94 protein-coding genes, 4 tRNA genes and 2 riboswitches (1 of these 100 only partly in view) are annotated in these 99,608 nt (G+C 63.7%); of the genes, 53 read left to right on the forward strand and 45 right to left on the reverse strand.

All coding sequences use genetic code 11. The annotated features are described in order from the left end of the window. Both msrQ and msrP read right to left on the reverse strand, forming a co-directional pair. Positions 1 to 473 carry the 5' portion of a protein-methionine-sulfoxide reductase heme-binding subunit MsrQ gene (gene msrQ / locus AC1Q6Z_RS25255; protein WP_492649678.1) on the reverse strand. It extends 184 nt beyond the left edge of the window, so 473 of the gene's 657 nt are visible here — the first part of the coding sequence; its start codon is at positions 471 to 473; its stop codon lies off the left edge, out of view. Then, the gene (gene msrP, locus AC1Q6Z_RS25260; RefSeq protein ID WP_492649679.1) at positions 473 to 1,414 is read right to left on the reverse strand and encodes a protein-methionine-sulfoxide reductase catalytic subunit MsrP; all 942 of its coding nucleotides are present in this window, start codon (positions 1,412 to 1,414) and stop codon (positions 473 to 475) included. The genes msrQ and msrP overlap by 1 nt, the downstream gene beginning before the upstream one ends. Positions 1,415 to 1,618: 204 nt before the next feature. Here msrP and AC1Q6Z_RS25265 point away from each other — a divergent pair, with 204 nt between their 5' ends. Further along, the gene (locus AC1Q6Z_RS25265; protein WP_492649680.1) at positions 1,619 to 3,022 is read left to right on the forward strand and encodes a DegQ family serine endoprotease; all 1,404 of its coding nucleotides are present in this window, start codon (positions 1,619 to 1,621) and stop codon (positions 3,020 to 3,022) included. Continuing rightward, positions 3,019 to 4,326 carry a replication-associated recombination protein A gene (locus AC1Q6Z_RS25270; protein WP_439628677.1) on the forward strand — a complete coding sequence of 436 codons (1,308 nt, stop codon included), beginning with the start codon at positions 3,019 to 3,021 and terminating at the stop codon, positions 4,324 to 4,326. The genes AC1Q6Z_RS25265 and AC1Q6Z_RS25270 overlap by 4 nt, the downstream gene beginning before the upstream one ends. Here AC1Q6Z_RS25270 and AC1Q6Z_RS25275 read toward each other — a convergent pair. Continuing rightward, complete coding sequence (locus tag AC1Q6Z_RS25275) at positions 4,323 to 4,640, reverse strand: DUF1883 domain-containing protein (RefSeq protein WP_492649681.1); 318 nt, start codon at positions 4,638 to 4,640, stop codon at positions 4,323 to 4,325. The two genes, AC1Q6Z_RS25270 and AC1Q6Z_RS25275, sit on opposite strands and share 4 nt — an antisense overlap. 269 nt (positions 4,641 to 4,909) lie before the next feature. Here AC1Q6Z_RS25275 and AC1Q6Z_RS25280 point away from each other — a divergent pair, with 269 nt between their 5' ends. Then, positions 4,910 to 5,857: an alpha/beta fold hydrolase gene (locus AC1Q6Z_RS25280; RefSeq protein ID WP_439618662.1), complete on the forward strand. Its 948-nt coding sequence runs from the start codon at positions 4,910 to 4,912 to the stop codon at positions 5,855 to 5,857. A gap of 107 nt (positions 5,858 to 5,964) precedes the next feature. Here AC1Q6Z_RS25280 and AC1Q6Z_RS25285 read toward each other — a convergent pair whose 3' ends face one another. From AC1Q6Z_RS25285 to AC1Q6Z_RS25300, 4 genes are all read right to left on the reverse strand, one after another. Next, entirely contained in the window at positions 5,965 to 6,141 is a 177-nt protein-coding gene (locus AC1Q6Z_RS25285; protein ID WP_256116135.1) for a hypothetical protein, read from the reverse strand. A 99-nt stretch (positions 6,142 to 6,240) separates the two neighbouring features. Beyond that, on the reverse strand, positions 6,241 to 6,879 hold the full coding sequence (locus tag AC1Q6Z_RS25290) for an alpha/beta hydrolase family protein (protein WP_492649682.1): 639 nt from the start codon (positions 6,877 to 6,879) through the stop codon (positions 6,241 to 6,243). Between the two features lie 7 nt (positions 6,880 to 6,886). Further along, positions 6,887 to 7,057 carry a hypothetical protein gene (locus tag AC1Q6Z_RS25295; RefSeq protein WP_435265384.1) on the reverse strand — a complete coding sequence of 57 codons (171 nt, stop codon included), beginning with the start codon at positions 7,055 to 7,057 and terminating at the stop codon, positions 6,887 to 6,889. Positions 7,058 to 7,118: 61 nt separating this feature from the next. Further along, positions 7,119 to 8,111 (reverse strand): endonuclease/exonuclease/phosphatase family protein, encoded by a 993-nt coding sequence (locus AC1Q6Z_RS25300; protein WP_439618663.1) that lies wholly within the window; start codon positions 8,109 to 8,111, stop codon positions 7,119 to 7,121. Between the two features lie 186 nt (positions 8,112 to 8,297). Further along, positions 8,298 to 8,512: riboswitch (cobalamin riboswitch) on the forward strand. Between the two features lie 100 nt (positions 8,513 to 8,612). Here AC1Q6Z_RS25300 and metE point away from each other — a divergent pair. The 3 genes from metE to AC1Q6Z_RS25315 all read left to right on the forward strand — a co-directional run bounded on the left by metE (position 8,613) and on the right by AC1Q6Z_RS25315 (position 13,764). Further along, entirely contained in the window at positions 8,613 to 10,946 is a 2,334-nt protein-coding gene (gene metE, locus AC1Q6Z_RS25305; protein WP_492649683.1) for a 5-methyltetrahydropteroyltriglutamate--homocysteine S-methyltransferase, read from the forward strand. Positions 10,947 to 11,035: 89 nt separating this feature from the next. Then, a riboswitch (cobalamin riboswitch) is annotated at positions 11,036 to 11,238 on the forward strand. Positions 11,239 to 11,427: 189 nt separating this feature from the next. Beyond that, entirely contained in the window at positions 11,428 to 12,618 is a 1,191-nt protein-coding gene (gene fdhA / locus AC1Q6Z_RS25310) for a formaldehyde dehydrogenase, glutathione-independent (protein ID WP_492649684.1), read from the forward strand. Between the two features lie 66 nt (positions 12,619 to 12,684). Beyond that, positions 12,685 to 13,764 carry a DUF6925 family protein gene (locus tag AC1Q6Z_RS25315; protein ID WP_492649685.1) on the forward strand — a complete coding sequence of 360 codons (1,080 nt, stop codon included), beginning with the start codon at positions 12,685 to 12,687 and terminating at the stop codon, positions 13,762 to 13,764. A 3-nt stretch (positions 13,765 to 13,767) separates the two neighbouring features. Here the strand turns inward: AC1Q6Z_RS25315 and AC1Q6Z_RS25320 are convergent, their stop codons facing one another. The 6 genes from AC1Q6Z_RS25320 to AC1Q6Z_RS25345 all read right to left on the reverse strand — a co-directional run bounded on the left by AC1Q6Z_RS25320 (position 13,768) and on the right by AC1Q6Z_RS25345 (position 21,948). Further along, positions 13,768 to 14,349 carry a histidine phosphatase family protein gene (locus AC1Q6Z_RS25320; RefSeq protein ID WP_492649686.1) on the reverse strand — a complete coding sequence of 194 codons (582 nt, stop codon included), beginning with the start codon at positions 14,347 to 14,349 and terminating at the stop codon, positions 13,768 to 13,770. Positions 14,350 to 14,449: 100 nt separating this feature from the next. Next, positions 14,450 to 18,268 (reverse strand): vitamin B12-dependent ribonucleotide reductase, encoded by a 3,819-nt coding sequence (locus tag AC1Q6Z_RS25325; protein ID WP_492649687.1) that lies wholly within the window; start codon positions 18,266 to 18,268, stop codon positions 14,450 to 14,452. A 626-nt stretch (positions 18,269 to 18,894) separates the two neighbouring features. After that, positions 18,895 to 19,482: a hypothetical protein gene (locus AC1Q6Z_RS25330; RefSeq protein ID WP_492649688.1), complete on the reverse strand. Its 588-nt coding sequence runs from the start codon at positions 19,480 to 19,482 to the stop codon at positions 18,895 to 18,897. A gap of 193 nt (positions 19,483 to 19,675) precedes the next feature. Continuing rightward, positions 19,676 to 20,173: a xanthine phosphoribosyltransferase gene (gpt, locus tag AC1Q6Z_RS25335; RefSeq protein ID WP_256116125.1), complete on the reverse strand. Its 498-nt coding sequence runs from the start codon at positions 20,171 to 20,173 to the stop codon at positions 19,676 to 19,678. 112 nt (positions 20,174 to 20,285) lie between these two features. After that, positions 20,286 to 21,128 carry a universal stress protein gene (locus AC1Q6Z_RS25340; RefSeq protein ID WP_256116124.1) on the reverse strand — a complete coding sequence of 281 codons (843 nt, stop codon included), beginning with the start codon at positions 21,126 to 21,128 and terminating at the stop codon, positions 20,286 to 20,288. Between the two features lie 64 nt (positions 21,129 to 21,192). After that, positions 21,193 to 21,948 (reverse strand): competence/damage-inducible protein A, encoded by a 756-nt coding sequence (locus AC1Q6Z_RS25345; RefSeq protein ID WP_492649689.1) that lies wholly within the window; start codon positions 21,946 to 21,948, stop codon positions 21,193 to 21,195. Between the two features lie 169 nt (positions 21,949 to 22,117). Here AC1Q6Z_RS25345 and wrbA point away from each other — a divergent pair, with 169 nt between their 5' ends. The 3 genes from wrbA to AC1Q6Z_RS25360 all read left to right on the forward strand — a co-directional run bounded on the left by wrbA (position 22,118) and on the right by AC1Q6Z_RS25360 (position 24,007). After that, positions 22,118 to 22,717, forward strand: coding sequence for an NAD(P)H:quinone oxidoreductase (wrbA, locus tag AC1Q6Z_RS25350; RefSeq protein WP_492649690.1), 600 nt, complete (start codon positions 22,118 to 22,120; stop codon positions 22,715 to 22,717). Positions 22,718 to 22,849: 132 nt separating this feature from the next. Continuing rightward, positions 22,850 to 22,934: transfer RNA gene (locus AC1Q6Z_RS25355), tRNA-Leu, on the forward strand. A 272-nt stretch (positions 22,935 to 23,206) separates the two neighbouring features. Further along, a complete protein-coding gene (locus AC1Q6Z_RS25360) occupies positions 23,207 to 24,007 on the forward strand; it encodes a hypothetical protein (RefSeq protein ID WP_492649691.1) in 801 nt (266 codons plus the stop codon). Between the two features lie 52 nt (positions 24,008 to 24,059). Here the strand turns inward: AC1Q6Z_RS25360 and AC1Q6Z_RS25365 are convergent, their stop codons facing one another. The 5 genes from AC1Q6Z_RS25365 to AC1Q6Z_RS25385 form a co-directional block, all read right to left on the reverse strand. Further along, positions 24,060 to 24,365, reverse strand: coding sequence for a hypothetical protein (locus AC1Q6Z_RS25365; protein WP_435265395.1), 306 nt, complete (start codon positions 24,363 to 24,365; stop codon positions 24,060 to 24,062). A 107-nt stretch (positions 24,366 to 24,472) separates the two neighbouring features. Beyond that, on the reverse strand, positions 24,473 to 25,480 hold the full coding sequence (locus AC1Q6Z_RS25370) for an inorganic phosphate transporter (protein ID WP_256116119.1): 1,008 nt from the start codon (positions 25,478 to 25,480) through the stop codon (positions 24,473 to 24,475). Next, the gene (locus tag AC1Q6Z_RS25375) at positions 25,480 to 26,124 is read right to left on the reverse strand and encodes a DUF47 domain-containing protein (protein WP_492649692.1); all 645 of its coding nucleotides are present in this window, start codon (positions 26,122 to 26,124) and stop codon (positions 25,480 to 25,482) included. The genes AC1Q6Z_RS25370 and AC1Q6Z_RS25375 overlap by 1 nt, the downstream gene beginning before the upstream one ends. Positions 26,125 to 26,239: 115 nt before the next feature. Then, entirely contained in the window at positions 26,240 to 26,818 is a 579-nt protein-coding gene (locus AC1Q6Z_RS25380; RefSeq protein WP_319319162.1) for a hypothetical protein, read from the reverse strand. 78 nt (positions 26,819 to 26,896) lie between these two features. Beyond that, a complete protein-coding gene (locus AC1Q6Z_RS25385; protein ID WP_492649693.1) occupies positions 26,897 to 28,351 on the reverse strand; it encodes a TrkH family potassium uptake protein in 1,455 nt (484 codons plus the stop codon). Positions 28,352 to 28,630: 279 nt separating this feature from the next. Here AC1Q6Z_RS25385 and ilvA point away from each other — a divergent pair, with 279 nt between their 5' ends. From ilvA to AC1Q6Z_RS25400, 3 genes are all read left to right on the forward strand, one after another. After that, positions 28,631 to 29,878 carry a threonine ammonia-lyase gene (gene ilvA, locus AC1Q6Z_RS25390; RefSeq protein WP_492649694.1) on the forward strand — a complete coding sequence of 416 codons (1,248 nt, stop codon included), beginning with the start codon at positions 28,631 to 28,633 and terminating at the stop codon, positions 29,876 to 29,878. A gap of 61 nt (positions 29,879 to 29,939) precedes the next feature. Further along, positions 29,940 to 30,254 carry an HlyU family transcriptional regulator gene (locus AC1Q6Z_RS25395; protein WP_256116112.1) on the forward strand — a complete coding sequence of 105 codons (315 nt, stop codon included), beginning with the start codon at positions 29,940 to 29,942 and terminating at the stop codon, positions 30,252 to 30,254. Between the two features lie 163 nt (positions 30,255 to 30,417). Beyond that, entirely contained in the window at positions 30,418 to 31,665 is a 1,248-nt protein-coding gene (locus AC1Q6Z_RS25400; RefSeq protein WP_492649695.1) for a GGDEF domain-containing protein, read from the forward strand. On the opposite strand, the gene AC1Q6Z_RS25405 is transcribed toward AC1Q6Z_RS25400, so the two are convergent. Continuing rightward, complete coding sequence (locus AC1Q6Z_RS25405; protein WP_256116110.1) at positions 31,662 to 32,123, reverse strand: Lrp/AsnC family transcriptional regulator; 462 nt, start codon at positions 32,121 to 32,123, stop codon at positions 31,662 to 31,664. The genes AC1Q6Z_RS25400 and AC1Q6Z_RS25405 overlap by 4 nt on opposite strands. A 164-nt stretch (positions 32,124 to 32,287) precedes the next feature. On the opposite strand from AC1Q6Z_RS25405, the gene ald reads away from it, so the two are divergent. After that, on the forward strand, positions 32,288 to 33,406 hold the full coding sequence (gene ald / locus AC1Q6Z_RS25410) for an alanine dehydrogenase (RefSeq protein WP_492649696.1): 1,119 nt from the start codon (positions 32,288 to 32,290) through the stop codon (positions 33,404 to 33,406). Positions 33,407 to 33,455: 49 nt separating this feature from the next. On the opposite strand, the gene AC1Q6Z_RS25415 is transcribed toward ald, so the two are convergent. The 8 genes from AC1Q6Z_RS25415 to AC1Q6Z_RS25450 all read right to left on the reverse strand — a co-directional run bounded on the left by AC1Q6Z_RS25415 (position 33,456) and on the right by AC1Q6Z_RS25450 (position 40,558). Beyond that, positions 33,456 to 33,923: a DUF1203 domain-containing protein gene (locus AC1Q6Z_RS25415; protein WP_492649697.1), complete on the reverse strand. Its 468-nt coding sequence runs from the start codon at positions 33,921 to 33,923 to the stop codon at positions 33,456 to 33,458. A gap of 70 nt (positions 33,924 to 33,993) precedes the next feature. Continuing rightward, positions 33,994 to 35,028: a phosphotransferase enzyme family protein gene (locus AC1Q6Z_RS25420; RefSeq protein WP_492649698.1), complete on the reverse strand. Its 1,035-nt coding sequence runs from the start codon at positions 35,026 to 35,028 to the stop codon at positions 33,994 to 33,996. Positions 35,029 to 35,210: 182 nt separating this feature from the next. Next, on the reverse strand, positions 35,211 to 35,771 hold the full coding sequence (locus AC1Q6Z_RS25425) for an OmpA family protein (protein WP_492649699.1): 561 nt from the start codon (positions 35,769 to 35,771) through the stop codon (positions 35,211 to 35,213). Between the two features lie 98 nt (positions 35,772 to 35,869). After that, complete coding sequence (locus AC1Q6Z_RS25430; protein WP_435265401.1) at positions 35,870 to 36,460, reverse strand: GNAT family N-acetyltransferase; 591 nt, start codon at positions 36,458 to 36,460, stop codon at positions 35,870 to 35,872. Beyond that, on the reverse strand, positions 36,460 to 37,314 hold the full coding sequence (gene sseA / locus AC1Q6Z_RS25435; RefSeq protein WP_492649700.1) for a 3-mercaptopyruvate sulfurtransferase: 855 nt from the start codon (positions 37,312 to 37,314) through the stop codon (positions 36,460 to 36,462). The genes AC1Q6Z_RS25430 and sseA overlap by 1 nt, the downstream gene beginning before the upstream one ends. A gap of 62 nt (positions 37,315 to 37,376) precedes the next feature. Then, a complete protein-coding gene (locus tag AC1Q6Z_RS25440; protein ID WP_492649735.1) occupies positions 37,377 to 38,114 on the reverse strand; it encodes an alanyl-tRNA editing protein in 738 nt (245 codons plus the stop codon). A gap of 11 nt (positions 38,115 to 38,125) precedes the next feature. Next, entirely contained in the window at positions 38,126 to 39,166 is a 1,041-nt protein-coding gene (locus AC1Q6Z_RS25445; RefSeq protein ID WP_492649701.1) for a cysteine synthase A, read from the reverse strand. A 126-nt stretch (positions 39,167 to 39,292) separates the two neighbouring features. Then, complete coding sequence (locus AC1Q6Z_RS25450) at positions 39,293 to 40,558, reverse strand: class I SAM-dependent methyltransferase (RefSeq protein WP_492649702.1); 1,266 nt, start codon at positions 40,556 to 40,558, stop codon at positions 39,293 to 39,295. A 226-nt stretch (positions 40,559 to 40,784) separates the two neighbouring features. Between AC1Q6Z_RS25450 and AC1Q6Z_RS25455 the strand changes: the two genes are divergently transcribed. Beyond that, complete coding sequence (locus AC1Q6Z_RS25455) at positions 40,785 to 40,994, forward strand: hypothetical protein (RefSeq protein WP_492649703.1); 210 nt, start codon at positions 40,785 to 40,787, stop codon at positions 40,992 to 40,994. A 75-nt stretch (positions 40,995 to 41,069) separates the two neighbouring features. After that, positions 41,070 to 41,261: a hypothetical protein gene (locus AC1Q6Z_RS25460; RefSeq protein ID WP_256116100.1), complete on the forward strand. Its 192-nt coding sequence runs from the start codon at positions 41,070 to 41,072 to the stop codon at positions 41,259 to 41,261. A 116-nt stretch (positions 41,262 to 41,377) separates the two neighbouring features. Here the strand turns inward: AC1Q6Z_RS25460 and AC1Q6Z_RS25465 are convergent. Then, a tRNA-Asn gene (locus AC1Q6Z_RS25465) sits at positions 41,378 to 41,452 on the reverse strand. A 163-nt stretch (positions 41,453 to 41,615) separates the two neighbouring features. On the opposite strand from AC1Q6Z_RS25465, the gene AC1Q6Z_RS25470 reads away from it, so the two are divergent. Together AC1Q6Z_RS25470 and AC1Q6Z_RS25475 are read left to right on the forward strand one after the other, a co-directional pair. Then, complete coding sequence (locus tag AC1Q6Z_RS25470) at positions 41,616 to 41,900, forward strand: hypothetical protein (RefSeq protein WP_492649704.1); 285 nt, start codon at positions 41,616 to 41,618, stop codon at positions 41,898 to 41,900. 79 nt (positions 41,901 to 41,979) lie between these two features. Continuing rightward, positions 41,980 to 42,456 (forward strand): DUF2938 domain-containing protein, encoded by a 477-nt coding sequence (locus AC1Q6Z_RS25475; RefSeq protein WP_492649705.1) that lies wholly within the window; start codon positions 41,980 to 41,982, stop codon positions 42,454 to 42,456. Positions 42,457 to 42,508: 52 nt separating this feature from the next. On the opposite strand, the gene AC1Q6Z_RS25480 is transcribed toward AC1Q6Z_RS25475, so the two are convergent. Both AC1Q6Z_RS25480 and AC1Q6Z_RS25485 read right to left on the reverse strand, forming a co-directional pair. Further along, positions 42,509 to 42,847, reverse strand: a complete 339-nt coding sequence (locus AC1Q6Z_RS25480; RefSeq protein WP_256116066.1) for an RcnB family protein — start codon at positions 42,845 to 42,847, stop codon at positions 42,509 to 42,511. A 277-nt stretch (positions 42,848 to 43,124) separates the two neighbouring features. Then, a tRNA-Cys gene (locus tag AC1Q6Z_RS25485) sits at positions 43,125 to 43,198 on the reverse strand. A 186-nt stretch (positions 43,199 to 43,384) separates the two neighbouring features. Here AC1Q6Z_RS25485 and AC1Q6Z_RS25490 point away from each other — a divergent pair. Then, positions 43,385 to 43,648 carry a hypothetical protein gene (locus AC1Q6Z_RS25490; protein ID WP_492649706.1) on the forward strand — a complete coding sequence of 88 codons (264 nt, stop codon included), beginning with the start codon at positions 43,385 to 43,387 and terminating at the stop codon, positions 43,646 to 43,648. 46 nt (positions 43,649 to 43,694) lie between these two features. On the opposite strand, the gene exbD is transcribed toward AC1Q6Z_RS25490, so the two are convergent. Together exbD and exbB are read right to left on the reverse strand one after the other, a co-directional pair. Continuing rightward, positions 43,695 to 44,132, reverse strand: a complete 438-nt coding sequence (gene exbD / locus AC1Q6Z_RS25495; RefSeq protein ID WP_435265406.1) for a TonB system transport protein ExbD — start codon at positions 44,130 to 44,132, stop codon at positions 43,695 to 43,697. A gap of 4 nt (positions 44,133 to 44,136) precedes the next feature. Continuing rightward, the gene (gene exbB, locus AC1Q6Z_RS25500) at positions 44,137 to 45,147 is read right to left on the reverse strand and encodes a tonB-system energizer ExbB (RefSeq protein ID WP_492649736.1); all 1,011 of its coding nucleotides are present in this window, start codon (positions 45,145 to 45,147) and stop codon (positions 44,137 to 44,139) included. A 369-nt stretch (positions 45,148 to 45,516) separates the two neighbouring features. Between exbB and AC1Q6Z_RS25505 the strand changes: the two genes are divergently transcribed. From AC1Q6Z_RS25505 to exoR, 6 genes are all read left to right on the forward strand, one after another. Then, the gene (locus AC1Q6Z_RS25505) at positions 45,517 to 46,167 is read left to right on the forward strand and encodes a protein-L-isoaspartate O-methyltransferase family protein (protein ID WP_256116198.1); all 651 of its coding nucleotides are present in this window, start codon (positions 45,517 to 45,519) and stop codon (positions 46,165 to 46,167) included. Between the two features lie 257 nt (positions 46,168 to 46,424). Next, positions 46,425 to 47,825 (forward strand): TolC family outer membrane protein, encoded by a 1,401-nt coding sequence (locus AC1Q6Z_RS25510; protein ID WP_492649707.1) that lies wholly within the window; start codon positions 46,425 to 46,427, stop codon positions 47,823 to 47,825. A gap of 153 nt (positions 47,826 to 47,978) precedes the next feature. Then, positions 47,979 to 48,758: a PopZ family protein gene (locus tag AC1Q6Z_RS25515; protein ID WP_492649708.1), complete on the forward strand. Its 780-nt coding sequence runs from the start codon at positions 47,979 to 47,981 to the stop codon at positions 48,756 to 48,758. Between the two features lie 137 nt (positions 48,759 to 48,895). Next, positions 48,896 to 51,823, forward strand: a complete 2,928-nt coding sequence (locus tag AC1Q6Z_RS25520) for a valine--tRNA ligase (protein WP_492649709.1) — start codon at positions 48,896 to 48,898, stop codon at positions 51,821 to 51,823. A gap of 355 nt (positions 51,824 to 52,178) precedes the next feature. After that, positions 52,179 to 53,423 (forward strand): OmpP1/FadL family transporter, encoded by a 1,245-nt coding sequence (locus AC1Q6Z_RS25525; RefSeq protein WP_492649710.1) that lies wholly within the window; start codon positions 52,179 to 52,181, stop codon positions 53,421 to 53,423. A 364-nt stretch (positions 53,424 to 53,787) separates the two neighbouring features. Then, complete coding sequence (gene exoR / locus AC1Q6Z_RS25530) at positions 53,788 to 54,591, forward strand: exopolysaccharide production regulator ExoR (RefSeq protein ID WP_435265411.1); 804 nt, start codon at positions 53,788 to 53,790, stop codon at positions 54,589 to 54,591. Between the two features lie 19 nt (positions 54,592 to 54,610). Here exoR and xth read toward each other — a convergent pair whose 3' ends face one another. Further along, positions 54,611 to 55,402: an exodeoxyribonuclease III gene (gene xth / locus AC1Q6Z_RS25535; protein WP_492649737.1), complete on the reverse strand. Its 792-nt coding sequence runs from the start codon at positions 55,400 to 55,402 to the stop codon at positions 54,611 to 54,613. A 30-nt stretch (positions 55,403 to 55,432) separates the two neighbouring features. Continuing rightward, positions 55,433 to 55,765 (reverse strand): iron-sulfur cluster insertion protein ErpA, encoded by a 333-nt coding sequence (erpA, locus tag AC1Q6Z_RS25540; protein WP_327506890.1) that lies wholly within the window; start codon positions 55,763 to 55,765, stop codon positions 55,433 to 55,435. Between the two features lie 218 nt (positions 55,766 to 55,983). On the opposite strand from erpA, the gene AC1Q6Z_RS25545 reads away from it, so the two are divergent. The 15 genes from AC1Q6Z_RS25545 (at position 55,984) to AC1Q6Z_RS25615 (ending at position 73,381) form a co-directional block, all read left to right on the forward strand. Continuing rightward, on the forward strand, positions 55,984 to 57,204 hold the full coding sequence (locus AC1Q6Z_RS25545; RefSeq protein ID WP_492649711.1) for a deoxyguanosinetriphosphate triphosphohydrolase: 1,221 nt from the start codon (positions 55,984 to 55,986) through the stop codon (positions 57,202 to 57,204). Between the two features lie 37 nt (positions 57,205 to 57,241). After that, a complete protein-coding gene (gene argS, locus AC1Q6Z_RS25550; protein ID WP_492649712.1) occupies positions 57,242 to 59,002 on the forward strand; it encodes an arginine--tRNA ligase in 1,761 nt (586 codons plus the stop codon). A gap of 63 nt (positions 59,003 to 59,065) precedes the next feature. After that, positions 59,066 to 62,380 (forward strand): SPOR domain-containing protein, encoded by a 3,315-nt coding sequence (locus AC1Q6Z_RS25555; RefSeq protein ID WP_492649713.1) that lies wholly within the window; start codon positions 59,066 to 59,068, stop codon positions 62,378 to 62,380. A 105-nt stretch (positions 62,381 to 62,485) separates the two neighbouring features. Beyond that, positions 62,486 to 63,505: a beta-N-acetylhexosaminidase gene (gene nagZ, locus AC1Q6Z_RS25560; RefSeq protein ID WP_492649714.1), complete on the forward strand. Its 1,020-nt coding sequence runs from the start codon at positions 62,486 to 62,488 to the stop codon at positions 63,503 to 63,505. Between the two features lie 70 nt (positions 63,506 to 63,575). After that, complete coding sequence (locus AC1Q6Z_RS25565; protein ID WP_492649738.1) at positions 63,576 to 64,376, forward strand: segregation and condensation protein A; 801 nt, start codon at positions 63,576 to 63,578, stop codon at positions 64,374 to 64,376. Between the two features lie 35 nt (positions 64,377 to 64,411). Further along, positions 64,412 to 65,092 carry an SMC-Scp complex subunit ScpB gene (gene scpB / locus AC1Q6Z_RS25570; protein ID WP_492649739.1) on the forward strand — a complete coding sequence of 227 codons (681 nt, stop codon included), beginning with the start codon at positions 64,412 to 64,414 and terminating at the stop codon, positions 65,090 to 65,092. A gap of 62 nt (positions 65,093 to 65,154) precedes the next feature. Then, on the forward strand, positions 65,155 to 66,258 hold the full coding sequence (locus tag AC1Q6Z_RS25575; protein ID WP_492649715.1) for an ABC transporter ATP-binding protein: 1,104 nt from the start codon (positions 65,155 to 65,157) through the stop codon (positions 66,256 to 66,258). 42 nt (positions 66,259 to 66,300) lie between these two features. After that, on the forward strand, positions 66,301 to 66,498 hold the full coding sequence (locus AC1Q6Z_RS25580; RefSeq protein WP_256116053.1) for a twin-arginine translocase TatA/TatE family subunit: 198 nt from the start codon (positions 66,301 to 66,303) through the stop codon (positions 66,496 to 66,498). A 50-nt stretch (positions 66,499 to 66,548) separates the two neighbouring features. Next, positions 66,549 to 67,160, forward strand: a complete 612-nt coding sequence (gene tatB / locus AC1Q6Z_RS25585) for a Sec-independent protein translocase protein TatB (protein ID WP_492649716.1) — start codon at positions 66,549 to 66,551, stop codon at positions 67,158 to 67,160. Continuing rightward, the gene (tatC, locus tag AC1Q6Z_RS25590; protein WP_492649717.1) at positions 67,157 to 67,987 is read left to right on the forward strand and encodes a twin-arginine translocase subunit TatC; all 831 of its coding nucleotides are present in this window, start codon (positions 67,157 to 67,159) and stop codon (positions 67,985 to 67,987) included. The genes tatB and tatC overlap by 4 nt, the downstream gene beginning before the upstream one ends. 75 nt (positions 67,988 to 68,062) lie before the next feature. Next, positions 68,063 to 69,346, forward strand: coding sequence for a serine--tRNA ligase (gene serS, locus AC1Q6Z_RS25595; RefSeq protein ID WP_256116049.1), 1,284 nt, complete (start codon positions 68,063 to 68,065; stop codon positions 69,344 to 69,346). 19 nt (positions 69,347 to 69,365) lie between these two features. After that, positions 69,366 to 70,136 carry a 5'/3'-nucleotidase SurE gene (gene surE, locus AC1Q6Z_RS25600; protein WP_492649718.1) on the forward strand — a complete coding sequence of 257 codons (771 nt, stop codon included), beginning with the start codon at positions 69,366 to 69,368 and terminating at the stop codon, positions 70,134 to 70,136. Next, entirely contained in the window at positions 70,133 to 70,789 is a 657-nt protein-coding gene (locus AC1Q6Z_RS25605) for a protein-L-isoaspartate(D-aspartate) O-methyltransferase (protein ID WP_435265421.1), read from the forward strand. Before surE ends, AC1Q6Z_RS25605 begins: the two co-directional genes overlap by 4 nt. A gap of 255 nt (positions 70,790 to 71,044) precedes the next feature. Further along, positions 71,045 to 71,671 carry a hypothetical protein gene (locus tag AC1Q6Z_RS25610; RefSeq protein ID WP_256116046.1) on the forward strand — a complete coding sequence of 209 codons (627 nt, stop codon included), beginning with the start codon at positions 71,045 to 71,047 and terminating at the stop codon, positions 71,669 to 71,671. Positions 71,672 to 71,821: 150 nt separating this feature from the next. Further along, positions 71,822 to 73,381 (forward strand): peptidoglycan DD-metalloendopeptidase family protein, encoded by a 1,560-nt coding sequence (locus AC1Q6Z_RS25615; protein ID WP_492649719.1) that lies wholly within the window; start codon positions 71,822 to 71,824, stop codon positions 73,379 to 73,381. A gap of 181 nt (positions 73,382 to 73,562) precedes the next feature. On the opposite strand, the gene AC1Q6Z_RS25620 is transcribed toward AC1Q6Z_RS25615, so the two are convergent. Then, positions 73,563 to 73,973 (reverse strand): VOC family protein, encoded by a 411-nt coding sequence (locus AC1Q6Z_RS25620; protein WP_492649720.1) that lies wholly within the window; start codon positions 73,971 to 73,973, stop codon positions 73,563 to 73,565. A gap of 10 nt (positions 73,974 to 73,983) precedes the next feature. Next, positions 73,984 to 74,853, reverse strand: a complete 870-nt coding sequence (locus AC1Q6Z_RS25625) for an ATP-binding protein (RefSeq protein ID WP_435265425.1) — start codon at positions 74,851 to 74,853, stop codon at positions 73,984 to 73,986. A 183-nt stretch (positions 74,854 to 75,036) separates the two neighbouring features. Between AC1Q6Z_RS25625 and yajC the strand changes: the two genes are divergently transcribed. From yajC to AC1Q6Z_RS25650, 5 genes are all read left to right on the forward strand, one after another. Next, the gene (gene yajC / locus AC1Q6Z_RS25630; protein ID WP_256116042.1) at positions 75,037 to 75,372 is read left to right on the forward strand and encodes a preprotein translocase subunit YajC; all 336 of its coding nucleotides are present in this window, start codon (positions 75,037 to 75,039) and stop codon (positions 75,370 to 75,372) included. Between the two features lie 150 nt (positions 75,373 to 75,522). Next, the gene (gene secD / locus AC1Q6Z_RS25635; RefSeq protein WP_492649721.1) at positions 75,523 to 78,030 is read left to right on the forward strand and encodes a protein translocase subunit SecD; all 2,508 of its coding nucleotides are present in this window, start codon (positions 75,523 to 75,525) and stop codon (positions 78,028 to 78,030) included. Further along, the gene (locus AC1Q6Z_RS25640; protein WP_256116040.1) at positions 78,023 to 78,409 is read left to right on the forward strand and encodes an Mth938-like domain-containing protein; all 387 of its coding nucleotides are present in this window, start codon (positions 78,023 to 78,025) and stop codon (positions 78,407 to 78,409) included. Before secD ends, AC1Q6Z_RS25640 begins: the two co-directional genes overlap by 8 nt. Positions 78,410 to 78,443: 34 nt before the next feature. After that, entirely contained in the window at positions 78,444 to 79,286 is an 843-nt protein-coding gene (locus AC1Q6Z_RS25645; RefSeq protein WP_492649740.1) for a phytoene/squalene synthase family protein, read from the forward strand. Positions 79,287 to 79,363: 77 nt separating this feature from the next. Continuing rightward, positions 79,364 to 79,816, forward strand: a complete 453-nt coding sequence (locus AC1Q6Z_RS25650) for a hypothetical protein (protein WP_492649722.1) — start codon at positions 79,364 to 79,366, stop codon at positions 79,814 to 79,816. A gap of 1 nt (position 79,817) precedes the next feature. Here AC1Q6Z_RS25650 and trmFO read toward each other — a convergent pair whose 3' ends face one another. The 3 genes from trmFO to AC1Q6Z_RS25665 form a co-directional block, all read right to left on the reverse strand. After that, positions 79,818 to 81,227, reverse strand: coding sequence for a methylenetetrahydrofolate--tRNA-(uracil(54)-C(5))-methyltransferase (FADH(2)-oxidizing) TrmFO (trmFO, locus tag AC1Q6Z_RS25655; RefSeq protein ID WP_492649723.1), 1,410 nt, complete (start codon positions 81,225 to 81,227; stop codon positions 79,818 to 79,820). 146 nt (positions 81,228 to 81,373) lie between these two features. Next, on the reverse strand, positions 81,374 to 81,517 hold the full coding sequence (locus AC1Q6Z_RS25660) for a DUF1127 domain-containing protein (RefSeq protein WP_023511883.1): 144 nt from the start codon (positions 81,515 to 81,517) through the stop codon (positions 81,374 to 81,376). Positions 81,518 to 81,863: 346 nt separating this feature from the next. After that, on the reverse strand, positions 81,864 to 82,007 hold the full coding sequence (locus AC1Q6Z_RS25665; RefSeq protein ID WP_256116034.1) for a DUF1127 domain-containing protein: 144 nt from the start codon (positions 82,005 to 82,007) through the stop codon (positions 81,864 to 81,866). Positions 82,008 to 83,104: 1,097 nt separating this feature from the next. Here AC1Q6Z_RS25665 and AC1Q6Z_RS25670 point away from each other — a divergent pair. From AC1Q6Z_RS25670 to AC1Q6Z_RS25690, 5 genes are all read left to right on the forward strand, one after another. Continuing rightward, the gene (locus AC1Q6Z_RS25670) at positions 83,105 to 84,208 is read left to right on the forward strand and encodes a DUF2157 domain-containing protein (protein WP_492649724.1); all 1,104 of its coding nucleotides are present in this window, start codon (positions 83,105 to 83,107) and stop codon (positions 84,206 to 84,208) included. Between the two features lie 2 nt (positions 84,209 to 84,210). After that, entirely contained in the window at positions 84,211 to 84,801 is a 591-nt protein-coding gene (locus AC1Q6Z_RS25675) for a GDYXXLXY domain-containing protein (RefSeq protein ID WP_256116031.1), read from the forward strand. A 136-nt stretch (positions 84,802 to 84,937) separates the two neighbouring features. Next, positions 84,938 to 85,022 (forward strand) — tRNA-Leu (locus AC1Q6Z_RS25680). Between the two features lie 179 nt (positions 85,023 to 85,201). Beyond that, entirely contained in the window at positions 85,202 to 86,677 is a 1,476-nt protein-coding gene (gene tig / locus AC1Q6Z_RS25685) for a trigger factor (RefSeq protein ID WP_492649725.1), read from the forward strand. A 221-nt stretch (positions 86,678 to 86,898) separates the two neighbouring features. After that, on the forward strand, positions 86,899 to 87,546 hold the full coding sequence (locus AC1Q6Z_RS25690; protein WP_492649726.1) for a DUF2306 domain-containing protein: 648 nt from the start codon (positions 86,899 to 86,901) through the stop codon (positions 87,544 to 87,546). Here AC1Q6Z_RS25690 and AC1Q6Z_RS25695 read toward each other — a convergent pair. From AC1Q6Z_RS25695 to AC1Q6Z_RS25720, 6 genes are all read right to left on the reverse strand, one after another. Then, positions 87,533 to 88,336 carry an endonuclease/exonuclease/phosphatase family protein gene (locus AC1Q6Z_RS25695; RefSeq protein WP_492649727.1) on the reverse strand — a complete coding sequence of 268 codons (804 nt, stop codon included), beginning with the start codon at positions 88,334 to 88,336 and terminating at the stop codon, positions 87,533 to 87,535. The two genes, AC1Q6Z_RS25690 and AC1Q6Z_RS25695, sit on opposite strands and share 14 nt — an antisense overlap. Next, the gene (gene sthA, locus AC1Q6Z_RS25700) at positions 88,333 to 89,739 is read right to left on the reverse strand and encodes a Si-specific NAD(P)(+) transhydrogenase (RefSeq protein ID WP_492649728.1); all 1,407 of its coding nucleotides are present in this window, start codon (positions 89,737 to 89,739) and stop codon (positions 88,333 to 88,335) included. Before sthA ends, AC1Q6Z_RS25695 begins: the two co-directional genes overlap by 4 nt. Before the next feature lie 138 nt (positions 89,740 to 89,877). Then, positions 89,878 to 90,708, reverse strand: a complete 831-nt coding sequence (gene radC, locus AC1Q6Z_RS25705) for a RadC family protein (RefSeq protein ID WP_492649729.1) — start codon at positions 90,706 to 90,708, stop codon at positions 89,878 to 89,880. Between the two features lie 7 nt (positions 90,709 to 90,715). Beyond that, positions 90,716 to 91,543, reverse strand: a complete 828-nt coding sequence (gene map / locus AC1Q6Z_RS25710) for a type I methionyl aminopeptidase (protein ID WP_492649730.1) — start codon at positions 91,541 to 91,543, stop codon at positions 90,716 to 90,718. A gap of 30 nt (positions 91,544 to 91,573) precedes the next feature. Next, positions 91,574 to 92,293, reverse strand: a complete 720-nt coding sequence (gene sfsA, locus AC1Q6Z_RS25715) for a DNA/RNA nuclease SfsA (protein ID WP_492649731.1) — start codon at positions 92,291 to 92,293, stop codon at positions 91,574 to 91,576. 6 nt (positions 92,294 to 92,299) lie between these two features. After that, a complete protein-coding gene (locus AC1Q6Z_RS25720; protein ID WP_492649732.1) occupies positions 92,300 to 94,156 on the reverse strand; it encodes a PHA/PHB synthase family protein in 1,857 nt (618 codons plus the stop codon). A gap of 125 nt (positions 94,157 to 94,281) precedes the next feature. Between AC1Q6Z_RS25720 and AC1Q6Z_RS25725 the strand changes: the two genes are divergently transcribed. The 4 genes from AC1Q6Z_RS25725 to recJ all read left to right on the forward strand — a co-directional run bounded on the left by AC1Q6Z_RS25725 (position 94,282) and on the right by recJ (position 99,504). After that, positions 94,282 to 94,620, forward strand: coding sequence for an SHOCT domain-containing protein (locus AC1Q6Z_RS25725; protein WP_256116022.1), 339 nt, complete (start codon positions 94,282 to 94,284; stop codon positions 94,618 to 94,620). A 278-nt stretch (positions 94,621 to 94,898) separates the two neighbouring features. Further along, the gene (locus AC1Q6Z_RS25730) at positions 94,899 to 96,116 is read left to right on the forward strand and encodes an LL-diaminopimelate aminotransferase (RefSeq protein ID WP_256116021.1); all 1,218 of its coding nucleotides are present in this window, start codon (positions 94,899 to 94,901) and stop codon (positions 96,114 to 96,116) included. 57 nt (positions 96,117 to 96,173) lie between these two features. After that, on the forward strand, positions 96,174 to 97,496 hold the full coding sequence (locus tag AC1Q6Z_RS25735; protein WP_492649733.1) for a homoserine dehydrogenase: 1,323 nt from the start codon (positions 96,174 to 96,176) through the stop codon (positions 97,494 to 97,496). Positions 97,497 to 97,695: 199 nt separating this feature from the next. Then, positions 97,696 to 99,504, forward strand: coding sequence for a single-stranded-DNA-specific exonuclease RecJ (gene recJ, locus AC1Q6Z_RS25740; protein ID WP_492649734.1), 1,809 nt, complete (start codon positions 97,696 to 97,698; stop codon positions 99,502 to 99,504). Positions 99,505 to 99,608: the final 104 nt, after the last annotated feature.

Below are 99,608 nucleotides of genomic sequence, written 5' to 3' on the forward strand. Positions count from 1 at the left end.
ACGTAGACGAGCCTATGCAGCCTGACCCAGCGTGGCCCGAGTTTTCGGATGGACCAATTGTTCGAGGTCAGCGCCAGCGGAATCAGCATCACGAAGGCTGCCATGCCGATGGTGATGAACGGCCGTTTGGCGATGTCGGTGATGATGGCTGCGAAATTCAGGTACTGGTCGAGCACCATATAGGTCAGGAAGTGCATCAGCACGTACCAGAAGGCGAGCAGCCCGAGCGCCCGCCTATAGCGCACCCAGTTGATACCGAAGAGATCGCGGATCGGCGAGATGGCGAGCGTTGCGACGAGGAAACGCAGCGCCCAGAGGCCGAGCAGGTGCTCGAATTCCTTGACCGGATTGCCGGGCAGGCGGCCCGTCGCGCCGAGATAGAAGCCATAGGCCGCTGGCAAGAAGCCTACGGCATATAGCAGCCAGATCGACGCCGCATGATATTTACGGGGCAGGGCGGGCAGGCTCGCCATCAGAAATTCGCCCGAAGGTCCATGCCGGAATAGAGGCCCGCGACCTCCTCGGCATAGCCGTTGAAGGGCAGCGTCGGGCGGCGGTTCGCGCCGAAGAAGCCGCCTTCGCCGATGCGGTTCTCGCTCGCCTGGCTCCAGCGCGGGTGGTCCACCTCCGGATTGACGTTGGCGTAGAAGCCGTATTCGTTCGAGGCGGAGAGGTTCCAGGTGGAGGGTGGCTGCTTGTCGGTGAGGGTGATCCGGACGATCGACTTGATGCCCTTGAAGCCATATTTCCAAGGCACGACGAGGCGGATCGGCGCGCCGTTCTGGTTCGGCAGCGTCTTGCCGTAGACGCCGACGGCGAGGATCGCCAACGGATGGCGGGCCTCGTCGAGCCGCAGACCCTCGACATAGGGCCAGGGTAGCGGCTGGAAGAAGCCGGACTGGCCCGGCATTTCCTCCGGCCGCACGACGGTTTCGAAGGCGACGTATTTCGCGTCGCCCAGCGGTTCGACCTTGTCGAGGAGCGCCGCAAGCGGAAAACCGATCCACGGGATCACCATCGACCAGGCTTCCACGCAGCGCATGCGGTAGACGCGCTCTTCGAGCGGCAGGGCCAGCAGCTCTTCCAGCCCGAATTCCTTCGGCTTGCCGACGAGCCCGTCAACCTTCACCGTCCACGGCGTCGGCTTGAAGTCCGTCGCATTGGCCACCGGGTCGCCCTTGCCCGTGCCGAATTCGTAGAAATTGTTGTAGCTGGTCACGTCCTTTTCGGGCGTCAGCGTCTCGTCGACCATATACTGGCTTTTGGACGCCGTCAGCGGCGCTGCGAAAGCGGCCGAGCCCGCAGCCGCCAGTGCACCACCCGCCGCTGCGGCGAGAAAGGAGCGGCGGCTGAGGAAACAGTGTTCCGGCGTGATCTGCGAGGCGGGGACGCGGGGCGGGCGGTAGAAGGACATGGTGGGGGCTCGATCTGTTGGTTGCTTTCCCTGGTTCCTACGTAAACAAGGCTCGTGTTGTTTCAACGGCCGCAAAAGATTTCCGGTGACCACTTTTTCGTGCGTTGCGCGTGACGCTCATCATTCGGTCCGGCGCGGCGCAGTTTGCCTTTTTTCCCGCGAAATCCTATCTGATCGTGGCGCAGACACGAAGGAGACTCGTCCATGCCGAAAGTCCGCATCCTGCTTGCCGCCCCGCTCGTCGTTGCGCTCGCGTTGGTCGCGCCCGCAACCGCCGAAGAGCGCACCGTGCCGCAGTCGCGCACGGAGATGCAACTCTCCTTCGCGCCGCTCGTCAAGCAGGTCGAGAACGCCGTGGTGAATGTCTATGCCGAACGCGTCGTCGAGCGCCGCTCGATCTTCGAAGGCGATCCCTTCTTCGAGGAGTTCTTCGGCCAGCGCATGCCGAACCGCAGCGAAAAGCAGTCGTCACTCGGCTCGGGCGTCATCGTCGGTTCCAAGGGCATCGTGGTGACGAACAACCATGTGATCGAGGGGGCCAGCGACATCAAGATCGCGCTGGCGGATGGCCGAGAATATGAAAGCACGGTGGTGCTGAAGGACGAGCGCGTCGACCTTGCAGTGCTGAAGATCAAGGCGGATGCCGATTTCACGGCGCTGCCGCTCGGCGACAGCGACGCGGTGCAGGTCGGCGACCTGGTGCTCGCCATCGGCAACCCGTTCGGCGTCGGCCAGACGGTGACGAGCGGCATCGTCTCGGCGCTCGCGCGCAACCAGGTCCGTTCCGGCGATTTCGGCTTCTTCATCCAGACGGATGCCTCGATCAATCCCGGCAATTCCGGCGGCGGCCTGATCAACATGAACGGCGAGCTGATCGGCATCAACACCGCGATCTTCTCGCGCGGCGGCGGCTCGAACGGCGTCGGCTTCGCCATCCCGGCCAATCTGGTGAAGACCTTCGTCGCCAGCGCCGAAAACGGCAGTGCCAGCTTCGACCGCCCGTTCATCGGCGCGACCTTCGAGGCGGTCACGTCTGAAGTCGCCGAGGCGCTCGGCCTGGAGCGGGCACGCGGCGCTCTGATCTCGCAGGTGCAGGCCGGCAGCCCGGCGGAAAAGGCCGGCATGAAGGCGGGCGAGGTCGTCACCGCCGTCAACGGCGTCTCCGTCGAACATCCCGATGCGCTCGGCTATCGCCTCACCACCGTCGGCATTGGCGGCACGGCGCGCATCACGGTCGTCAACAACGGCAAGGAAGAGGAGCTGACTCTCTCGCTCGACCGCGCGCCGGAAACGACGCCGCGCGACGAACGTCTGATCGAAGGCCGCAATCCTTTCTCGGGCGCCGTGGTCGCCAATCTTTCGCCGCGCGTCGCTGAGGAGCTGCGCATGCCGACCAACCGGGTGACGACCGGCGTCGTCGTGACGGAGATCAACCGCGGCTCGCCGGCCGCGCGCATCGGCCTGCAGCCGCGCGACATCATCATCGAGCTGAACGGCACGCAGGTCGCCTCGACCGAGAATCTCGCCTCCCTCGTCAACGAGGACCCGTCCATCTGGCGCGTCGAGATCGAGCGTGACGGCCAGCGCATCCGCCAGTTCTTCCGATGAGCGACCTCTTCGCCCCGCGTGAACCGGAGGACATGGCGGCGAAGCGGCCTCTTGCCGATCGCCTGCGCCCCCGCACGCTCGGCGAAGTCTCCGGCCAGGAACACCTGACCGGCCCGGACGGCGTGCTCTCGCGCATGATCGAGGCGGGCTCGCTCGGCTCGATGATCTTCTGGGGGCCGCCCGGCACCGGCAAGACGACGGTGGCGCGGCTTCTTTCCGGCGAAACCGGGCTCGCCTTCGAGCAGACGTCGGCGATCTTCTCCGGCGTCGCCGAGCTCAAGAAGCTGTTCGATGCCGCCCGCGCGCGCCGCATGGGCGGGCGCCAGACGCTGCTCTTCGTCGACGAGATCCACCGCTTCAACCGCGCCCAGCAGGACAGTTTCCTGCCGGTCATGGAGGACGGCACGATCGTGCTCGTCGGCGCCACCACGGAAAACCCGTCCTTCGAGCTCAACGCCGCTCTTCTCTCCCGCGCCCGGGTGCTGACCTTCAAGCCGCATGACGAGACCAGCCTGGAGGAGCTTCTGAAGCGCGCCGAGGCGAGCGAGGGCAAGCCGCTGCCGCTCGACGAGGAGGCGCGCATGTCGCTGCTGCGCATGGCGGATGGCGACGGGCGGGCGGTGCTGACGCTGGCGGAGGAAGTCTGGCGCGCGGCGCGCGCCGACGAGACCTTCGGGCAGGACGATCTCTTCCGCATCGTGCAGCGCCGCGCACCGGTCTATGACAAGTCGCAGGACGGCCACTACAATCTCATCTCCGCCCTGCACAAGGCGGTGCGCGGCTCGGATCCGGATGCCTCGCTCTACTACCTGACGCGCATGCTGGATGCCGGCGAGGACCCGCTGTTCCTCTGCCGCCGCATGGTGCGCATGGCCGTCGAGGATATCGGCCTTGCCGATCCGCAGGCGCTCGTCGTCTGCAATGCGGCGAAGGACGCCTATGATTTTCTCGGCTCGCCGGAAGGGGAGCTGGCGCTGGCGCAGGCCTGCATCTACATCGCGACGGCGCCGAAATCCAACGCCGTCTACACCGCCTACAAATCGGCGATGCGCGCGGCGAAGGAAAACGGCTCGCTGCTGCCGCCCAAACACATCCTCAACGCGCCGACCAAGCTGATGAAGGGCGAGGGCTACGGCGACGGCTATCGCTACGACCACGACGAGCCGGACGCCTTTTCCGGCCAGGACTATTTTCCGGAAAAGATGGGCCGCCGGACCTTCTACGACCCGCCGGAGCGCGGCTTCGAACGGGAGTTGCGCAAGCGGCTGGAATGGTGGGCGAAGCTGCGCAAGGAACGAAGCTAGGAAGCTGCGTTGAAACGCTGCGGCGGCTTCTGCGGCGCCAGCGGCACGATCTTGATCGACGATTCCGCCTTGCCCGTATGCCCCTCCATGTCGACCACCACATGCCAGTGGCCACTTTCCGGTATCTTCAGCCGGATCGGCGATTGTTTGGCGACGCCGCCGAGGAATTTGTGCTGGCGGGCATTCTTGAACAGGTCGAAATTGGCGTGGCTCATCAGGCGCACATTGGCGACCGCCGAGAGCGTGATCTCGATCGTCGTGCCGCCGCGCTGCATGTCGAGATCGTAATGCGTGTAGGAAAAGCTGTGTGCCATGGCCTGCCCGGATGTATCTGGTTTTGCGCTAATGTTCGCATGCGCCGGTTAATGTTCCCTTCCGTGCCAATGGTGGCCGACATTCTTCGATAGCATATTGTTTTCAAATGGTTGCGAGCCAAACCGGAATCAATCCGGCAGCCGCTTGAATCCGTTTCTCAAGCCCTTTGCAAAAAAAATCACGCCGCCCTGTCGGCGCGGGCATGGGGCCGTCGTCCTTGAGGCATGAAACCGGCGGGCCTGCCGGTCAGAACCCCGAGGAGAGAGACATGCCCAAAATGACCATCATCACCCTGGTGACCGCCGCCCTTGCCGCCTTCGTGCCGGCGGCCGCCGTCCTGGCTGAAGAGATCAAGGAAAACCCGTTGCAGGGCGAGGCCGGCGTGCCGGACAAGGCGGGCCATCTCGAGGTGAACGGCATCAACTATTACTATGAGATCCGCGGCGAGGGCGAACCGCTGTTGCTGCTGCATGGCGGCCTCGGCCAGATCGAGATGTTCGGCGCCAACCTGAAAACTTTGCAGGACAAGCGCCAGGTGATCGGCGTCGATCTCCAGGGCCACGGCCGCACGCCGCTCGGCAACCGGCCGATCGATATCCCGGCAATCGGCGCGGACATGGCCGAGCTGGTGGAAAAGCTCGGTTACGACAAGGTCGACGTCCTTGGTTATTCCTTTGGCGGCGGCGTCGCGTTGCAGATGGCGGCGCAGGCACCCGATAAGGTGCGCCGCCTCGTCATCGCCTCCGCACCCTTCGCGCGGAACGGCTTCTTCCCGGAAATGCTGCCGCAGCAGGCGGCGGTTTCCGGCGCCATGGCCGAGATGATGAAGGAAACGCCGATGTACAAATCCTACGCCGCCGTCGCGCCGGATGTCTCGGAATTCCCGAAACTGCTCGACGCCATGGGTGCGGCGATGCGCGGCGACTATGACGCCTCCGATGCGGTGGCGAAACTTTCCATGCCGGTCATGCTGATCTTCGGCGATAGCGACATGATCCGCCCGGAGCACATCGTCGAATTTTACCAGAAGCTCGGCGGCGGGCTGCGGGATGCCGGCTGGATGCGGGAGAATATGGCCAAGAACCGCCTCGCCATTCTGCCGGGCCTGACCCACTACGAGACCTTCGCGGCCCCGGCGCTCGTCAGCACTGCCTTGCCGTTCCTCAATGGCGAGACCAACACCCAGAGCTGGGCCGGCCAGGTCGGTAATAACTAAAAAAGAGAGAAGCCCGGATGCGAGGATCGCATCCGGGCTTCATCACGTCCGTGAGGCCGTCTGCCGGCGGCAGCCGCACTCCAATCGACCCCAGATCGGGGCAGCGCTCAGTGGCAGACGCGGACGCGTTTGATGATCAGGTTGCCGTAGTAGTCGTAGCTCTTGATCTTCTTGATGACGCAATAGGGCTGGTAGTCGTAGCTGTAATAGCCGGCCTGCGAGGGGGCGGCGAAGGAAGCGACGGCGGTAAGAGCGACAGCGGCGGCGAGAATGAAGTTGCGCATGATGGGGTCCCTTCTGGTTCGGTTGGGATGGTTCGTTCCATCCAGTGACTGAACAATCGCATGGGACCGTGTTGTGCGCTGTTCCGCATGGAACAGGGGTTAGCCAAGTGGCTCCGTCCAGGCCTTCACCGTCTTCGCCATGGTGGCGAGGTGGTCGGCGGCGGAAAAGCCGGAGATGCTCTTGCGCGGCTTGAGATCATGGTCGCCGTCTTCCAGCCAGAGCACGCGGATGCTGTCCAGCAGGCCGTAACCCGGCACCTCCTCCTTGGTGCCGAAGGGATCACGGGTGCCCTGGCAGATGAGGGCCGGTGTCTTGAGGCCCATCAGATGGGCGGTGCGCAGCTGCGCGGGTTTTTCCGGCGGATGGAACGGATAGCCGAGGCAGAGAAGGCCGGCGATGCGGCTCTCGGCAAACAGATCGTCAGCCACCATACTGGCGACGCGTCCGCCCATCGACTTGCCGCCGATGACGAGCGGCCCCTTCGCCGCGAGCGCCGCGACGACGTCGAGAAATTCCGGGTTCAGCGTTTCGGCCTTCGGCGGCGGCCGGCGGCTGCCCTCGGTGCGCCGGGCGGCCATATAGGAGAACTCGAAGCGTGCGACGCGCAGGCCTTCCGCCGCAAGCGCCGTGGCCGCGGCGGTCATCGCCGGCGAATCCATCGGCGCGCCGCTGCCATGCGCGAGAAGCAGGGTGGTGGAGGCGTCTTCCGGGCCGGTGAACAGGAAGCGGGCGCTCATCGCTGCCTCACTTCGCGTGATCCTTCACGTCGCCGGGCGCGATCGGGTCGCTCGCCGGAAAGGTCTCTTCGAGCGCCTCTTCCAGATAATCATCCTGCTCGGTCTTGGCGTCCTTGTCCTTCTGCCGGGCGCGCTCGGCTTCCAGCGAGGTCTTCGGGCTGTCCTTCTCGGTCGGCATCGTCATCTCCCGTGTTGCTTTCTTCCAAGATAGGGCATTTTCCCGTCGAGACGAGAGGCTTTCAGGTCTCGGGCAGGGTGAGTTCGGCGATGACGGGCAGGTGGTTCGAGCCGAAAGACGGGCCGACGCGGCGCGCGCGCACGGAAATATCCGGCGAGACGGCGACATGGTCGATCGAGGCGCCGATATAGGCAAGCGCATCGAGTTTCAGGCTGAAGCGCGTCACCGGCTGCAACCATCCGCCCGCCGTGGAGGCAAGGCCGGCCTGCTTCAAGAAATTGCGGAAGAAGGGCGACCAGGTCGGTGTGTTCCAGTCGCCGGCGACGATGACCGGCGCCTTTTCGAGATCGCCCTTCACGGCGTCGGCGGCGGCCGAAAGATAGTCGTTGCGGTCGCGCCACTGCCAGAGCCGGCGCGGCGTCTCCGGGTGGAAGGCATAGAGGAAGATCGGCTTGCCGCCCATGTCGAGTTCCAGCCGGAGCGGCTGCTTGTAGGCGCGCTCCTCGGTGAAGGCACGCTTCAGTTCCGTCTCCGCCCGGATCGGTAGCGTCGAAAAAACCTTCAGGCTGTCGCGGATGCGGGTGTCGACGCTGCTTTCATAGGCGAACAGGCCTGAGGCGGAAAGCGCCTGCTCCCAGCGTGCCGTCGTTTCCTCCAGCACGACGATATCGGGTTTTTCCCGGCGCAGCAGATCGATGAAGACGGCGGGGTCCTCGCGGTTGCGCACATAGAGATTGGCGGTCAGCACCTTCAGGCCGCTCGTCGCGGCAGAGGCGCGCGCAGTCGGCACGTCGGCCGCCGGTATGAGGGCAATGGCGAGCCCGGCAAGCGCAATCACGATCGCCTTCAGGCGCCGCGTCACGACGGCCGCGACGACCAGCAGCGCGCCGGCGGCGACGATATAGGGCCAGGCGAAGGTGAGCAGATCGACCAGCCAGAACCGGTCCCCGGCAAGCACGACGATGCTGACGGCGAAGAGATAGGCGATGACGCCCGGCAGGACGAGGACACGGTAGGCAAGGGCGATCGGTCCCCGGCGCGGCACTATCGGCATCGACTGTTCCTTCTGCATCACGGGATTCGCGGGAGGTCGATTCCCGTAACGGGAGGTTTGCATGTACCCCGCACATCCCGACGCTGCAATGACATCATGGGCGAGGACTGCACGCTGCGTTAAGTCGGGCGATAAATAAAGACATAAAGATTTCTTTATGTAGCTTGACATTGCCGGCGATATCGCGCCAAGTCGCCGCGTCGTGGTTCCCTGGGGTGGTCCGTCCGTCCCAGGGCTAAGAGGGAATCCGGTGCGTCGATCCGTCGGCAAAGCCGGGGCTGCCCCCGCAACTGTGAGCGGCGAGTTGCTGTCCAACAATGTCACTGAGGCGAAAGCCTTGGGAAGACGGACAGCGGCGACGACCCGCGAGCCAGGAGACCTGCCAAGGCAACAGAACGTCCACGGGCGGGGTGTCCCGGTGGTTGCTGCATCTCGCCGGCAACGGCAGAGCCTGCACGCGTCCGCTTAACCCATGCCCCCACAAACCAATGGGGTATGACAATGTCCAAACAATCTCTCCCGGTCGCCTCCCTCGGCTTCCCGCGCATCGGCCGCCATCGTGAACTGAAGTTCGCGCTCGAAGGCTTCTGGTCCGGCAAGCTTGCGGAGACCGACCTTCTCGAAACGGCGAAAAAGCTGCGCGCCGAAAACTGGGCGCTTCAGCGCGACCAGGGCATCACGCGGATTCCCTCCAACGATTTCTCCTTCTACGACCATGTGCTGGATACGGCGGTGATGGTCGGCGCCATTCCCGCCGCCTACGGCTGGGACGGCGGCGACGTGCCGCTTTCGCTGTATTTCGCCATGGCGCGCGGCAGCCAGGGTGATGGTCCTGCCGATTGCGGCCATGCCCATCACGGCCACGGCGTTCCCGCGCTGGAAATGACCAAATGGTTCGATACGAACTACCACTACATGGTGCCGGAGGTCTCCGAGGATCAGGTCTTCCGCCTCACCACGCAGAAGCCGGTCGCCCACTTCCTGGAGGCCAAGGCGCTCGGCATCCATACGCGCCCGGTCGTGCTTGGCCCGGTGACCTTCCTGAAGCTCGCGAAGGCGCGGCCGTCCACCTTCAAGCCGCTCGACCTACTGGCGAAGCTGCTGCCGGTCTACGAGGAGCTGTTCCGCCGTCTGGGCGAGGCGGGCGCGGACTGGGTTCAGGTCGATGAGCCGATCCTCGCGCTCGACCTTACCGAGGGCGAGCGCCATGCCTTCAAACTCGCCTATGAAGGCTTCGCCAGGGCGGCGCCCGGCCTGAAGCTGATGCTGACGACCTATTTTGGCGCGCTGGCGGACAATCTTTCCGCAGTCGCCGCCCTGCCGGTCGCCGGCCTTCATGTGGATCTGGCGCGTGCGCCGGAACAGCTCGACGCGGTCGTGCAGGCCGTGCGTGCGGACCAGGTTCTCTCGCTCGGCGTGATCGACGGGCGCAACATCTGGCGGGCGGACCTCGCGTCCATCCTCCACCGGCTGGCCCCGGTCGTGTCCGCCCGCGGCGCCGGTGCGGTCGAAATCGCCGCCTCGTGCTCACTGCTGCATGTGCCGATCGACCTCGATCTCGAAACGGCGCTCGACGCCGACCTCAAGACCTGGCTTGCCTTCGCGACGCAGAAGCTTGGCGAGCTTGCGACGCTCGGCAAGGGCCTGGCACAGGGCAGGGATGCCGTCCGGCAAGCCCTGGATGACGCCTCGCAGGCCATCGCCGCCCGCGCCGCTTCGCCGAAGGTGACCGACCCGCTGGTGCAGGGCCGCATTGCCGGCATCGACGTGGGCATGAAGACGCGCGCGAGCGCCTTCGAAACGCGCCGCCGGATCCAGTCGGCGGCGATCAGGTTGCCGCTGTTCCCGACGACGACGATCGGCTCGTTCCCGCAGACGAGCGACGTGCGCAAGGCACGCTCCGCCCATGCCAAGGGCACCCTGAGCTATGCGGACTACGAAGCCTTCCTGCAGAAGGAAACGGAAACCGCCATCCGCTGGCAGGAGGAGATCGGCCTCGACGTGCTCGTGCACGGCGAATTCGAGCGCAACGACATGGTGCAGTATTTCGGCGAGCAATTGTCCGGCTTCGCCTTCACGCAGCATGCCTGGGTGCAGAGCTACGGCTCGCGCTACGTCCGCCCGCCGATCATCTTCGGCGACGTCTCGCGGCCGAACCCGATGACGGTGCGCTGGTGGCAATATTCGCAGTCCCTCACCGACAAGCCGGTGAAGGGCATGCTGACCGGCCCGGTGACGATCCTCAACTGGTCCTTCGTGCGCGACGACATCGCCCGCAGCGCGACATGCCGGCAGATCGCGCTCGCCATCCGCGACGAGGTCGTCGATCTAGAAAAGGCCGGCGCGAAGCTGATCCAGATCGATGAAGCGGCGCTTCGCGAAGGCCTGCCGCTCCGCCACAAGGACTGGCAGCATTATCTCGACTGGGCCGTCGAATGCTTCCGCCTTTGCGCAAGCGGCGTGGCGGATGGTACCCAGATCCATACCCACATGTGCTATTCGGAGTTCAACGACATCATCTCCGCGATCGCTGCTATGGATGCCGACGTCATTTCCATCGAGACGTCGCGCTCGAAGATGGAACTGCTCGATGCCTTCCGGAACTTTGAGTATCCGAACGAGATCGGCCCAGGCGTCTACGACATCCACTCGCCGCGGGTGCCGGAGGTGAAAGAGATGACCGATCTCCTGTCGCTCGCCCGCGAGCGCCTTCAGGATCGCCAGATCTGGATCAATCCCGATTGCGGCCTGAAGACCCGCAAATGGGAGGAGGTCAGGCCCGCCCTCGTCAATATGGTGGCAGCCGCCTCCGAACTGCGACGGGCGGCGCAGTAACAACGCGTGGCCCGGCCGCAAGGCCGGGCCGTGTCGTTGCTTCTATCGAGGATGTCGTATTCCCGAAGGTCATTTCGTCCCGCGCGTGGTTTGTTGGGCCTGTTCAGGGTGCCATCCCGGCTTTGTCGGGATGGATAATTGGGAAGCCGGTCTAAAACCGGCGCTGCCCCCGCAACGGTAGCGGAACCAAAATCTCGGCAAATGCCACTGGCCAAGCAGGCTGGGAAGGCGCCGAGAGTGTCCGGAAGGACGGTTCTGGAGCCCGGAAACCAGCCTTGAACCCAAGACTCGACCGATTGCGGTGGGCGATCGAGAGGCGAATAGGCGTCTCGTTCGGGCCGCCCTGTTCCTCCTCTTTTCCATCCTTTCGTCGAAAGACACGGTCCGCATTCGCCCATTGGCGATGCGCGCCGGCGTTCTGAGCAAATCCTGCCCGCGCAGTAGCGGGCCGGAAAGGCGTTCAACTGAGGAGGAGACGGATATGAGCAGGAACAGAGGCGTCGTCTACATGCGCCCCGGCAAGGTGGAAGTGCGCGACATCGACGACCCCAAGCTGGAGGCGCCGGATGGCCGGCGCATCGAGCACGGCGTGATACTCAAGGTGATTTCCACCAATATCTGCGGCTCCGACCAGCACATGGTGCGCGGCCGCACCACGGCCATGCCCGGCCTCGTGCTGGGCCACGAGATCACCGGCGAGGTCATCGAGAAGGGCATCGACGTCGAGATGCTGCAGGTCGGCGATATCGTGTCCGTGCCGTTCAATGTCGCCTGCGGGCGCTGCCGCTGCTGCAAGTCGCAGGATACCGGCGTCTGCCTGACGGTGAACCCGTCGCGCGCCGGCGGCGCCTATGGCTATGTCGACATGGGCGGCTGGATCGGCGGCCAGGCGCGTTACGTCACCATCCCTTATGCGGATTTCAACCTCCTGAAATTCCCCGACCGCGACAAGGCGATGGCGAAGATCCGCGACCTCACCATGCTGTCCGATATCCTGCCGACGGGCTTCCACGGTGCGGTGCGCGCGGGCGTCGGCGTCGGCTCCACGGTCTATGTGGCCGGCGCCGGCCCGGTCGGCTTGGCCGCGGCCGCCTCCGCGCGCATCCTCGGTGCTGCGGTCGTGATGATCGGTGATTTCAACAAGGATCGCCTGGCGCATGCCGCAAGGGTCGGCTTCGAGCCGATCGACCTTTCCAAGAGCGACCGGCTGGGCGACATGATCGCCGACGTGGTCGGCACCGACGAGGTCGACAGCGCCATCGATGCCGTGGGCTTCGAGGCGCGCGGCCATGCGGGCGGCGAGCAGCCGGCCATCGTGCTGAATCAGATGATGGAGATCACGCGGGCAGCCGGCTCCATCGGCATTCCCGGCCTCTATGTCACCGAGGACCCCGGCGCGGTCGATAGTGCTGCAAAGGTCGGTAGCCTGTCGCTGCGCTTCGGCCTCGGCTGGGCGAAGGCGCAGTCCTTCCACACGGGCCAGACGCCGGTGCTGAAGTACAACCGGCAGCTCATGCAGGCAATCCTGCACGACCGGCTGCCGATCGCCGACATCGTCAACGCGAAGATCATCGCGCTCGACGATGCGGTGCAGGGCTACGAGAGTTTCGACCAGGGAGCGGCCACGAAATTCGTGCTCGACCCGCATGGGGACCTGTTGAAGGCCGCCTGACGGCCGGGTGCGCCGGCGGAGGTTTCCGCCGGCGCACGCAAATCACGGATGAAGGATGAAACGATCATGGCGGATCTCCGGGATGTCTTGATAGACCACCTCGTCGATGCGAGGGCAGGGTGGAGCATGGGCTCCTTCGGGGCGGTCGCCGAGTTCCACCAGGATTGGGGCGAATATCTGGAGGCCGACGCGCCGACGATGTTCGTGCGCGCGACATCGCGCGGCGCCATGCGGCTGAACGCCGACATGGTCGATCAGGTCGTTCCGGTCGCCTATGAGACGCTCAGCGCGAAGCCGCAGCGCTGGAGCCACGGCGTGGCGCTCTGCCTGCCCGAAAGGGATTCGGCGATGGAGGGGCGCAAGGTCCTGACGGAGCTTGGGGCCGACGCGGAGGCGGTGCGTCCCGCCGACCGGAAGGCGGTGCTGTTCGATATCGGGCTGGCGCTGCCACAATGCGACTTCTGCATCCGCACGGCGGACACGGACCTGATCGCCCTCCTGCGCGCCCATGCGGGGCGCAGCCTCTTCGAGCCCGGCAATCCGGTGAGCGCCGCCCTCATGGCGGCCCATCCCCATCGGGTGGCGCTGACCCGGATCGGCCGCATCGAGGTTTTTCAGAAGATCGGCGGGCCGGAGACCGGCGGCGTCTCGCCCGCCGGGCCGCACACGCACCTGCTGCCGCATCTGCTGCGGTCGGGCCGCACCCATTCGGCCAACACGCCGATCCCGAAATATCACGTACCGCTCGGTTATCTCCATCCGGCCAATCCCGTGATGGATACGCTCGGCCGCGACCTGAAATTCGACATCGACGCCCATGCCCGGTTCCAGGCGCTCTTCGAGCGCTTCGCCCGCCCGGACCTGCCGCTCCTGCGCAAGGCGGTGCTGGACGCATTGGCAAGGCGGATGGAACCCGATCACTTCCCCGCCCAATCCGACCGCTTCAGCCGCGCGACGGTGCGCATAACGCTGCGCCAGCAATATCGGCTCGCCGAACGGTTCGGAAGCCGCACCTATCTTGGCCTGGTGTCGCAATGGCGGGAGGTTCTGGACCGTGTCTCGGACGGAGCCGAAACGGACGCGGATATACCGGGCCACGCCGCCGCCGAATGGCAGAATCCCGCGACCCTGGCCGCAGCGGGCTGACGGCTACGCCGCCGACCCGAAATGCCGCAAGGCCCAGCGCCGGCCATCGCTCGTCAGCGAAAGCGACCCGAGCGGCTCGACATCGACGCGCCAGATCGACGTCAGCGGCGCGCCGAGAACATGCGCGAGAACGATCTTCAGCACGATGCCATGCGTGACGGCCAACCGGCGTCCCCCCGTCCCATGCAGGCCATCCAGCCAGGCGGCCACGCGCTCGCGCACCTGCTCGAAGCTTTCACCGCCATGCGGCGCCGCCGACGGATCCGCCATCCAGTGCTGGAGATCGTCGGCTGCGACATCGGCAACCGCCAACCCGTTCCAGCGCCCATAGTCGACATCCCGAAGCGCCTCACAAAGCGTCGGCTTCGATGAGAAGGCCGCGGCCGTCTCGGCCGCGCTGGTCTCGGGGGCATGCAACACGTCTTCGAAGGCGGGAATGTCACGCGCGAGCCGTGTTGCGCGTTCAAGCTCTTTGGCAAGGAGCGGCTCGTTGGAGGAAAAACGCGGCTGCTGATTGGACGCGGTCGCGCCACGGCTGAGCAGCGTCAGGCGGGTCGCCCGGATGCGGGATGTTTTTCCGCTCACGTCTTGCTCGGCTTCCCTGTCGTCGTGTGTTTCTACTTTGTTCCGAAAACCCCTTCCGGGCAGTTGCCTGCCCGGAAGGAAATGTCATGGGGTGCTGTAATCAGCTGCAGCCGCTCGTGGCGCCGCAGGTGTCGCACTTCTCGCAGGTGCCGTTGCGCACCATCGTGAAGTTCTGGCACTCGGAGCACATGTTGCCGGTGTAGCCCTGGGCGATCGAGCGCATGCGGCGTTCGGCTTCGAGCTTCTTGGCGTCGGCCTTGGCGCTGGCGGCTTCGGCGGCGGCCTTGTCGGAGAAGAGGGCGGTGACGCTCTCGACTGCGCCGTCCGTGGCCTCCTCGGCGACTTCGTCCGCGACTTCCGCGGCACGCTCCTCGTAATCGCGCTTGAAGGCGACGATTTCGGAGGTGGAGATGGCGACGGCCGGCTCCAGCTTGCGCGCGGCATTGCCGGCAAACGAGGTAACGTTGCTGCCGGAGGATGCCTTGGCGGGCGCTGCGGTTGCCGCACCCTTCGGTTCGCCGAGCGCGCGCTCGCCGCCCTGGCCGCCCTGGACGAGCGTCGGCTTGTGGCCGCGGGTCCAGCCGGTGGAGATCAGGTTGGTCTTGCCTTCCTGGATACCCTTGCCGAGCGCGGTGTTGGAGAAGTCCGAGGTGTCGACATGGGCGAGGTCGTGGCGGCCGAGATAGGAGACGGCGAGTTCGCGGAACACGTAGTCGAGGATCGACGTGGCGTTCTTGATCGCGTCATTGCCCTGCACCATGCCGGCCGGCTCGAACTTGGTGAAGGTGAAGGCCTCCACATATTCTTCGAGCGGCACGCCATACTGGAGACCCAGCGAGATGGCGATGGCGAAGTTATTCATCATCGCGCGGAAGGCGGCCCCTTCCTTGTGCATGTCGATGAATATCTCGCCGAGGCGGCCATCGCCGAATTCGCCGGTGCGCAGATACACCTTGTGCCCGCCGACGACGGCCTTCTGGGTGTAGCCCTGGCGGCGGTTCGGCAGCTTTTCGCGGTCGCGGATCAGGCGCTCGACAATCCGCTCGACGATCTTTTCCGTGACGGTGACGGCCTGGGCGGCAGCGGGTGCTGCGATCAGGGCCTCGACGGCATCATCCTCGTCGTCCTCGTCCTCGATCAGCGAGGAGTTGAGCGGCTGCGACAGCTTGGAACCGTCGCGGTAGAGGGCGTTCGCCTTCAGCGCGAGCTTCCACGAGAGCATGTAGGCGTTCTTGCAATCCTCGACGGTCGCCTCGTTCGGCATGTTGATCGTCTTGGAGATAGCGCCCGAGATGAACGGCTGGGCGGCCGCCATCATGCGGATGTGGCTTTCGACCGAGAGGTAGCGCTTGCCGATCTTGCCGCAGGGATTGGCGCAATCGAAGACGGCGAGGTGCTCGTTCTTCAGGAACGGCGCGCCTTCCAGCGTCATCGCACCGCAAACGTGGATGTTGGCGGCTTCGATGTCCTTCTTCGAGAAGCCGATATGCTCCAGCAGGTTGAAGGACATGTCGGAGAGCTGCTCGTCGGAAACCTTCAGCGTCTCCTTCAGGAAGTCGGCGCCGAGCGTCCACTGGTTGAAGGCGAACTTGATGTCGAAGGCTGCCTTCAGGCCGGCGCTGACCGCCTCGATCTTCTCGTCGGTGAAGCCCTTGGCCTTCAGCGAGCCGGGGTTGACGGCCGGCGCCTGGTTCAGGTTGCCGTGGCCGACCGCATAGGCCTCGATCTCGGCGATCTGGCTTTCGGAATAGCCGAGCGTGCGCAGCGCTTCCGGAACGGCGCGGTTGATGATCTTGAAGTAGCCGCCGCCGGCGAGCTTCTTGAACTTCACCAGCGCGAAATCGGGCTCGATGCCGGTCGTGTCGCAGTCCATGACGAGGCCGATCGTGCCGGTCGGCGCGATGACAGTCGTTTGGGCGTTGCGGTAGCCGTGCTTCTCGCCGAGTGCCACGGCCTTGTCCCAGGCAGCCTTGGCGTGGATGACGAGGGTCTGGTCCGGGCAATCGCCATGGATGAGAGCGACCGGGTTGACCGAGAGCTGCTCGTAACCGGTGGTTTCGCCGTAGGCGGCCCGGCGATGGTTGCGCATGACGCGCAGCATGTTGTCGCGGTTCGGTGTGAAGTTCGGGAACGGACCGAGTTCGCTCGCCATTTCGGCGGAGGTCGCATAGGAGACGCCCGTCATGATGGCGGTGAGCGCACCGGCAATGGCGCGGCCTTCCGTCGAGTCGTACGGGATGCCCGAGGACATCAGCAGGCCGCCGATATTGGCATAGCCGAGGCCGAGCGTACGGTATTCGTAGGAGCGTTCGGCGATCTGGCGCGACGGGAACTGCGCCATCATCACGGAGACTTCGAGCACGATGGTCCAGAGGCGGACGGCGTGTTCGTAGTCGGCGATGTTGATGTTCTTGGTGGCCGCATCCTTGAACTGAAGCAGGTTCAGCGAGGCGAGGTTGCAGGCCGTGTCGTCGAGGAATATGTATTCCGAGCACGGGTTCGAGGCGCGGATGGGGCCCGCGGCCGGCGAGGTGTGCCAGTCGTTCATCGTCGTGTTGAAGTGCAGGCCCGGATCGGCCGATGCCCAGGCGGCATGCGAGATCTGTTCCCACAGGTCGCGGGCCTTCAGCTTCTTCATCACGCGGCCGTCCTTGCGGGCGGTCAGGTTCCAGTCGCCGTCGTTTTCGACAGCGCGAAGGAAGTCGTCCTTCAGCGAGACGGAGTTGTTGGAGTTCTGGCCCGAAACAGTGAGGTAGGCTTCCGAATCCCAGTCCGTGTCATAGGTCTTGAACTCGATGTCCTTGTAGCCCTGCTTGGCGAACTGGATGACGCGCTTGACGTAGTTTTCCGGAACCTGGTCCTTCTTGGCAGCGCGGATTTCGCGCTTGAGGGCCGGATTTGCCGCCGGGTCATAGCACTGGTCGCCATCGGCCGAGCAATTGATGCAGGCCTTCATGATGGCCTTGAGGTGCTTGGCGACGATCTTCGAGCCGGTGACGAGCGCCGCCACCTTCTGCTCTTCCTTGACCTTCCAGTTGATGTAGGCCTCGATATCCGGATGGTCGATATCGACCACGACCATCTTGGCCGCGCGGCGCGTCGTGCCGCCGGACTTGATGGCGCCGGCGGCGCGGTCGCCGATCTTCAGGAAGCTCATGAGGCCGGAGGACTTGCCGCCGCCGGAAAGCTTTTCGCCTTCGCCGCGCAGGTACGAGAAGTTGGAGCCGGTGCCGGAGCCGTACTTGAAGAGGCGGGCTTCACGCACCCACAGGTCCATGATGCCGTTCTCGTTGACGAGATCGTCTTCCACGGACTGGATGAAGCAGGCATGCGGCTGGGGATGCTCGTAGGCCGACTTCGACTTCACCAACTTGCCGGTGAAGGGGTCGACATAGAAATGGCCCTGGCCGGGGCCGTCGATGCCATAGGCCCAGTGCAGGCCGGTGTTGAACCACTGCGGGCTGTTGGGCGCGACGCGCTGCGTGGCGAGCATATAGGCAAGCTCGTCCTTGAAGGCAGCCGCATCTTCTTCGGAGGCGAAATATTTGCCCTTCCAGCCCCAGTAGGTCCAGGTGCCGGCGAGGCGGTCAAAAACCTGGCGCGCGTCGGTTTCCGAGCCGTAGCGCTCACCCTCGGGGAGCAGCTTCAGGGCGTCGGCATCGGCAACGGAACGCCACAGGAAGGAAGGAACGTCGTTTTCCTCGACCTTCTTCAGGCGCGCGGGCACGCCCGCCTTGCGGAAATATTTCTGGGCCAGGATGTCGGCAGCGACCTGGGAGAACTGCGCGGGCACGTCGATATCGGCGAGCCGGAAGACGATGGAGCCGTCCGGGTTCTTGATCTCGCTGATGGCCTTGCGGAATTCGATCTCCGCATAGGCCGATTGGCCAGGTTTGGTGAAACGACGTTCTATGCGCATTGTCCGTTGTCCTCTGCTGCCGCATCCTGCCTCAAAAACAGGGCGCAATTATCCCCGTCCGGCCGCAATGCTCTTGCAGCCAGCCCAAATCTTCCAGTCCGTGCGGGAAACCCGATGATCTCGAGTGTCCTGTATCTTGTGCTGAGTATGGCTGCAAATACTAAATATAGTATCAACAGGTTCTTTTTTCCAGCCCCATCTGCTGCAATGGCGCGTCAGGAAATCGGGCGCAAAAACCCTTATGCGGCGAGCGGATCATCCACCCGGCCACATGCGCAGAAAACGCGATTTCGTGATGAGAACCGACCTCGTAACAATACGGTCCAGCCGCCGCCGCAACTTGGATTTCATTAACCTCATCCGGGCGATTCCCGTCAAGGGCTGGTTTGTGACGGAAGTTTGAACCCTATATCTTGTGCCTGCCCCTGTGGAAAATGGGGACATCCTGCGAAGCCTGCAAAACCAGCAGGTTCACCCCGAACGGGCGCACGGCGGCACGCATAGCTGTGGACAAGTGAAAAAAATAATAGGTAAAATTCAGGGGTCTTTAAGGTCTCCCGACTTCAGGGAATAGCGATCGCGGCCGAGTTGTGATCCGTGGATAAAGTGATTCTCTGCCGTGCGCGTCAAAGCGCGTCGAGGTTCACGCCGACGGTGATCGTGCCGATGATGGCGCCGGTGTGCGGGTCGGTGATCGGCAGGCTCGCCTGCGCCTGCATGAGCTGCGTGGACTCGTCGCGCTCCGCGTCCTCGATATAGAGCGCGCCCGTGCCAAAACTCTTCAGCCACTTGGCCTCGTCGCCCTGCCAGTAGTCGGAGGTGATGTCGCTCTGGCCGACATTGAGGCCGCGATTGTCCATCACGAAGATTTCGGTGATCAGCCCCTCGGCCGCGCGCTGCCGGCCCTTCAGCGTGAGCGAGAGCGCATTGGATAGCTGGGCCTCGATCATCGGCCGCTCCGCGTGGAAGAGCTCGGCGCGCCAGCGCGCATCGAGCGCGTCGATCCCTGCCTGGTCGATCGCCGCATGCGCGGCGTTCTGCGCGATGACGGCGTTGAGGATGGCCGGCTCGGTCAGCCAGGGCCGCACATTATTTTCGACGAACTCCGTGACGGCCATGGTGCGGATATCCTCCGCCGCCGCCTGGCCCGGGGAGAAGAGGGCCGCGAGGAGAAGGGTCGCCGATGCGGATGTGGGAATTCGCAGACCGCGCATCTACCGCCTGAAGGGATCGAAAGGGCACGCGCCACGTCGGCGGGCCATATCAGCACTATCTGTTGGAGGCATTGCGGAAAGATTAAGCCGGCGGGCAGGCTTGGCCCATCCGCCGGCTTTTCACGAAAAAAATCGTCAAATCAGTCTGTTGCGGCGCAGCATTGAATCATTTTCAAGCCGCCTTCGCAAAATATCAGCCGCGCGCGCCCTTTGCGATCGGCTCCTGGTAGGTGAAGCCCATGTCCCAGGGGAAATAGATCCAGGTGTCCTGGCTGACCTCGGTAACGAAGGTGTCGACCAGCGGACGGCCCTTCGGCTTGGCGTAGACGGCGGCAAAATGCGCCTTGGGCAGCATGGCGCGCACTTCGGCGGCCGTCTTGCCGGTATCCGTCAGGTCGTCGACGATGAGGATGCCTTCGCCGCCCTGCTGCGACAGCTCGGGCGAGATGCCCTTCAGCACATGCATTTCGCCCTGCGAGACATAGTCATGGTAGGAGGCGACGCAGACCGTCTCGATGACGCGGATGTTGAGCTCGCGCGAGACGATGGCCGCCGGCACCAGGCCGCCACGGGTGATACAGACGATCGCCTTCCATTCGCGGTCGCCATCCGCCAGCCGCCAGGCGAGCGCGCGCGCGTCGCGATGGAACTGGTCCCAGGAAACGGGGAAGGCTTTGTCGGGCAACGACATGGGGGTGGCTCCTGATGGCAGAAAAACAGAGATTCCCTCTGTTTAAAGCACTTCGCCGCCCAAAGAAATCACCGCCCGGCCTTGGCGCCGGGCGATCCACAACGAAGTCGGGCTACCTCGACATCAGCGTCGGCACGCGCGCGCCGCGCATCATGGCGCTGGTAACGCCGCCGAACAGGCGCTGGCGCAGCCGCGAATGGCTGTAGGCGCCCATGACGATGAGCCCGGCATCGATTTCCGTCGCCCGGCGGTTGATCGCATCCGCCACCGAATGGCCGTCGGACGAGCCGGAGGCGACCGTCGTCTTGATGCCGTGGCGGGCGAGTGTCGCCGCAAGCTCGGCACCGCAGAAATCCCGTGACTGCATGGAATTTTCCGGCGGGTCGATGGTGAAGATCTCGACCTCTTTCGCCGCCGTCAGGAAGGGCAGCGCGTCGAAGGCGGCGCGGGCCGCTTCGCGCGAGCCGTTCCAGGCCAGAAGCACGCGCTCGATGGTTTCCGGGCCGGCCGGCGCATTGGCGACGAGATAGACCGGGCGGCCGCTCTCGTAGAGCAGGTCTTCGATGTCTTCGCGCGATGGGCCGTCGATATCCGGATCGAACTGGCCGGCCAGCACGATATCGGCGCCGCGGGCGCTATCGATGATGCCGGCGGAGGCATAACCGGCGGTGCCGGTGAAGAGCCGCCATTCATAGGAAATGTCGTCGCGCTCGCAGCGCGACCGAAAGGCCTGCTCGACCTCGCGCGACTGGCGCTGGGCGCGCTCCTGCAGGTCCAGCACGGCATTCGGATCGGGATATTCCATGGGCGCGATCAGCGTCACGACGACCGGCGCTTCGGCGTGGATGCCGATGACGTGGCCGCCGGTCTTGCGCGCGAGCGCAAGCGCGTGGTCCGTCACCTTGCCGGCGTCATCGGCAGCGCTCAGCACTGCCACGATGGTCTTGTAGGTCATTTCGGCCTCCTGTCTGGTTCGTCGGAAACCTGCGCCTGTCGCCGCGGCAAAACCTTGATCCGAATCAAGAGGCGGCCTTGGCCACGGCGATTTCGGCGATCATCTGGAGTATATCACGTTCGGCGGCTTCTGCCGGTGCTTCTTCGCGGCTGCGGATGACGATCTCCGTCGAGAAGCGGTTTTCGGAAAAGCGCGGATAGGAGCCGATGCTGGTTTCCGGATGGTTCTTCTGGATCGCGGCAAGCGCGCTGCCGATATCGCCTTCGCCGAAGGGCGAGGCGACGGAGCGCGACAGCATCGGCACGCCGCCCGCAAGCGTCGGCACGACGGCGCTCAGCATGGCGGTAAAGACCTGCGGCACGCCGGCCATCACATAGACATTGCCGATGTTGAAGCCCGGCGCGGTGGAAACCGGATTTTCGATATGCACGGCGCCCTCGGGCATGCGGGCCATGCGCTTACGGGCTTCGTTGAACTCCACGCCGCGCCGCTCGTACATGGCGCCGAGCAGCTGCATGGCGAGCGGATCGTGCAGGCAGGGCACGCCGAAAGCCTTGGAGATCGCGTCCGCCGTGATGTCGTCATGGGTCGGGCCGATACCGCCGGAGGTGAAGACATAGGTGTAGCGGGCGCGCAGCGCGTTCAGCGCCTCGACGATCGCCTCCTCGTCGTCGCCGACGATGCGCACTTCCTTCAGGTCGATGCCGACGAGGAAAAGCACGTCGGCGAGCTGTCCGATATTCTTGTCCTTGGTGCGCCCGGAGAGAAGCTCGTCGCCGATGGCGAGCATGGCGGCGGTGGCGATGGGGCTGGAACTCATGGGCGCTCTCTGGATTTCGTCTAGCAATGGCGACCGTGCCGGGCGACATTGTCAATGGCGGGTGAACAGTCTGTCGACCGTGCGGCTTCTGTCGCCGATCCCCCAAAGTGCTACATCCAAGCTGACGCCGCGATCAAGCGGAAAGCAACTTCGACCTGAGGAGACCACGATGGCGAAAGTACTGGTTCTTTACTACTCGGCCTACGGCCATATCGAGACCATGGCCTATGCCGTGGCCGAAGGCGCAAAATCGGCCGGTGCCGAGGTGACCGTCAAGCGCGTTCCGGAACTGGTGTCGGATGAGGTCGCCAAGGCCTCGCACTACAAGACGGACCAGAAGGCCGAGATCGCCACCGTTGCAGAACTCGGCGACTACGACGCGATCATCGTCGGCGCCGGCACGCGCTACGGCACGGTCGCCTCGCAGATGCGCAATTTCTGGGACCAGACGGGCGGCCTGTGGATGGCCGGCAAGCTGGTCGGCAAGGTCGGTTCGGTCTTCACCTCGACGGCCACCCAGCACGGCGGCCAGGAATCGACCATCCTCGGCTTCATCCCGACGCTTCTCCACCACGGCCTCGTCGTCGTCGGCCTGCCTTACGCCTTCCAGGGCCAGATGGGCGTGGAAGAAGTCAAGGGCGGCTCGCCCTACGGCGCCTCCACGATCACCGGCGGCGACGGCTCGCGCCAGCCCTCCGAAATCGAACTCGAAGCCGCCCGCTACCAGGGCGCCCACGTCGCCAAGATCGCAGGCAAGCTTTCGGCCTGACGTTTTCCTGAAGCGTCACCGAAAAATGGGGGTGCGGTCCTTTGTGAGGGCCGCGCCCTTTTTGCGACCGATACAAGCCTTTGCAAAACGCCCTATTGACGAAGCGTGCTGACTCTTCGAAAAGCAGGCTATGCGGGCGTGGCGAAACTGGTAGACGCAAGAGACTTAAAATCTCTCGGCCTTGGCTGTGCGGGTTCGATCCCCGCCGCCCGCACCAGACTTTTCCCGATGCAAGTATACGATTTCACCGCCACCTGATTCGCCTGCCGACGCAGATGCAGTGGCGGGCGGTTGGACTTTTACGGGTGGAGTTCTGCGCTTTATGATCCTGCCACCGTTGCTGGCATTCGAAAATGTGCCGGCCGCGCAACACTTGCTTTTCTTGGTGGCCGGAACGCAAGCAAAGTAGAGAAGCTCTCTTGCCAGCTAAAAATGCTTTCGCTTTTTTAGCGCCCGATGTTTCAACGTGGGATACCATTGGGGGCGGGAATGAAATTTCCAAAATATTTGACCAAGGCCTATTTCCAGAAGACCTACGGGTCCATCGGCGTCGGTGATTTTACGGTCAAGGTGACGAAGTACAGCCAGACCTCGACCACGCTGAAGGCGACCGTCGAGGTCGACAGCAGCTTCGGCGACAGCACCACCGACATTCTGATGAAGGTGGGCAAGACCACGACGAGCCTGACGCTGAAAATCAAGGCGGAGGGCTATAACAGCACCCTGGCCTATTCCACCGCGCAGACGAAGAACGGCATCGCCATCAATGCCACCTATACCGACAGCTTCAAGACGAAGTTCAACTACAGCCTGAACCTTGAGAAGGATGGCGATTTCAGCAAGTTCAAGATGGTCTATGCCCTCGGCACGGAGAAGATGACCATCACCTCGACCAAGATCGCCGGCGACGTGGTGACGTTCAAGGCCGTGGATGGCGGCGGCGACGTGATCGGCACGGCCAAGTTCAACCTCAAGGCCTTCGGCGATTATTACGACAAGTCCGACAAGTATTTCTTCGAATCCGGCAAGACGGCCGAACTCTTCAACAAGCTGCAGGTCAAGTTCACCAGCCTTAACAAGAAGGCAGGCGAGCACGCTGACGGCGACACCTTCGTGTTCAAGAAGCTCGCGGCCCCCGATGCCGGCCACGACGACGCCGGTCTTGCCGCGCGTGCCGCCGCCTTTGACGATGCGTCGAACGCCGCGCATTCCGACAGCTTCGATTTCCTGGCGACGCAGGATTTCGTCCAGCCGCTTCATGCAATCAAGCACGGCCCGGATCTGTTCTAAGCGATTGACAATGGGTGAACGGCGGAAGCGGAAACGCTTCCGCCATTAGCGCCTACTTGGTCGGCTTTACCAGCGAGATGACGCGTGGCTTGGAGGGGGCATCGAGCCATTCGATCCAGGCGTCCCGCTCTTCTATCGTGTCGAAGAACCGCCAGAGCTTGAACTCTTCGTCGGTGGTCTCCAGCATCTCGCCTATGGAGGCGAGTTCCAGGGGCAGCGTCACTTCGTTGCCGTCGAAGCGTACGAAATAGACACCCTCGGCGGCAAGACGGATGACCTGACCGGTGCCATAGCTGCCATCGGGGTCGTCGACCGTGAAATACATGCCGGTCAGGGTGTCAAAAACCTTGTCGTTCATAGCTTTCCAATGCCAGTTCTGAAAAAACCGCGCGGGTTCCATCAGTCTCATTTAATGGACCGTACCGGAACGTCAATCGCTGGTCTCTTATCGCCGCAGCGAAACGCCTAGCCTCCGATAGCACTGAACGTCAGGTAGAACAGCGCCGAAATCGCCGCGGCCGAAGGCAGCGTGACGATCCAGGCGATGACGATGTTGCCGGCGAGGCCCCAGCGCACCGCCGAGACGCGGCGCGCGGCGCCGACGCCTATGATGGCGCCGGTGATCGTGTGGGTCGTCGAGACCGGGATGCCGAGCCAGGTGGCGGCGAAGAGGGTGATCGCTCCGCCGGTTTCGGCGCAGAAACCCTGCATTGGGTTGAGGCGCGTGATCTTCGAGCCCATCGTGTGCACGATGCGCCAGCCGCCCATCAGGGTGCCGAGCGCCATGGCCGCCTGGCAACTGATGACGACCCAGAAGGGGACGTGGAACTCGCTGCCGAGATAGCCCTGCGAGAAGAGCAGCACGGCGATGATGCCCATGGTCTTCTGCGCGTCGTTGCCGCCATGGCCGAGCGAATAGAGCGAGGCCGAGATGAACTGCATGACGCGAAACGTGCGGTCGACGGCAAAGGGCGTCTGGCGCACGAAAAGCCAGGAGACGATGAGCACAAGGACGAGCGCCAGGAAGAAGCCGATCGCCGGCGACAGGAAGATCGCGCTCGCCGTCTTGATGAGGCCGCTCCAGACGACGGCGTCGAAGCCGGTCTTGGCAAGGCCGGCACCTACGAGCCCGCCGATCAGCGCGTGCGAGGAGCTCGACGGAATGCCGAAGATCCAGGTGACGACATTCCAGATGATCGCGCCCATCAGGGCCGCGAAGATGACGAGGGGGCTGACGATGCCCGGATCGATGATGCCCTTTCCGAGCGTTTCGGCGACATGCAGGCCGAAGAACAGGAAGGCGATGAAATTGAAGAAGGCCGCCCACATCACGGCATATTGCGGGCGCAGCACGCGCGTCGAGACGATGGTGGCGATGGAGTTCGCCGCATCGTGAAGGCCGTTCAGGAAGTCGAAGAGCAGCGCGATGCCGACGAGCGCGACCAGCAGGGGTAGGGCGAGGGTGGCCTCCATCAGACGTTCTCGATCACGATGCCGCTGATCTCGTTCGCCACGTCCTCGAAGCGGTCGACCACCTTTTCCAGTTCGCCGTAGATCTCGCTGCCGATGATATAGGCCATCGGGTCGGTCTTGCCGTATTGCTTGAAGAGGTTCTTCAGGCCCTGGTCGTGCAGTTCGTCCGAGCGGCCCTCGACGCGGGTGACCTCTTCGGCGATCGCGCTGAGGCGTGTGGCGTGTACGCCGACCTTGTCGAGCAGCGGAATGGCCTCGGCGATGAGATGCGCGGCCTTGACGACGGTCTCGCCCATCTCCCGCATGCCGGGCTCGAACTGCGTCTGCTCGTAGAGGCGGATGGTTTTCACGGTCTTGTGCATCATGTCGATGGCGTCATCCATCGACTGGATCAGGTCCTTGATGTCGCCGCGGTCGAAGGGGGTGATGAAGCTGCGGCGCACGGCGAGCAGCACTTCGCGGGTAATGTCGTCGGCCTGGTTTTCCAGTTCGACGATGCGGTCGCAGTGTTTTTCCAGATCCGGCCCTCCCGCGAGCACCGAACGGAGGGCTTCGGCGGCGCCGACGACGGTGCGGGAATGCTGCTCGAAATAATCGAAGAAGCGGTCTTCGCGCGGCATGAGTTTGCGAAACAGCGAAAGCATGGATGCCCCTTACCTGGCTGGGGTTGTCATGTCGCTGTCATAATTGACCGTCAAGCCGCTGGAAAGCTTGGATTCCGGCTTGTCACAATTCTCTGCCTGCCTGTGGAAAACCTTATTACGGAACGATCTTGAACGGCTGCTCGCTGATCGCCACGGCGCCACTGGCCGCATCGCGGAAGCGGTAGCGCAGCACGTAGTCGCCGGCCGGCGGGCCGCTGAGATTGAGGGTCAGCTTGGCGAAGACTTCCTGGTTGCGCACGCTGCCCTTGAAGTCGAAGGAGCCGAAGGCCTTCTGCTCGGCGAGCACCGTGCCCTTGGGATCGAGAAGTTCGAGATCGACGGTGAAATGCGATTCGAGCAGGCCGCCGTCGCCCGGCCGCCAGGTGAGGCCGACGGGCTCGACATAGGAGATCAGCGCCTCGCCGACCTTGAAGTCGGAGGCGGGGCGCACCGCATACATGCCGTAGCCTTCCGGCGGGGCGGAAACGAAGACGGCCTTGCCGATCGTGAAGGGCAGGGTGGCGGCGAAGGTGCCGAAGGCATCGCGGATCGTGTTGTGCGCGCCCACCGTGTCGCCGGCGGCGGCCTGTTCCTCCGCCTTCTTGGCCGCATCCGCAAGCGGCCCGGCAAAGGCGAAGGCCGGCGCGAGCGCGGCGATAAAGGTCAAACGCAACAGGGACTTCGACGCAAACATTCAGTCTTCCTCCAGCCGGATGGCGGCAGGATGCGGAGAAGCGTGACAACAGTCAAGAACGCCAAAGGCGGTACGCGGTCAGCTCTTCCAGAACAGTGGTGTCAGGATGACGAGCACAGTCAGGATTTCGAGACGGCCGAGCAACATCAGGAAGGAGAGCAGGTAGAGAGCGGCATCATGAAAGCCGGCAAAACTGCCGGCCGGACCGATCGCTTGGGTAACGCCCGGGCCGACGTTGGACAGCGACGTCGCGGCGGCCGATACCGCCGTCAGAACGTCATAGCCCATCAGGCCGAGCACAATGGCGCCGATAGCGGAAATGGCCACATACGTGATGAAGAAAAGGAAGACGCCGCGCTGCAGATCGATGTCGACGGTCATGCTGCCGTAGCGCACGGCATGGATTCCGTCGGGATAGATGAGACGGTAGAGGCCAGTGCGGATGAAATTGAATAGAATGATCAGGCGGTAGGCCTTGAGCCCACCCGACGTCGAACCGGAACAGCCGCCCATGAAGGTCGCGACGAAGGCCAGTGCGACGATGAAGTGACCCCATTGCGTGAAGTCGTCGCTGGCAAAGCCTGTGGTGGAGAGAATCGAGGAGATGGTAAAGAAGGAATGCGCCAGCGCCTCATGGAAGGGGACACCGTTCTCGATCCGTTGGAAGATGCTGGCCGCGATCGCGAAGAGCGCGAGATAGGCGAGGAAGACGCGGATCTGCGGGTCGCGCCAGGCATCGATGCGCCCGCGCACCACGAACAGGATGAGCACCGAGAATGGCAGGCTGGAGAGTGTCATGAAGAACGTGGCGGCCCAGAGCAGCGGCAGGCTCTTGAAATAGCCGAAGGAGGCGTCGTGCGTCGAAAGCCCGCCGGTCGCGACCGTCGACATGGCGTGGTTCAGCGCATCGAAGCGGCTCATGCCGAGCGCGGCATAGGTAATGGCGCAAATGAGGGTGATCGCCACGTAGATGGCGAGGAAGGCGCGGGTATAGCTCGCGATTCGGGCGAAGGGCTTGTCGGCCGTATCGGACGATTCGAGCTTGAAGAAGGACATGCCGCCAACGCGCAGATACGGCATGATGAAGAGGCCGAGGGCAAGAATCCCGACGCCACCGAGCCAGTGCAGCAGCGAGCGCCACATCAAGACGCCGGGCGGCGCGTCGTCGAGGCCGACTATAATGGTGGAGCCGGTCGTGCTGATCGCCGAGACCGATTCGAAGAAGGCCTGCGCGAAGGTGAGGTTCAGCGACGACAGCCAGAGCGGGATCGCGCCGATGATGCTGCCCGAAAGCCAGAGCATGTTGACGACGAGGAAGCCCATGCGCTTGTTGAAGGGCGGCGGGCCGGCGCGCGTCGCAGCAGCCGTCGCGAGCGACAGGCCGCCGGTCATGAAGGCGGAGAGGAAGAAGACCTCCGAATCGGGATGGCCGTAATAGACGTCGATGAACGCCGGAACGAGCATCGCCACGGACAGGTAGATGCCGCTGATGGCGGCAATGTTGATGGCGGATCGGAAGATGGTGGCGTTCAAGTTCTGGTCTCGGGAAGAGGCCATGGCGGCCAGGGCGGGTGGTATCCGTCGCGTCGATATGCCATAGCCTTTGCATTGTCCAAACTCAAGGATGGCTTCCGACGCGGTCCTCCTTGGTTTTGACCGGTTCTGCTGCGCGGCGTCGGAAAGGTTTGAAGAATGATCGGCTTCCCCTGCATCTGTCCTTCCTGAAGGCAAGACTTGTCCTGAAGGCGAGACACGCAGCTTTTTGAACCCAATCCTATCGAACCCAGATCCCTATCGAATATGGACCAGAGCATGACATCCGACGTCGACGCGGCCATGGAGGCCTTGCGCGGGTTGTTTCCCGAAACGCCGCTCCAGCTGAACGAACATCTCTCCGCCCGCTACGGCGCGGAAATCTATCTCAAGCGCGAGGACCTCTCGCCGGTACGCTCCTACAAGATCCGGGGGGCGTTCAACTTCTTCCGCAAGGTTCTCGCCGACGAAAACGGCGCGCGCAGCTTCGTCTGCGCCTCGGCCGGCAACCATGCGCAGGGTTTCGCCTTCGTTTGCCGCCATTTCGGCGTGCCGGGTGTGGTTTTCATGCCGGTGACGACGCCGCAGCAGAAGATCGACAAGACCCGCATCTTCGGCGGCGAGTTCGTCACGATCAAGCTCGTCGGCGACTTCTTCGACCAGTGCTACAAGGCGGCCCGCGAGCACGCGGAGGCGACCGGCGCGCTGATGGTGCCGCCCTTCGACCATGCTGACATCATCGAGGGCCAGGCGACGGTGGCGGCCGAAATCATCGCGCAGCTTCCCGATGGCAAGCTGCCGGATCTCGTGGTTTTGCCCGTCGGCGGCGGTGGCCTTGCCTCGGGTGTGACCGGCTATCTTGCCGACAGGATCGGCCCGTCGAGCTTCCTGTTCTGCGAGCCGGCCGGTGCGCCGAGCCTCAAGCGCAGCCTCGAAAGCGGTGCCGTGGTGACGCTCGACCAGGTCGATAATTTTGTCGACGGTGCCGCGGTCGGGCAGATCGGCGCCCTCAATTTTGCAGCCCTCAGCCGGTTTTCGGCCGATCAGGTCATGCTGCTGTCGGAAAACGCGATCTGCGTGACGATGATCGACATGCTGAATGTCGAGGGCGTGGTGCTGGAGCCGGCGGGTGCGCTGTCGCTGACGGCGCTGGATGCGCTCGGCCGCGAGGCGCTGGAGGGCAAGACGGTCGTCGCCGTCGTCTCCGGCGGCAATTTCGATTTCGAGCGCCTGCCGGATGTCAAGGAACGCGCCATGCGCCATGCCGGGCTGAAGAAATACTTCATCCTGCGCCTGGCCCAGCGCCCAGGCGCGCTCAAGGATTTTCTCAACATGCTCGGCCCGGACGACGACATCGCCCGCTTCGAATACCTGAAGAAATCCGCCCGCAATTTCGGCTCCATCCTCATCGGCATCGAAACCAAGGCGCCGGAGAATTTTGCGGCGCTGAAAAAGGCTTTCGACGCTGCCGGCATGCGTTACCAAGACATCACGGAAAACGAAATTCTCGCAAACCTCATCATCTAGGGGCAGGGGCTGGCCGCGCTCTCCCCTTGGAGGGCGCGGCGGCCTGTGTTAGCAATCGGCCATGGCATCGTTCTTTTCAAAACTCTTCGGTCGCGGCGGCGACTCGGCAGCCCCCGCGAAGGTCGCGGAGGAAACCGAGGCCTACAACGACCTCACCCTCGTCGCGGCTCCCATTCCGGAAGGCGGCCAGTATCGCCTGGCCGGGCGGATCGAGAAGCGGGACGGCGACCGGGTCTTCACCCGCAGCTTCATCCGCGCCGATCTCTTCTCCTCGCGGGACGATACGGTCGCCTCGACCTTCCGCAAGGCAAAGCAGATCGTCGACCAGCACGGGCCTTCGCTGTTCAACGACGGCGTGGACAGCCGGCAGGTCTGACCGCCGCCGGGCGATTTCTCGCCTCGTTCTGTGAAAAGTCACACAAAAGAACGTGAACGCGCTGGAGAACCGGCGCGATTGCCTGTATCCGCAGGAAAAGACTTGTTGCGACTCTTGCCCTGTATTTAGCTGCCGGGCAAAGCGAAGAAACTGCGGATCGCCCATGGGTACTGAAAATCTGATCCTGCTTCTCGTCGAGGCCGGATTCTATTTCGTCTTCATGGTGGGCATCCTGCATCTGCGCCATCAGATCGGCATCGGCGTCTTCATTGCCGCACTCGGCGTGATGCACTTCCTCGAAACCTATCTCGCGGCCGTCTTTTACATCGAGCTGCCCTTCGGCGTCATCTCGCCTGGCTCCTCCGTGCTGTTTTCCGGCAAGCTGATGATGATTCTCCTTCTTTATGTGAAGGAGGACGCCGCGGTCGTGCGTGCGCCGATCTACGGTCTGCTCGCCGGCAATTTCCTGACGGTCGGCCTCGGCTTCTTCCTGCGCCATCACCAGACGATCGGGGCTGTGCCGGGCCGCATCGCGGATCTCGCCTTCATCGACGAGATGGGTTGGCTGATGCTCTGGGGCACGACGCTGCTCTATATCGATGCGCTGGCGATCATCTTGCTTTACGAACGGCTCGGGCGGGTGTTCAAGAAGAGCACGGCCATGCGCTTCTTCGTCTCCGGCGTCGTGGTGCTGACCTTCGACCAGATCGGCTTCTTCGCAGCCCTGCATTTCCTCAACGGCGCGCCGGTCGAAGTCTTCTGGGGCGGCTGGATCGCCAAGATGATGGCGGCCTGCGCCTATGCGGTGCTGATCACCATCTATCTCTCCTATTCGCGCATTTCGGCCATTCCCGTCTCGCCGCGGCCGATCTCGGATATCTTTGCCGATCTCACCTTCCGCGAGCGTTACGAGGACCTGCTGGACCGTTCCGGTCGCGATGCGCTGACCGGCGTCTACGACCGCAGCCGCCTGGAATTCGAGGCGCCGCGCCTGCTCTCCGCGATGCTGGCGGCCGGCAAGCCGATGGCGCTGATGATCATCGATGCCGACCATTTCAAGGACGTCAACGACCGCTTCGGCCACCTTGCCGGCGACGGCGTGCTGAAGGAGACGGCCGCCTGCCTGCAACGCACACTGCGCGGCACCGACCGCGTCTTCCGCTTCGGCGGCGAGGAATTCGTGGTGATCTGCGAGGGTGTCACGCCAGAGGCCGGCGCCGACCGCGCGGAGGCCCTGCGCCGCACCGTGGAAGCGGAGATCCGCCGGCCGGACGGCGTGCCGGTGACGGTCAGCATCGGCATCGCCAACAGCTACAACGACGGCACGACGCTGAACGCCCTGCTTTCGGCAGCGGACGCCCGGCTCTATGCCGCAAAGAATGCCGGCCGAAACCGGGTCATTGCGAGCTAGATGCCGACATTCGGCCGGTCGATGATCTCGCGCAGGGCAAAGCTCGAATTGATCTTCACCACATGGGGCAGGGCCGAGAGCCAGTCGCGGTGGATGCGCTCATAATCCTCCAGGTCCTTGGCGGCGACGCGCAGGATATAGTCATACTCGCCGGACATCAGGTAGCAGACGAGCACGTTGGGACAGAGTTTTACGGCGGATTCGAACTCGTTCAGCGTCTTGGCGAACTGGCCGGAAAGCGAGATGTGCACGATGGCGATCATCTTGTAGTCGAGCGCCTTGGGCGAGACGCGGGCGTGGTAGCCGTTGATGACACCGGATTTTTCCAAAATGTCGAGCCGGCGCGAGCAGGCCGATGGCGACAGCCCGACGCGCTCCGCAAGCTCCGCATTGGAGATGCGGCCGTTCTGTTGAATCACCCTCAGGATCGCAGTATCAATTGCATCCAGATGCGCCATTCGAATTTCCTTCGAAATTTTCGCTGATATTCGCAGAATATTCGACAATGGTGCGTTTCGCAAACCCGCTTTGCAAGGACATTGCACGCGTCCTCTGCTTCCATAGTGGTCCCCGCCGACAAGCGGCGGCAATGAACGGGAACAGCACTGGGAGAGGAACGCGCATGCGCATCGGTTGTCCGAAGGAAATCAAGAATCACGAATATCGGGTGGGCCTGACGCCCGGGGCTGTGCGCGAATATGTGGCCCATGGCCATGAGGTTCTCGTCGAGACCAAGGCCGGCGCCGGCATCGGCGCAGACGACGACACCTACCGCGCCGCCGGCGCGAAGATCGTGGCCACTGCCGCGGATATCTTCCAGAAGTCCGACATGGTGGTGAAGGTCAAGGAGCCGCAGCCCTCCGAATGGGCGCAGCTGCGCGACGGACAGATTCTCTACACCTACCTGCATCTCGCGCCCGATCCGGAACAGACCAAGGGCCTGCTCGCCTCCGGCGTCACCGCCATCGCCTATGAGACGGTGACGGACGAGCGCGGCGGCCTGCCGCTGCTCGCACCCATGTCCGAGGTTGCCGGCCGTCTCTCCATCCAGGCGGGCGCCACCGCGCTGCAAAAGGCCAATGGCGGCCGCGGCGTCCTGCTCGGCGGCGTGCCGGGCGTGCTGCCGGCCAAGGTCGCGATCATCGGCGGCGGCGTCGTCGGCCTGCATGCGGCGAAGATGGCGGCCGGTCTCGGTGCCGACGTCTCGATCGTCGACCGCTCGATCCCGCGCCTGCGCCAGCTCGACGACATTTTCGGCGGCCGTATCCACACGCGCTATTCGACGATCGATGCGCTGGAAGAGGAAGTCTTCTCCGCCGATCTGGTCATCGGCGCCGTGCTGATCCCCGGTGCCGCTGCGCCGAAACTCGTCACCCGCGAAATGCTGTCGGGCATGAAGAGGGGCGCGGTCATCGTCGACGTCGCCATCGACCAGGGCGGCTGCTTCGAGACCTCGCACGCCACCACCCATTCCGATCCGACCTACGAGGTCGACGGCGTGGTGCACTATTGCGTGGCCAACATGCCGGGCGCGGTGCCGGTCACCTCCGCGCATGCGCTGAACAATGCGACGCTGCATTACGGCTTGCAACTCGCCGACAAGGGCCTGAAGGCGATCGCCGAGGACCGGCATCTGCGCGCCGGCCTCAACGTGCACAGGGGCCGCGTCACCAACCGCCCGGTCGCCGAGGCGCTCGGCTATGAGGCCTATGCCCCGGAAGCGGTGCTGAACGTCGCCTGATTCGACATGCATGCAATGAAAGAAGGCCCGGAGCGATCCGGGCCTTCTTTCATGCGCGCTCTATGCGGCACTGGTAGCAGTTGTTGCGCGCCGAACGGATGTGGAGATAGGCGACATCCTCGCGCGCCAGCAGCGTGGCGGCATAGTCGGGAATGTCGCCGGTCGGCACCACGGCGCCGGTGCCGTAGAGGATGCGGTCTATCGCCGAATAGCCGCGCACGATATAGTCGCGGCTGGTCAGCATCGGCGGCAAGTCTTCAGACGGAACATGGGCGGCGCAGTGCTCGGCATGCAGGAAGATCGGGCCGGTTTCCGCATAGGGCTGGACGGCCGGGAAGGGGCGGTGCGCCAGGACGAGATAGGTCTCGCCGGCACCGACGAGCCGCAGGCAATGGCGACAGGGCACGCCATCGCCATCGGAAACATGCCGCTCCGGCACCATGCCATAGGCATCCTTGCCGCCGCTCCAGTAGGCGGTCGCGGTTTCGGTCGGCATGGGCAGGAAACGAAGGGACATCTTTGGCGGCTCCGGTTGCAAGGTGCCGCAATCCTTCATCATTGACCGCGCTCGCGACACCCGATTCCTGTCAGGTCGCCTTGCGGAAGGCCTTGTCGCATTGCCCAAGGAGTTCGACAGGATCGATCGCCGGATCGGCGAGGCAGAGGCCCACCATGGTTTTGGCGATGTGCTGGTAATAGGCCTCGTTCGCCTCGGCGGATACGATGTTCCGTGCGATGGCCTCGCGCCGGTCTTTCAGCCGCTTGCGCAGCGATGCCATCGGCACTGCCTCGGCGATGGAGAAAAGCCGGTCGCGGATCTTCAGGTGGCGGATGCGCTGCCGCCGCGCGGCGAGCAGGCGGGTGGCGGCGGTGAAGACGAGGTCGGGGGCATGCGCCAGCCAGGTTGCGCGCAGGTCGGCAGCGCAGGTGCTGAGATAACCGTCGAGCAGGCTGCGCCGCTGTGCGGTCTGCCGACAGAATGGGCGCATCATGGTTGCGGCAAGTTCGATGCCCGAAACGTCGTAGGTCATCAGCTCATAGTCGATCAGGCCGATCGAATGCTCGTCCTGCTCGATGATATTGCTGCCGTAGAGGTCGCCATGGGTGAGCTGGGTGGCCGGCAGGCGGCGCATGCGCGCGAGGCTCTCCTCGATCCAGCGCCGCTCTTCCGGGCTGTGCAGGGCGCCGGACTGGGCGAGGTAACCCTCATGCGGCAGGACCGGCCGGCGGCGTTCGAAGAGCGCACCGGTGGCGGCGCCTTCGATCGTGTTGAGTTTGGCGAGCGTGCGGCCAAGCGCCGCGAGCGCTGCCGGATGCGCCTTCTGGGTCAGCGGCTTGCCGGGCAGGTAGGAAAGCGCTAGCCAATGGCCGCCGGCCTTGATGGCATCACCCCACGAGGAAGTGCCGGCGCAGACATGCTGGGCGGAAATGCCGGCCGCCTCCAGTCGCCCGACGGCGTCCTCGAAACGGTCTTTCGTCGATTTCAGCACGAAGAAATGCAGCACATAGGTCTGCTGCTCGAAGACGACGATGCGTTTCTGGATGCTGAGGCGCCGCTTGGTGTGCAGGATGCGCACCCGCTTGCCAAGCAAATCGCGAAGATCAGGGGTGGGGCTGTCCATGCGAGCGAAAGATTCCGTTTGTATGCCGATCGATCCGTCCACGGCTCCATCGCCTTCGGGAAATGCTCGTGACAGTCATATGACATAGTTGCCCGGTCGTTTCCAGCACCGAAGTAGGCCGCAAAAACAACAACACCGCGGATGCCGGTGGGCACCCGCGGTGTTGCTTTTGGAGTGTTGAATTAGCGCACAAATTCGTCGATGCGGCGCAGCGTCACGCGGCGGTTGCGCCATTCCTCGTTCTGCGTCGGCACCAGCAGATAGTCCTCGCCGTAGCCGACCGTTTCGAGCGCGCGGTAGGGGATGCCGAATTCCTGCACGAGCAGCCGCTTCAGCGATTCGGCGCGGCGTTCGGACAACACCTGGTTGGACGCGGCCGAGCCCACGGCATCCGTATGGCCTTCGATGAGGAAGACGGCGCGGCGGCGGCGCTTGAGGAGCTGTTCCATGGCGCGCGCGATCTGGCTGACCTTTCGATATTCCGAGCGCGGGATATCCGAGGACGCGAAGGCGAAGTTGATCGACTGGATGTTGATCGAGGGGGCGGCACCGCGCAGGTCCGGACGGCGCTTGAATTCGCGCACCGTCACCCGTTCCTCTTCGCGCAGGCGGCGGGAGGGGGCCGCATCGAGGCGGCGCAGGATGATCTCCGAGGACGGGGTTTCCTGCGCGATCGCGAGGCCCGAGAAGGCGGGGACGGCAAGGGCGGTGGCGAACGCGGTCAGAAAGGCGCGGCGTTGCATGGCAATGTTTCCTGTTCGTTTGATCGTCTGTTGAACGGAAATTGCCATGGGCGATCTGAAAGGGAGCTGAACCGGCTGTTAGCTCCCGTTCAGATTGATTAACGCGGCTCCGGCGGCAGCAGACAATCCCGCTTGGCGAGCGCCAGCAACTCGGCGTCAGCGAGCGGCACAAGCTCGGCATCGCGCGTGCCGACCGGCGAGAAGCCGAACATCTGGTAAAGCTGGAGGGCGCGCGGATGGTCGAGGTTGTTGGTGGTGACCGTCACGCGCTTCGGCCCGAGCGACCAGGCGGCATAGAGCGTCTGCAAGAGGAACCACTTGCCGATGCCAAGCCCCAGCGCACGCTCGAACAGGCCGAAATGCGAGAGCTCGACCACGTCCTCGTCGATCTGCAACAGCTCGAAGAACCCGGCCGGCGCGCCGTTGACATAGAGCACGGTGACGCTGTTGCGCTTGTCGTACAGCGTCTTGGCGAGCGCGTCGTCCGTCATGCGCAGCCGGTCGACCCAGTGCCAGCGGCTGCCGACCTGCCGGTAGAGGAAGCGGTAGAAGGCGAGCGGGATTTCCGGCGCATTGAGGATCGCGGTGTGCACGTTGACCGGCACCGGCAGGCTCTGCTTCGGCGGCGAGGTCATTTCGAGCGCGGTGATGTGGACGGCGATCGGTGCCGTCTGTGCCTTCTTCGCCATCAGTCTTTTCCCGTCACGACCGGCGTATCGTCCCGGCCACCCCATTGCGACCAGGAGCCGTCATAGAGCGTGTTGTTTTCATGGCCGAGCGAGGTGAGCGCCAGCGTAATGATCGCCGCCGTGATGCCCGAGCCGCAGCTTGTGACGACCGGTTTCGAAAGGTCGATGCCCGAATCCTCGAAATGTTTTCGCAGGCTCGTAAGGTCCTTGAGCTTGCCATCGACGGAGAAGGTGCCCGACGGCAAGCTTTTCGCCCCGGGCATATGGCCGGAGCGCATGCCGGCGCGGGGCTCCGCTTCCTCGCCGGTGAATCGGCCGGCGCCGCGGGCATCGGCGATCTGCTTCGAGCCGGTCGAGACGATGCCACGCATCTCCTCGAAGGAGGTGACCGCATAGGGATTGAAATTGGTGTGGAAGACGGCGGGGGCGGGTTCCGGCAGGTCGGTCTGGAGCGGCCGCCCTTCCTTCTTCCAGCCGTCGATGCCGCCATCCAGCACGAAGACGTTCTTGGCGCCCATCGTGCGGAACAGCCACCAGACGCGCGGCGCCGTAAAGATGCCGGGGCCGTCATAGACGACGATCGTATCCGTATCCGAAATGCCGAGCTTGCCGACTTCGGTGGCGAAGAAGGCCGGCGAGGGCACGGTGTGCGGCAGGTTGCTCGAATGATCGGCGATCACGTCCTGATCGAAGAACACGGCGCCGGGGATGTGGCCGGCCGCATATTCGAGGGCGCCGTTGCGGTTTTGCGCGGGCAGATACCAGGCGGCATCGACGATGCGGAATTCCGGCGCGCCGAGCTGCTTTTCCACCCAGTCGGCCGAGACGACGAACCTGCTCTTGTCGTTGGACATTTTTTACTCCTCAGGCAATTCCGGCAAAATGCGGAACGCGGTCTTGCGTAAACCAGAAAGCGCTACGCCTCGGAACCGGGCGCACCGAAGCGGATGCGGAACCGGCGGTTCTCCTTGCCCTTCTTCTCGATCTTGCCGATGTGGATGGCACCCACTTCCTGCGTCTCCGAGACATGCGTGCCGCCGCAGGGCTGGCTGTCGACCGAAGAGTTTTCGCCGATGCAGACGAGGCTGACGCGGCCGAGGCCCATCGGCGGGCGCACGTTCTTCGACTTCACAATGCCGGGATTGGCAGCGAGTTCCTCATCGGTGATCCATTGCACGAAGATTGGATGGTTTTCCTCGACGAGCTTCATCAGCCGCGCCGTCACTTCATCCTTGTCGATGGTCTCGCTCATGTCGAAATCGACCCGGCTGTCGTCCTCGCCGACGGCCGCACCGGTGATGGGGTAGGGGCAGACAACGGAGAGCAGGTGGCAGGCCGTGTGCATGCGCATCAGCTTGTAGCGGCGCGCCCAGTCGATATGGGCGACCACCGTCTCGCCGACGATCGGCGAGGTCTCGCCCTCCAGCGGGCGGTGGATGATGATCTCTTTCGTGCCACCATTGACGGCCGGCCCGAGCGCGATGCGGGAACCGTCGGCGCGCTCCAGAAAACCGGTATCGCCCGGCTGGCCGCCGGATGTCGCGTAGAAACAGGTCTGGTCGAGCTCGATGCCACCATCCTCGTGCACCGCCGTCACCACCGCCTCGTTTGTCGAAAGATAAAAATCGTCGCGAAAGAGGGCAGTGGTTGGCAGGGACATGAGACCTATTCGACCGACTGATAAGGGACCTTGATCCCCGATTTCGCCGTCAGCCATGCCGGAACGGGCAGGCCCTTCGAATCGAGGAAGTCCGCGTTGAAGAGTTTGGACTGATAGCGGTTACCATAGTCGCAGAGGATCGTCACGATCGTGTGGCCGGGGCCGAGATCCCTGGCAAGCCGGATCGCGCCGGCAATGTTGATGCCGGAGGAGCCGCCCAGCGCGATGCCTTCGTTTTCGATCAGGTCGAAGACCAGCGGAACCGCCTCGGAATCAGGGATGTTGTAGGAATAATCCGGCGTGAACCCTTCGAGGTTCGCCGTGATGCGGCCCTGACCGATGCCTTCGGTAATCGAGCTGCCGGCAGCTTTCAGTTCGCCATGCGCATAATAGTTGTAGAGTGCCGCACCATCCGGATCGGCAAGCGCGATCTTGATGTTCGGGTTTTTCGCCCTCAGGCCTGCGGCGACCCCGGCCAGCGTTCCGCCGGAGCCGACGGCCGAGACGAAGCCGTCCACCTTGCCATCCGTGTCGCGCCAGATTTCCGGCGCCGTCGTCTCGATATGAGCATCGCGGTTGGCGACATTGTCGAACTGGTTGGCCCAGATCGCGCCGTTCGGCTCGGTCCTGGCGAGTTGCTCGGCAAGACGGCCGGAAAGTTTTACGTAGTTGTTCGGGTTCTTGTACGGAACGGCGGGAACCTCGACGAGCTCGGCGCCGAGCAGGCGCAGCGCGTCCTTCTTCTCCTGGCTCTGGGTTTCCGGAATGACGATGACGGTGCGGTAGCCGAGCGCCTGCGCGACGAGCGCCAGCCCGATGCCGGTATTGCCGGCCGTGCCCTCGACGATAACGCCGCCGGGACGCAGCGCCCCGGAGCGTTCCGCCGCGCGGATGATGTAGAGGGCGGCGCGGTCCTTGACCGACTGGCCGGGGTTCAGGAATTCCGCCTTGCCGAGGATCTCGCAGCCCGTCGCGTCGGAAGCCCCCTTGAGCCGGATCAGCGGCGTATTGCCGATTGCATCCAGAACGGACGGAAGAATTGCCATGGGAGCCGAGCCTCGCGTTATAAACCTAGATCAGGAAACGTCTTTTCGGCCGCCAAGCGACGCTTTGCAAGAAATCGTGTTCCCCGAGAACGAGCTTCCAGAGGGATTTTTTTTAACCTGCGCGGGTCAGCCGAGCGGACGCGTATAAACCACCTGCCGCACGTCAATGTTTCGCGCCCGAAAACCCGCTTCGCAATAGTAGAAGTAGAATTCCCAGAGTTTCCGGAAGCGCTCGTCGAAGCCGAGCGGCACGATGCGCTCCCAGGCGGCCCAGAAGCGGTGGCGCCATTCGGCAAGCGTGCGGGCATAGTCATGGCCGAAGCCGATGTCGGAAGCCGTCGACAGCCCGAACTGCCGGCCGAGCGACGCCAGGTGCTCGCGCGTCGGCAGCATGCCGCCGGGGAAGACGTATTTCTGGATGAAATCCGGGTTCGACCGGTATTCTTCATAGGCTTCCTGCAGGATGGTGATGATCTGCAGGCCGGCGCGCCCGCCGGGCTTGAGGCATTCGTTCAGCTTGGAAAAATAGGCAGGCCAGTATTTTTCACCGACCGCCTCGAACATCTCGATCGAGACGATGCGGTCATAGGTGCCGGTCTCGTCGCGGTAATCCTGGAACTTCAGCTCGACCCGGTCGGTAAGGCCGGCCTTCGCCATGCGCTCGCGGGCAAAGGCAAGCTGCTCGCGGCTGATCGTCAGGCCCGTGACCTTGCAGCCGATCTCGCTGGCCGCAAATTCCGCAAAACCGCCCCAGCCGCAGCCGATCTCCAGCACATGGTCGTTCGGGCCGATGCCGGTCGCCTCGGCCAGCGCGCGATATTTCGCGACCTGGGCGGAGGTGAGGTCGTTTGCGCCGCGCGAATAGAGCGCGGAGGAATAGGTCATCGTCGGGTCGAGCCACTGGGAATAGAACTCGTTGCCGAGGTCGTAATGCGCGGAAATGTTGCGCTGCGACCCGCGGCGGGTGTTGGCGTTCAGCCAGTGGCGGAATTTTTCGACGAGCAGCAACAGACCGCGCGGGCCGTTCGTGTAGTTGCGAACGATGTTGGTATTGACCAGCACGAGTTCGAGGAACATGCCGGCGTCCGGGCTTTCCCAGTCACCATCCATGTAGCTTTCGGCAACGCCGATCGTGCCGCCGCTGACAGCGCGGTAGGCAAGGTTCCAGTTGTTGAGCTTCACGACGGCGTTCGGGCCGGGCGTCTTGCCTCGGATCACGAAGGTCTGGCCGCTCGGCACCGTTATGGCGAGTGCCCCGGTTTCCAGGCCGAGCAGGCTGCGCAACACCATCTGCGCACGGAACGGCAGTCCTTTCGCGCGCGCCGCGAAATTGGCCGCCGTCAAAATGTCTCGATCTGAAAATGTCTGTTCTGAAATCAAATCATTCGTCATCGATTGCCCCTCTGCCAACCCGACGTAAGGGTAAGCTAGCGTCAATGTTCCTGAACGCCAAGACGTGAATCGTGACAGGTCGGATCACAAAGAGGCGCAAGGTCGCGCGGAAAAGCGTCAGGCTTTAACGAGCTGTTAGGAAACATGGTTAATTTTGCGTCTATCCGGCAAGCGGCGGGAACGGAAACCGCGCCCGTTCGTTTGGAGGAAAATTGGAGGTATCAGGATGCTTTTCAGACTTTTTCCGGTGAGCCCGGTCGACCATGACGACGATATCGCGACCGGCACCTATGCCGACGGGGTAATCGGAACGCCGCTTGGCGACGCTGCCGTGCGGCCGCGCGATCGCAGCCAGACGTTTCGCCGCGCGACGCCGGATCGCGACTATAGCCTCGCGCGCAGCGCCGGCCAGGCCGGTGCCGGAATGGTGCCCTGAAAGACCAAGCGCCGGGAACAAAAAGCCGCCCGGCGCATTCCTCCTCCGCCCGAATGCCGAAGCGAGGAGCCCGCCATGACGCACCACATAGACAATCGCCAGTTCAGCCCCCGTCAGACCCGCAATGTGCTCGACGTCATCGAACATTGCCGCAAGAACGGATTGGACAAGGCGGAGGAACGCAAGCTTCTCCTACTCTTCGGCCGCTTCGCCAGCCGCCACGAACTCCAGATGAACATTAAGCGCCAGCCGACGAACGTGCGATAGCGAAAGCAGCACGGGATCATTGACGGGGAGCCAATCCTGCGGAAGGATGGCTCCTTAACTGCGTCTATGCCGGAAAAGCAGAAGGGCCGCGCTTTTCAGCACAGCCCCTCAAAATCTGGCTCCCCGGGCCGGATTCGAACCGGCGACCTGTCGATTAACAGTCGAATGCTCTACCGCTGAGCTACCAGGGATCATCCGCTCGCTGCGGAGTGAGCGCGTAATACAAATGCTGGATCGATTTGCCAAGCGCTTTTTGGCAAAAAAATGCACGAGGCTTGATTGATTGTGGAGAAGTCTCCAACTGGAGAGGAGGCGAGTCCCGGAAAACCGGGCTTTCGAGCGAATGGACGGCGAATGACGACGCGAAAAACAAACATGCATTTCGGGATCGACCCGCGCACGCGGCAGATCGTGATCGGAAGTTTTCGGATGAAACTGCCGGAATCGCGCTGGCTGCGCACCCTGATCGGCGTTCTCCTCATCTTCGGCGGCATTCTCGGCTTCCTGCCGATCCTCGGATTCTGGATGGTGCCGCTCGGCCTTCTCGTGCTGTCCCACGATTCCCATTTCGTCCGCCGCCAGCGCCGCCGCCTGGCCGTCTGGTGGGCGACCCGCAAGGCGCGCCGCAACGCGCGCTGACGTTCCCTCTCTCTTTATTGCATCGACGCTGCGGACCTGCTCTAAACCCCGGCAGGGCTTTTTAGGGTGAGGGAAGCATATGGAATTGCTGTTGAAGGGTGTGGTGATCGGCATTGGCGCGACCGTGCTCATGGATCTCTGGGCGATCGTGCTTTGGAAGGTGTTCCGCCAGTCGCGGCCAAACTGGGCGCCGGTCGGCCGCTGGTTCTGGCACCTGAAGAACGGCACGGTCTTTCATGACGATATCGGCAAGGCGTCGCCCTATGCCAACGAGCTGGCGCTCGGCTGGATCAGCCACTATGCCGTTGGCATTCTCTATGGCGTGATCCTGGCGCTCCTCGCCGGCGAGGCGTGGTTTGCCGCCCCGACCTTCCTGCCGGCCTGGATCCTTGGCATCGTCACAGTCGGCGCCGGCTGGTTCCTGCTGCAGCCGGGTCTCGGTATCGGCGTCGCAGCGTCGAAGCTGCCGAATGCCAATATGGTGCGCATCCTCAATCTGGTCGCGCACACCGTTTTTGCGCTGGGGCTCTACGGGACGGCGCTGCTCATCCGTTGAGGCGTAACAATTGAGAACCCCACCGCAGGTCGCCTGCGGTGGGGTTTTCCGTTCAGCGGGCCGCAGCGACCCCGAGGATGACGCCTGTGGCGATGCTTAGCAGCAGGTAATCGTTGTCGACCTTGACCCATTGCTGGCCGCGGTTGGGCTTGCGCAGGCCATAGCGATGGTAATCGCGCACAGCCGGCCGGCGCTTCCAGTCGGAGTAGCGCTCGCCCTGGTGCCAGGCGCGCCGCGTCACGACCTTCTTCCTGGTCACGACTTTCTTCTTATAGGTCTGCGAATAACCGGGCTTGCGGTCGTGGCCGTATTGCTGGGCGGCCTGTGCCATCGGTACTGCCGCGACCGAGAGGGCGACAGTAGCAAGAAGCGTGCGGATGAAGACTTTCATGTGGTAGTTCCTCGTTGTCGATGAGCAGAACCTAGGTCCGCGCCGATGAACGAGAAGTGAATGCAAGATTAAACTTCTGTAATGAAAACAGTTGCTTAATTTACCTCTTCCTGTGAGCGCTCCACCGATGAAGAGCTGATTGCTCATAGAGGAGCGGTACTGCCGGAAGCATGCGCCAAGCAAAATGCGGCGTCGGAATGCAAGGATCCCAAGAGTGGCCTACCTTAAGCGTAGGTATCCACAACAAAGCGATCTAAGTCCATGATAAATTGGAAGTTGGAGGCCTCGCCGAGAATCGAACTCGGGTGCAAGGATTTGCAGTCCTCTGCGTCACCACTCCGCCACGAGGCCGTCCGTTTTGCTATAAAGCGAGTGGTGCCGGGCGTTTAGAACGAATTTAGAAAGGGCGCAAGGGGCTTGCAGCGGATTGTGAATTTTTTCCCGCCTGCGTGCGTGTCCCACGATCCTGTGATGGAACAAAGGCTCTGCCAACCCCATCTACTGTTTGATGAAATCGACAAGACAGGAGAATGCCCGATGCGCACGATAAAGACCCTAGCGGCGGTGGCGATGACGTTTGCTCTATTAAGCTCCGCCGCCTACGCCATCGAGCCCATTCCGGGCAGCATCACCTATAACGGCCAGCCGCGGAGCAAACTGACGAAGGCGCCGATCGGCAGCACGTTCGAACATCTCTTCCGTGACAATTTCGGCGATCGTTATGTCGAGACCTACCGGATTGCGCCGGACAGATCGCTGCAACTGCTTTCCCGGCACAAGATCGATATTTTCGAGCGGTAATCCACCCGAATGACCGGGTAGGCGCGCCCGAAGGCGCGCCTTGTCCTTATTGGGCCGCGGCCGGCGCCGCGCCTTCGAGGCCGACGAGCGCGATCTTGGCATAGCCGGCGGCGCGCAGCAGGTTCATGACATCCATGACATTGCCGTAGTCGACGGCCTTGTCGGCGCGCAGCAGGATGCGCGTGTCCTTGTTGCCGTCCGTCACCTCGTCGAGCTGCGGACCGAAGGTGTCGCGCCCGATCTCGCCATTGCCGATCGAGACCGTCAGGTCCTTCTTCAGCGTCATGAAGACCGGCTTGTCCTCGCGCGGCGTCGGCTGGGCGACGGAGGAGGGCAGGTCGACATTAATGTCTACGGTGGCGAGCGGTGCCGCCACCATGAAGATGATGAGCAGCACCAGCATGACGTCGATGAACGGCGTCACGTTGATTTCGCTGTTCTCTTCCAGGTCGTCGCCGCCGCCTTCCTTAATCTTGCTCGCCATGACGTCACCCGATCTTCACGATGGAGCCGGCGGCGCGCTCGCTGCGCGGCGCGGCGTGGCGCACGGCGCGGCGCACATCGAGATCGCGGCTGGCGAGTCGTTCGATCGCGGCGGAAGCGTCGGCGAGGTTCTGGCGGTAACCGGTGATGGCGCGCGCCAGGAAGTTGTAGATCACCACGGCGGGAATGGCGGCGACGAGGCCGATCGCCGTCGCCAGCAGCGCCTCGGCGATGCCGGGCGCGACGATGGCGAGGTTGGTGGTCTGCGCCTTGGAGATACCGATGAACGAGTTCATGATGCCCCAGACGGTGCCGAACAGGCCGACGAAGGGGGCGGTCGAGCCGATCGTCGCGAGCAGGCCGGTGCCCTTGGCGATGCGGCGGCCGACATGCACTTCCATGCGGCCGAGGCGCGAGGAGACGCGCTCTTTCACGCCGCCGTCGGAGACGTGATCGAGCACGGCTTCGGAGGCATCCATTTCCTCTCGCGCCGCGCGCGTCATGCGGGCGACCACACCGCGGTTGCGGCCGAGTGCCTCCTCGCCATCCGCGAGGCCGCGGGCGGCAACGAGCCGGCGCACGGCCCGGCTGGCGGAGCGCTGCGCGGCACCAAGCTCCGCAAGCTTCACGAGCAGCACGGTCCAGGTGACGACGGAGGCGAAGGCAAGGCCGATCATCACGCCCTTGACGACGATATCGGCCGCCATGAACATGCCCCAGGGGGAAAGGTCATGCGGCAGGCCGGCCTGGCGCTCGCCGGCGGCGTCATCGACGGCGTCGAGCTCGGTTGCTTCTTCATCGGCGGCTGTGGCGTCCGGATCGGTCGCGGTCGCTGGGTCCGTCGCGGTGTCGGCAGTGCCTTCGGTCGTCGTCGGGCGCGCGGTTGTGTCCGTCGTGGTGGCACCGCCTGTTGCAGCGCCCGTGGACTGGCCCGTCGCGTCCGGCTGGCCGTCCGTCTGGACCGATGGTGTCTCCTGGGTCTGCGCCGGGGCGGCGTGCGGGGCGGCAAGCGCCATCAGGAAGATCGCGAATAGCAGGCGAGACCGTTTCGGCACGGCGTATTCCTCTTACATATCTTAGTTCAAGCGAAGCCCATTCAATAGAAACGGGCACGGTGCGGCTGCCTTGGCATCCGTAAAACCTGAGTGTTCAATACGACATTATGCGGGGAGCAGGCAATAATATGTTGAGTAATTTATTCATGATAACCCTTGGATATTCCGAGGCCACGCGGTTCGAACCGGCCGGGCCGCGGTTTTTGCGCGCAACCCGTCGCCGCCACTGGACACCCGGCCCGAAACCGCACTAAGAGAATTGCGACGCATCCGGCATCGCAACCGGGCCTTCGTGCCGCGGTCTGCCGCTTACTCACAGGGCTAGAGATGATTGACTACAAAGCAGCGCGCACGAAGATGGTGGACAACCAGATCCGTACGACGGACGTGACGTCGCACGAGGTGCTTGACGCCTTCCTGACCGTCGCGCGCGAAGAGTTCGTGCCCGCGGCGGTGAAGCCGCTCGCCTATATCGACAACGACATCCAGCTCGTGCCCGGCCGCTACCTCATGGAGCCGTCGCCGCTCGCCAAGCTGATCCAGCTCGCCGAGATCGCCAATACCGACGTGGTGCTCGAAGTGGGCTGTGGCACCGGTTACGCCTCCGCGATTCTCTCGCGCCTCGGCAGCTCGGTCGTCGCGCTCGAAAGCGACGTGGATCTTGCCGCGACCGCGACGGACACGCTGTCCCGCCTCGGTCACGACAATGTCGCCGTCGTGACCGGCGATCTCGAAGCCGGCTATGCGCCGGAAGCGCCCTATGACGTGATCTTCGTGCACGGCGCCGTCGAATTCGTGCCGGATGCCATTTTCGCCCAGCTTCGCGACGGTGGTCGCCTGGTCGTCGTCGAGGGCTACGGCAATGCCTCGCAGGCCCGACTTTATATCAAGGAAGGCGGCCGGGTTTCCGAGCGCAACGTCTTCAACACGGCCGTCAAGCCGCTGCCGGGCTTCCGTCGGGCGAAGGAATTCGTCTTCTGAATGAGCGCTGACGCGCTTTATCCCGGGCAGGCCCGATTTGTTGCACTTTCGCAACGGGCCTGTCCTATTGTCGTTACCAAATCCTTGCCGATGGACCTGCCGACTGTTCCCGAATGAACGAAGAGGCATTATCGCGGTCGGTGCGGCACCGTCCGTGGAGGGTTGCCGCTGCCCGAAAGCGTGCCCGGCCTGCGGCCGGTGAGAATTGTGTAAAGGCAGCTCATGCGACGGGCTGGCCAGGATCGGAGTTTCGTACTGTGTCCATTCTTCGTCGAACCGCCTTTGCGCTAGCCCTCGCCACCGCCTTCCACGCCGTGCCGTACGGCGCATCCGCCGAGACGCTGGCCGGCGCCATGGCCAAGGCCTACGAGAACAACCCCGACCTGAATGCCGCGCGTGCGGCCCTCCGTGCGATCGATGAGAATGTGACAATTGCCAAGGCGGGGATGCGGCCGCGTGTCTCAGCTGTTGCTGAAGCCGAGGCCCTACGTGTGAGTCGCGACATCGGCCCTTACGCTGGATCGAAGCGTCCTCAAGGTACTCGCAGAACAGATCTGGTTACGTCGAGCTATGGTATCACAATCAGCCAGCAAATATTCGATGGTTTTCAGACCCTTAATCGCGTGCGGGCGGCCGAGGCTAATGTGCTGGCAAGCCGTGAATCGCTGCGCGCTCAGGAAATTTCGATCCTCCTCGCAGCGGTGGAGTCTTACGCGAATATAGCACGCGACCAGCAAATCGTGTCGATCCGCAAGCAGAACATCGCCTTTCTCCAAGAACAGCTGAGTGCTTCCAATGCGCGGCTGAATGTGGGCGAAGGCACCCGCACGGACGTTAGTCTCGCGGAAGCCGAACTTGCTGCCGCCAAAGCGCTGCTGACCGCAGCGATCTCGTCGCTGAAGCAGAGTGAAGCGGTCTACGTACAAATCGTCGGCGAAACGCCTAAGGGCATCAAGCAGCCGTCCGCGGCCAAGAAGGCCATGCCGAACTCGCTCGATAACGCGGTGGCGACAGGCATGCGCGAAAACCCCAATATTATCGCGGCCATGCGCGATGTTGATGCAGCAGGCTTTAACGTGAAGGAGGCCGAAGGCGCTATGCTGCCGGGCGTCTCTTTACAGGGAAGCGTCTACAAGTCGGTCAACGGTGACCAGGCTGCAGGCGATGATTTGCGCGGTGCGGTTACGGCTCGCGTCACCGTTCCGATCTATCAGGGCGGTGCCGAATATGGCCAGATCCGCCAGGCCAAGGAACGGTTTGGCGAGAGCCAGTTGCTGGTGGATTCCGCGCGTATGGAAGTTCAGCGCACGATTGCCTCGGCACATGCGCAATATGAGGCGGCCAGCGCGTCGATCGCGGCCATCCGCGTACAGATCGACGCGGCCAACCAGGCGCTGAACGGCGTCATCGAGGAACGCAACGTCGGCCAGCGTACCACGCTCGACGTGCTCAATGCCCAGCAGAACGTGCTCGATGCACAGGAAGACCTCGCCGCCGTGCAGCGCAACGCTGTGGTCGCAAGCTATTCGCTGCTTGCCGCCACCGGCAGCCTGACCGTGCGCAGCCAGGGCCTCGAAGTGGCGGAATACCGGTCCGAGGTGCATTTCGAGGCCGTCAAGGACAAGTGGTTCGGGCTGAGAACCGTCGACAGCGAATAAGCCTCGCCCTTGGCAGGGCAAACAAATCTGTGCATCACTCGTAACACATGATTCGCGGCGATTTAGTTCGCCACCGAACTCGCCTAGGGTTTTCGGGATGTCCGGCAAGCTGGGAGCGGCAGGCCGTGGACGCCGCAGAGAACGGGGATAGAAATGGCTCAGCCAAATGTAGCGCGTGAACCGTCCATGGATGAAATCCTGGCGTCCATCCGCAAGATCATCGAGAACAATGAAGCCATGCCGGAGCTCGCGCCCGATGCCGATGGCGACGAGGGTTTCCACATCACGACGGACAGCCATTCCGGCAACCTGATGGACCACCCGGCCGTGGTCGAGCGGTTCCACAGCGAGGAGCACCGTCCCTCCATCATCCAGCCGATCCAGCGCACGGAGCCGGCGCAGGCCACCCAGCCCGCTTTGTCGCTCGCCGATGTCGCCGCCCGTGTGCGCGCCGCCTCGGAGCGGCATGTCGCAAACCGGGAGCCGGAGGTTGAGCCAGTTTCCATCGAGCCGGTGCAACTGCCGCTGCGCGAAGAAAACCCGGTGATGACCTCCCGCATGACGGCGAATGCCAGCCGCTTCGTGCCGCCCGTCGAAGCGGTCGAAAAGCGTGAGCCTTTTGTCGAAAAGCACGAGAGCGTGAAACTCCACGTCGAGCCGGAGCCGGTCGTGGAAACACGCGTGGCTGAACCGGTCGCGGCCGGCCGTGATATCGCCGCTCTCGTTTCGCCTGCGGTCGGCGAGCGCGTGGCGCAGTCCTTTGGTGCGCTGGCACAGGCGATGGATGCCGGCCCGCGCCGTTCCTTCGACGAGATCGCTGAGGAAATGCTGCGCCCGATGCTGCAGGAATGGCTCGACGATAACCTGCCGACGCTGGTCGAGCGGCTGGTGCGCGAAGAGATCGAACGGGTGGCGCGCGGCCCGCGCCGCTGACCGACGCCGCCATTCTGCTTAAAAATGGTTTGAGCCGCGCCGGACCCCCGGCGCGGCTTTTCTTCTGATATTGTTGACTTCACGCCGGCCATCCGGTTTAGAAAACCCTGACGACAAACAGCGGGCTTCGCACGAAAATGCTTGAAAAGAACTATGATTCCGCAGCGGTCGAGCCGCGAATTGCCAAGGCGTGGGAAGATGCGGACGCGTTTCGCGCCGGCGAAGGCGCAAAACCGGGCGCCGAAACCTTCACCATCGTGATCCCGCCGCCGAACGTGACGGGCTCGCTGCATATGGGCCACGCGCTCAACAACACGCTGCAGGACATCATGGTCCGCTTCGAGCGCATGCGCGGCAAGGACGTGCTGTGGCAGCCGGGCATGGACCACGCCGGCATCGCGACCCAGATGGTCGTCGAGCGCAAGCTCGCAGCCGAAAAGCTGCCCGGCCGGCGCGAGATGGGCCGCGACGCCTTCATCGAGAAGGTCTGGGAGTGGAAGGCGGAATCCGGCGGCTTGATCTTCAACCAGCTGAAGCGCCTCGGTGCCTCCTGTGACTGGTCGCGCGAACGCTTCACCATGGACGAGGGGCTTTCCGAAGCCGTACTCGAAGTCTTCGTCTCGCTTTACAAGGAAGGCCTGATCTACCGCGGCAAGCGGCTCGTCAACTGGGACCCAAAGTTCGAAACGGCGATTTCGGACATGGAGGTCGAGAACAACGAAGTCAACGGCCATATGTGGCATTTCAAGTACCCGCTCGCCGGCGGGGAGACCTATACCTATGTCGAGAAGGACGCCGACGGCAACGTTGTCTTCCAGGAAGAGCGCGACTACATCTCGATCGCCACCACGCGTCCTGAAACGATGCTGGGCGATGGCGCCGTCGCCGTCCATCCCTTGGATGAGCGCTATGCGCCGATCGTCGGAAAGCTCTGCGAGATCCCGGTCGGTCCCAAGGCGCACCGCCGCCTCATCCCGATCATCACGGACGAGTATCCGGAACGGGATTTCGGTTCCGGTGCGGTCAAGATCACCGGCGCGCACGACTTCAACGACTATCAGGTCGCCCGTCGCAACAATATCCCGCTGTACCGGCTGATGGACACACAGGCCGCCATGCGCGCCGACGGCGAGCCCTACGCCTTCTATGCGGCGCAGGCGCTGGAAATCGCGAAATCCGGCAACGTGCCGAACGAGTCGGAGGTCGATGACATCAACCTCGTTCCCGACGAATATCGTGGCCTTGACCGTTACGAGGCGCGCAAGCGCATCATCGACGCGATCAATGCCGAGGGCCTTGCGGTCACCGTCAAGGACGGTGAAGGCAACGACATCCCCTATGTCGAAAACAAGAAGGTCATGCAGCCCTTCGGCGACCGCTCCGGCGTCGTCATCGAGCCGATGCTGACCGATCAGTGGTTCGTCGACAACAAGGCGCTTGCAGGTCCCGCACTGGATTCCGTTCGCGAAGGCCGCACCAACTTCGTCCCGAAGAATTGGGAAAAGACCTATTTCAACTGGCTTGAGAACATCGAGCCCTGGTGCATCTCGCGCCAGCTCTGGTGGGGTCACCAGATTCCGGCCTGGTACGGCCCGGACGGTCAGGTCTTCGTCGAGAAGAGCGAGGAGGAGGCGCTGCATGCCGCCATCCAGCACTACATCGCACATGAAGGCCCCTGGAAAGCGTGGGTCGAGGAGAAGCTGGAAAACTTCCAGCCGGGCGAAATCCTGACGCGCGACGAGGACGTGCTCGATACGTGGTTCTCCTCCGCATTGTGGCCGTTCTCGACGCTCGGCTGGCCGGAAAAGACGCCGGCGCTCGAGCGTTATTATCCGACGAGCGTTCTCGTAACGGGGTTCGATATCATCCCGTTCTGGGTCGTGCGCATGATGCAGATGGGTCTGCATTTCATGAAGGATGAGCTCGGCAACCCGGTCGAACCCTTCCACACGATCTATATTCACGCTCTCGTTCGCGACAAGAACGGGCAGAAGATGTCGAAGTCGAAGGGCAACGTCATCGATCCGCTCGAACTGATCGACGAATACGGTGCGGACGCGCTGCGCTTCACGCTGGCCATCATGGCCGCGCAGGGACGCGACGTGAAGCTCGACCCGGCCCGCATCGCCGGCTACCGCAATTTCGGCACGAAGCTCTGGAACGCCACGCGCTTCGCCGAGATGAACGGGGTCGCGACCGATCCGAAGTTCGTGCCGGAAACGGCGTCGCTGACGGTCAACCGCTGGATCCTGACGGAACTCGCCCGCACGGCGCGCGACGTCACCGAGGCGATCGAGACTTACCGCTTCAACGATGCGGCCGGCACGCTCTACCGCTTCGTTTGGAACCAGTTCTGCGACTGGTATCTCGAACTCTTGAAGCCGATCTTCATGGGCGAGGATGCGGCCGCGAAGGCGGAATCGCAGGCCTGCGCGGCCTATGTCCTGGAAGAGATCTACAAGCTCCTCCATCCGTTCATGCCCTTCATGACGGAAGAACTCTGGGCGCACACCGCAGGCGAGGGCAAGACGCGGGATAGCCTGGTCTGCCATGCCGAATGGCCATCGCCGGCCTATGCCGACGATGCGGCCGCCGACGAGATCAACTGGCTGGTCGATCTTGTCTCCGGCATCCGTTCGGTCCGCGCCGAAATGAACGTGCCGCCGAGCGCCACGGCGCCGCTCGTGGTCGTCGGCGCCAATGCCCTGACGAAGACGCGCCTCGAAACGCACGATTCGGCCATCCGCCGTCTCGCCCGCGTCTCGGAGATCGGCCTCGAAGACACGGCGCCGAAGGGCGCCGCGCAGATCGTCGTCGGCGAGGCGACCGCCTGCCTGCCGCTCGGCAGCCTGATCGATCTGGCGGCCGAGAAGGCGCGGCTCGAAAAGGCGATCGACAAGGCGAAGGCGGAGGCGGGCCGCATCGAGGGCAAGCTGTCGAACGAAAAGTTCGTCGCCAATGCCAAGCCCGAGGTGGTCGAGGCCGAGCGCGAACGCTTCGCGGAGCTCGAACAGCAGCTCGCAAGCCTTGCGGTGGCGCTTGGCCGCGTCAGCGAAGCAGGCTGATTCCCCTAAAATCTGCCGGGAAGACGAAAAAACCGCGCCGGAGACCCCGGCGCGGTTTTCTATTCGGTAAGCCGCCTGCAAAATTCCGGCTGTGTCGGAAATGTGACAGAACGTCGCTGAGTTGGAATGAATATCCACGAATCTGTCGAAATCCATGCAATTCCGAAAAAATCTACCTGACCCCGCTGTTATTGAGGGTCTTCATAAAAAACTTACGTAATTCCTTAAATACTCATTGGAAATCACAGGCGAGAACTGGGGTTTGCCAAGCAAGCGCGCGTCTTCGATAGTCATTGCGGAGAGGCGCGCGGCAAAGGCAGTTGTCGTTAGCGCAAGACTTTGTGAGGGGGATTGCATGGGTAAGAAAACGATCGGCCGCGGCGTGATGGCTGCGATGGCATTGCTGGCCGCGACATCGGCTCAGGCCGGTGGCCTGGAGCGCGGCGGCTACAATATCGACCTTCTGTTCGATCCGTCGGATTATGCGGCGGAGGCAGCCACGACCTATGTCGCGCCGCAGCGCGAACTCGACAATGTTGTCGATATCAACCCGCTCAACGGCGACCTGAACGGTCGGCCGAACAACGGCATCGACGACAGCGAGGGCTACTGGATTCCGCGTGTCGGCGTGAAGGCGAGAATCTTCGACGACGTCGACTGCATCGCCGACTATTCTCAGCCGTGGGGCGCCCATACCAATCCGGGCGCGAACTGGGCCGGTGCTAACGACAATATGGAGACCAAGATCGAGAGCGATAACTACGCTGCGACCTGCTCCTATAAGTTCGATGTCGGTCAGGGCCAGCTTCGCCTGATCGGCGGCGCTTTCTACCAGGAAGTGGGCGGCTTCAAGGAGCGTCTCACGGCCGACCTTTCCGGCACGGGTCTTCCTCTCAGCGGCGTCGGCCGGCTGGATCTCGAAGGCAGCGGCTGGGGCTGGCGTACCGGCGTCGCCTACGAGATTCCGGATTATGCGCTTCGCGTGAGCCTGGTCTACAACAGCGCGGTCGACCTCGATAATCTCGACGGCACGATCGACCTGCGCAACTCCGTGCTTCCGGTGCCCGGCGGCGGCTTCATTCCCGGCACGAAATACAATGTGGAGAGCTTTGCCTCCATGCCGGATTCGCTGGAACTGAAATTCCAGACCGGCGTTGCCCCCGACTGGCTCGTCTTCGGCTCGGTCAAATGGACGGACTGGAGCCAGCTGCAGATCATCAAGGTGACGGCGAAGGACACGACCGATCCGCGCAACGTGCCCACCTCGCTCGACCTGCTTTATCGCGACGGCTGGACGGTCACCGGCGGCGTCGGCCACAAGTTCAACGAAAAGCTCAGCGGTGCCATGAGCCTGACCTGGGACCGCGGCACCAGCCATGGCTACGGTAGCCAGACGGATACCTGGACCCTTGGGTCCGGTGTTTCCTACAATGTGAGCGAGAATGTCGAATTGCGCCTCGCCGGTGCGGTCGGCCTGCTGACGAGCGGCAGCTCCAGGCCGCAGGTCGTCGACGGCCAGACTGTCGGCGGTAATGCCCAATACGACTTCGGAACCGATTTCTTCAGCGCCATCTCGACCTCGCTCAAGGTCAAATTCTGATCGGCGGACCATCAAGAGATCAGAATCAGGCCCGGCGTCATCGCCGGGCCTTTTTTCTTGGTTAAGACTTTGTTGCTCCGGTTAAGCCTCTCTGGGGAAACCACAGCGAGGCGTCAAATTATGTGACGGAATCGCAACACATTTTTTTCCAGAGTTTGCTACACACCTAGGCGAGAGACGAGATGTCCATTTCCCGCCACAAACGGGGCGCAGCGATAATGACAAGTAGACGCGTGAAACCGCGCCCAAGGAAACGATGAGCCAGCCGATGTCATTGCCGCCGGAGTTGCCGGAAATCCGCACGAGACCCGTGCGATTCCGGTTTGGCACAGCGAACCAGGCTGGGCACGGAATTGTAGAAGTGATGCCCAAGTCCGAGTTGTCGCCGATGAAAATAGTGGTAATGGGTCTTTGCCTTTCGCTCTCCTTTGGAGCGGCATCACAGGCCCTCGCATTCGATCCCCAGTCCGGCGTCAGCAGGGAAAGCGGTCCCTTCGACCTCTTCAAATTCGGTTTCTTCTCCTACAAGAAGGGTCGCAAGGAAGACGCCATCGAGGCTTATCGTTATGCGGCGGAAAAGGGCCATACCGGCTCGCGCTGGGCGCTTGCCAATATGTATGCCGATGGCGACGGCGTGCCGGAGAACGACCTCGAAGCCTTCAAGATCTACAGCGAGATCGCCCAGGCCGGCGTCGAGCCGGGTTCGGAAGATACCGGCTACTTCGCCAATGCGCTGATCGCGCTCGCCAGCTACTATCGCCGCGGCATTCCGGATAGCCCTGTGAAGGTCGACATGACCCAGGCCCGCCAGCTCTATTTTCAGGCAGCCTCGGCCTTCGGTATTCCGGAAGCGCAGTTCCAGCTCGGCCGCATGATGCTCTCGGGCGAGGGCGGCAGTGCCAGCGTGCACCAGGCCAAGAAGTGGCTGAACCGGGCGCGCAACAATGGCCATGCCGGCGCGATGGGCCTGTTCGGCAACATCCTCTTCCAGGAAGGCCAGGCGGCCCGCGGCCTCGCCTTCATGACCGCGGCCCTCGATCACTGCCCGCCGAAGGACTGTGCCTGGCTGCAGGCGACGCAGGAAGAAGCCTTCTCCGTCGCAAGCGAGGAAGACCGCCGCAAGGGCGTAGCGCTCGCGCAGAGCATCCGCTTCAATCCGGACGAATAAGACCTTTTAGGTTTTTGCCTCAGGCCGCATAATCGAGCACAGCCACGACCGGCACATGGTCGGACGGCTTTTCCCAGGCGCGCACATGCTTTTCGACCGCCGTTGAGACGAGGCGGTCCGAGGCTTCGGCCGACAGCATGAGATGGTCGATGCGGATGCCGAAATTCTTCGGCCAGCAACCTGCCTGGTAATCCCAGAACGTATAGAGCGGCACCGCGTCCGACGTGGCGCGAACGGCATCCGTCAGGCCTAGATTTTCCAGCCGGCGGAAAGCCTGGCGGGTCGGGGGCAGGTAAAGCGCGTCCTTTTCCCAGACCTTGACGTCCCAGCAATCGTGCGGCTCGGGAATAACATTGTAGTCGCCGGCGAGAATGAGCGGCTCTTCGAGCGCAAGCCGGTCCTCAGCAAAGGCGACGAGCCGGTCCATCCAGGAAAGCTTGTAGGGATATTTCACCGGATCGTCCGGCGGATTGCCGTTCGGCAGGTAGATCGAGCAGACGCGGATGACGCCGCCTTCGACGGAAAACACGCCCTCGATGAAGCGGGCCTGTTCGTCGCCCTCGCCACCGGGCAGACCGCGGTTCACCTCGTCCGGGCGGATCTTCGAGAGCAGCGCGACGCCGTTGAAACCCTTCTGGCCGTGTGTCTCGACGTGATAGCCGAGCGCCTCGATCTCGCCGCGCGGAAAGGCCTCGTCGACCGACTTGATTTCCTGCAACGCGACGATGTCGGGATTGGATTCCTTCAGCCACGCGACCAGATTGTCGATGCGCGCCCGCACGCCGTTGATGTTCCAGGTGGCAATCTTCATCGGCATGCGGGGGTCCTGTGATTCGTTGGTTCAGATCGAGAAGCTGGTGCCGCAGCCGCAGCTTGCGACCGCGTTGGGGTTCTTGATCTGGAAGGATTGGCCGAGCAGGTTGTCGATGAAGTCGATCTCCGACCCGTCCATGTAGACGAGGGAGAGCTGGTCGATCAGCACCTTGGCCTTGTCCTTTTCGAGCACCAGGTCGTCGTCCTGCTGGTCCTCGACGAGGTCGAATTTATAGGAAAAGCCGGAACAGCCGCCGCCTTCCACGGAGACGCGCAACGCCTGTTTTTCCGGCGAGGAATTGAGGATCGACGCGATGCGCCTTGCGGCGGCGTCGGAAATACTTACGGACTTGTCGTTCATGTCTGCCTCCTGCCGGGGTCAAGATCCGGAGAGAATCGCTCTGTCGCACAGATGGCGACTTCGTTGCCGATGGCAGGGGCGGCTGCGGAGCGTCTTGGGCAAATCCCTGAAAAGGCTTGCATTTCACGCTTCTCTTGCAGCCGGACTTGCCGCTGTGCACACTATAGGTATGAAGGCATTGCGGCCGCGTCAATGGGCGGCGTGAATGCAGGTGACGAATGACACTGGACAGACATGCGCTGGGTTTCGGCGCGGGGCAACGCGCCATCTATGCCTCCGACCCCTGGGCGACCCGCGGGCGGCTTTATCCGGAACCGGAAAGCCCCACGCGGTCGGACTTCCAGCGCGACCGCGACCGCATCGTGCACACCACGGCCTTCCGCCGCCTGAAGCACAAGACACAGGTCTTCATCGCCGCCGATGGCGACCATTACCGCACGCGGCTGACCCACACGATCGAGGTGGCGCAGATTGCCCGTGCGCTGGCGCGGGCGCTGAAACTCGACGAGGACCTCGCCGAAGGCGTGGCGCTGGTGCACGATTTCGGCCACACGCCCTTCGGCCACACCGGCGAAGATGCACTGCACGAGGTGCTGGAGCCCTTCGGCGGCTTCGACCACAATGCGCAATCGCTGCGCATCGTCACCAAGCTGGAGCGGCGTTATGCCGACTTCGACGGGCTGAACCTCACCTGGGAAAGCCTGGAGGGCCTCGTCAAGCACAATGGACCTTTGATCGGCCCGACGGGAGAATGCACGCACGGCGACGACGTGCCGCGGCCGATCCTCGAATATTGCGCTGTGCACGACCTGGAACTGGCGAGTTATGCCAGTCTGGAGGCGCAGGTCGCGGCGATCGCCGATGACATCGCCTACAATACTCATGACATCGACGACGGGCTGCGCTCCGGCTATCTGACCTTCGAGATGCTGGAGGACGTGCCGTTCCTCGCAAAACTGATGCGCGACGTGCGCGAGCGCTATCCGGACCTCGAAGCCTCGCGCTTCACCCACGAGATCATGCGCCGCCAGATCACCGCCATGGTGGAGGACGTGATCGGCTATGCGCAGCAGGCGATCCGCGCGGAGCGCCCGGAAAGTGCCGAGGACGTGCGCAAGGCGCGCCGGGTGCTTGCGACCTTCACCGACGAGATGGCCGTCACCGACAAGCAGATCAAGCGCCTGCTGTTTTCCCGCATCTATCGCCACCCGGAGGTGATGCGTGTGCGCGCCAATGCGGCCTCCATCCTGACGGACCTCTATCACGCCTATATGGACGACCCGCAGCTCATGCAGGGGCACTATTGGGTGGACCGCATTTCGACCATGCCGGAATCGGCGCGCGCCCGTCATGTCGGCGATTATCTCGCGGGAATGACCGACAACTACGCCATCAGCACGCACCGCCGGCTGTTTGACCATACCCCGGAATTGCGATAGTCAGCCGCCCACGGATCGCTTCGCGCGGATGGATGAGATGAACCTTTTTACAGACTTCGACAACAGAATCAAAAACGTACTCGAAGGACTTGAAATCGTCCGTGAGAAGCGCGCCGAGCTCGATTTCGGCCGCATCAGCGTCGAACCGCCGCGCGATCAGAGCCATGGCGACGTCGCGACCAATGCCGCCATGGTGCTGGCAAAGCCGCTCGGCCTCAATCCGCGCGCACTCGCCGACCTCATCGTCGAACAGCTGAAGAAGGACCCGCAGGTGGCCGAGGTCGCCGTCGCCGGGCCGGGCTTCATCAACGTGCGCCTTTCGGTCGCCTATTGGCAGGCGCTGCTGGCCGGCATGATCCGGCAGGGCACGGACTATGGCCGTGGCTCGCTCGGCGCCGGGCGCAAGGTGAATGTGGAATATGTCTCCGCCAACCCGACCGGCCCGATGCATGTCGGCCATTGCCGGGGTGCCGTGGTGGGCGATGCGCTCGCCAACCTGCTGGGCTTTGCCGGCTATGCGGTGACCAAGGAATATTACATCAACGACGCCGGCTCGCAGATCGACGTGCTGGCCCGCTCGGCGTTCCTGCGCTACCGCGAAGCGCTGGGCGAGGCGATCGGCGATATTCCGTCGGGCCTCTATCCGGGCGATTACCTGAAGCCGGTCGGCGAGGCGCTGGCGGAAGAATTCGGCACGACGCTGCGCGCCATGCCGGAACACCAGTGGATGCCGCTCGTCAAGGACAGGACGATCGACGCGATGATGGCGATGATCCGCGAGGATCTGGCCGCGCTCAACGTCCACCACGACGTCTTCTATTCCGAACGCTCGCTGCATGCCGGCAACGGCGCGCCGATCCGCACGGCGATCAACGACCTGACCTTCAAGGGCCATGTCTACAAGGGCGTGCTGCCGCCGCCGAAGGGCCAGCTGCCGGAAGACTGGGAAGACCGCGAGCAGACGCTGTTCCGTTCGACGGAAGTGGGCGACGATATCGACCGTCCGCTGATCAAGTCGGACGGCTCCTATACCTACTTCGCCGCCGACGTCGCCTATTTCAAGGACAAGTTCGACCGCGGCTTCGACGAAATGATCTATGTGCTCGGCGCCGACCATGGCGGCTACGTCAAGCGTCTGGAGGCTGTCGCGCGCGCCGTTTCCGAAGGTAAGGCGAAGCTGACGGTGCTGCTCTGCCAGCTCGTCAAGCTGTTCCGCAACGGCGAGCCGGTCAAGATGTCGAAGCGCTCCGGCGACTTCGTCACGCTGCGCGACGTGGTCGACGAGGTCGGCCGCGATTCCGTGCGCTTCATGATGCTCTATCGCAAGAACAGCGAGCCGCTCGACTTCGACTTCGCCAAGGTGACGGAGCAGTCCAAGGACAATCCGGTCTTCTACGTGCAGTATGCCCATGCGCGCTGCATGTCGGTGTTCCGCCAGGCGGCCGAGGCGTTTCCGGGGCTTGACATCGGTTCGCTCGATCTCGCGGCCTCGATCGAGGGCAATATCGCTGATCCTAGCGAGTTGCAGCTTCTCGCAAAGCTGGCAGAATATCCCCGCGTCATCGAGGGCGCGGCACTGGCGCACGAGCCGCACCGCATCGCTTTTTACCTCTATGATCTTGCCAGTGCTTTCCACGCGCATTGGAATAAAGGCAAAGAGCAACCGGAATTACGGTTTGTTAACGATAAAAATAGAGAATTGAGTATTGCCAGACTTGGGCTGGTGAATGCTGTCGCGTCTGTTCTTAAGTCCGGCCTGTCGATTACAGGCACGGCCGCCCCGGACGAAATGCGATAACGTCACCATTTCCCCACAATAAGCTGGCAAACGCGTTTTTGTAGCTTGTAAGTGGGAAGCAGTATGGCAGAGAAGAACTTCGCGCGAAGCGGAACCGCTCACACGGATCTCCTGGCGGACGACGATCCGTTGGCCGAGCTTGCCCGTCTCGTCGGCTACGAGCCGCGTCCGCTTCAGGACGTCCGCAAGCCTTCCTCCGAACCGGTTGCCGACGCCGCGCAAACTGTGCCGCGACGGGACAACCCCGTGCTCGCCCTTGAAGACGAGCTGATGCGCGCTTTCGAGCAATATGACACGCCGAGCCGCGTCGCGGTCGAGCCGGTCGTCGCCGAGCGCGCAGCCCTGCGCCATGTCGAGCCCGTTTTCGATGCACCGGAGCCGGTTGTCGAAGAGAGCGATGCCGTTCTCGACGAAGTGCCGACGCGCGACGTCGTCGCGAGCGATGTTGGTAACCGCGAGCCTTCCTTCGAAAAGCCGTCCGTCACTGAGCAGGCGATCGAGCCGTCTTTCGAGGATGCGCTGATCGTCGGTGATCCGCAGTACGGCGCCACGCTCAGCGAGGTCGAATATCGCGAGCCCGCCTTTAAAGCGCCGGTGGTCGAGCCGACTCCTGTTGAAGAAGAACTCATTGCCGATGTCCGGCCGGCCGAGCCTGAGCCGGAACTGGACTTCGATCCCGCTCTGTTGCTGGCCGACGAGCTTGAAACGGCCGTGCATGAAGACGTGCCCGCCGTCGAGGCCGAGCCGACGGCGCATGCGGGCCTGAAATTCGTCGAAAGGCTGGAGCCGCGCTTCGAACAGCGCAGCGAGCCGGTCGTCGAAACCTATATTCCCGAGCGCACCAGCGCCGACGAGCGCCAGCCGGCCTTCCTCGGCTTCCAGCCGAACGCCGCGGACGAAAACCCGCTCGACGATGTCGGCCTCGACCTGGAGCGCGAACTGGAGCTTTCGATCGGCGACGGTTTTGCCGACGATCTTTTGGCCGAAGAGCGCGCGCCGCGCGAACACAGCGCCGAAGCCTCCTTCGTCGAACCGCTGCCGGTGACCGTGGAAGCCGACGGCGAGCCGAATTTTGACGGCTGGATGCCTGACGAGGCTGTCCGCGAGGATGCCGAGCCGTTCCATGCCGAATCGGTCTATGCCCGCGATGAGCCGCACTTCGTCGCCGAAATGCCCTTCGAAAACCGCGAGGACCGCGCCCGTGCGGTGGCGGAAGCCGAAACGCAATGGCAGGCCGAAGAACCCACGCTCGAAGCCGAGCCCGACTACCGGGTCGAATCCGTCGAGCCGGGCCAGAACTACGACCGCGATGCGCTGCTGGCCGAGGTCGAGCGTTATCCCGTGCCGGAAACCCGCTCCTCGCTTGCCGCCGTGACGGCGACGCCGCGTACCACCGGCGGCCTCTCCTCCATCTTCGGCCGCGCGACGCCCGTCGCGCACCGCCAGCCGGTTGTCGAGCACCGCCAGCCGGTTGCCGTGACGGCGCGGACGCCGTTCATCGAGACCGTTCGCGAACCAGTCTTCGAGCCTGTCCAGAGCCCGATCGTCGAGACCCGCCAGGAGCCGGTCGCGATGCCGACCCCGGTTGCCGCCGAGCCGGACCTCGATTTCGAGAACCTGGAATTCGACCTGTCCGATATCGACCTGGATCTTTCCGATTTCTCGCTGGACGACGAGCCGGTGAATGAGGAGGTGAAGGCCGAGGTCGCAAGGCCGGTCGAGGTTGTGACGCCCGTGCGCCGCGAACCCGCCGTCGCCGTTCCGGTCTCCACCTATACCGCGCCGCAGCCCATCATCACCGAGACGGCCGATGGCGCGCTGCCCTTCGACCCCGCGATGATTGCCGATACGGACGAGGGCGTCTCGCCGGTCACCGAACTCGACGTGCCGCAGCTTCCGGTCATCGAGAAGGAAAAGCCACCGGTCTACCAGCCGGACTATGATTTCGACATCGACGCGGAAATGGCGCAGCTCTTCACCGAGCCGTCTACCAAGGCGCGCACGGAAGACCTGCAGGCGGGTGTTGCCGCCGGCGCGGTTGCCGCGGCCGTCGCCCAGCCGACGGCGCAGATCAACGACGTCGACGATTTCGAGCGCGCGCTGGAAGAGGATTTCCGCCGCTCGCTGAGCCAGCCGGAGCGCATGGCGATCCCGGTCGATCCCGGCCAGGCGAGCACGCTCTATACCGGTGACGGGTATGACGACGAGCAGGCGCGCCCGCGCCGCGGCCTGCTGATCGCGGCCTCCATCGCGGCCCTTCTGCTGGTCGGCGGTGGCGGCGTCTACGCCTGGACCGCCTTTACCGGCGGCACGGCCGGTTCCGGCGAGCCGCGCGTCATCCTTGCAGACAAGACCCCGGTGAAGATCGTGCCGGAGGAAAAGGGCGGCAAGACCGTTCCGAACCAGGACAAGGCCGTCTACGACCGCGTGGCCGGCGACGCTGCCGCCACGCCGCAGCAGGAACAGCTCGTCACCTCGACGGAAGAGCCGGTCGACGTCGTGCAGCGCACGCTGACGCCGGAGACCCTGCCGTTCGACGGTCCGGAAGACGGCGTCGAAGCGGTCATCCAGGCAGACGATGAAAACCGTCTGCTGCCGGGCGTCGACGAGCCCCAGACAGCAACGGCGGAAGGCGGCAATAAGCCGCTCGTCTCGCCGCGCAAGGTCAAGACGATGATCGTCAAGCCGGACGGCACGCTGGTCGCCCGCGAGGAAACGGTCACCGAGCCGGTGGTCGAAACGGCCGATATCGATGCCAAGGCCACCGCAACGACCGGCAGTGCCTCTGGCGAAGCCGTCGCGACGGCAAATGCGACGATCGATGCGGATGCCTCGCTCAGCGCCGAACAGGCGGCAAGCGAAGGCCAGCCGCGCTCCGCGCTCGCCGAAGTGGCGGATGCAGAGGTCGACGACACCGCGCCGGTGCGCACCGTGAAGACGACGACGATCGGCGCGACGGACACCTCGACGGACGGCAACGCGCCGGTTCCGGAAACCCGCCCGATCGACCAGCCGGTCACCGTCGTCGGGACCGTCACCGAAAACGGCAATGTCTCTGGCACGCAGACTGCCGAAGCGAAGCCAGCGGAAACCCAGCAGACGGCGGAACAGACGCAGGTCGCAGCCGTCGCCCCCGGCAGCTATGTGATCCAGATCGCCTCGCTGCCTTCGGAAGCCGAAGCGCAGAAGAGCTACAACTCGCTGTCCTCGAAATTCTCGAGCGTCATCGGCGGCCGCGGCGTGGATATCAAGAAGGCGGAAATCCCCAACAAGGGCACATTCTTCCGTGTGCGCATTCCCGTCGGCTCGCGCGAAGAGGCGAACTCGCTCTGCAGTCGCTACAAGAGCGCGGGCGGCAGCTGCCTCGTCACCCGCTGAGGCTGGCAACGATTTTCTGAAGAGGCGCGGCAGGTCCGCGCCTCTTTGATTCCCGCGAAGGCGCAACCCTTCGTCTTTCCAAATCGAACCTCTAAGATTGCGGACATGAGCGAATCGAAATCCTTCCTTTCGGGCTGCAAGGGCCTGAGCCTCACCGCCGACGAAAAGGCTTTCTTCCGCAGCGAGCGGCCTTGGGGCTTCATCCTCTTCGGCCGCAATATCGGCGAGCCGGCGCAGGTGGCCGACCTGACGGCCGAGATGCGTGACTGCATCGGCGGCGGCAGCGACATCGCGGTGCTGATCGACCAGGAGGGCGGCCGCGTCCAGCGCATAAAGCCGCCGCATGTGCAGCAATATCCGAATGCCGCAGCGCTTGGCGCGATTTACCGCGCGGATGCGGAGAAGGGGCTGCGCGCCGCCTGGCTGATGTCGCGCCTGCATGCCTTCGATCTTCTGCGCCTCGGCATCAATGTCGATTGTTTGCCGGTGCTCGACGTCGCCGTGCCGGGCGTGCACGATGTCATCGGCAACCGCGCCTACGGCCAGGAACCGGAGATCGTCTCGGTGATGGGCAAGGCGGCGGCGGAAGGCCTCAAGGCCGGCGGCCTGCTGCCGATCATGAAGCACATTCCGGGCCACGGCCGCACCATGGTCGATTCGCACCACGACCTTCCGGTGGTGCATGCGAGCCGTGAAGAGCTGGAAGCCTGCGACTTCGTGCCATTCCGGCGCATGAAGGACGAGCTGATGGCGATGTCCGCGCATATCGTCTTCACCGCCATCGACGGCGACAATCCGGCGACGACGTCGGCCAAGGTGGTGAGCGAGATCATCCGCGGCCATATCGGCTTCGATGGCCTCCTGATGTCCGATGACGTGTCGATGAACGCGCTGAAAGGCGATATTGCTGCAAGAAGCCGGGGAATCATCGCCGCAGGGCTCGACATGGTGTTGCATTGCCATGGCATCATGGGCGAAATGATTGCGGTGACCGAAAACGTGCCGCCGCTCACGGGCGACAGCCTGCGGCGGGCGAATGCGGTGCGCGCAGGCTTCCCGACGCCGGATGGGGCGGACGAGCAAGCGCTGCGCGAAGAGTTCAACGCGATGATCGCGGTGGCTTAAACACTAGAGGGGCGACGTGCAGGGAACGGGGCCGAAGCCACAGAAGAAGGGTCGCGGTGCGGATGCGCCGATGTACGACCTGTGGCAGGAGGGCGGCGAGGAGCGGGGGCTTTCCGAGGAGAGCCTCGTCGTCGATCTCGCCGGCTTCGAAGGCCCGCTCGATCTTCTCCTGCACCTTGCCCGCACGCAGAAAGTGGATCTCACCCGCATCTCCGTGCTGGCGCTCGCCGAGCAATATCTCGTCTTCATCGACCGGGCGCGAAAAATCCGCATCGAACTTGCGGCCGACTATCTCGTCATGGCGGCCTGGCTCGCCTATCTCAAATCCCGCCTGCTGATTCCGCGGCAGGCTAAGGACGACGGTCCCTCTGGCGAGGAGATGGCGGCAAGCCTCGCCTTCCGCCTGAAGCGGCTGGAGGCGATGCGCGATGCCGCGACCCGGCTTGTCAACCGCAACCGCCTAGGCCGCGACGTCTTCGCCCGCGGCATGCCGGAACATATCCCGGTCGAACGAAGCTCGACCTTCGAGGCCTCGCTCTACGACCTGCTCAACGCCTATGCCTCGCTGCGCCAGCGCCATGCCATCACTCAGGTCACCATCGAGAAGCGCACCGTCTGGTCACTCGCCGAGGCGCGGGACATCCTGTCGCTGCTGGTCGGCGAGTTCGAGGACTGGACGGCGCTCGACCATTTCATGCTGCGCTACCTGACCGACCCGGCTGACCGCACCACGGCAATCGCCAGCGCCTTTGCCGCGACCTTGGAAATGGTGCGGGAAGGGCGGCTGGAGCTTCGCCAGGACGGCGCCTTCCAGCCGATCTACCTGCGCCGCGGGCCGAACCCCGAAGGCGACGAGGACGGGGGGCCGTGAGCGTGATCGAAGGCGAGGACGACGCACCGCACGATGTGGATGGCGGCACGATCGTCGATCCGCGCCGGCTGCATGAGGCCGCGCGCATTGCCGAAGCCCTGGTCTTTGCCTCCGCGGGGCCGGTTTCTGCGGCGTATATCGCCGAGCGCCTGCCGCGCGGGGTCGACGTGCTGCATGTCATGCGCGAATTGAAGGGGCTTTATGCCGGGCGCGGCGTCAACCTCGTGCAGATGGACGACAACTGGGCCTTCCGCACCGCGCCGGATCTCTCTTTCGTCATCCGCACCGACGAGACGGAGCTGCGCAAATTGTCGCGCGCCGCGCTCGAAGTGCTGTCGATCATCGCCTATCACCAGCCGGTCACGCGCGCCGAAATCGAGGATATCCGCGGCGTGCAGACTTCCAAGGGCACGTTGGATGTACTGATGGAGGCGGGCTGGGTGCGCTTTCGCGGCCGCCGGCGCTCGCCGGGACGCCCGGTCACCTTCGGCACGACGCGCGATTTCCTCGATCATTTCGGCCTCGAAGACCTGCGCGACCTGCCGGGGCTGGAAGAGCTGAAGGGCGCCGGCCTGCTGACTGGCCGCATCCCCGCCAATTTCCAGGTGCCCATGCCGCTTCGCGAGGACGAACTGGCGGAAGACGAGGACCCGATCACCCAGCTCGACCTCGAAGAACTCGGTCTCTTGACACCGGGCGGAAAAGAAGACGAATAGACGAAGCTTATCGTCGGCACCGGTCGTCGGCGATTGGGCCAGCGACTTGAAAGACTTCGGAAATGGCTTCGGACCCGTCAGGCTCCAACGGTATCGAGACGAGACGGGCATCGGCGGTGATGTTCGGCGCACGCCTGTCCTTTGAGGATATCCACCACAGCTACCACAACAAGCAGACGATCCGCGGCATCTCGCTGACGGCGGAACCCGGCGAGGTTCTCTGCCTGCTCGGTCCCTCCGGTTCCGGCAAGACGACGCTGCTGCGCATCGCCGCCGGCATCGAGGCGCAGAGCGCCGGCCGCGTGCTGCTGAACGATCGCGAGATCGCCGGCCCGACCACCTTCCTGCCGCCGGAGCGGCGCGGCGTCGGGCTGATGTTCCAGGATTTCGCGCTGTTCCCGCATATGTCGGTGCTCGAAAATGTGCGTTTCGGCCTGACGGCCCTGCCGCGGGCGGAAGCGGAGGCCGAGGCGCTGGTGGCGCTCGACCGCGTCGGACTGTCGCACTATGCCCAGAAATTTCCGCATGTCTTGTCCGGCGGTGAGCAGCAGCGCGTGGCGCTTGCCCGTGCGCTTGCGCCGCGGCCCTCGGTCCTGCTGATGGACGAGCCGTTCTCCGGCCTCGATTCGCGCCTCAAGGATTCGATCCGGGCGGACACGCTGGCGATCCTGCGCCATTCCCGCGCCAGCGCCATCGTCGTGACCCATGATGCCGAGGAGGCGATGCGCATGGGCGACCGGATCGCGCTTCTGAAGGACGGCCGCCTTGTACAGGTGGGCACGGCGGAAGAGCTCTATCTTCGCCCGAAAAACATTTTTGCCGCCGCTTTCTTCTCCGAAATCAACGAATTTCCCGGCCATGTGCGCGGCGGCGTCGTCGAAACGCCGCTCGGCAATGCTGACGGCAAGGATTTTTCGGACGGCCAGAAGGTGCATGTCGCGGTGCGCCTGTCGGGCCTGCACGTCATGGAAACCGGCGGCGACATTCCGGCGCGCATCCTGTCGCGGCGCTTTCTCGGCGTGGTCGAGCTGCTGGATCTCGCCGTGCCGGGCACCGATCGGCCGGTTCGGGCGCGCGTCAGGGCCGATCAATTGGCGGCCGGATTGCGCGACGTCACGCTTTCGGCTAACCAGCGCGACATACTAGTGTTTGAAAAAGACGCCTGAACGTCTTACATCGGGGTTCGAGTTCGAAAGGGAGTTACGGGAATGGGTTCTTTCAGCATCTGGCATTGGCTGATCGTTCTGGTGGTTGTGCTGCTGCTGTTCGGCCGCGGCAAGATTCCGGAACTGATGGGTGATGTCGCCAAGGGCATCAAGAATTTCAAGAAGGGCATGTCCGAAGAGGAAGCGGCCGCCGCTGACAAGGCGAAGACCGTCGATCACAAGGCTGACGAGGTCAAGTGACCGGCGTTTGGCCGCGGGCGGTGGTTCGCGGCCCATGAGGACAATACCCAATGCTTGATGTCGGCTGGACCGAAATACTCGTCATCGCGATCGTTTTGATCATCGTGGTCGGTCCGAAGGACCTTCCGCAGATGCTGCGCACGTTCGGCCGCATGATGTCGAAGATGCGCGGTATGGCGAGCGATTTCCGCCAGCAGTTCGACGAGGCGCTGCGCGAGGCCGATCTCGAAGATGTGAAGAAGACGATCGGCGAGGCGCAGAAGCTCAATCCGCTGAACACCATCCGCGACGCGGTTAATCCGCTGCGCCAGATGGGCAACGACATCAAGGCGGACCTGCAGAAGTCGGCCAGCTCCGTTACATCGTCGGCGACCACAAGCACGCCGGCGGAGAGCGTGCCGCTCGCCGTGCCGTCCGAGGCCAACAAGCCCGCCTCGGCAGAGCCAGTGGCGGCCGTCCCGCTGAAGGCGGGGCCGACAAAGAAGACGGCGGCGAAGAAGCCTGCCGAAACGGCCGTCAAGACCACGAAGCCGCGCAAGGCGGCCGCCAAGGTCGAGGCCGAGACGAAGGCCGCTGCCAAGCCGGCAGCAAAGGTTGCCACGGCCAAGAAGGCCGCTCCCGCCAAGGCCAAGACGACAAAGACCAAGAAGGACGAGGCATGAGCGGCGATATCGAAGACAAGCCCCAGCCGCTGATCGAGCACCTGATCGAGCTCCGCCAGCGCCTGCTCTGGGCGGTGGGTTCGTTTTTTGTCGCCTTCCTCGTCTGCTTCTATTTCGCCAAACAACTCTTCAACCTGCTCGTCCTGCCGTTCAAATGGGCGGTGGAGTGGGCGGGGCTGACGCATCGCAATGTGGAACTGATCTACACGGCGCCGCAGGAATTCTTCTTCACGCAGATCAAGGTCGCCATGTTCGGCGCCTTCGTCATCGCTTTCCCGGTGATCGCCCAGCAGGTCTATAAATTCGTGGCGCCCGGCCTCTACAAGAACGAGCGCTCGGCCTTCCTGCCGTTCCTGATCGCTTCGCCGATCCTGTTCCTGATCGGCGCCGCACTGGTCTATTTCTTCTTCACGCCCATGGTCATGTGGTTCTTCCTTGCCATGGAGCAGGGCGGCGGCGAGGGGCAGGTCTCCATTCAGCTTCTGCCGAAGGTTTCCGAATATCTCAGCCTGATCATGTCGCTGATCTTCGCCTTCGGCCTCGTGTTCCAGCTTCCGGTCATCTCGTCGCTCCTGGTGCGCGCCGGTTTCATCTCGTCGCAGACGCTGAAGGACAAGCGCAAATACGCGATCGTCATCGCCTTCGTGGTGGCGGCCGTGCTGACGCCGCCCGATCCGGTTTCCCAGATCGGCCTTGCACTGCCGGCCATCCTTCTCTACGAGATTTCCATCTATACGGCCCGACTCATCGAACGGCAGCGGGCGAACGCCTCGAACGCGCAAGACGCGGAAAACGAGGTCGCAGCAACCCCGGGCGAGGCCGACTGAGGCTTTTCCCGCGGCGTTGCCGCAGGTCGCTGCCGGGCGGGGTGAGCCTTCATCCAAAGAACGCCTGGAACGACAATGCTTGATATCAAATGGATCCGCGACAATGCCGACGCCTTCGACGCCGCCCTGGCGAAGCGCGGCGCAAGTCCCCTCGCAAAGGCGCTGATCGACCTCGACGAGAAGCGCCGCAGCGTCATCCAGAAGGCGCAGGACATGCAGTCGCGCCGCAACGCCGCCTCCAAGGAGATCGGCGCGGCGATGGCGCAGAAGAACGGCGAGCTTGCCGACAAGCTGAAGGCCGAAGTCTCCGCCATCAAGGATCTGCTTCCCGCAGCCGAAGAGGAAGAGCGCCAGGTCACCGCCGAGCTCACCGACCAGCTCTCGCGCATTCCCAACATCCCGTTTGACGACGTGCCGGTCGGCTCGGACGAGACCGGCAATGTGGAAAAGCTGCAATGGGGAGCCAAGCCCGGCTGGAACCACAAGCCGCTGGAGCATTATGAAATCGGCGAGGCGCTCGGCTGGATGGATTTCGAGGCCGCGGCAAAGATCGCCGGCTCGCGCTTCACCGTGCTGAAGGGCCAGCTTGCCCGCCTGGAGCGCGCGCTCGGCCAGTTCATGATCGACGTCCACACCGGCGAACACGGCTACACGGAAGTGCATGCGCCGCTGCTGGTGCGCGACGACGCCATGTACGGCACTGGCCAGCTTCCCAAGTTCGCGGAAGACCTGTTTCGCACCACGGACGGCCGCTGGCTGATCCCGACGGCGGAAGTTTCGCTCACCAACCTCGTGCGCGAGGAAATCCTCGACCAGGACAAGCTGCCGCTGCGTTTCACGGCGCTCACCCCGTGCTTCCGCTCGGAAGCGGGCTCGGCCGGCCGCGACACGCGCGGCATGCTGCGCCAGCACCAGTTCATGAAGTGCGAACTCGTCTCGATCACCGATGCGGACAGCTCGATCGACGAACACGAGCGAATGACCGCCTGCGCCGAAGAAATCCTCAAGCGCCTCGGCCTGCACTACCGCGTCATGACGCTGTGCACCGGCGACATGGGTTTTGGCGCCCGCAAGACCTACGACCTGGAAGTCTGGCTGCCGGGACAGGATACGTTCCGCGAAATCTCGTCCGTTTCGGTCTGCGGCGATTTCCAGGCGCGCCGCATGAATGCGCGCTATCGCGGCAAGGACGACAAGGCGACGAAGTTCGTGCACACGCTGAACGGCTCGGGCACGGCCGTCGGCCGCGCGCTCATCGCCGTCATGGAAAACTACCTGAACGAGGACGGCACGATCACGGTGCCCGATGTCCTGCTGCCCTATATGGGCGGCCTGAAGAAGATCGAGAAGGCCGCCTGAGGCGGCGGGCGGAGACGAGATGCGCATCCTTCTGACCAATGACGACGGCATCCACGCCGAGGGCCTCGCCGCCCTCGAGCGGATCGCCCGGGAACTGACGGACGACGTCTGGGTCGTGGCACCCGAGACCGACCAGAGCGGCCTTGCCCACTCCCTGACTCTTTCCGAGCCGCTGCGCCTGCGCAAGATCGACGACAAGCGTTATGCGCTGCGCGGCACGCCGACGGACTGCGTCATCATGGGCGTGCGCGAAGTTTTGGACGTCAAGCCGGACCTCGTCCTCTCCGGCGTCAATGCCGGCGCCAACATGGCCGATGACGTCACCTATTCGGGCACGATCGCCGGCGCCATCGAGGGCACGCTGCAGGGCATCAAGTCGATGGCGCTGAGCCAGGCCTACCACCATGCCAGCGGCCGCGTCGTGTCGTGGGAAGTGGCGGAAACCTTCGCGCCAAAACTCATCCGCCAGCTGATGGACGTCGAGCTGCCGGACTGGACCTTCTTTAACCTGAACTTCCCCAACTGCACCCCCGCCGAACTCAAGGGCGTCGAGGTGACGAGCCAGGGCAAGCTCGATTTCGGTCTCACGATCGACGAGCGCGCCGATGGCCGGGGCTTCCCCTATTACTGGCTGCGCTTCGGCGAGCGCAAGGGCGATTTCCGCGTCGGCACCGATATCCACGCGGTCAAGAATCACAAGATCTCGGTCACGCCGCTGAAACTCGACCTCACGGACTACACCGTGCTCGATCGCGTGCAGCGCGTGCTCAACGGCGAGGATGCGGATTGAACACGGGACGGGTGATCGAGAAGGAAGGTTTTGCCGCGCTCGCGTTGCGCCTGCGCGGGCAGGGCATCAACAATCTCGACCTCCTGACGGCCGTGGAGCAGACGCCGCGCACGCTCTTCGTGCCGCCGCAGTTTGCCGGCGAGGCCTATTCGCGCCGCGTCCTGCCGCTCGACTGCGGCTCCTTCATGGAGGGCATCGACCTTGCGGTGCGCGTGCTGCACCTCCTGAGCCTGAAGGCAGGCCAGCGGATTCTCGAAGTCGGCACCGGCAGCGGCTTCACCGCCGCCGTCATGGGCCGCCTGACGGAGCGCGTGCTGACGGTCGACCGCTACCGCACGCTCGCCACCAATGCACAGCAGTCCATCGAGAAGGCCGGCATCCGCAACGTCATCGTGCGCCAGGCCGATGGCAGCAACGGCATGCCGGGCGAGGGCACCTTCGACCGCATCCTCGTCACCGCCGCCTTTCAGGCCTTGCCGCGCTTCTTCGCCGAGCAGCTCGTCTCCGGCGGCATGCTGATCGCCCCCGTCATGGTCAGCGACACCGAGTGCCGCATGCTGAAGCTGACCAAGACCGGCAGCCGCTTCGACCGCGAGGACCTCTTCGAGGTGCCTTACCTGCCGATCGTGCCGCAGATGGCGCAGGCCCTCTAATCAAACTCTCATCCATGGCTTTTACGGCTTGGCAGGGGCTCGCCTGCTGAGTCTCGTGGCGTTTTTTCCCGGAAAATCAGTGGCTCCAGCGCATGCGCCTCGGCGCACCGCACGGATTCCCGTCGCGATTCCAGCGCGTTAACCTTTTGTTAACCAACGCAAGCTTCGCGCAAGCTTCGGGGCGTAGGCCGATAGCGAAGCAGAAGTTTCCACACAGGACGCCGGTTTTTTGAGGTCGTTCCGATGGAGAGGGAAATGTACGTCTCGAACAGGATCACCAGCAGCTCGACCAGCGACAGCCTCGCCTATCTCGCAGGCAAGGCTGCAGGCAAGGCTGTCGAGGAGAATGCCGAGGCCGGATCGACCGCGCATCTCGCCGGCGGCAGCTACGACCCGTCCTCCCATGTCGGCCTGACGGTCGATGCGCTGCTCGTGCTGAGTGTTGCCAGGGAAGAGACGACATCCAGCCTGCCGGCACTGACGGCTGCCGAGCGGGACAACCTCGACACATCAGAACTCGAAAAGCGCGAATATGCCGCCTTCGGCCATTTCCTGGAGAAGGACGACCGCAAGGCCTATTACCGCGCCTATGTCGAATATTTCGACAGCATGCCGGCGCAGGACCAGCGCAGCGCGCGTTATGCCGGAACACGCGAGCCGGCCGTCGCCGCCCTGCAAGCCATCGCCTATAATGAAAGCGCCCTCGACATGACGGCGCCCGACGCCGCCCTCGAAAACGCCGCCGTCCTCGGCGAGCGGGCCACGCGCCGCGCGACGCCCATTTCGGCGATCTTCCAGCCTAGTGCTGCCGATGTCGAGAATGTCGCCCGCGTCAACGGCCGCATCTCGCGCGCCGACAGCATGTACGCGACGGGCTTCTGAGGCTTATCACCCTCGTTTTGCCATGGTGCGGGGGCACCATGGTTATCAATTCATCAAAAACCTGTTGCGGATAGCCCGTCCTTAACCGTGCAGTAACTCTAACGCGCTTTAATCGGTCTACATCAAGTAGCGTACCGATTGGGTAGTCTCATGCGTAAGAGTGTATCGCCGAGTTTTGGTAGGACCGCGACCCGCCTCGTGGCCGCCGCCCTGCTGGCAAGCGTAGCGACCGGGTGCAGCTCGGACGTCTCCCGTTTTGGCGGCCTCTTCTCCTCCTCCGGCTCAGACAACATCACGACGAGTTCGGTCCCGCGCCGCACGCTCTTCGGCAACAATGTCGTGCCGCGCGGCTCGGTCGGCAACGGCCAGCAGGTCGTCGCAACCGACCAGATGGGCACTCGCGAGCAGGCGCTGAACCAGGAATTCCCGGATCAGGGCACGGTCTCCTACGACCCGATCAACACATCCACCACCGGCGGCTCCGGCACGCGGCTCGCCACGACGCCGATGACCGTACAGCGCGGCGAACTCAACGACCCGACCGCTGGCGCCCGCCAGGAAGCCGAGCGCGACGTCGCGATGGCCCAGGAGCTTCCCGAGCGCAAGGTCAAGGAAGTCGACACGCTGACGACGTCAACCGTCAAGGGCAAGGCCGGCTGGTCGACAAAGAACGCACCGGTCGTCATGCTGCGCCAGGGCGAAAGCGTGAAGACGCTCGCCAACCGCTATGGTGTGCCGGAAAAGGAAATTCTCGCCGCCAACGGCCTGAAGCGCGCTGCGGATGCCGAGCCCGGCCAGAAGATCGTCATCCCGACCTTCAGCACGACGGCAAGTGCCGCCAAGGCCTCGACGGACCACACGCTGAAGGTCGGCGAAAAGCTGCCGACGCCGGAGCGCAAGGGCGAGCAGAACGTCGCCATCCTGCCCGGCACCTCCACGCGGGACAAGGTGAAGTCGGAAAGCGGCCAGACGAATTCCAAGGTCGCCGAGGCCGGCGAAGGCAAGGGCAAGGCCGGCTACGAAGTGCAGCCGGGCGACTCGCTTGCGAAGATCGCGCGCAGCAACGGCGTTTCCGTCGATGCGCTGAAGAAGGCGAACGGCCTTGAGACCGCATCGATCCGCATCGGCCAGAAGCTGACGATCCCGGCCGGCGGCGCGAGCGTCGAAACGACGACGGACAAGACGACGACGGCCTCGGTTCCGGTCAACAAGGAAAAGAGGGTCGAGACGACGGAAAAGAAGCCGGAAACCTACAAGGCACCGGTGAAGACTGTCTCCGTGACCGAAGCGACCGAAAAGTCGGACGTGACGGAAGATGCCCCCGAATCGACCGGCATCGGCAAATATCGCTGGCCGGTGCGCGGCGCGGTCATTGCCGGCTACGGCGCGAATGTCGAAGGCAACCGCAACGACGGCATCGACATCTCGGTTCCGGAAGGCACGCCGATCAAGGCAGCCGAAAACGGCGTGGTCATCTATGCCGGCAGCAGCCTCAAGGAACTCGGCAACGCGGTTCTCGTGCGCCACGACGACGGCACCGTCACGGTCTACGGCCATGCCGGCGACCTGAGCGTGCAGCGCGGCCAGAAGATCCAGCGCGGCCAGACGGTCGCCACCTCCGGCATGAGCGGCAACGCCACCCGCCCGAAGGTCCACTTCGAGGTGCGCAAGAACGCCACCCCGGTCAACCCGATGACCTTCCTGGAATAGGTTGATCGTCCATAGGAAAAACAACAAGGCCCGGTTCGACCGGGCCTTGTTGTTTCTGATAAAGCCGCTCGACCTCTCCTCCGCCATGGTCGGGCGTGACCCGACCATCCATCCACGGCCACGCCGCGAATGTGGATCCTCGGCTCAAGGCCGAGGATGACGACAGAGGGTGGGGCGAGGTTTACCGATCAAAGCAAGGTGGTCCCGTCGCCTTGCTTATTTCCATCTGCGGCTCGCCGATCTCGATCGCATGCCCGTCCGGATCGTAAAACCGGAAGACACGCTGGCCCCAGGCCTGCCGTTCGACCGGGTGTATCAGCTCCACATGCGGCGCGATGGCCGCGAAGGCTGCATCGACGTCCTCATGCTCGAAATAGAGCAGCAGGTTCTTTCGCCCGTAGGGCTCTTCCCCACTTGCTTCCTTTCGCCAGACGGTCTGCTCCAGCGCGCGTCCGTCGTGGATCGCAAAGCCGGTCTCGAAGAGCACGAAGGTTCCGAAATCCTCCAGAACCTTCAGGCCGAGCCTGTCGCGGTAGAAATCCCGGGAGCGACCGATGTCGCGGACGAAGGGGATCGGATTGACGAAGCGCATCGGGCGGCCGTCATTTCACCAGCGGTTTGCCGAGCCGCCCCGCGAGGTCCTGCACATATTGCCAGGCGACGCGGCCGGAGCGGGAGCCGCGCGTCGTCGCCCATTCGAGCGCCTCGGCGTGGAGTTGCTCCGCGGGGAGGTCGAGGTCGAAATGGCCGGCATAACCGTCGATCATTTCGAGATATTCGGTCTGGCTGCACTTGTAGAAGCCGAGCCAGAGGCCGAAACGGTCGGAAAGCGACACCTTTTCCTCGACGGCCTCGGAGGGATTGATCGCCGTCGACTGCTCGTTCTCCATCATGTCGCGCGGCAGGAGGTGCCGGCGGTTGGAGGTGGCATAGAGCAGCACATTGTCCGGCCGGCCTTCCACGCCACCGTCCAGCGCCGCCTTCAGCGACTTGTAGGACGTGTCGTCATGGTCGAAGGAGAGGTCGTCGCAGAAGATGATGATGGGCGCGGGCGCGTCCTTTAGGATCTCCATCAGCGCCGGCAGCGTCGAAATATCCTCGCGGTGCACCTCGACGAGTTTCAGGCCGCTGCCGGTCTCCTTGGCAGCAAGCGCATGCACCGATTTTACCAGCGACGACTTGCCCATGCCGCGCGCGCCCCAGAGCAGCACGTTGTTGGCCGGCAGGCCGCGGGCGAATCGCACGGTGTTGTCGACGAGGATGTCGCGCACATGGTCGACGCCGCGGATGAGTTCGATGTCGATGCGGTTCGGGCGCTTCACCGGCTGGAGGTGCTGGCGGGCCGGCGACCAGACGAAGACGTCGGCGGCGTTCCAGTCGTTGATGGCGGGCGCGGGGCCGGCGAGGCGTTCCAGCGCGGCATTGATACGGCCGATTTCGGCGAGCAAAAGCTTGACGTGGTCTTCCTGCAATTTCTCTCTCCTCATGCGTCCCTGCCGGGTAACATGGGGCGGCGGGTGGCGAAAAGGGGGAAAGCGCTTGAAAAGAGCCGGCTTCTCAGTCTCGTGTGTTGCATTCAAGGCCTGCTTGCCTATATTCCGGCAACCGAAATGGCCCCTCAGGCCGCACAAATTCAAGATTTCAAGGAGTAGCTGATGTTCATTACCGAGGCCTTCGCCCAGACGGCACCCGGCGGGGCAGCTGGCGGTGCAGACATTCTCATGTCGGTCCTGCCGTTTCTGCTGATCTTCGTGGTGATGTATTTCCTCATCATCCGCCCGCAGCGTGCCAACATGAAGCGTCGCGAAGAGCTTCTGAAGAACATCCGCCGCGGCGACCAGGTCGTCACCGGCGGTGGCATCGTCGGCAAGGTCACCAAGGTCGTCGACGACCACGAGCTTGAAGTCGAAATCGCCGAGGGCATGAAGGTGCGCGTCGTGCGCAGCGGCATCAGCGAAGTCCGCGTCAAGGGCGAACCCGTCAAGGAATAACTTGGCCTGCCGCCTGGCCGGGCAAAAACCCGGCCGGACGGCCCGACTGGTTTTCAGCCGGCGTCCGTGCCGGGTTGTTTTTGTTTTTACGCAATGCCAGCAGGACCGCGTTCCGCCCTTTTTGCTGGAGTTGCCGTAGGCGAGACCGCGATGCAGCAATCCGCCCGCTGGAAGACCGTTTCCCTCTGGCTCGTCCTTGCGGCGAGCCTTCTTGTCATTCTGCCCAGCCTTTTGCCCACGCGCACGGCCGCTCTTCTTCCCGGCTGGCTGACGATGCACCGCCTCGAGCCCGGCATCGACCTCACCGGCGGCTCCCGCCTCGTGCTGGAGGTTTCGCGCAGCGACATCGCCGCCGACCGGCTGCGCGCCGCCGTGGAAACGATCGGCAATGCGCTGCGCGCTGCGCGCGTTCCCTATAGCGACCTCAACGGCGCGGACGACACGATCGACGTGACGGTGACGGCCGCCGATCGCGTTGAGGCCGCTCGCACGACGCTCGCCGGCCTCGATCTCGGCACGCTGAGTGAGCCTGAAACCAACGCATTCCGCCTCGTCTTATCGGCTGCAGCCATCGACGATTCCGTCCGCGTCGCCTCGCTTGGCGCTGTCGATGCGGTCCGCCGCCGCGTCGAGAGCCTGGATATCCCCACCCTTGTCGTCGGGCGCGGCGAGCATGACCGCATCGTCGTCGCCATGCCGGGCCTCACCAACCCGCAGCGTGTCAAGGACATGCTGGCGCAGGTCGGCCGGCTCTCCGCACGGCTGGTCGATGACAGCGTGCCGGTCAACACGGCGATCGAGGACGGCGCGCCGGCGGGCTCCGAAGTGCTCTACTCCACCGGGGAGCCGCCGGTCGGCTATCTCGTCCGGCAGGACGATCTCTTCACCGCGTCCGACGTCGCCTCCGCGCAGCCGGCCGCCAATGGCGAACCCTTCATCGAATTCGTGCTGAGAGGCGAAGCGGCCGAGCGGCTCGCCGCCTTCACGCGCGAAAACAGCGGCCGCACCATCGCGATCCTGCTTGACGGCCAGATCATCTCGACCTCGCGCATCCAGGGCGCCATCACGGATGGCGTCGGCCGGCTTTCCGGCGATTTCGACGCGGAGGGTGCGGGAAACCTCGCGCGCATCATCGCCAGCGGCCCGCTGCCCGCACCGCTCACCATCATCGAGGAGCGCTCGATCGAGCCGGCGCTCGGCACGACGTCCAGGGTCACGATGGCCGCTGCGCTCGTCGTCGCTGTCGGGGCCGTCGTCGCCTTCATGACCTTCTTCTATGGCGTGCTCGGGGTCATCGCCTCGATAGCACTGTTCTTCAACGTCATCCTCACCTTCGCCGTGCTGGCGCTGGTCGGGGCGCCGCTGTCGCTTTCCATGATCGCCGGCATTGTGCTCACCGTCGGCATCACGGTGGATGCCAGCGTGCTGATCTTCGAGCGCATTCGCGAGGAGGTGAAGGGCGGGCGCGAGCTCTCGCGCGCCGTGCTGGTCGGCTTCCGCCGTGCGCGCGCCACGGTGCTCGATGCCTCCATCACCATGTTCATCGCCATCGCGGTGCTCTTCCTGCTCTCGGCCGCGCCGGTGCGCGCCTTCGCGCTTGCCGTCGGCATTGGCCTTTTGGCAACGCTCATCACCACCTTCACGCTGACGCGCCGCCTTGTCAGCGCCTGGCTCAACCGCAGCCATGCGACGCACCTGCCGAAGGGCGTGCGCTCCGGCTTCTTCGACAGCCTCAATCTGCGCTTCATGGCGGTGCGCAACGTCGTCTTCCTGATGACGGCCGTGCTCTCGCTCTCCATCGCGGGCCTGCTGATTGCTGGAAAGCTCAAGCCCGGTATCGATTTCACCGGCGGCGCGGCGCTGGAAGTGCAGGCGAAGGCGGGCAATGCCGATCCCGACGATATTGCCGCGCGCCTGACGGATGCCGGCGTCGATGTGCTGAACGTCACCAAGCACCGCGATGCGCGCCACGCGCTGGTGCGGCTGACGTCAGCCGGCGAGGGCGAGAATGCCGAGCAGACCTCCGTGCTCATCGCCCGCGGCGAGCTCGAAGACGATTACGACTTCCGCCGCGTCGAAGTGGTCGGCCCGGCAATATCCGGCGAGCTGATCGACACGGCGACGCTCGGCTTCGTCGTCGGCCTCTTGGCGCTCGTCGCCTATATCTGGGTCCGCTTCGAGTGGCACTTCGCCATCGGCGCCATCATCGCGCTGGCGCATGACGTGTTCTTCACGCTCGGCTTCCTGGCGCTCGCCAAGATCGAGTTCAACATCACCGCCGTCGCAGCCCTCCTGACCGTCGCCGGCTATTCCTTGAACGACACCATGGTCGTCTATGACCGGATCCGCGAAAATCTTCGGAATTTCAAGCAGATGCCGCTGCCGATCCTGATCGACGACGCGATCAACCGCACGCTGTCGCGCACGGTGCTGACCTCGGCGACGACGCTGATCGCGCTTTCGGCGCTGGCGCTGTTCGGCGGCGAGGCGATCCGCACCTTCGCGCTGACGCTGCTCTTCGGGGTGGCGATCGGCACCATTTCCTCTATCTATATTGCCGGACCGATCCTCATCCTGTTCCGCCTGCAGCCGGAGCGCTACCGCCCGGGCAAGGGTGGTAAGGCACCGGTTACGGAAGCGACGGAAAGCAATGGCTAAAGGCATCGAAATCCGCGAGGCGCACTTCCCCGGTCGTGCGCCGATCGACGCATATGGCAATGGCGGTTTCCGCTTTGCCGACATGTCGCACCGCGGCTCCATTCTCTGCCTGCCCTCCGGCATCCACGGCTGGGACAAGGAGGAGGGCGAGGCGCTGACGGTCGCTGATCTCCAGCGCGTGCTGGACGAGGCGGGCGATATCGAGGTGCTGCTGGTCGGCACCGGCAAGGACATCCGCCCGCTGCCGGCGGATATCAAGGCGGCGCTCAAGGAGCGCCGGATCAGCTCCGACCCGATGAGCACGGGGGCCGCCGTGCGCACGTTCAATGTCATGCTGGCGGAAAGCCGGGCGGTCGCCGCGGCGCTGATCGCGGTGTGACGCGGAAGGCGGTTTTTTCGACGTGACCGACAAGATGGATGCCCATTACGAGCACTGCCTGACGGTGCTTCGCGAGACCGATCGCGACCGCTATCTCGCCTGCCTGCTGGCACCAGTGGAAAAGCGCGGCGCGCTTGCCGCGCTCTACGCCTTCAATGCCGAGATCGCCCGCGTGCGCGACGTGGTGCGCGAGGCGCTTCCCGGCGAAATCCGCCTGCAATGGTGGCGCGACCTGCTGGAGGGAGAGGCCGACGGCGACGCCATGGCCAACCCGCTTGCGGCCGGCCTGATGGCCTGCGTCCGGGAGCACCGGTTGCCGATCGCCGTACTGACGGACATGATCGAAGCGCGCATCTTTGACGTCTATAACGACCCGATGGAGAGCCGCGCGTCCTTCGAAGGTTATGCCGGCGAGACGGCCTCCGCGCTGATCCAGCTTGCGAGCCTCATCCTCGATCCCGCCACCGCGCCAAAATCGGCGGATGCGGCCGGCCATGCTGGCGTGGCGCAGACGGTGGCCGGAACGCTCCTGCTGCTGCCGATCCACCGCCGCCGCGGGCAGGTCTACCTGCCGGCCGATCTCCTGGCCGCGACGGGCCTGACGCCGGAAGCGCTTCTCGGCGGCAGCGATGCCGCTGCGGCCACGCGCGCCGTGCAGGCATTCGTGGGTCTCGGCCGCGAGCATCTGGCCAAGGCGCGGGCGGCAAGCGGCGTCTCGCCGGCGAATCGCCCGGCCTTTTTGCCCGTCGCGTTCGTTCCGCATATATTGGACGCCGCGGAGAAGGCGGGCGCCGCGGCGCTCGAACGCTCCCCCCAGCCGGCGCAGTGGCGGCGGCAATGGTGGATGTGGCGGGCGATGCGGCGCGGGCCGTTCTAAAAATTGACGGGACGCAAAACTGGCGCAAGCCTTGTCGGCTACAGCGTCAGGACGTTTTTCGCGGAGGAGTCGCGCCGATGCTCTGGACCATCACCATCGCCAGCCTGCTCTTGGCCGGCCTGGTCTTTCGTCAGGTGTTTCGCCGGGAGGAGGAGCAGGAGCTGGCGGGCGAGGATGCCGGCCTGGCGATCCTGGAATTCGGCCGGGCTTTTCCCGACGAGGCGATCCGCGAGATGATCACCACCGCAAACGGCCGCACGGTGTTCCTGCGGCTGCATGACGGCAAGGCCGGCTGCATGAATGCGCACGGCCATCACTATTCCTGCCACCTGATCGAACCCGGTACGGTGCGCGTCAACGGCGCCGGCCCGAAGCGCCTCGATGTCAAGTTCGCCAATGCCGCCTACGAGGGGGGCACCTTCGAGTTCCGCGACGAACGGGACGCCGCGGAAGTCTCGCTGTGGCTGCTCGGCAGCTTCATGCCTGGTATCGCCAGCGTTGACCCGCAGGCCGCGGGCCAGCCGCACTAATTCACAGGCTTAACCAGCGCGCGCAGTCTTCCAGCGCGCGGGCGGCAGTGGCGTGCTTCTTGGCGATCGCCTTGTCCTTGCCGCGAAAGCGCTTCAGGCCCTCGGGTCTGGTCACCGCGCCCGGCTCCAGCGGCGGGAACAGGCCGAAATTGACGTTCATCGGCTGGAAGGAACGCTTGCCCGGCTCGTCGTCGGAGACGATGTGGCCACCGGTTATATGGTTCAGCAGCGCGCCGAAGGCGGTGGTTTCGGGCGGCAGCGAGGGCGTCTCGCCCAAGCGCTCGGCGGCGGCGAACCGGCCGGCGAGCAGGCCGATGCTGGCGCTTTCCACATAGCCTTCGCAGCCGGTGATCTGGCCGGCAAAACGCAGGCCCGGGCGGCCCTTCAGCGTCAGCGAACGGTCGAGCAGCGTCGGCGAGTTGATGTAGGTGTTGCGGTGCAGGCCGCCGAGCCGGGCGAATTCCGCATTTTCGAGCCCGGGAATCAGGCGAAAGATCTCTGCCTGCGCGCCATATTTCAGCTTTGTCTGGAAGCCGACCATGTTGTAGAGCGTGCCGAGCGCATTGTCCTGGCGAAGCTGCACGACGGCATAGGCCTTGACGGTCGGGTTATGCGCATTGGTGAGGCCCATCGGCTTCATCGGCCCGTGGCGCAGCGTCTCGCGGCCGCGCTCCGCCATCACCTCGATCGGCAGGCAGCCGTCAAAATAGGGCGTGCCTTCCCATTCCTTGAAGCCCGTCGTGTCGCCGGCGATCAGCGCGTCGATGAAGGCATTGTACTGCTCTTCGTCCATCGGGCAGTTGATATAGTCCTTGCCCGTGCCGCCGGGGCCGACCTTATCGTAGCGCGACTGGAACCAGCAGATGTCCATGTCGATGCTTGCCGTGTGCACGATCGGCGCGATGGCATCGAAGAAGGCGAGCGAATCGGCGCCGGTGCGCGCCTGGATCGCTGCGGCGAGCGATGGTGCGGTCAGCGGACCGGTCGCGATGATCGCCTGGTCCCATTCCTCCGGCGGCAGTCCGGTCACTTCCTCGCGCGTGATGGTGATCAGCGGGTGGCTTTCGAGAGCGGCCGTGACGGCGACGGAAAAGCCATCGCGATCGACCGCGAGCGCGCCGCCGGCCGGCACCTGGTTGGCATCGGCCGAACGCATGATCAGCGAACCGGCCAGCCGCATTTCGGCGTGCAGCACGCCGACCGCATTGCTGGTCGCATCGTCGGAGCGGAAGGAGTTGGAACAGACGAGCTCGGCAAGGCCGTCCGTCTTGTGGGCATCCGTGCCGCGCACGCCGCGCATTTCATGCAGGATGACGGGCACGCCACGCTCGGCGATCTGCCAGGCGGCTTCGGAGCCTGCAAGGCCGCCGCCGATGATATGGATGGGGGCTGGGAAGGAGGTGTTGTTCATGGCCGGTTCGTTACCACGGCGGCGTGCGGCTTTCCATCACCCCGAAATCAAAAGCTTGAATCAAAAACGGCACCAGATGGTGCCGTTTGAAGCGTTCCTCGCGCGTCGCCTATTCCGGCCGCAGCGGCGGAAATTCGGCTGATGTCTTAGCGGAAGGAACGGGCTGCGATGTCGCGGATGTCGTAACGCGTCAGGCCGATGTCGGACAGCGTGTGGTTCGACAGGTTGCCGAGCTCGTTCATCGTGCGGCGGTAGGAAATCCAGTTCTTTGCAATGCGGATCGGGTTCATCGTCTTTGCTCCTCGAAGCGGTTGTCCGGGACGTCTGTCAACCGGTTTGTGATGCTTATATACGCGACACTCTTGTTAATGTGCAGTGCAAAGAAAATGCAGCTGCTATGCATTTGTGCAATAAGACGATCACGGATCGGGCAGTTGCGAACGGTGCGAGCAGAATAGGCAGAAAGTGCCGATATTCCAGGCGGATAGGGATTTTCAGCATTTTCGGGGAAGAAAAGCAGGCGTGTCGCAGACGATGAATCGCGACATTGTGCGGCGCAATAAGTCACGCACAGCAAAACGCCCTCCGGCGGGAACCGGAGGGCGTTCGAAAAAGGACCGTTAACGGTCGTTCGGCTTAGTTGGAAGCCTTGCGAGCGATGTACGGGATATCGCTGCGGCCGATGCCGAGGTCGCGGAGCTCGCGGTCCGACATGCGGCCGAGTTCATTGACGGTCTGACGATACTTGCGCCAGTTGTTAAAAGAGCGTGCCAGGTTCATGTGATTACCCCTTTCTTGGGCTTCGTACTGGGCGGCCGCTCGTCTTTGGCGCCGCCCTGATCTGATGAAACGGAATATACGCTGCGCCGCCGAAAAGAACAGCGCTGTTCCAGCACGGCACCCATGCATTTTACGCATGTCAAGCAGAAATTTTGGCAAAATTCTGGCCAAAATCCGGGCTTTCGGCCACAAAGGTTAAGGCCGGTATGCGTCTCTGGTTGGGTGCAGTGCAAAAAGAAACGCCCGCCGGGGAGGAGATCCGGCGGGCGTTTCTGGTCTCGATCGGCAACCTGGGAGGAGGAGGGGTGCCGATCCTGTCGGGGACGTTGGGAGGAGGAGATCGTCGCCCGACCGATGAGAGGAATATAGGATGGCGCCGCCGCGTAAAAAAGAGCGCGATCGGAATGGCACCCATGCGCCGTTTGCATGCGTTCGGCGCCAGATGCGCGCGATTGCGCAAACTTTGCGCGGATCTACGCAGCGTCGAAGGATTTTGCCGGGAAAGGGAGGGTGCGCCATGCGTCTGGCGCAAATAATAACGCCCGCTGGGGGAGGAGATCCAGCGGGCGTCATTGAAGGTGACTGGCAACTGGGAGGAGGAGTGTTGCCAATCGTATCGAAGCGACGCTGGGAGGAGGAGTGCGTCGCCCCGAATTCCATGTCGATCCCCGTTTCCGGACATCGGGTCTTCAGGCATCATGCCAGGCGTTCGACCAATCCGCTCTTCCGGTCCTCTGTCGCCTTACGAAACGCGGCGCCTCGATTTCCGGGCCGGACCATCTCTGATCCGATGACTGAACTATAACCGCGCCCGTCGATTTTGTGCAGTGCAATATGGGCATGGATGATATGCGCCCGCTGCATGCCCGAAACCGCCGAGCCGATCGGCTCTTGAGGGCTAGAATTACCATGTATTTCTTTATTTCCCGTTTATCTTGGTGGTCATTGGTCCGCATTCAAGGGCGTAACTCGCGAAGATTTGCCCATTTTTCGAGTTTTCGCCCCGATTGCGAATTTCTCCGCAACCTATATCGTCCCTGTTGACAGAGCCGGAATCGGCGCGATCGAGTGGTATTTTTGGAACGGAGCAGGAACGCATGTACAGGGGCAGGCTGGAGCGCGACCTCAAACTCTGGGAGGTGCAGGGCCTGATCGACGCGCCAACCGTCGGGCGGCTGCTCAAGGAATACGATTCACGCCCCAGTTCCTTCAGCCTCGGCCGCGTGCTGATGATCATTGCGGCATTGCTGGTCGCTGCCGCAGTCCTGCTGCTGGTCGCCGCCAACTGGGATGCCATTCCGCGCCTCGTGCGGCTTGTCGGCATCGTCGGGCTAATCTGGGGCGCCTATCTGGCCGGCGCGGTGCTCATCACGCGCGGCGCGGAGCGGCTGGCCGCCGCCTTCCTGGTGTTCGGCACGCTCGCCTTCGGCGGCGCGATCGCGCTCGTCGGGCAGATGTACCATCTCTCCGGCGATACGTTCCAGGCGATGCTCGTCTGGTTCGTCGGCGCGGTCGTAGCGGCTGCGCTCTTCCGCTCGGGCGCCGTCACCGCCGTCGCGGGTTTCCTCGCCTTCGTCGTTTCCGGTGCGGACTGGACGCAATCCTACAGCGCCAATGAGACCGTGCTGCTCTGGCTGATGCCGCTGATGGCCGTCATCATCATCCTGCTGGTGCGGTATACCGGCGCCGCGCGGGTCCGCCATTTCGCCTATCTGCTGCTCGTCACCTGGCTCGCCTTTATCTATAGCGAATACGAGACGCCGACGACCGCCATCGCGATTGCCGCCTTCGGCGCGGTCGCCTATCTGCTGGCCGCCGTGCCGCAGTCGCCGCTCCATGCCTTTGCCCGCAGCGCCGGCGCCGCACCCGCCTTCTATTCCTACCTGGTGCTGATGGTCGGCCTTCTCGTGCTGCATGCCGAATTCGACAATGTGGCGGACCGGCTGTTCCTCGGCATCCTCACGCTCATGGCCGCCATCGCCGGCATTGCGCTTTCGGGCAAGGAGAACGGGGCGGTGCGTTATCTCGGCTACGGTGCTTTCGCTGCCGAGACGCTCTATCTCGCCTCCGAAACGATCGGCTCCATCATCGGCACGTCCGGCTTCTTCCTCGTCTCGGGCCTGGTGGTGGCTCTGATCGCCTGGGGCGTGATCGCGCTGGAACGGCGTTTTTCCAAGGCTGAAACCAAGGTGGAGGCGTGAGCATGACGATATCCAGTTTCCTCCGCGTGCCCCCGCTTGCCGCCGCCATCGTCGCCGCTGCCCTCCAGACCGCGGTGCTCGGTTATATGGTCGAAAGCCGCGCCTCGATCCTGCGCAGCGGCGCCGACATTAAATTGAAGACGCTGCCCGTCGATCCGCGCGACCTGCTGCGCGGCGACTACGTCATCCTGTCCTATCCGATCTCGACGATCCCGAAGGATATCGTGACGGGCGAGATACCGAAGGACAGCCAGCAGGTGCGCATGTCGGTGCGGCTGAAGCCCGGCGCGGACGGCCTATGGACGGCAAGCGAGGCGAGTTTCGGCGACCTTGCGCCGGCGGAAGGCAGCGTCGTGCTGCGCACGCTGCCCTTCGAATATTATTCGTCGGTGGACAATGTCCTGCCGGATAACATCTTCGTCAGCTACGGCATCGAGCGCTATTATGTGCCGGAAGGCGAGGGCAAAGTGCTGGAGGATGCCCGCAACCAGGAGGAACTGGAGGTGGAGGCGCGCGTCTCGAAGGAGGGCACGCCGCAGATCGCCCGGCTCATCCTGAAGGGCGAGCCGATTTATGACGAACCGCTCTATTGACGAGAACGGGCTGGATCACGCCGCTCTGCTCCGCATTTTTCCTTTGATCCGCCGGAAACGGGTGATATAGAGACGCCGCGCTCGGAGGGCGCCACGGCAGCGGCCATGCCGCCCGTGGCACTGCAGTATCTGAGACGCGGGTATGGTGAAATTGGTAGACACGCCAGATTTAGGTTCTGGTGCCGCAAGGCGTGGGAGTTCAAGTCTCTCTACCCGCACCAGAGCCACGAACCGTGGAAATGGAGGTTTCCGCGGCTGTGGGTCATTGTAGAGCGCCATTTTGCTTGCCAAAAGGCCACGGAATTCAGTAAAGCCACCGCTGGCAAATGGACCGGCGGGGTGCTCGCCATAACCGGCAGGCCGGTTTGAGCACCGCCAACTCGAAATTGAAGGTTTGAACATGCAGGTTATCGAAACGCTCGCTGAAGGGCTGAAGCGCGAAATCAAGGTCGTTATCCCGGCCAAGGACATGGAAGCTCAGATGAACGAGCGTCTTGAAGACGCCAAGGGCCGTGTCCGCATCAACGGCTTCCGTCCGGGCAAGGTCCCCTTCGCCCATCTCAAGAAGATGTACGGCAAGTCGATCATGGCTGAGCTCGTCAACGAGATCATTCGCGACCGTCCGTCGGCGATCCTTTCCGAGCGTGGCGAAAAGTCGGCGACGCAGCCGGAAATCGTGATGACCGAGGACCAGGCCGAAGCGGAAAAGATCCTTGCCGCCGAAGCCGATTTCGAATTCACCCTGTCCTACGAAGTCATCCCGGCGATCACGCTGAAGGACGCTTCCGGCATCGCCGTCACGCGCGAAGTCGTTGAAGTCGACGCTGCCGAAGTCGACGAGCAGATCCTGAAGATCGCCGAAAGCGCGCGTTCCTACGAAACCAAGAAGGGCAAGGCCGCCGACGGCGACCGCGTCACGATCGATTACCTCGGCAAGGTCGATGGCGAAGCCTTCGACGGCGGCAAGGACGAAGACGCTGAACTCGTCATCGGCTCCAACCGCTTCATCCCGGGCTTCGAAGAGCAACTCATCGGCCTGAAGGCTGGCGACGAGAAGGTCATCACCGTTACCTTCCCGGCCGATTACCCGGCTGAAAACCTCGCCGGCAAGGAAGCCACCTTCGACATCAACGTCAAGGAAGTCGCTGCTGCCGCCGACGTCGAGATCAATGACGACCTCGCCAAGAAGCTCGGCCTCGAATCGGCCGACAAGCTGCGCGAAATCGTCCGCGGCCAGATCGAAAGCCAGTACGGCTCGGTCACCCGTCAGAAGGTCAAGCGTCAGATCCTCGACCAGCTCGACGAGATGTACAAGTTCGATTCGCCGGAACGCCTGGTCGACGCCGAGTTCGAAAACATCTGGCGCCAGATCAACACGGACCTCCAGCAGTCCGGCAAGACGTTCGCTGACGAAGACACGACGGAAGAAGCCGCTCGCGAAGAATACCGCAAGCTTGCCGAACGCCGCGTCCGCCTCGGCCTCGTTCTCTCGGAAATTGGCGAAAAGGCCGGCATCCAGGTGACCGACGAAGAGATGCAGCAGTCGCTTTACCAGCAGCTCCGCCAGTTCCCGGGCCAGGAAAAGCAGATCCTCGAATATTTCCAGAAGACCCCAGGTGCCGCCGCTTCGCTGCGCGCGCCGATCTTCGAAGAAAAGGTCGTCGATCACCTGCTCAGCGAGATCAAGGTGACGGACAAGGCCGTCTCCAAGGACGAGCTGATGGCCGAAGACGAAGAGGGTTCCGAAAAGGAAACCAAGAAGGCTGCGCCGAAGAAGAAGGCTGCCGCCAAGGCCGAAGCAACGGACGGCGAAGAAGCCGCTCCGAAGAAGAAGGCCCCGGCCAAGAAGAAGGCCGCCGAAGGCGACGCCGAATAATCGGATCGACCCTATTCAATACGAAGAGGCCGCCCATTGGGCGGCCTTTTTGTGTTTGGGCATAGTGCTCCCGAACAGCCGCACGCGGCCTCTGCAACAAAGCGCAGCACAACGAAACCCGCCAATACGCTCGATTATGCCAGTGATGACCGTGTCGAAAACGCGGTCGGCGCCTGCTGTGCAAATCGCACGTGGCGGCCGCAATGCCGGAGTGCGCCCGCATGTTGAAATCAACTGTCGCTATCAGCAGGTTCGCCCTGCTTTGGATTCTTTGTCCCGTGGTGGCCATTGCCTCCTTTCGCTTTCTCCTCGGAGGCGTCGAGGTGACGATGGCCGACTTCGTCTATCACGCCAACCTGCGGCCGGTCGCATTCTATGCCCACATCGTTCTGGCGTCGGTCGCGCTTGCTCTCGTGCCCATGCAACTATGGCCGGGGTTGCGGCAACGCCGCATCACCCTTCACCGAACGCTCGGGAGGGTTTACGCGATTTCGATTCTCGCCTCCGGGGCTGGCGGCTTCTTTCTGGCGGTGGGCACCGAATCGGGCGCTGTTGCAGCCTCTGGCTTCGGCTGCCTGGCCATTGCCTGGGTCGGTACGACGGTCTACGGCGTCATTCTCGCGATGACAGGGGATGTGGCGGCGCATCGCCGCTGGATGATCCGCTCCGCTGCCCTGACGATGGCCGCGGTGACACTTCGCATCTACCTCGGGCTCTCCGTCGTGGCCGGCCTGTCCTACGACGAGGTTGCCGGAGCGCTGGCGTGGGGATGCTGGATACCCAATCTTCTTCTTGCCGAATTCCTCGTGCGCCGGAACAGATCAGGGCAGCAGCGGGCAAGCCTCCGACCTGCCGTCAGCCGAGGGTGAGAAGCAGCGCCCGATGATCGGAAACTTCGGGCGTTTCCACGACCGTGAACTCCGCGACCGGCACTTCCGCGTTTACCAGCATGTAGTCCGCATAGCGGCCGGGCTTCTTGTAGAGCGAGGTTCGGGTGTCGGTGAAGCCGCGGGTCGTGACGAGGTCGGTGAGGCCGAACTGTTCGAGCGTCTTGAAGGTTCGGCTGTCGGGCAGGAGGTTGAGGTCGCCGCACAGCACGAGGCCTTCGTCCTTGCGATGCAGGCGCTCGATGAGCGCGACGAGGGCGTCGGCCTGCGCATCGCGAACGGGAGAATCGCCCTTGCCGTCTTCCGTCCGCAGGCCGTGGAGTTGCACGACGGACAACGCGCGATCGGCCGCGTAGTCGTAGAGGCGGAAAGCGTGGGCGTTGCGGGCGCGTGGATGGGTGCCGAACCCATGCGGGGAATAGGCGCCGTGCACGAAATCGAGCGCCTGGCCGATCACCGCGATGTCCTGCCGGATGAAGGTGGCGAGGCCGAATTCCTGCCAGCAGGCTTGGTCACCGTCCAGCAATTCGCCGCGCATGGCCGGCACGAAGAAGCCGTCATGGGCGGGAAGCGCGCTGGCGATGTCCCGGTAGAGATTGGCGCGCTGCTGGAGTTCCACCGCGCCGTCGCGATAGGTGAGCCAGTCCGACCGCGCGGCGACGGCCCGAGGCACTTCCTGCAGGCAATAGATATCGGCATCGACTGCGGCGAGATAGTCGATGAGCGGCGCGTGCAGCATGCCGCCCCAGACGTTCAGCGACAGGATCTTCATGCCGTCTGCGACAGGTCGCCCATGCGGTTCCAGGCGTCGAGGCCGGCGATCTTGTAGGCTTCGGCAAGCGTCGGGTAGTTGAAGGTGTTTTCGACGAAATATTCGACGGTGCCCTTCAGGTTCAAAACGGCCTGGCCGATATGGACGAGTTCGGTTGCGCCTTCGCCGACGATGTGCACGCCGAGCAGGCGGCGGGTCTTCAGCGAGAAGATCATCTTCAGCAGGCCGGAATTGAGGCCCATGATGTGGCCGCGCGAGGTCTCGCGGAACCGCGCCATGCCGCATTCATAGGGGATGCCGCGTTCCTTGACCTCTTCCTCGGTGAGGCCGCAGGTCGAGATTTCCGGCACGGCATAGATGCCGTAGGGGAAATATTTCGGCGGCTCCTTGGCAATGGCGCCGACGGCGACGCGGGCGGCGATGCGGCCCTGTTCCATCGAGGTTGAGGCAAGCGCCGGGAAGCCGACGACATCGCCGGCGGCGAAGATATGCGGCACTTCGGTCTGAAACGTCTCCGGGTTGACGCTGAGGCGGCCGCGCGAATCGGCGGTGAGGCCGGCGGCGGCGAGGTTCAGGCTGTCCGTTGCGCCGACGCGGCCGGCGGCATAGAGCACCATGTCGCAGGTGACGTGGCGACCGTTGTCCAGCGTGATCTCGCACTTGCCGTTTTCGAGCTTCTCCACCTTGTCGGCCTTCTGGCCGAGGATCAGCTTCATGTTGCGGTCGCGCAGATCATGGGTGAACTCCTCGATAATTTCCTTGTCGATGAAATCGAGGATCGTCGCCTTGGGATCGATAACCGTCACCTGCGTGTCGAGCGCGCTGAAGATCGTGGCATATTCGATGCCGATGACGCCGGCGCCGATGACGGCCATGGAGCGCGGCAGGCTCTGGATGTCGAGCAGCTCGTCGCTATCGAGCACGCTGACGCCATCGAAGGGGATGCTCTCCGGGCGATAGGGTTTCGTGCCGACCGCGAGCATTATGCTGGCGCCCTTCACATGCACGATCTCGCCGTCGTCCTTGGCGATTTCCATCGTATCGGGCGTGACGAACTTCGCCTTGCCGCGGATGTGCTGCACGCGGTTGCGCGCGAACTGGTGCTCCAGCACGTCGACCTCGTGGTCGAGCGTGATGAGCAGGCGGCGGCGCAGGTCGTCGGCGCTGATTTCCTGCTTCACGCGATAGGAGCGGCCATAGAAGCCGCGCTCGCGCCAGCCGGAGAGGTTCAGCGCGGTCTCGCGCAGCGTTTTCGACGGGATCGTGCCGGTGTGCACGGAAACGCCGCCGACGCGCTTGCCCTGTTCGATGACCAGAACCTTGCGCCCGAGCTTGGCGGCCTGGATGGCGCCGCGGCGGCCTGCTGGGCCGCTGCCCACGACGACGAGATCGAATTCCTGCATGTGAGGGTGCCCCAGTCTTTTGCGGGAAGAATCATATTGCGTTGCAGCAATTGTCTTCTCCTCGCATTTTTACGTCAACCGAATGTGACAGCGAACCGTTTCAATCGGATGAAAGCCGGTTCACCCGATCTTGGGATTTCACATAAGTCTCAGTCCCTTGAGACTGGCATGCCCATCCTTGCCGATGATGATGTGGTCATGCACCGTGATACCAAGCGGGCGCGCCGTTTCCACGATCGTCTTCGTCATGTCGATGTCCGCCCGCGACGGGGTCGGGTCACCGGACGGGTGGTTGTGGACCAGAATGATCGCCGTCGACGACAGTTCGAGCGCCCGGCGCACCACCTCGCGCGGATAGACCGGCGTGTGATCGACCGTGCCGTGCCCCTGCACCTCGTCGGCGATCAGCGTGTTGCGCTTGTCGAGGAAGAGGATGCGGAACTGCTCGCGCGGCTCATGCGCCATGGCGGCGTGGCAATATTGGATGACGGAGGACCAGGAGGCGAGCACGGTCTTGTTGCGGATCTCGCTTTTCAGCGTGCGCTGGGCGACGGCGGAAATGAGTTTCAGGTCGAGTGCCACCGCCTCGCCGATGCCCTTGACCTCCTGCAACAGCGCGGGCGTGGCGCCGAAGACCCCGGAAAGCGTGCCGAAGCGGTCCAGCAGGGCCTTCGCCACCGGCTTCGTGTCGCGCCGGGGAATGAGCCGGAACAGCAGCAGTTCGAGGATTTCGTAGTCGGCAAGTGCGCCGTCGCCACTGTCGCGGAAGCGCAGGCGCAGTCGCTCGCGGTGGCCGTGATAGTGCTTTTCCCCCACCGCCGGGATCGCCTTGGCGTTCGTCGTGCGGGCAGGGCGCTCGTAGAAATGACCGCGCTCGTCTATCGGGTTGAAAAGATCGTTGGCGGTCGCGGGCTCGTCCACCGTCGTGGTGGAGGATGTCGTGTCCTTTCGTCCGCGCGATCCTGCCATGGGCGACCTATGCCGGAAGGCCGGGGCGGTCGAGGCCGCCGGGCGAAAGCGTAAAAATCTCGCAGCCATCCGCCGTCACGCCGACGGTGTGTTCGTATTGGGCGGAGAGCGAGCGGTCGCGGGTGACCGCCGTCCAGCCGTCGGACAGCACCTTCACATGCGGCCGGCCGAGATTGATCATCGGCTCGATGGTAAAGATCATGCCCTCCTTCATCTCCGGCCCCTCATTGGCGCGGCCGTAATGCAGGATGTTCGGCGCATCGTGGAAAAGCCGGCCGACGCCGTGGCCGCAGAAATCGCGCACGACGGAGCAGCGCTCGACTTCTGCATAGATCTGGATCGCCTCGCCGATGGCGCCGGTGCGCGCACCGGGCTTCACGGCAGCGATGCCGCGCATCAGGCATTCGTGGGTGACTTCCAGCAGCCGCTCGGCGGCGCGCTTGATTTCGCCCACCGGATACATGCGGCTCGAATCGCCGTGCCACCCGTCGAGGATGAAAGTGACGTCGATATTGACGACATCGCCTTCGCGCAGCGGCTTGTCGTTCGGAATGCCGTGACAGACGACGTGGTTGATCGAGGTACAGCTCGACTTGGTGTAACCGCGATAGTTCAGCGTCGCCGGAAGCGCACCGTGATCCATGCCGAATTCAAAGACGAAGCGGTCGATGACGTCCGTGGCGACACCCGGCTTCACCAGCGGATAGAGCTCGTCCAGGCAGCGCGCGGTGAGCTGGCAGGCCTTGCGCATGCCGGCGAAGGCCTCCAAGTCGTAGAGGCGGATCACGCCCGTGTTCTTCAGCGGCGCGGAGGTCGCGTCGATATAGGTCACCATGGTCGAACTTTCGCTAATCTTTAGAGACCGTCATAAATCAGCGACACCGGGTTCGTCCATGGCGATCGCTGCGACAGGATGGATTTGCTGGGATGTAACCGCGCATTTGACGGCATAGGCCTCGACACCGCGCGCAATCGCCCGCCGGAAGCCGGCCGCATAGGTCGGGTCGAGATCGGCGCAGATGCGGAAGCGCGAACAATCCTCGCGCTGGATGAGATAAAGCATCACGGCGCGAAAACCCGCCTCCGCCATGTCGCCGAGCTCTTCGAGATGTTTTGCACCGCGCTCCGTCACCGTATCGGGGAATTCCGAGAGGCCGGGCGTGCGGCGGAAATGCACGTTCTTCACCTCGACATAGGCCGCCGGGCGGCCTTCGCCAGAGAGCAGGATGTCGATGCGGGAATTGCGGCCGTATTTCCTCTCGCGCTCAAGAACCGGATAGGTGGCGAGATCGGCGACGAGGCCGGCGCGGATCGCTTCTTCGGCGAGGCGGTTCGGCAGGCCGGTATTGATGCCGACGATCGTGTCGTCCGCCTCCACCAGCTCCAGCCGATGCCGGTGCTTGCGCGTCGGGCTGTCGCTCTGCGACATCCAGATGCGCGAGCCCGGCGCGGTGAGGCCGCGCATCGAGCCGGTGTTGGGGCAGGAGCCGGTGATCGCCGATCCGTCATCGAGGATGGCGTCGAACAGGAAGCGCTTGTAGCGCTGCACGAGGGTGCCGGAGACGAGCGGCGGATCGAATTTCATGTCGCGTCAGGCACGCACGCGCACATAGGAGCCGGGGGCTTCCTCGATGGAGTTCATCGCGCCGCCGGTCTTACGCGCCGGCACCATGCGGTCGTCCTCGGCCTTGATCCAGGCGTGCCAGTGCGGCCACCAGGACCCGGCCGTCTCCGTCGCCTTCTCCACCCAGTCCTCGAAGGCACCCTTCACCGGGCCGCCGGTCCAGAACTGATATTTCATCTTGTCCGGCGGATTGACGATGCCGGCAATATGACCGGAGCCCGCCATGACGTATGTGACCTTGCCGCCGAAGAACTGGCTGCCGACGAAGACCGATTTCGCCGGCGCGATATGGTCCTCCTTGGTCGCGAGATTATAGATCGGGATCTTGACGTCCTTCAGCGACAGCGTCTTGCCCGCGAGCACCATCTTGCCCTTCGTGAGAGTATTGTTCAGATAACAATTCCTGAGGTAAAACGAATGGTTGGCCGCGGGCATTCGCGTGGAATCTGAATTCCAGTACAGGAGGTCGAAGGGCATGGGATCCTGGCCCTTCAGGTAGTTGTTGACGAAATAGGGCCAGATCAGCTCGGAGGCGCGCAGCATGTTGAAGGCGGTCGCCATCTTCGAGCCGTCAAGATAGCCGGTCGCCTTCATGCCACGCTCCATGAGGTCGATCTGCTCCTCGTCAGCAAAGACCTTGAGGTCGCCGGCATGGGTGAAATCGACCTGCGTGGTGAAGAGCGTCGCGGTGCGGATGCGCTTGTCGCCCTCCTGCCCATGCAGCGCCAGCGTCGCAGCCAGAAGCGTGCCGCCGACGCAATAGCCGATCGCGTTGACCTCGTCCTCGCCGGTCGCCTGCTTGATCGTATCGAGCGCGAAGCCGATGCCCTCGCGCGCATAGGCCTCCCAGTCCTTGGCGGCGTGGCGTTCGTCCGGGTTCACCCAGGAGATTACGAAGACCGTATGGCCCTGGTCGACGGCCCATTTGATGAAGGATTTCGCCGGGTTGAGGTCGAGGATGTAGAACTTGTTGATCCACGGCGGGCAGATGAGGAGAGGGCGCTTCAGCACCGTCTCCGTCGTCGCGTCATACTGGATGACCTGGCAGACATCGCTCTGCGCCAGGACCTTGCCCGGCGTCAGCGCCATGTTCTCGCCGATCGCGAACTTGCTCGTGTCGGTCTGGCGCAGCTTCAGGTCGCCCCGGCCGGCCGCGATATCCTCCGCCAGCATCTTCATGCCACGCACCAAGTTTGCGCCGTTCGACGCCACTGTCTCGCGATAGAGCTGCGGATTGGTGGTGACGAAATTGCTGGGCGAGATCGCGCTGGCGATCTGCTTCACATAGAAGCCCGCCTTGTGGCGCGTATGCTCGTCGAGGCCCTCGGCGTCCGCCACCAGCTTTTCCGCCCAGTCGGAGGTCACGAAATAGGCCTGGCGCAGGAAGTCGAAGAAGGGGTTCTTCACCCAGTCCTCGTCGCTGAAGCGCTTGTCCTTGCTGTGCGGATCGGGCGTGGCGTCCGGCTCTTCGCCGGAAAGACGGCTCAGCGTGCGCGACCAGATGTTGAAATAGCTGCCGAGCAGCATGGTCTGCGCTTCCAGCGTGCGGCGCGGGTCCGTCAGCCAGTATTCCGAGACTTTAGAGAGGGTCTTCACCATGTCGACCATCGGCTCGGAGACGGTATCGACCTTCTCGCCGCTTTCGCGGGGTGCCAGCCACGCGGAGGCGGCCTTGCCGAGCTGCTCGACGGTGCGGGCGAGGTTGACCGTCAGCGCCTCGGGGTCCTTCACGACATAGGGTTCGATCGCGGCGGGGTCGAAGGGCTGGAAACCGGGCTTGTTTCCGGCTGCATCGCGGTCGTTCGCTTTGCTGTCCTCGGCCATCGTTCCCTCCCGATTTTATTGTTACTTTTGTATTTTTACATTCTCTGCGAAACAGATTACAAGGGCCTGACAGCCTTTCACGGAAAGATACGGAACCGGTCGTTTCGACAGGAGCATACTGCCACATGGCGTTCGAATTCAGGCGCTTGAGCGCCGCCTTTCTCATGGCCGCCATGCCGGTCGTCCTTGCCTCCTGCGCTTCCAGCGAGACGCCCTCGACGGTCAACAGCGGCGCCAACCGCGCCGACGTCTATCCGGACATCACCGCGATCGTCAGCGCCGAGACGAAGCAGATGAGCGACGAGGAGGCCGCCAGCTACTCCGCGCGCCTGTCGTCGCTGTCGCGCCGCCGCAGTTCCGGCGTGATTTCGGAGGCGGAATACCGTCGCCAGCTCGCCGAATTGCAGGCTCTGCGCGACGGACACGGCGCGGCGACACTTTCTGAGATCCAGGGCACGAATTAGCACTTGCCTTTCTTGCCGTTTGGCAGCAAAGCGATGGGCGGTCCCCTGGACCGCCGGCGCAGGCGAAGCGCCTTCATTTTGAACGCTTTCGCCTCTGCATAATTCCTTAAATCGATATCGATTTAAGGACAAAATTATGCAGCAGTTTAAGTGCTAAAGCGTGCCAAGCGCGTCATAATCGTCGCGCGACGCTTTAGTATCCGGTCACTTGATTCGCGTGGAGTTTTGCGTCTTCCGGCAGAGCCGCCGGAGGGGCTCCGCGCTCAACGGGGTAAAAGATGGAAGAGTTTCACAAGGTCCGGCGTCTGCCGCCGTATGTTTTCGAACAGGTCAACCGTTTGAAAGCAAGCGCGCGAGCGGGTGGCGCCGATATCATCGACCTTGGCATGGGCAATCCCGATCTGCCGACCCCCAAGGCGATCGTCGACAAGCTCTGCGAAGTCGTCCAGGACCCGCGCACCCATCGTTATTCCTCGTCCAAGGGCATTCCCGGCCTGCGCCGCGCCCAGGCCGCCTATTACGCCCGCCGCTTCGGCGTGAAGCTGAACCCGGAGACGCAGGTCGTCGCGACGCTCGGCTCGAAGGAAGGCTTCGCCAACATGGCGCAGGCGATCACCGCGCCTGGCGACGTCATCCTGTGCCCGAACCCCACCTATCCGATCCACGCCTTCGGCTTCCTGATGGCCGGCGGGGTGATCCGCTCGATGTCGGTCGAGCCGGACGAGAGCTTCTTCCCGCCGCTCGAGCGCGCCGTGCGCCACTCGATCCCGAAGCCGCTCGCGCTGATCATCAACTATCCGTCCAACCCGACGGCGCATGTCGCCACGCTCGATTTCTACAAGGACGTCATCGCGTTCGCGAAGAAGCATGACATCATCGTGCTGTCCGACCTTGCCTATTCGGAAATCTACTTCGACGACGCGCCGCCGCCGTCCGTGCTGGAAGTTCCGGGCGCCATCGACATCACTGTCGAGTTCACCTCCATGTCGAAGACCTTCTCCATGCCCGGCTGGCGCATGGGCTTTGCCGTCGGCAACGAACGCCTGATCGCAGCACTCACCCGCGTAAAGTCCTACCTGGACTACGGCGCCTTCACGCCGATCCAGGTGGCGGCGACGCATGCGCTGAACGGCGACGGTGCGGACATCGCGGAAGTGCGCAGCATCTACAAGCGCCGCCGTGACGTCATGGTCGATACCTTCGGCAAGGCCGGCTTCGAGGTTCCGCCGCCGGCGGCCACCATGTTCGCCTGGGCCAAGATCCCGGAAAAGTTCCGCCATCTCGGCTCGCTGGAATTCTCCAAGCTTCTCGTCGAGAAGGCCGACGTCGCGGTTGCTCCGGGCATCGGCTTCGGCGAGATGGGCGACGATTACGTTCGCCTCGCGCTGGTCGAGAACGAGCACCGCATCCGCCAGGCGGCGCGCAACATCAAGAAGTTCCTCTCCACGGCCGACGAGACGATGCACAACGTCATCTCGCTGAACGCCCATCGCTGACACCATCCGCCCTCCGCGCCAGGCGGAGGGCTTTTTCCAAAACGTTAGGACATGACCATGGCTGATGCCCTGAAGATCGGCATTGCGGGCTTGGGCACCGTTGGTGCTTCGCTCGCGAAGATTCTCGTCGAACGCAGGGACATGCTCACGACGACGTGCGGCCGGCCGATCGAGATTATCGCCGTCACCGCGCGCACCAAGGGCCGCGATCGCGGCGTCGATCTTTCCGCCATCGAATGGTTCCACGATTCCGTCGCGCTCGCCCGCGAGGCGAAGATCGACGTCTTCGTCGAGCTGATGGGCGGGGCGGGCGACCCGGCCTATGCCGCGGTCAAGGCGGCGCTGTCGCGCGGCGTGCATGTGGTGACGGCCAACAAGGCGCTGCTCGCCGCGCACGGTGTCGAGCTTGCCGGCATCGCGGAGAAAAACGGCTGCATCCTCAACTACGAGGCGGCTGTCGCCGGCGGCATCCCGGTCATCAAGGCGTTGCGGGAATCGCTCACCGGCAACACGATTTCCCGCGTCTACGGCATCATGAACGGCACCTGCAACTACATCCTCACCAAGATGGAGAAGGAGGGCCTGTCCTTCGAGGCCTGCCTGAAGGAAGCCCAGCGCCTGGGTTATGCCGAAGCCGATCCGGCCTTCGATATCGAGGGCAACGACACGGCGCACAAGCTGTCGATCCTGACGACGCTCGCCTTCGGCACGAAGATCTCGGCCGACGACATCTATCTCGAAGGCATTACCAACATCTCGATCGACGACATCCGCGCTGCGGCCGACCTCGGCTATCGCATCAAGTTGCTCGGCGTGGCGCAGAAGACCGATACCGGTGTCGAACAGCGCGTGCACCCGACCATGGTGCCGCTTGATTCGGTCATCGCGCAGGTCGATGGCGTGACGAATGCCGTGGCGATCGAATCGGACATTCTCGGCGAATTGCTGATGGTCGGCCCTGGTGCGGGCGGCAACGCCACGGCATCCGCCGTGCTCGGCGACATCGCCGATATCGCGAAAAGCCGCCCCGGCGCGCAGACCGTGCCGGCGCTCGGCCGCCCGGCCGCATCCCTTGCGCCTTACAAGCGCGCGCAGATCCGCAAGCACCACGGCGGCTATTTCATCCGCCTCTCGGTCGAAGACCGCACCGGCGTTTTCGCCAGCATCGCCAAGCACATGGCGGCAAACGGCATCTCGCTCGAATCGATCGTCCAGCGCGCGCAGTCCACGACCGAATCGACCGATCCGAAGACCATCATCCTCGTCACCCATGCGACGATGGAAGATTCGGTCCGCAAGGCGGTCGCCTCCATCAAGGGCGAAGGCTATCTCGTCGGCGAACCGCAGGTCATCCGCATCGAGCGGCCGAAGACGGCCTGATTCTCTGCCGTCGCGATCTGGCGCTACCCCCCTCTGCCCTGCCGGGCATCTCCCCCTCAAGGGGGGAGATCGGCAAGCGGCGGGAATTGTGCTCAAATCGCATCGTTGGTGATGGGCAAGACATCGCCCCATCCAATCTCCCCCCCTTGAGGGGGAGATGCCCGGCAGGGCAGAGGGGGGTCGGCAGGCAGGAGCGGCCATGAGCATGCTGGAAAACGCAGATCCCGTCAGCCGCGCCTTTCTCGGCGTCGAGCGCTCGGCGACGGGCCAGCGCTGGGTGGCGCGGCTCGACCAGGCGGGGGAAAACCGCGCGCTGGCGATGAGCCAGACGCATGGCTTGCCGGACCTGATCTCGCGCGTGCTGGCCGGCCGCGGCGTGCCCTTCGAGACCGCGCTCGAATTCCTCGACCCGACGCTGCGCCGCCTGATGCCCGAGCCCTACAGCCTGATGGACTGCGAGGCGGCGACGGAGCGGCTGGCGCGCGCCGTGGAGCGTAGCGAGCGCGTGGCGATCTTCGGCGATTACGATGTCGACGGCGCGTCCTCCTCGGCGCTGCTCTACCGTTTCCTCGTGCATTTCGGCGTGCAGGCGGAAATCTACATTCCCGACCGCATTTTCGAGGGCTATGGGCCGAATCCGAACGCCATCGCCCAGCTCATCGAGCGCGGTGCGCAATTGATCGTCACCGTCGATTGCGGCTCCACCAGCCACGAATCGCTCGCCGTCGCGCGCGATCGCGGCATCGATGTCGTGGTGATCGACCACCATCAGGTCGGCGAGGACCTGCCGCCGGCCCTTGCCCTGGTCAATCCCAACCGCGAGGACGACCTGTCGGGGCAGGGGCACCTCTCCGCCGCCGGCGTCGTCTTCCTCGTGCTGGTGGCCTTGCAGCGCGTTTTGCGCGCGCGGGGCGATACGCGGGCCGCAGGCTTCGATCTCCTCTCCATGCTCGATCTCGTGGCGCTCTCCACGGTCTGCGACGTCGTTCCCTTGAAGGGGCTCAACCGCGCCTATGTAGTGAAGGGGCTCATCGCCGCGCGCCATCTCGGCAATGCCGGCCTGACGGCGCTCCTGAAGCAGGCGGGCATCGGCGGGCCGGTGACGCCCTACCATCTCGGTTTCCTCGTCGGCCCGCGCATCAATGCCGGAGGGCGCATCGGCGATGCGGCGCTCGGTAGCCGCCTGCTGACCATCGATGAGCCGGGCGAGGCCGAGCGCATCGCCAAGCAGCTCGACGAGCTGAACCGCGAGCGCCAGGCCATGGAGGCCGCCATGCTCGCCGAGGCGGAAGCCGAGGCGCAGGCGGAGTACGGCACCGGCGAAAGCGCCTCGGTGATCCTGACGGCCCGCGAGGGCTGGCATCCTGGCGTCGTCGGCCTGCTCGCCTCCCGGCTGAAGGATCGCTTCCGCCGCCCGGCCTTCGCCATCGCCTTCGATCCCTCTGGCAAGGGCACCGGCTCCGGCCGCTCGATCAGCGGTTTCGATCTCGGGCGCATGGTGCGCTCCGCGGTGGACGAGGGCATCCTGGTCAAGGGCGGCGGTCACGCCATGGCGGCCGGTCTGACTGTGGAGCGGGCCAATCTCGGCCGCCTGCGCACCTTCTTCGAGGAACGCGCCGAGCGCACAGTGCGCGATCTGGTGGCCGTCGAAACGCTGAAGATCGACGGCGCGATGAGCGCCAGCGGCGCCACCCTGGCGCTCGCCGACCAGCTCGAACAGGCTGGCCCCTACGGCTCCGGCCATCCGCAGCCGATCTTCGCGCTGCCGGCGCACCGTGTGCGTGATGTGCGTCCCGTCGGCGTCAACCACCTGCGCATCGCCCTCGAAGGTCCCGATGGCGGGCGCATCGACGCCATGGCGTTCCGCGCGGCGGAAGCCGATCTCGGCATGTTCCTGATGAAGGAGCGCGGCCAGGCGGTGCATCTCGCCGGCACGCTTTCGGCCGATAGCTGGCAGGGCAGCCGACGCATGCAGTTCCGCGTGCTGGACGCGGCAAAGGCGTTCTGACGGACGTGTTTTGCGGAGAAATCGACGGGGGAAGTGGCACGCCCTAGGGGAGTCGAACCCCTCTTTTCAGAATGAAAATCTGACGTCCTAACCGATAGACGAAG

Source organism: Shinella sp. GW835-FHT14H05, assembly GCF_058793575.1.

What these genes read in the sequence shown, in the direction of transcription:
- AC1Q6Z_RS25405 (WP_256116110.1), bottom strand. Translation starts at nt 32,123, where the DNA reads ATGGCGCATCTGGATGCAATTGATACTGCGATCCTGAGGGTGATTCAA.
- AC1Q6Z_RS25295 (WP_435265384.1), bottom strand. Translation starts at nt 7,057, where the DNA reads ATGCCGACCGAGAAGGACAGCCCGAAGACCTCGCTGGAAGCCGAGCGC.
- AC1Q6Z_RS25285 (WP_256116135.1), bottom strand. Translation starts at nt 6,141, where the DNA reads ATGCGCAACTTCATTCTCGCCGCCGCTGTCGCTCTTACCGCCGTCGCT.
- AC1Q6Z_RS25345 (WP_492649689.1), bottom strand. Translation starts at nt 21,948, where the DNA reads ATGAGTTCCAGCCCCATCGCCACCGCCGCCATGCTCGCCATCGGCGAC.
- wrbA (WP_492649690.1), top strand. Translation starts at nt 22,118, where the DNA reads ATGGCGAAAGTACTGGTTCTTTACTACTCGGCCTACGGCCATATCGAG.
- AC1Q6Z_RS25270 (WP_439628677.1), top strand. Translation starts at nt 3,019, where the DNA reads ATGAGCGACCTCTTCGCCCCGCGTGAACCGGAGGACATGGCGGCGAAG.
- AC1Q6Z_RS25610 (WP_256116046.1), top strand. Translation starts at nt 71,045, where the DNA reads ATGTACGTCTCGAACAGGATCACCAGCAGCTCGACCAGCGACAGCCTC.
- sseA (WP_492649700.1), bottom strand. Translation starts at nt 37,314, where the DNA reads ATGTCCAACGACAAGAGCAGGTTCGTCGTCTCGGCCGACTGGGTGGAA.
- AC1Q6Z_RS25660 (WP_023511883.1), bottom strand. Translation starts at nt 81,517, where the DNA reads ATGAACCCGATCCGCATTGCAAAGAACTGGATTTCCTACCGCCGCACG.
- AC1Q6Z_RS25415 (WP_492649697.1), bottom strand. Translation starts at nt 33,923, where the DNA reads ATGTCCCTTCGTTTCCTGCCCATGCCGACCGAAACCGCGACCGCCTAC.
- AC1Q6Z_RS25375 (WP_492649692.1), bottom strand. Translation starts at nt 26,124, where the DNA reads ATGCTTTCGCTGTTTCGCAAACTCATGCCGCGCGAAGACCGCTTCTTC.
- AC1Q6Z_RS25470 (WP_492649704.1), top strand. Translation starts at nt 41,616, where the DNA reads ATGACGACGCGAAAAACAAACATGCATTTCGGGATCGACCCGCGCACG.
- AC1Q6Z_RS25545 (WP_492649711.1), top strand. Translation starts at nt 55,984, where the DNA reads ATGACACTGGACAGACATGCGCTGGGTTTCGGCGCGGGGCAACGCGCC.
- tatB (WP_492649716.1), top strand. Translation starts at nt 66,549, where the DNA reads ATGCTTGATGTCGGCTGGACCGAAATACTCGTCATCGCGATCGTTTTG.
- AC1Q6Z_RS25380 (WP_319319162.1), bottom strand. Translation starts at nt 26,818, where the DNA reads ATGTTTGCGTCGAAGTCCCTGTTGCGTTTGACCTTTATCGCCGCGCTC.
- AC1Q6Z_RS25515 (WP_492649708.1), top strand. Translation starts at nt 47,979, where the DNA reads ATGGCTCAGCCAAATGTAGCGCGTGAACCGTCCATGGATGAAATCCTG.
- erpA (WP_327506890.1), bottom strand. Translation starts at nt 55,765, where the DNA reads ATGAACGACAAGTCCGTAAGTATTTCCGACGCCGCCGCAAGGCGCATC.
- argS (WP_492649712.1), top strand. Translation starts at nt 57,242, where the DNA reads ATGAACCTTTTTACAGACTTCGACAACAGAATCAAAAACGTACTCGAA.
- AC1Q6Z_RS25360 (WP_492649691.1), top strand. Translation starts at nt 23,207, where the DNA reads ATGAAATTTCCAAAATATTTGACCAAGGCCTATTTCCAGAAGACCTAC.
- map (WP_492649730.1), bottom strand. Translation starts at nt 91,543, where the DNA reads ATGGTGACCTATATCGACGCGACCTCCGCGCCGCTGAAGAACACGGGC.
- AC1Q6Z_RS25450 (WP_492649702.1), bottom strand. Translation starts at nt 40,558, where the DNA reads ATGACGAATGATTTGATTTCAGAACAGACATTTTCAGATCGAGACATT.
- AC1Q6Z_RS25425 (WP_492649699.1), bottom strand. Translation starts at nt 35,771, where the DNA reads ATGCAACGCCGCGCCTTTCTGACCGCGTTCGCCACCGCCCTTGCCGTC.
- AC1Q6Z_RS25490 (WP_492649706.1), top strand. Translation starts at nt 43,385, where the DNA reads ATGCGCACGATAAAGACCCTAGCGGCGGTGGCGATGACGTTTGCTCTA.
- AC1Q6Z_RS25340 (WP_256116124.1), bottom strand. Translation starts at nt 21,128, where the DNA reads ATGACCTACAAGACCATCGTGGCAGTGCTGAGCGCTGCCGATGACGCC.
- exbB (WP_492649736.1), bottom strand. Translation starts at nt 45,147, where the DNA reads ATGGCGCTTGCCGCCCCGCACGCCGCCCCGGCGCAGACCCAGGAGACA.
- AC1Q6Z_RS25670 (WP_492649724.1), top strand. Translation starts at nt 83,105, where the DNA reads ATGTACAGGGGCAGGCTGGAGCGCGACCTCAAACTCTGGGAGGTGCAG.
- AC1Q6Z_RS25525 (WP_492649710.1), top strand. Translation starts at nt 52,179, where the DNA reads ATGGGTAAGAAAACGATCGGCCGCGGCGTGATGGCTGCGATGGCATTG.
- AC1Q6Z_RS25665 (WP_256116034.1), bottom strand. Translation starts at nt 82,007, where the DNA reads ATGAACCTGGCACGCTCTTTTAACAACTGGCGCAAGTATCGTCAGACC.
- AC1Q6Z_RS25325 (WP_492649687.1), bottom strand. Translation starts at nt 18,268, where the DNA reads ATGCGCATAGAACGTCGTTTCACCAAACCTGGCCAATCGGCCTATGCG.
- AC1Q6Z_RS25645 (WP_492649740.1), top strand. Translation starts at nt 78,444, where the DNA reads ATGGATGCCCATTACGAGCACTGCCTGACGGTGCTTCGCGAGACCGAT.
- AC1Q6Z_RS25575 (WP_492649715.1), top strand. Translation starts at nt 65,155, where the DNA reads ATGGCTTCGGACCCGTCAGGCTCCAACGGTATCGAGACGAGACGGGCA.
- fdhA (WP_492649684.1), top strand. Translation starts at nt 11,428, where the DNA reads ATGAGCAGGAACAGAGGCGTCGTCTACATGCGCCCCGGCAAGGTGGAA.
- AC1Q6Z_RS25300 (WP_439618663.1), bottom strand. Translation starts at nt 8,111, where the DNA reads ATGCCGATAGTGCCGCGCCGGGGACCGATCGCCCTTGCCTACCGTGTC.
- tig (WP_492649725.1), top strand. Translation starts at nt 85,202, where the DNA reads ATGCAGGTTATCGAAACGCTCGCTGAAGGGCTGAAGCGCGAAATCAAG.
- AC1Q6Z_RS25420 (WP_492649698.1), bottom strand. Translation starts at nt 35,028, where the DNA reads ATGGACAGCCCCACCCCTGATCTTCGCGATTTGCTTGGCAAGCGGGTG.
- AC1Q6Z_RS25565 (WP_492649738.1), top strand. Translation starts at nt 63,576, where the DNA reads ATGTACGACCTGTGGCAGGAGGGCGGCGAGGAGCGGGGGCTTTCCGAG.
- AC1Q6Z_RS25650 (WP_492649722.1), top strand. Translation starts at nt 79,364, where the DNA reads ATGCTCTGGACCATCACCATCGCCAGCCTGCTCTTGGCCGGCCTGGTC.
- ald (WP_492649696.1), top strand. Translation starts at nt 32,288, where the DNA reads ATGCGCATCGGTTGTCCGAAGGAAATCAAGAATCACGAATATCGGGTG.
- msrP (WP_492649679.1), bottom strand. Translation starts at nt 1,414, where the DNA reads ATGTCCTTCTACCGCCCGCCCCGCGTCCCCGCCTCGCAGATCACGCCG.
- AC1Q6Z_RS25555 (WP_492649713.1), top strand. Translation starts at nt 59,066, where the DNA reads ATGGCAGAGAAGAACTTCGCGCGAAGCGGAACCGCTCACACGGATCTC.
- AC1Q6Z_RS25445 (WP_492649701.1), bottom strand. Translation starts at nt 39,166, where the DNA reads ATGGCAATTCTTCCGTCCGTTCTGGATGCAATCGGCAATACGCCGCTG.
- AC1Q6Z_RS25275 (WP_492649681.1), bottom strand. Translation starts at nt 4,640, where the DNA reads ATGGCACACAGCTTTTCCTACACGCATTACGATCTCGACATGCAGCGC.
- AC1Q6Z_RS25620 (WP_492649720.1), bottom strand. Translation starts at nt 73,973, where the DNA reads ATGCGCTTCGTCAATCCGATCCCCTTCGTCCGCGACATCGGTCGCTCC.
- AC1Q6Z_RS25475 (WP_492649705.1), top strand. Translation starts at nt 41,980, where the DNA reads ATGGAATTGCTGTTGAAGGGTGTGGTGATCGGCATTGGCGCGACCGTG.
- sfsA (WP_492649731.1), bottom strand. Translation starts at nt 92,293, where the DNA reads ATGAAATTCGATCCGCCGCTCGTCTCCGGCACCCTCGTGCAGCGCTAC.
- AC1Q6Z_RS25395 (WP_256116112.1), top strand. Translation starts at nt 29,940, where the DNA reads ATGGCATCGTTCTTTTCAAAACTCTTCGGTCGCGGCGGCGACTCGGCA.
- AC1Q6Z_RS25725 (WP_256116022.1), top strand. Translation starts at nt 94,282, where the DNA reads ATGGCGTTCGAATTCAGGCGCTTGAGCGCCGCCTTTCTCATGGCCGCC.
- ilvA (WP_492649694.1), top strand. Translation starts at nt 28,631, where the DNA reads ATGACATCCGACGTCGACGCGGCCATGGAGGCCTTGCGCGGGTTGTTT.
- secD (WP_492649721.1), top strand. Translation starts at nt 75,523, where the DNA reads ATGCAGCAATCCGCCCGCTGGAAGACCGTTTCCCTCTGGCTCGTCCTT.
- recJ (WP_492649734.1), top strand. Translation starts at nt 97,696, where the DNA reads ATGAGCATGCTGGAAAACGCAGATCCCGTCAGCCGCGCCTTTCTCGGC.
- AC1Q6Z_RS25615 (WP_492649719.1), top strand. Translation starts at nt 71,822, where the DNA reads ATGCGTAAGAGTGTATCGCCGAGTTTTGGTAGGACCGCGACCCGCCTC.
- AC1Q6Z_RS25455 (WP_492649703.1), top strand. Translation starts at nt 40,785, where the DNA reads ATGCTTTTCAGACTTTTTCCGGTGAGCCCGGTCGACCATGACGACGAT.
- AC1Q6Z_RS25330 (WP_492649688.1), bottom strand. Translation starts at nt 19,482, where the DNA reads ATGCGCGGTCTGCGAATTCCCACATCCGCATCGGCGACCCTTCTCCTC.
- serS (WP_256116049.1), top strand. Translation starts at nt 68,063, where the DNA reads ATGCTTGATATCAAATGGATCCGCGACAATGCCGACGCCTTCGACGCC.
- sthA (WP_492649728.1), bottom strand. Translation starts at nt 89,739, where the DNA reads ATGCAGGAATTCGATCTCGTCGTCGTGGGCAGCGGCCCAGCAGGCCGC.
- AC1Q6Z_RS25315 (WP_492649685.1), top strand. Translation starts at nt 12,685, where the DNA reads ATGGCGGATCTCCGGGATGTCTTGATAGACCACCTCGTCGATGCGAGG.
- AC1Q6Z_RS25290 (WP_492649682.1), bottom strand. Translation starts at nt 6,879, where the DNA reads ATGAGCGCCCGCTTCCTGTTCACCGGCCCGGAAGACGCCTCCACCACC.
- tatC (WP_492649717.1), top strand. Translation starts at nt 67,157, where the DNA reads ATGAGCGGCGATATCGAAGACAAGCCCCAGCCGCTGATCGAGCACCTG.
- AC1Q6Z_RS25430 (WP_435265401.1), bottom strand. Translation starts at nt 36,460, where the DNA reads ATGGCGAAGAAGGCACAGACGGCACCGATCGCCGTCCACATCACCGCG.
- yajC (WP_256116042.1), top strand. Translation starts at nt 75,037, where the DNA reads ATGTTCATTACCGAGGCCTTCGCCCAGACGGCACCCGGCGGGGCAGCT.
- AC1Q6Z_RS25735 (WP_492649733.1), top strand. Translation starts at nt 96,174, where the DNA reads ATGGCTGATGCCCTGAAGATCGGCATTGCGGGCTTGGGCACCGTTGGT.
- metE (WP_492649683.1), top strand. Translation starts at nt 8,613, where the DNA reads ATGTCCAAACAATCTCTCCCGGTCGCCTCCCTCGGCTTCCCGCGCATC.
- nagZ (WP_492649714.1), top strand. Translation starts at nt 62,486, where the DNA reads ATGAGCGAATCGAAATCCTTCCTTTCGGGCTGCAAGGGCCTGAGCCTC.
- AC1Q6Z_RS25480 (WP_256116066.1), bottom strand. Translation starts at nt 42,847, where the DNA reads ATGAAAGTCTTCATCCGCACGCTTCTTGCTACTGTCGCCCTCTCGGTC.
- AC1Q6Z_RS25460 (WP_256116100.1), top strand. Translation starts at nt 41,070, where the DNA reads ATGACGCACCACATAGACAATCGCCAGTTCAGCCCCCGTCAGACCCGC.
- AC1Q6Z_RS25690 (WP_492649726.1), top strand. Translation starts at nt 86,899, where the DNA reads ATGTTGAAATCAACTGTCGCTATCAGCAGGTTCGCCCTGCTTTGGATT.
- AC1Q6Z_RS25265 (WP_492649680.1), top strand. Translation starts at nt 1,619, where the DNA reads ATGCCGAAAGTCCGCATCCTGCTTGCCGCCCCGCTCGTCGTTGCGCTC.
- AC1Q6Z_RS25640 (WP_256116040.1), top strand. Translation starts at nt 78,023, where the DNA reads ATGGCTAAAGGCATCGAAATCCGCGAGGCGCACTTCCCCGGTCGTGCG.
- exbD (WP_435265406.1), bottom strand. Translation starts at nt 44,132, where the DNA reads ATGGCGAGCAAGATTAAGGAAGGCGGCGGCGACGACCTGGAAGAGAAC.
- AC1Q6Z_RS25520 (WP_492649709.1), top strand. Translation starts at nt 48,896, where the DNA reads ATGCTTGAAAAGAACTATGATTCCGCAGCGGTCGAGCCGCGAATTGCC.
- AC1Q6Z_RS25280 (WP_439618662.1), top strand. Translation starts at nt 4,910, where the DNA reads ATGCCCAAAATGACCATCATCACCCTGGTGACCGCCGCCCTTGCCGCC.
- AC1Q6Z_RS25365 (WP_435265395.1), bottom strand. Translation starts at nt 24,365, where the DNA reads ATGAACGACAAGGTTTTTGACACCCTGACCGGCATGTATTTCACGGTC.
- radC (WP_492649729.1), bottom strand. Translation starts at nt 90,708, where the DNA reads ATGGCAGGATCGCGCGGACGAAAGGACACGACATCCTCCACCACGACG.
- AC1Q6Z_RS25370 (WP_256116119.1), bottom strand. Translation starts at nt 25,480, where the DNA reads ATGGAGGCCACCCTCGCCCTACCCCTGCTGGTCGCGCTCGTCGGCATC.
- trmFO (WP_492649723.1), bottom strand. Translation starts at nt 81,227, where the DNA reads ATGAACAACACCTCCTTCCCAGCCCCCATCCATATCATCGGCGGCGGC.
- exoR (WP_435265411.1), top strand. Translation starts at nt 53,788, where the DNA reads ATGCCCAAGTCCGAGTTGTCGCCGATGAAAATAGTGGTAATGGGTCTT.
- AC1Q6Z_RS25580 (WP_256116053.1), top strand. Translation starts at nt 66,301, where the DNA reads ATGGGTTCTTTCAGCATCTGGCATTGGCTGATCGTTCTGGTGGTTGTG.
- xth (WP_492649737.1), bottom strand. Translation starts at nt 55,402, where the DNA reads ATGAAGATTGCCACCTGGAACATCAACGGCGTGCGGGCGCGCATCGAC.
- AC1Q6Z_RS25695 (WP_492649727.1), bottom strand. Translation starts at nt 88,336, where the DNA reads ATGAAGATCCTGTCGCTGAACGTCTGGGGCGGCATGCTGCACGCGCCG.
- AC1Q6Z_RS25675 (WP_256116031.1), top strand. Translation starts at nt 84,211, where the DNA reads ATGACGATATCCAGTTTCCTCCGCGTGCCCCCGCTTGCCGCCGCCATC.
- gpt (WP_256116125.1), bottom strand. Translation starts at nt 20,173, where the DNA reads ATGTCGTTGCCCGACAAAGCCTTCCCCGTTTCCTGGGACCAGTTCCAT.
- AC1Q6Z_RS25720 (WP_492649732.1), bottom strand. Translation starts at nt 94,156, where the DNA reads ATGGCCGAGGACAGCAAAGCGAACGACCGCGATGCAGCCGGAAACAAG.
- surE (WP_492649718.1), top strand. Translation starts at nt 69,366, where the DNA reads ATGCGCATCCTTCTGACCAATGACGACGGCATCCACGCCGAGGGCCTC.
- AC1Q6Z_RS25730 (WP_256116021.1), top strand. Translation starts at nt 94,899, where the DNA reads ATGGAAGAGTTTCACAAGGTCCGGCGTCTGCCGCCGTATGTTTTCGAA.
- AC1Q6Z_RS25400 (WP_492649695.1), top strand. Translation starts at nt 30,418, where the DNA reads ATGGGTACTGAAAATCTGATCCTGCTTCTCGTCGAGGCCGGATTCTAT.